107 protein-coding genes, 2 tRNA genes and 1 pseudogene (1 of these 110 only partly in view) are annotated in these 113,139 nt (G+C 58.8%); 43 read left to right on the forward strand and 67 right to left on the reverse strand.

Translation table 11 applies throughout. The features are described from left to right. Positions 1-27: 27 nt before the first annotated feature. Both ACB035_RS13265 and ACB035_RS13270 read left to right on the forward strand, forming a co-directional pair. Positions 28-103, forward strand: a tRNA-Lys gene (locus ACB035_RS13265). A 17-nt stretch (positions 104-120) separates the two neighbouring features. Then, positions 121-196 (forward strand) — tRNA-Val (locus ACB035_RS13270). Between the two features lie 305 nt (positions 197-501). Here ACB035_RS13270 and ACB035_RS13275 read toward each other — a convergent pair. Further along, positions 502-1,815, reverse strand: coding sequence for a sodium-dependent transporter (locus ACB035_RS13275; RefSeq protein ID WP_258720739.1), 1,314 nt, complete (start codon positions 1,813-1,815; stop codon positions 502-504). Positions 1,816-2,246: 431 nt separating this feature from the next. Between ACB035_RS13275 and ACB035_RS13280 the strand changes: the two genes are divergently transcribed. After that, a complete protein-coding gene (locus ACB035_RS13280) occupies positions 2,247-2,966 on the forward strand; it encodes an ABC transporter substrate-binding protein (protein ID WP_058059681.1) in 720 nt (239 codons plus the stop codon). Between the two features lie 3 nt (positions 2,967-2,969). Here ACB035_RS13280 and ACB035_RS13285 read toward each other — a convergent pair whose 3' ends face one another. Both ACB035_RS13285 and ACB035_RS13290 read right to left on the reverse strand, forming a co-directional pair. Beyond that, positions 2,970-4,283 (reverse strand): sodium-dependent transporter, encoded by a 1,314-nt coding sequence (locus ACB035_RS13285; RefSeq protein WP_069554891.1) that lies wholly within the window; start codon positions 4,281-4,283, stop codon positions 2,970-2,972. Positions 4,284-4,494: 211 nt separating this feature from the next. Further along, positions 4,495-5,334, reverse strand: a complete 840-nt coding sequence (locus ACB035_RS13290; RefSeq protein ID WP_371167435.1) for an isopenicillin N synthase family dioxygenase — start codon at positions 5,332-5,334, stop codon at positions 4,495-4,497. Positions 5,335-5,540: 206 nt separating this feature from the next. On the opposite strand from ACB035_RS13290, the gene ACB035_RS13295 reads away from it, so the two are divergent. Continuing rightward, a complete protein-coding gene (locus ACB035_RS13295; RefSeq protein ID WP_005362971.1) occupies positions 5,541-6,104 on the forward strand; it encodes a DUF2799 domain-containing protein in 564 nt (187 codons plus the stop codon). 51 nt (positions 6,105-6,155) lie between these two features. Here ACB035_RS13295 and ACB035_RS13300 read toward each other — a convergent pair whose 3' ends face one another. Together ACB035_RS13300 and ACB035_RS13305 are read right to left on the reverse strand one after the other, a co-directional pair. Further along, complete coding sequence (locus ACB035_RS13300; protein ID WP_371167436.1) at positions 6,156-6,974, reverse strand: Cof-type HAD-IIB family hydrolase; 819 nt, start codon at positions 6,972-6,974, stop codon at positions 6,156-6,158. 110 nt (positions 6,975-7,084) lie between these two features. Next, complete coding sequence (locus tag ACB035_RS13305) at positions 7,085-8,314, reverse strand: MFS transporter (RefSeq protein ID WP_371167437.1); 1,230 nt, start codon at positions 8,312-8,314, stop codon at positions 7,085-7,087. 106 nt (positions 8,315-8,420) lie between these two features. Between ACB035_RS13305 and ACB035_RS13310 the strand changes: the two genes are divergently transcribed. Together ACB035_RS13310 and ACB035_RS13315 are read left to right on the forward strand one after the other, a co-directional pair. Further along, positions 8,421-9,044, forward strand: a complete 624-nt coding sequence (locus ACB035_RS13310; RefSeq protein ID WP_368209590.1) for a helix-turn-helix transcriptional regulator — start codon at positions 8,421-8,423, stop codon at positions 9,042-9,044. Positions 9,045-9,355: 311 nt separating this feature from the next. Beyond that, entirely contained in the window at positions 9,356-9,832 is a 477-nt protein-coding gene (locus tag ACB035_RS13315) for an Lrp/AsnC family transcriptional regulator (protein WP_005304871.1), read from the forward strand. Positions 9,833-9,963: 131 nt separating this feature from the next. Here ACB035_RS13315 and ACB035_RS13320 read toward each other — a convergent pair whose 3' ends face one another. Both ACB035_RS13320 and ACB035_RS13325 read right to left on the reverse strand, forming a co-directional pair. Further along, a complete protein-coding gene (locus ACB035_RS13320; RefSeq protein ID WP_371167438.1) occupies positions 9,964-10,281 on the reverse strand; it encodes a hypothetical protein in 318 nt (105 codons plus the stop codon). A 145-nt stretch (positions 10,282-10,426) separates the two neighbouring features. Next, positions 10,427-10,654, reverse strand: a complete 228-nt coding sequence (locus tag ACB035_RS13325) for a hypothetical protein (RefSeq protein WP_005335715.1) — start codon at positions 10,652-10,654, stop codon at positions 10,427-10,429. A gap of 195 nt (positions 10,655-10,849) precedes the next feature. Here ACB035_RS13325 and ACB035_RS13330 point away from each other — a divergent pair, with 195 nt between their 5' ends. Continuing rightward, entirely contained in the window at positions 10,850-11,305 is a 456-nt protein-coding gene (locus ACB035_RS13330) for an NUDIX hydrolase (protein WP_005362961.1), read from the forward strand. Positions 11,306-11,378: 73 nt separating this feature from the next. Further along, the gene (chrA, locus tag ACB035_RS13335) at positions 11,379-12,530 is read left to right on the forward strand and encodes a chromate efflux transporter (protein ID WP_371167489.1); all 1,152 of its coding nucleotides are present in this window, start codon (positions 11,379-11,381) and stop codon (positions 12,528-12,530) included. A gap of 74 nt (positions 12,531-12,604) precedes the next feature. Here chrA and msrB read toward each other — a convergent pair whose 3' ends face one another. From msrB to malQ, 4 genes are all read right to left on the reverse strand, one after another. Then, a complete protein-coding gene (gene msrB / locus ACB035_RS13340) occupies positions 12,605-12,991 on the reverse strand; it encodes a peptide-methionine (R)-S-oxide reductase MsrB (RefSeq protein WP_040068248.1) in 387 nt (128 codons plus the stop codon). A gap of 68 nt (positions 12,992-13,059) precedes the next feature. Further along, positions 13,060-15,216, reverse strand: a complete 2,157-nt coding sequence (gene glgX / locus ACB035_RS13345) for a glycogen debranching protein GlgX (protein WP_371167439.1) — start codon at positions 15,214-15,216, stop codon at positions 13,060-13,062. Then, positions 15,216-17,393, reverse strand: coding sequence for a 1,4-alpha-glucan branching protein GlgB (gene glgB, locus ACB035_RS13350; protein WP_371167440.1), 2,178 nt, complete (start codon positions 17,391-17,393; stop codon positions 15,216-15,218). The genes glgX and glgB overlap by 1 nt, the downstream gene beginning before the upstream one ends. An 82-nt stretch (positions 17,394-17,475) precedes the next feature. Further along, on the reverse strand, positions 17,476-19,665 hold the full coding sequence (malQ, locus tag ACB035_RS13355) for a 4-alpha-glucanotransferase (RefSeq protein ID WP_338772522.1): 2,190 nt from the start codon (positions 19,663-19,665) through the stop codon (positions 17,476-17,478). A 347-nt stretch (positions 19,666-20,012) separates the two neighbouring features. On the opposite strand from malQ, the gene gap reads away from it, so the two are divergent. Together gap and ACB035_RS13365 are read left to right on the forward strand one after the other, a co-directional pair. Next, positions 20,013-21,008 (forward strand): type I glyceraldehyde-3-phosphate dehydrogenase, encoded by a 996-nt coding sequence (gene gap / locus ACB035_RS13360; protein WP_005335708.1) that lies wholly within the window; start codon positions 20,013-20,015, stop codon positions 21,006-21,008. Positions 21,009-21,094: 86 nt separating this feature from the next. Next, the gene (locus ACB035_RS13365; RefSeq protein WP_371167441.1) at positions 21,095-21,961 is read left to right on the forward strand and encodes a D-hexose-6-phosphate mutarotase; all 867 of its coding nucleotides are present in this window, start codon (positions 21,095-21,097) and stop codon (positions 21,959-21,961) included. A 70-nt stretch (positions 21,962-22,031) separates the two neighbouring features. Here ACB035_RS13365 and nadA read toward each other — a convergent pair whose 3' ends face one another. Beyond that, positions 22,032-23,105: a quinolinate synthase NadA gene (nadA, locus tag ACB035_RS13370; RefSeq protein ID WP_005335706.1), complete on the reverse strand. Its 1,074-nt coding sequence runs from the start codon at positions 23,103-23,105 to the stop codon at positions 22,032-22,034. Positions 23,106-23,245: 140 nt separating this feature from the next. On the opposite strand from nadA, the gene ACB035_RS13375 reads away from it, so the two are divergent. Then, the gene (locus ACB035_RS13375) at positions 23,246-25,351 is read left to right on the forward strand and encodes a methyl-accepting chemotaxis protein (protein WP_371167442.1); all 2,106 of its coding nucleotides are present in this window, start codon (positions 23,246-23,248) and stop codon (positions 25,349-25,351) included. A 69-nt stretch (positions 25,352-25,420) separates the two neighbouring features. On the opposite strand, the gene ACB035_RS13380 is transcribed toward ACB035_RS13375, so the two are convergent. Beyond that, positions 25,421-25,876, reverse strand: coding sequence for an NfeD family protein (locus tag ACB035_RS13380; protein WP_005354718.1), 456 nt, complete (start codon positions 25,874-25,876; stop codon positions 25,421-25,423). Beyond that, positions 25,873-26,796: an SPFH domain-containing protein gene (locus ACB035_RS13385; protein ID WP_005335703.1), complete on the reverse strand. Its 924-nt coding sequence runs from the start codon at positions 26,794-26,796 to the stop codon at positions 25,873-25,875. The genes ACB035_RS13380 and ACB035_RS13385 overlap by 4 nt, the downstream gene beginning before the upstream one ends. Positions 26,797-26,993: 197 nt before the next feature. Here ACB035_RS13385 and cysG point away from each other — a divergent pair, with 197 nt between their 5' ends. The 5 genes from cysG (at position 26,994) to cysC (ending at position 33,393) form a co-directional block, all read left to right on the forward strand. Continuing rightward, entirely contained in the window at positions 26,994-28,430 is a 1,437-nt protein-coding gene (gene cysG, locus ACB035_RS13390) for a siroheme synthase CysG (RefSeq protein ID WP_371167443.1), read from the forward strand. 96 nt (positions 28,431-28,526) lie between these two features. After that, positions 28,527-29,495, forward strand: coding sequence for a sulfate adenylyltransferase subunit CysD (cysD, locus tag ACB035_RS13395; RefSeq protein ID WP_265784168.1), 969 nt, complete (start codon positions 28,527-28,529; stop codon positions 29,493-29,495). Between the two features lie 12 nt (positions 29,496-29,507). Beyond that, complete coding sequence (gene cysN / locus ACB035_RS13400; protein ID WP_371167444.1) at positions 29,508-30,935, forward strand: sulfate adenylyltransferase subunit CysN; 1,428 nt, start codon at positions 29,508-29,510, stop codon at positions 30,933-30,935. Between the two features lie 4 nt (positions 30,936-30,939). Further along, a complete protein-coding gene (locus ACB035_RS13405; RefSeq protein ID WP_139432311.1) occupies positions 30,940-32,664 on the forward strand; it encodes an SLC13 family permease in 1,725 nt (574 codons plus the stop codon). A 138-nt stretch (positions 32,665-32,802) separates the two neighbouring features. Beyond that, positions 32,803-33,393: an adenylyl-sulfate kinase gene (gene cysC, locus ACB035_RS13410; RefSeq protein ID WP_371167445.1), complete on the forward strand. Its 591-nt coding sequence runs from the start codon at positions 32,803-32,805 to the stop codon at positions 33,391-33,393. 277 nt (positions 33,394-33,670) lie between these two features. On the opposite strand, the gene ACB035_RS13415 is transcribed toward cysC, so the two are convergent. From ACB035_RS13415 to ACB035_RS13460, 10 genes are all read right to left on the reverse strand, one after another. Further along, a complete protein-coding gene (locus tag ACB035_RS13415; protein ID WP_371167446.1) occupies positions 33,671-35,599 on the reverse strand; it encodes a DUF262 domain-containing protein in 1,929 nt (642 codons plus the stop codon). 657 nt (positions 35,600-36,256) lie between these two features. Continuing rightward, positions 36,257-37,894 carry a PAS domain-containing methyl-accepting chemotaxis protein gene (locus ACB035_RS13420; RefSeq protein WP_371167447.1) on the reverse strand — a complete coding sequence of 546 codons (1,638 nt, stop codon included), beginning with the start codon at positions 37,892-37,894 and terminating at the stop codon, positions 36,257-36,259. Between the two features lie 276 nt (positions 37,895-38,170). Then, on the reverse strand, positions 38,171-39,031 hold the full coding sequence (locus ACB035_RS13425) for a TIGR03899 family protein (protein ID WP_371167448.1): 861 nt from the start codon (positions 39,029-39,031) through the stop codon (positions 38,171-38,173). Between the two features lie 104 nt (positions 39,032-39,135). Continuing rightward, positions 39,136-39,609 (reverse strand): DUF3299 domain-containing protein, encoded by a 474-nt coding sequence (locus ACB035_RS13430; protein ID WP_026034852.1) that lies wholly within the window; start codon positions 39,607-39,609, stop codon positions 39,136-39,138. Positions 39,610-39,640: 31 nt separating this feature from the next. Beyond that, the gene (locus tag ACB035_RS13435; protein WP_371167449.1) at positions 39,641-40,888 is read right to left on the reverse strand and encodes an ABC transporter permease; all 1,248 of its coding nucleotides are present in this window, start codon (positions 40,886-40,888) and stop codon (positions 39,641-39,643) included. Next, positions 40,882-41,571, reverse strand: coding sequence for an ABC transporter ATP-binding protein (locus ACB035_RS13440; RefSeq protein WP_005335686.1), 690 nt, complete (start codon positions 41,569-41,571; stop codon positions 40,882-40,884). The genes ACB035_RS13435 and ACB035_RS13440 overlap by 7 nt, the downstream gene beginning before the upstream one ends. Before the next feature lie 4 nt (positions 41,572-41,575). Then, positions 41,576-42,172 carry a DUF2796 domain-containing protein gene (locus tag ACB035_RS13445; RefSeq protein ID WP_371167450.1) on the reverse strand — a complete coding sequence of 199 codons (597 nt, stop codon included), beginning with the start codon at positions 42,170-42,172 and terminating at the stop codon, positions 41,576-41,578. A gap of 32 nt (positions 42,173-42,204) precedes the next feature. Continuing rightward, a complete protein-coding gene (locus ACB035_RS13450) occupies positions 42,205-42,504 on the reverse strand; it encodes a hypothetical protein (protein ID WP_144714075.1) in 300 nt (99 codons plus the stop codon). A gap of 44 nt (positions 42,505-42,548) precedes the next feature. Continuing rightward, complete coding sequence (locus ACB035_RS13455) at positions 42,549-43,091, reverse strand: YtfJ family protein (RefSeq protein WP_005343253.1); 543 nt, start codon at positions 43,089-43,091, stop codon at positions 42,549-42,551. 220 nt (positions 43,092-43,311) lie between these two features. Further along, positions 43,312-44,202 carry a hypothetical protein gene (locus ACB035_RS13460; RefSeq protein WP_005335678.1) on the reverse strand — a complete coding sequence of 297 codons (891 nt, stop codon included), beginning with the start codon at positions 44,200-44,202 and terminating at the stop codon, positions 43,312-43,314. A gap of 139 nt (positions 44,203-44,341) precedes the next feature. Here ACB035_RS13460 and ACB035_RS13465 point away from each other — a divergent pair, with 139 nt between their 5' ends. Continuing rightward, positions 44,342-44,689, forward strand: a complete 348-nt coding sequence (locus ACB035_RS13465) for a hypothetical protein (RefSeq protein WP_005335669.1) — start codon at positions 44,342-44,344, stop codon at positions 44,687-44,689. Between the two features lie 28 nt (positions 44,690-44,717). On the opposite strand, the gene ppa is transcribed toward ACB035_RS13465, so the two are convergent. The 3 genes from ppa to ACB035_RS13480 form a co-directional block, all read right to left on the reverse strand. After that, a complete protein-coding gene (gene ppa, locus ACB035_RS13470; RefSeq protein WP_005335667.1) occupies positions 44,718-45,248 on the reverse strand; it encodes an inorganic diphosphatase in 531 nt (176 codons plus the stop codon). Positions 45,249-45,466: 218 nt separating this feature from the next. Further along, on the reverse strand, positions 45,467-47,047 hold the full coding sequence (locus tag ACB035_RS13475; RefSeq protein WP_129503308.1) for a DUF3369 domain-containing protein: 1,581 nt from the start codon (positions 47,045-47,047) through the stop codon (positions 45,467-45,469). A 109-nt stretch (positions 47,048-47,156) separates the two neighbouring features. Next, on the reverse strand, positions 47,157-48,038 hold the full coding sequence (locus ACB035_RS13480) for a LysR family transcriptional regulator (protein ID WP_236297433.1): 882 nt from the start codon (positions 48,036-48,038) through the stop codon (positions 47,157-47,159). A gap of 157 nt (positions 48,039-48,195) precedes the next feature. Between ACB035_RS13480 and ACB035_RS13485 the strand changes: the two genes are divergently transcribed. Together ACB035_RS13485 and ACB035_RS13490 are read left to right on the forward strand one after the other, a co-directional pair. After that, positions 48,196-48,582 (forward strand): multidrug efflux SMR transporter, encoded by a 387-nt coding sequence (locus ACB035_RS13485; RefSeq protein WP_021229559.1) that lies wholly within the window; start codon positions 48,196-48,198, stop codon positions 48,580-48,582. After that, positions 48,579-48,899, forward strand: a complete 321-nt coding sequence (locus tag ACB035_RS13490) for an SMR family transporter (protein ID WP_005335659.1) — start codon at positions 48,579-48,581, stop codon at positions 48,897-48,899. Before ACB035_RS13485 ends, ACB035_RS13490 begins: the two co-directional genes overlap by 4 nt. 77 nt (positions 48,900-48,976) lie before the next feature. On the opposite strand, the gene ACB035_RS13495 is transcribed toward ACB035_RS13490, so the two are convergent. The 3 genes from ACB035_RS13495 to hrpB form a co-directional block, all read right to left on the reverse strand. Beyond that, a complete protein-coding gene (locus ACB035_RS13495; RefSeq protein ID WP_371167451.1) occupies positions 48,977-49,378 on the reverse strand; it encodes a VOC family protein in 402 nt (133 codons plus the stop codon). Positions 49,379-49,436: 58 nt separating this feature from the next. Then, positions 49,437-51,755 (reverse strand): penicillin-binding protein 1B, encoded by a 2,319-nt coding sequence (gene mrcB / locus ACB035_RS13500; protein WP_042052390.1) that lies wholly within the window; start codon positions 51,753-51,755, stop codon positions 49,437-49,439. A gap of 73 nt (positions 51,756-51,828) precedes the next feature. Then, positions 51,829-54,276, reverse strand: a complete 2,448-nt coding sequence (gene hrpB, locus ACB035_RS13505; RefSeq protein ID WP_371167452.1) for an ATP-dependent helicase HrpB — start codon at positions 54,274-54,276, stop codon at positions 51,829-51,831. Between the two features lie 178 nt (positions 54,277-54,454). Between hrpB and thpR the strand changes: the two genes are divergently transcribed. From thpR to ACB035_RS13555, 10 genes are all read left to right on the forward strand, one after another. Further along, a complete protein-coding gene (gene thpR / locus ACB035_RS13510) occupies positions 54,455-54,997 on the forward strand; it encodes an RNA 2',3'-cyclic phosphodiesterase (RefSeq protein WP_236373814.1) in 543 nt (180 codons plus the stop codon). Further along, positions 54,994-55,737 carry a DNA/RNA nuclease SfsA gene (sfsA, locus tag ACB035_RS13515; protein ID WP_019444756.1) on the forward strand — a complete coding sequence of 248 codons (744 nt, stop codon included), beginning with the start codon at positions 54,994-54,996 and terminating at the stop codon, positions 55,735-55,737. The genes thpR and sfsA overlap by 4 nt, the downstream gene beginning before the upstream one ends. A 119-nt stretch (positions 55,738-55,856) precedes the next feature. Then, on the forward strand, positions 55,857-56,306 hold the full coding sequence (dksA, locus tag ACB035_RS13520) for an RNA polymerase-binding protein DksA (protein ID WP_005335644.1): 450 nt from the start codon (positions 55,857-55,859) through the stop codon (positions 56,304-56,306). 111 nt (positions 56,307-56,417) lie between these two features. After that, entirely contained in the window at positions 56,418-57,326 is a 909-nt protein-coding gene (gluQRS, locus tag ACB035_RS13525) for a tRNA glutamyl-Q(34) synthetase GluQRS (RefSeq protein ID WP_371167453.1), read from the forward strand. Between the two features lie 166 nt (positions 57,327-57,492). Continuing rightward, positions 57,493-58,959 (forward strand): polynucleotide adenylyltransferase PcnB, encoded by a 1,467-nt coding sequence (pcnB, locus tag ACB035_RS13530; RefSeq protein ID WP_005335642.1) that lies wholly within the window; start codon positions 57,493-57,495, stop codon positions 58,957-58,959. A gap of 11 nt (positions 58,960-58,970) precedes the next feature. Then, positions 58,971-59,480, forward strand: coding sequence for a 2-amino-4-hydroxy-6-hydroxymethyldihydropteridine diphosphokinase (gene folK, locus ACB035_RS13535; RefSeq protein WP_005354659.1), 510 nt, complete (start codon positions 58,971-58,973; stop codon positions 59,478-59,480). Then, positions 59,477-60,271, forward strand: coding sequence for a 3-methyl-2-oxobutanoate hydroxymethyltransferase (gene panB / locus ACB035_RS13540; RefSeq protein ID WP_201990115.1), 795 nt, complete (start codon positions 59,477-59,479; stop codon positions 60,269-60,271). Before folK ends, panB begins: the two co-directional genes overlap by 4 nt. 201 nt (positions 60,272-60,472) lie before the next feature. Next, the gene (gene panC / locus ACB035_RS13545; protein ID WP_005335639.1) at positions 60,473-61,330 is read left to right on the forward strand and encodes a pantoate--beta-alanine ligase; all 858 of its coding nucleotides are present in this window, start codon (positions 60,473-60,475) and stop codon (positions 61,328-61,330) included. A gap of 24 nt (positions 61,331-61,354) precedes the next feature. Then, positions 61,355-61,705, forward strand: a complete 351-nt coding sequence (locus ACB035_RS13550) for a putative quinol monooxygenase (protein WP_047437807.1) — start codon at positions 61,355-61,357, stop codon at positions 61,703-61,705. Between the two features lie 149 nt (positions 61,706-61,854). Further along, a complete protein-coding gene (locus ACB035_RS13555; protein WP_371167454.1) occupies positions 61,855-63,222 on the forward strand; it encodes a cation:dicarboxylate symporter family transporter in 1,368 nt (455 codons plus the stop codon). Positions 63,223-63,305: 83 nt separating this feature from the next. Here ACB035_RS13555 and ACB035_RS13560 read toward each other — a convergent pair whose 3' ends face one another. The 8 genes and pseudogenes from ACB035_RS13560 to hpt form a co-directional block, all read right to left on the reverse strand. Continuing rightward, complete coding sequence (locus tag ACB035_RS13560) at positions 63,306-63,833, reverse strand: rhodanese-like domain-containing protein (RefSeq protein ID WP_058056622.1); 528 nt, start codon at positions 63,831-63,833, stop codon at positions 63,306-63,308. 4 nt (positions 63,834-63,837) lie between these two features. Continuing rightward, positions 63,838-64,287: a MauE/DoxX family redox-associated membrane protein gene (locus ACB035_RS13565; RefSeq protein WP_371167455.1), complete on the reverse strand. Its 450-nt coding sequence runs from the start codon at positions 64,285-64,287 to the stop codon at positions 63,838-63,840. 14 nt (positions 64,288-64,301) lie between these two features. Next, on the reverse strand, positions 64,302-64,610 hold the full coding sequence (locus tag ACB035_RS13570; protein ID WP_371167456.1) for a DUF3343 domain-containing protein: 309 nt from the start codon (positions 64,608-64,610) through the stop codon (positions 64,302-64,304). Then, positions 64,607-65,387: pseudogene (locus ACB035_RS13575) on the reverse strand (acyl-CoA dehydratase activase). Before ACB035_RS13575 ends, ACB035_RS13570 begins: the two are co-directional and overlap by 4 nt. A gap of 9 nt (positions 65,388-65,396) precedes the next feature. Continuing rightward, on the reverse strand, positions 65,397-66,548 hold the full coding sequence (locus ACB035_RS13580) for a double-cubane-cluster-containing anaerobic reductase (protein WP_371167457.1): 1,152 nt from the start codon (positions 66,546-66,548) through the stop codon (positions 65,397-65,399). Positions 66,549-66,774: 226 nt separating this feature from the next. After that, positions 66,775-67,548 carry an ABC transporter permease gene (locus tag ACB035_RS13585; RefSeq protein ID WP_005362866.1) on the reverse strand — a complete coding sequence of 258 codons (774 nt, stop codon included), beginning with the start codon at positions 67,546-67,548 and terminating at the stop codon, positions 66,775-66,777. Then, the gene (locus ACB035_RS13590; RefSeq protein ID WP_005335620.1) at positions 67,545-68,462 is read right to left on the reverse strand and encodes an ABC transporter ATP-binding protein; all 918 of its coding nucleotides are present in this window, start codon (positions 68,460-68,462) and stop codon (positions 67,545-67,547) included. The genes ACB035_RS13585 and ACB035_RS13590 overlap by 4 nt, the downstream gene beginning before the upstream one ends. Before the next feature lie 111 nt (positions 68,463-68,573). Then, positions 68,574-69,104, reverse strand: a complete 531-nt coding sequence (gene hpt / locus ACB035_RS13595; RefSeq protein ID WP_005335618.1) for a hypoxanthine phosphoribosyltransferase — start codon at positions 69,102-69,104, stop codon at positions 68,574-68,576. 201 nt (positions 69,105-69,305) lie between these two features. Here hpt and ACB035_RS13600 point away from each other — a divergent pair, with 201 nt between their 5' ends. Then, positions 69,306-69,920, forward strand: a complete 615-nt coding sequence (locus tag ACB035_RS13600; protein ID WP_042079938.1) for a TetR/AcrR family transcriptional regulator — start codon at positions 69,306-69,308, stop codon at positions 69,918-69,920. A 72-nt stretch (positions 69,921-69,992) separates the two neighbouring features. Here ACB035_RS13600 and ACB035_RS13605 read toward each other — a convergent pair whose 3' ends face one another. Together ACB035_RS13605 and mpl are read right to left on the reverse strand one after the other, a co-directional pair. Continuing rightward, entirely contained in the window at positions 69,993-70,604 is a 612-nt protein-coding gene (locus tag ACB035_RS13605; protein ID WP_069529846.1) for a flavin prenyltransferase UbiX, read from the reverse strand. Next, positions 70,601-71,971 (reverse strand): UDP-N-acetylmuramate:L-alanyl-gamma-D-glutamyl-meso-diaminopimelate ligase, encoded by a 1,371-nt coding sequence (gene mpl, locus ACB035_RS13610; RefSeq protein WP_103252327.1) that lies wholly within the window; start codon positions 71,969-71,971, stop codon positions 70,601-70,603. The genes ACB035_RS13605 and mpl overlap by 4 nt, the downstream gene beginning before the upstream one ends. Before the next feature lie 258 nt (positions 71,972-72,229). Here mpl and ACB035_RS13615 point away from each other — a divergent pair, with 258 nt between their 5' ends. Beyond that, the gene (locus ACB035_RS13615; protein WP_371167458.1) at positions 72,230-72,931 is read left to right on the forward strand and encodes a phosphatase PAP2 family protein; all 702 of its coding nucleotides are present in this window, start codon (positions 72,230-72,232) and stop codon (positions 72,929-72,931) included. 69 nt (positions 72,932-73,000) lie between these two features. Here ACB035_RS13615 and galE read toward each other — a convergent pair whose 3' ends face one another. The 7 genes from galE to barA form a co-directional block, all read right to left on the reverse strand. Next, complete coding sequence (gene galE / locus ACB035_RS13620; RefSeq protein WP_267513373.1) at positions 73,001-74,014, reverse strand: UDP-glucose 4-epimerase GalE; 1,014 nt, start codon at positions 74,012-74,014, stop codon at positions 73,001-73,003. A 94-nt stretch (positions 74,015-74,108) separates the two neighbouring features. Then, positions 74,109-75,098 (reverse strand): FAD-binding oxidoreductase, encoded by a 990-nt coding sequence (locus ACB035_RS13625; RefSeq protein ID WP_371167459.1) that lies wholly within the window; start codon positions 75,096-75,098, stop codon positions 74,109-74,111. 111 nt (positions 75,099-75,209) lie between these two features. Further along, positions 75,210-76,859 carry a hydroxylamine reductase gene (hcp, locus tag ACB035_RS13630; RefSeq protein ID WP_371167490.1) on the reverse strand — a complete coding sequence of 550 codons (1,650 nt, stop codon included), beginning with the start codon at positions 76,857-76,859 and terminating at the stop codon, positions 75,210-75,212. Between the two features lie 289 nt (positions 76,860-77,148). Next, positions 77,149-77,616, reverse strand: a complete 468-nt coding sequence (locus ACB035_RS13635; protein ID WP_005362843.1) for a Dps family protein — start codon at positions 77,614-77,616, stop codon at positions 77,149-77,151. A gap of 155 nt (positions 77,617-77,771) precedes the next feature. After that, entirely contained in the window at positions 77,772-78,659 is an 888-nt protein-coding gene (locus ACB035_RS13640) for an N-acetylmuramoyl-L-alanine amidase (protein WP_371167460.1), read from the reverse strand. Between the two features lie 34 nt (positions 78,660-78,693). Next, a complete protein-coding gene (locus ACB035_RS13645) occupies positions 78,694-79,173 on the reverse strand; it encodes a DUF1456 family protein (RefSeq protein WP_005335594.1) in 480 nt (159 codons plus the stop codon). A gap of 89 nt (positions 79,174-79,262) precedes the next feature. Beyond that, the gene (gene barA / locus ACB035_RS13650; protein ID WP_042052370.1) at positions 79,263-81,980 is read right to left on the reverse strand and encodes a two-component sensor histidine kinase BarA; all 2,718 of its coding nucleotides are present in this window, start codon (positions 81,978-81,980) and stop codon (positions 79,263-79,265) included. Between the two features lie 153 nt (positions 81,981-82,133). Here barA and rlmD point away from each other — a divergent pair, with 153 nt between their 5' ends. The 5 genes from rlmD (at position 82,134) to eno (ending at position 90,101) form a co-directional block, all read left to right on the forward strand. Next, positions 82,134-83,456 carry a 23S rRNA (uracil(1939)-C(5))-methyltransferase RlmD gene (rlmD, locus tag ACB035_RS13655; protein ID WP_252655725.1) on the forward strand — a complete coding sequence of 441 codons (1,323 nt, stop codon included), beginning with the start codon at positions 82,134-82,136 and terminating at the stop codon, positions 83,454-83,456. Positions 83,457-83,846: 390 nt separating this feature from the next. After that, complete coding sequence (gene relA / locus ACB035_RS13660; RefSeq protein WP_005335588.1) at positions 83,847-86,060, forward strand: GTP diphosphokinase; 2,214 nt, start codon at positions 83,847-83,849, stop codon at positions 86,058-86,060. A 73-nt stretch (positions 86,061-86,133) separates the two neighbouring features. Further along, positions 86,134-86,931, forward strand: a complete 798-nt coding sequence (gene mazG, locus ACB035_RS13665; protein ID WP_202005806.1) for a nucleoside triphosphate pyrophosphohydrolase — start codon at positions 86,134-86,136, stop codon at positions 86,929-86,931. Positions 86,932-87,072: 141 nt separating this feature from the next. Continuing rightward, the gene (pyrG, locus tag ACB035_RS13670; RefSeq protein ID WP_371167461.1) at positions 87,073-88,710 is read left to right on the forward strand and encodes a glutamine hydrolyzing CTP synthase; all 1,638 of its coding nucleotides are present in this window, start codon (positions 87,073-87,075) and stop codon (positions 88,708-88,710) included. An 89-nt stretch (positions 88,711-88,799) separates the two neighbouring features. Continuing rightward, positions 88,800-90,101, forward strand: coding sequence for a phosphopyruvate hydratase (gene eno, locus ACB035_RS13675; protein WP_371167462.1), 1,302 nt, complete (start codon positions 88,800-88,802; stop codon positions 90,099-90,101). A gap of 62 nt (positions 90,102-90,163) precedes the next feature. Here the strand turns inward: eno and ACB035_RS13680 are convergent, their stop codons facing one another. The 8 genes from ACB035_RS13680 to ACB035_RS13715 all read right to left on the reverse strand — a co-directional run bounded on the left by ACB035_RS13680 (position 90,164) and on the right by ACB035_RS13715 (position 95,311). Further along, complete coding sequence (locus ACB035_RS13680; protein ID WP_371167463.1) at positions 90,164-90,985, reverse strand: alpha/beta fold hydrolase; 822 nt, start codon at positions 90,983-90,985, stop codon at positions 90,164-90,166. 192 nt (positions 90,986-91,177) lie between these two features. Further along, positions 91,178-91,663, reverse strand: coding sequence for a GNAT family N-acetyltransferase (locus ACB035_RS13685; RefSeq protein WP_371167464.1), 486 nt, complete (start codon positions 91,661-91,663; stop codon positions 91,178-91,180). Between the two features lie 122 nt (positions 91,664-91,785). Then, a complete protein-coding gene (locus tag ACB035_RS13690) occupies positions 91,786-92,076 on the reverse strand; it encodes a putative quinol monooxygenase (protein WP_371167465.1) in 291 nt (96 codons plus the stop codon). Between the two features lie 43 nt (positions 92,077-92,119). After that, a complete protein-coding gene (locus ACB035_RS13695) occupies positions 92,120-92,482 on the reverse strand; it encodes a MerR family transcriptional regulator (RefSeq protein WP_164536119.1) in 363 nt (120 codons plus the stop codon). Positions 92,483-92,590: 108 nt separating this feature from the next. Continuing rightward, positions 92,591-93,025, reverse strand: coding sequence for a hypothetical protein (locus ACB035_RS13700; protein ID WP_371167466.1), 435 nt, complete (start codon positions 93,023-93,025; stop codon positions 92,591-92,593). 150 nt (positions 93,026-93,175) lie between these two features. Further along, on the reverse strand, positions 93,176-94,393 hold the full coding sequence (locus tag ACB035_RS13705; protein WP_371167467.1) for a hypothetical protein: 1,218 nt from the start codon (positions 94,391-94,393) through the stop codon (positions 93,176-93,178). A gap of 162 nt (positions 94,394-94,555) precedes the next feature. Next, positions 94,556-94,768 (reverse strand): hypothetical protein, encoded by a 213-nt coding sequence (locus tag ACB035_RS13710; RefSeq protein ID WP_371167468.1) that lies wholly within the window; start codon positions 94,766-94,768, stop codon positions 94,556-94,558. A gap of 114 nt (positions 94,769-94,882) precedes the next feature. Then, positions 94,883-95,311 (reverse strand): VOC family protein, encoded by a 429-nt coding sequence (locus ACB035_RS13715; protein ID WP_371167469.1) that lies wholly within the window; start codon positions 95,309-95,311, stop codon positions 94,883-94,885. Positions 95,312-95,793: 482 nt separating this feature from the next. Here ACB035_RS13715 and ACB035_RS13720 point away from each other — a divergent pair, with 482 nt between their 5' ends. After that, complete coding sequence (locus ACB035_RS13720) at positions 95,794-96,969, forward strand: aspartyl protease family protein (protein ID WP_371167470.1); 1,176 nt, start codon at positions 95,794-95,796, stop codon at positions 96,967-96,969. A gap of 38 nt (positions 96,970-97,007) precedes the next feature. On the opposite strand, the gene ACB035_RS13725 is transcribed toward ACB035_RS13720, so the two are convergent. Then, positions 97,008-97,604, reverse strand: coding sequence for an MliC family protein (locus tag ACB035_RS13725; RefSeq protein WP_371167471.1), 597 nt, complete (start codon positions 97,602-97,604; stop codon positions 97,008-97,010). Positions 97,605-97,896: 292 nt separating this feature from the next. Between ACB035_RS13725 and ACB035_RS13730 the strand changes: the two genes are divergently transcribed. Then, a complete protein-coding gene (locus tag ACB035_RS13730; RefSeq protein WP_371167472.1) occupies positions 97,897-98,277 on the forward strand; it encodes a hypothetical protein in 381 nt (126 codons plus the stop codon). 132 nt (positions 98,278-98,409) lie between these two features. On the opposite strand, the gene ACB035_RS13735 is transcribed toward ACB035_RS13730, so the two are convergent. From ACB035_RS13735 to ACB035_RS13770, 8 genes are all read right to left on the reverse strand, one after another. Next, the gene (locus tag ACB035_RS13735; RefSeq protein ID WP_103252316.1) at positions 98,410-98,775 is read right to left on the reverse strand and encodes a DUF2061 domain-containing protein; all 366 of its coding nucleotides are present in this window, start codon (positions 98,773-98,775) and stop codon (positions 98,410-98,412) included. A gap of 271 nt (positions 98,776-99,046) precedes the next feature. Further along, positions 99,047-99,574 carry a hypothetical protein gene (locus ACB035_RS13740; protein ID WP_236351254.1) on the reverse strand — a complete coding sequence of 176 codons (528 nt, stop codon included), beginning with the start codon at positions 99,572-99,574 and terminating at the stop codon, positions 99,047-99,049. 46 nt (positions 99,575-99,620) lie between these two features. Then, on the reverse strand, positions 99,621-100,052 hold the full coding sequence (locus ACB035_RS13745) for a hypothetical protein (protein WP_371167473.1): 432 nt from the start codon (positions 100,050-100,052) through the stop codon (positions 99,621-99,623). Positions 100,053-100,149: 97 nt separating this feature from the next. Continuing rightward, a complete protein-coding gene (locus ACB035_RS13750; RefSeq protein WP_342401220.1) occupies positions 100,150-101,124 on the reverse strand; it encodes a hypothetical protein in 975 nt (324 codons plus the stop codon). Positions 101,125-101,216: 92 nt separating this feature from the next. After that, complete coding sequence (locus tag ACB035_RS13755; RefSeq protein WP_342401221.1) at positions 101,217-101,816, reverse strand: HEPN domain-containing protein; 600 nt, start codon at positions 101,814-101,816, stop codon at positions 101,217-101,219. 724 nt (positions 101,817-102,540) lie between these two features. Continuing rightward, positions 102,541-103,395, reverse strand: a complete 855-nt coding sequence (locus ACB035_RS13760) for a 23S rRNA (adenine(2030)-N(6))-methyltransferase RlmJ (protein WP_236297897.1) — start codon at positions 103,393-103,395, stop codon at positions 102,541-102,543. Next, positions 103,389-103,850, reverse strand: a complete 462-nt coding sequence (locus ACB035_RS13765; RefSeq protein WP_005343337.1) for a DUF2390 domain-containing protein — start codon at positions 103,848-103,850, stop codon at positions 103,389-103,391. The genes ACB035_RS13760 and ACB035_RS13765 overlap by 7 nt, the downstream gene beginning before the upstream one ends. Next, positions 103,843-105,753, reverse strand: coding sequence for an ABC transporter ATP-binding protein (locus ACB035_RS13770; RefSeq protein ID WP_203118534.1), 1,911 nt, complete (start codon positions 105,751-105,753; stop codon positions 103,843-103,845). Before ACB035_RS13770 ends, ACB035_RS13765 begins: the two co-directional genes overlap by 8 nt. A 154-nt stretch (positions 105,754-105,907) precedes the next feature. Here ACB035_RS13770 and ACB035_RS13775 point away from each other — a divergent pair, with 154 nt between their 5' ends. Next, positions 105,908-106,321: a CBS domain-containing protein gene (locus tag ACB035_RS13775; RefSeq protein WP_040068349.1), complete on the forward strand. Its 414-nt coding sequence runs from the start codon at positions 105,908-105,910 to the stop codon at positions 106,319-106,321. Positions 106,322-106,436: 115 nt separating this feature from the next. Here ACB035_RS13775 and ACB035_RS13780 read toward each other — a convergent pair whose 3' ends face one another. The 3 genes from ACB035_RS13780 to ACB035_RS13790 all read right to left on the reverse strand — a co-directional run bounded on the left by ACB035_RS13780 (position 106,437) and on the right by ACB035_RS13790 (position 110,165). Further along, on the reverse strand, positions 106,437-108,098 hold the full coding sequence (locus ACB035_RS13780; RefSeq protein ID WP_371167474.1) for a hypothetical protein: 1,662 nt from the start codon (positions 108,096-108,098) through the stop codon (positions 106,437-106,439). Positions 108,099-108,266: 168 nt separating this feature from the next. Beyond that, a complete protein-coding gene (locus ACB035_RS13785; protein ID WP_371167475.1) occupies positions 108,267-108,734 on the reverse strand; it encodes a hypothetical protein in 468 nt (155 codons plus the stop codon). 54 nt (positions 108,735-108,788) lie between these two features. Beyond that, on the reverse strand, positions 108,789-110,165 hold the full coding sequence (locus tag ACB035_RS13790) for a PLP-dependent aminotransferase family protein (RefSeq protein ID WP_371167476.1): 1,377 nt from the start codon (positions 110,163-110,165) through the stop codon (positions 108,789-108,791). 116 nt (positions 110,166-110,281) lie between these two features. Between ACB035_RS13790 and ACB035_RS13795 the strand changes: the two genes are divergently transcribed. From ACB035_RS13795 to ACB035_RS13810, 4 genes are all read left to right on the forward strand, one after another. After that, on the forward strand, positions 110,282-110,878 hold the full coding sequence (locus ACB035_RS13795) for a LysE family translocator (protein ID WP_236353987.1): 597 nt from the start codon (positions 110,282-110,284) through the stop codon (positions 110,876-110,878). A gap of 125 nt (positions 110,879-111,003) precedes the next feature. Then, on the forward strand, positions 111,004-111,594 hold the full coding sequence (locus tag ACB035_RS13800) for a LysE family translocator (protein WP_005335534.1): 591 nt from the start codon (positions 111,004-111,006) through the stop codon (positions 111,592-111,594). A 126-nt stretch (positions 111,595-111,720) separates the two neighbouring features. Then, positions 111,721-112,419 (forward strand): aspartate/glutamate racemase family protein, encoded by a 699-nt coding sequence (locus tag ACB035_RS13805; RefSeq protein WP_274160873.1) that lies wholly within the window; start codon positions 111,721-111,723, stop codon positions 112,417-112,419. Between the two features lie 130 nt (positions 112,420-112,549). Beyond that, on the forward strand, positions 112,550-113,139 hold the 5' portion of the coding sequence (locus ACB035_RS13810; protein WP_005362790.1) for a 1-acyl-sn-glycerol-3-phosphate acyltransferase. Its footprint extends 517 nt past the window's final position; the window shows 590 of its 1,107 coding nt (coding positions 1-590); it begins with the start codon at positions 112,550-112,552; the stop codon falls past the right edge of the window.

The raw sequence follows: 113,139 nt of genomic DNA on the forward strand, positions 1-113,139 counted from the left end.
CCAGTTTGTAAAAAAAATGATTTAGATGGGTCGTTAGCTCAGTCGGTAGAGCAGTTGACTTTTAATCAATTGGTCGCTGGTTCGAATCCAGCACGACCCACCATCATTTCAAGAATCCCAGGTCGTTTAGCTCAGCTGGGAGAGCACCTCCCTTACAAGGAGGGGGTCACTGGTTCGATCCCAGTAACGACCACCATATTCGCAAGCGAGGCTGAGATATCAGCTGCGATTGCAGAGAAAGTCCCCATTCAGATGGGGATTTTTTTTGCCCGCAATTCAGTACTCCAGCTTCTTCTGTTGCCGTTGTGGCGAGCCGAACGCCACCTCTTATTGTGCCACTCTGCCACTCTGCCACTCCGATCCTTCTTCATCCTGCTCTTCCGAGATTGCCCGACTGCACTCCTGTCCATCGTGATGCTGCTCATATGAACGCCTGTAATAAAGTAAATGCCAGCAATAAAAAGGGCAGGCCAAGGCCTGCCCGCAAAGATGCGCAAGGTGCTACATGATCCCGCGGATCAAGATCCCGCTGATCAGCAGCGGCGCCACCACGCGCCAGCACCAGAGCAGCGCCAGACGCAGGGCGGGTGACAGGCCTACAGGGAGAATGGCATCACCCAATCGCCAGCCCAGCAGCAGGGTCAGTACCAGACCAAACAGCGGCATCATCAGGTTGGAGGTCAGATAGTCGAGCAGCTCGAAGATGGTCTTGCCAAACAGGGTCAGATCACTCCATGGGCCGAACGACAGGCTCACCGGAATGCCGGAGGCCATGATGAGCAGAGTCAGTACCCTGCAGGCGCCACGACGCGACCAACCCCACTCCTCGGTAGTGAAGCGCACCAGATGCTCAAGCATGGAGATGGAAGAGGAGAGGGCGGCGACCAGCAGCAACAGGAAGAAGACCACACCTAATCCCTGACCGAACGGCAGATGACTGAACACGGCAGGCATGGTCATAAAGGTGAGCCCTGGGCCCGCGGTGGGATCGATGCCGGTGGAGGCCAGCGCCGGGAAGATCATCAAGCCCGCCAGCACCGAGATAAGGCTAGCCAGTGTGACCACCCAGACCCCGGAGCGCAGCACCCCTTCGCTATTGGGCAGGTAGGCGCCATAGGTCGTGTGTACCCCGAGCCCGATGGAGAGGGAGAAGAAGGCCAGTCCCAGCGCGTCCAGCACGCTCTGGCCGGTCAGCATGGAGAAGTCCGGCAGCAGCAGCTGGCGCACACCCGCCATGGAGCCCGGCATGGAGAGGCCAACCCCCACCAGCAACAACATCATGATGAAGAGCGCGGGCATCATCCAGCGCAGTGCCCGCTCCACCCCTTTCTGAATACCCCCCTGCACGAACCACCAGGTAAGTCCCGCGAAGATCAGATGGGTCAGCACCGGCCACCAGGGGTTGCTGACATAGCCGTTGAACAGGGCGGTGAGGGCGCTCCCCTCGCTCAGGTTGAGCTTGCCAGCCATCGCCAGCGCGGCGTAACCCACGGTCCAGCCACCGACCACGCTGTAGAAGCTGTAGATAAAGAAGCCGCAGGCGATCCCCATATACCCCATCCAGCGCCAGTTCAGCCCCACCAGTTTGCGAAAGGCGCCGAGCACCCCGCGCTGGCTATGGCTGCCGAGCAGAGTTTCGCCGACCTGTACCGCTACCCCCAGGGTGAAGCTGAACAGCAGAAACACCAGCAGAAAAGCGCCACCGCCATTGGTGGCGGTCACATAGGGAAACTTCCAGATGGCACCAAGGCCAATCGCTGTGCCTGCTGCGGCCAGTACATGACCGAGACGGGAAGACCACTGAACCTGGCTCATACAACCTCCGGGTAACACGACATCGAAGCAATACTCCTGAGTAGCAATAAACGACAGACCATAAAAAAGGCCGCCTGAGGCGACCTTTGCAATGAACATTCAGAAAAACTGTGCGTGCAAGGTCACCTCTCTTGCGAGCTAAAAAATCGACCAAACAGCACGAGGATGGCAGACATGAGGTGACAACCTGACTAATGAATGAGGAAACAGCCTAAACCATGGAAAGAATAATTGACACATAAAATCAAAAATTTTTTTGTGTGCCGCTGTCACCACTCTGGCTATACGTACAACTCAATGGGGGAAAACCTCGCCGGGCCGTATCTTTTCTACCTTGTGGCTATTTACTGGGCGATAATCGACGTAGCTTCTTCTGGAACTAGTGACCGCTACATGGCGCTGACGGGAACAACGATGAGACAGGATGTCGTATGAGATGGATGGTGCTGCCCTGGTTATTGATCAGCCTGAGTGTGTCGGCGCAGCCCGGATTAACCCTGCTGAGTCACGACTTACCCCCCTTTACCGAATACCGCGACGGCAAGCTCGATGGCTTCGCCATTCGTTTGATTGATGAGGTGCAGGAGGAGCTTGGCACCCGCTATCCGGTGCGGATTTACCCGCTCAAGCGGGCGCTGGCGCTGGCACGGGTCGAGCCCGGCTATGGATTGTTCGTGGTACAGCGGCTCCCGGAGCGGGAGTCCCATTTCAAATGGGTTGGCCCGCTCTTTATCAATCGGGTCTTTATCTATCAGGCGCCGGATAGTCGCCACCCGCTGACCTCGCTGGCGCAGCTGCGGGATCTGCCCAGAGTGGGGGTAGTGCTGGGCAATGCCGATGATGTGCGGCTGACCCATGAGGGCTACACCAATCTGGTGCGCTACAAGACGGTCGGGGAGGCGATAGAGCGGCTGATGCTGGGCAAGATCGATGCCTTGCCGATGGCGGAGCTGGTGATGGAGGCCACCCTCGACAAGATGGGGTTATCCCGGCGCAGCATCGTCAGCAGTGGTGTACTGCTCCATCAGGCCGGTCTTTATATCGTCTTCTCCAAGGGAACGGATGATGCCGAGATCACCCGCTGGCAGCATGCCCTGGAGGCCGTCAGAGCCGCACAGGGGCGGGCCGATGAGCCCACCCGCGAAGAGTAACCGTCACACCAGACCGCGAATCAAGATCCCGCCGATCAGCAAGGGGGCAATCCAGCGCCAGCAGTTCATCAGCAAGTGATGCCAGTGGCTGGCAATCCCCTGCGGCAGCGCCTTGCGTCCCAGCTTCCAGCCCAGCAGCAGCGTCAGCATCAGGCCGAACAGCGGCATCATCAGGTTGGAGGTGACAAAGTCCAGCAACTCGAAAATGGTTTTGCCAAACAGGGTGGCGTGTTGCAACGGGCCAAACGACAGGCTGACCGGAACACCGCTAACCATGACGAATCCAGTGATGGCGCTGCAGGCCGTGCGGCGTGACCAACCCCAGGTCTCGCACAGGAAGCACTGCAAATGTTCCAGCAGGGAGATGGCCGAGGAGAGCGCCGCAAAGACCAGCAGGGCGAAGAAGATCACCTCAAGCACCTGACCGAAGGGCAGCAGCTGAAACACCGCCGGCATGGTCATAAAGGTGAGACCGGGACCGGATGCCGGGTCGATACCGGTCGAGGCCAGCACCGGGAAAATCATCAGCCCCGCCAGTACCGCCACCATGCTGGCCAGCAGTACCACCCAGAGGCTGGAGCGACCAACCCCTTCGCTGGTCGGCAGATAGGCGCCGTAGGTGGTGTGGATGCCAAGACCGATGGAGAGGGAGAAGAAGGCCAGCCCCATGGCATCGAGCACGCCGGACATCCCCAGCTTGCTGAAGTCGGGCATCAGGAAGTGACGTACTCCCGCCATCGCATTGGGCAGGGTGAGGCCAAAGGCGACCAGCATCAGGATCATCAGGAACAGGGCCGGCATCATCCATCGCAGGGTGCGCTCCACCCCTTTCTGAATGCCGCCTTGCACCACCATCCAGGTGAGGGCGGCAAACAGCAGATGGGTGAGAATGGGCCAGACGTCGCCGCTGACATAGTCATTGAAGCGGGCGGTGAGGGCTGCTGCATCACCATGGTTGAGATCGCCGGAGATGGCCATGCCGGTATAACCCAAGGTCCAGCCGCCCACCACGCTGTAGAAGCAGTAGATGAGCAGGGTAGAGATCACCCCCATTACCCCAACCCAGCGCCACTGTTTGCCGAGCAGATCGGAGAAGGCTCCCACTACCCCGCGGCGACTCATGCTGCCGAGCAGGGTTTCCCCCATCAGTACCGCAACCCCCAGGGTGAAGCTGAACAGCAGAAAGACCAGCAGGAAGGCGCCGCCGCCGTTGACGGCTGTGACGTAGGGGAATTTCCAGATTGCGCCGATACCGACCGCGGAACCCGCTGCGGCGAGGATGTAGCCGAGTCGGGATGACCATTGGGACTGCTTCATAAGAACTCCAATCGAGCGCCCCTTGGCAGGGGCAGAATGGCGCTCATGTTACGGAGGTCACGGCGCAATCACTACGACGGTTATCAGGTGTAAATGCGATTTATTGGCATGATTGGCTAATTTAATTCTGTTTTTTGCCCAATCCTGCCACCAAATAAAAACCGGAGCGAGATTGCTCCGGTTTGGTCTCTGAAAACTGCTCGTCGGTGGATTAGAGCACCCCGAGCTCCCGCAGCCGCTCCATCAGATAACTGTGAGCGGTATGGCGCTCTGAGAGCACCACCTCGGGCCGCGGATGGAGGAACAGCGGCAGGGAGATGCGTGACTTGCTGGCGCTACCGCCGGTCGGGTTGATGACGCGGTGGGTGGTGGAGGGGTAGTAGCCGCGGGAGGCCTCCTGCAGCATGTCGCCGATGTTGATGATGAGGGTGCCAAAGTCGCACGGCACGTCCATCCACTCGCCGTCGGAACCCTTCACCTGCAGCCCTGGCTCGTTGGCGGCGGGCAGAATGGTGAGCAAGTTGATATCCTCGTGGGCGGCGGCGCGGATGGCACCCGGCTCCTCGGTGCCATCGAACGGCGGATAGTGCAGCACCCGCAGCAGGGTCTTCTGGCTCTCTTCGATCATCGAGGAGAGGGGGCAGCTGTAGTGAGCGGCGATATCGGCCGGGGTGTACTGCTCCACCCAGCCCAGCAGCTCGGCGGCCAGACCGTTGGCCAGACGATAGTACTCCATCGCCTGCTCCTTCAGCTCTTCCGGCATCTGGCCCCAGGGGTAGATGTGGAAGTACTCCTTGATGTCTTTCTGGCTATGGCCCTTGGCCACCTCGGAGACCGACGGCGGGAAGTAGCCATCTTGAGTCTCGCGGTTGAACAGGAAATCCTGCTTCTGCTCGCTCATGAAGAAGCGATACCAGTTGTCGTAGATGGACTGCACCAGCTCTTTCGGAATGGGGTGGTTGGTCAACACGCCAAAGCCGGTGGTTCGCAGGGATTCGGTGAAGCGTTGGGCCGCATCGGGTGAGCGGTAATCGACGGTCAGGACTTTCATTGTTTTTGTTGCGCGCCAGTTAAAAGATGGCGCAGTTTACCTTGCACCTGATAACAAGGAAAGCGGGTTGGCCGCCCGTCTGGCACGGCGTTGAATAGTGACAAAAACATCAAATAAACCGCGCCAGACCGCACGGGAGCGCATCCCTTGTTATGGCCTTTTATCCTCTCTAGAATGCCGCTCACAATCTTTTCCGGAGTCTGTTCATGTCCCCCAAAATCCTGTTGCTGACCCTGCCGGTATTGCTGGCGGGATGCAGTGCCCTGTCAGAAGATGAGTGCCGCACCATGAGTTGGTACAACCTGGGTTATCAGGATGGATCGGAAGGCAAAACCCGTCAGGCGACCCGCGATTACGTTTCGTCTTGCAGCGAATATGGCCTCAAAGTGGATGAAGCCGAGTGGAAACGGGGCTACGACAAGGGGCTGGAGCTCTACTGCATTCCCGAGCTGGCTTACAGCAAGGGCAAGGAAGGGCAGGCTTATCTGGGGGTATGCCCCAATGACGCCAGCTTCCTCAAGCAGTATCAGCGTGGCTACGAAGAGTACAAACTGGCTGCTCGCCTGCGGGAGATCAGCGACGAGCTGGAGCGTACCGAGCGGGATATCGATACGCTGGAGCGCAGCATCCGCAACGAAACCAACACGGAACAGCGTGACTATTACCGCGCCAAGCGCGATCGGGCCATTCGCCACTACGAATCCCTGCGCCGGGAGTACAACCGTCTGCGCTATCCGGATCGGGTGATCCAGTTCTCCTTCGGCGGTTAATCCCTCTCTTCATGGCCAGCCCGCGTGCTGGCCATGTTGCATCTTGTCAGATCAGGGCAGTACCCAGCGCTGCAGCGCCAGTGCGATACCATCTTCGTTGTGGTCGGCCGTGACCCGATGGGCATGGCTCTGGATCTGCGGGGCCGCATTGCCCATGGCCACTGCCAGCCCCACCTGCTCGAACATGCTGATGTCGTTGTTGTTGTCCCCAAACGCCACCACCTGCTCCATCGCAATCCCTTCGCTGGCTGCCCACTGGGCCAGCCGGTTGCCCTTGCTGCAACCGGGCTGTACCAGCTCCACCGCATAGGGGGCCGCCCAGTCGCGGGTAAAGGGCATCTGCTCGACCACCTCGCCCATAAAGGTGTGCAGGCGTGCCGGATCCTGATTGAACAGCTCCAGCTTCCAGACCGGGTTGTCGAGCCAGCCTGCCAGCTCCTCGACCGGGTGGAGGGCGATCTTGAGGTGGTCCGGCTGATTGGCCGACCAGTGGCGGATGCGGGTGACATGCTCTTCACAGCCGATGTAGCCAATGCCCTCGCTCAGGTGGAACAGGGCGCCCATCTGCTGCGCCTCGACCGCGGTCAGCAGCTCGGTAAGCGGGGCGACCGCCAGCGGGTCGCCACGTAGGATCCGGTTCTGCACCGGATCATAGAGATAGGCGCCGTTGCTGCAGATGAGGGGGGTGTCGAGGGCCAGCTCGTGGTGGAAGGGACGCGCCGTCATGTAGTGGCGCCCCGTGACCAGCAGCACCTTGATGCCGTGGGCGCGGGCCTGCGCCAGGGCTGCCCGGGTGGCCGACGAGATCTTGTGATCCCGGGTCAGCAGGGTGCCATCCATATCGAGCGCGATGGCCTTGTACTCACTCATAGCTCCTCCAGCATCGAACAAATCCGCAAAGAGCTTTACCGTCCCAGACCCGGCGCCCCGATGCAAGTCTTGCCCGCAGCCGAAGCGCCGAACTGTGATCCCTTCGTGGCTCAGGTGCAGCTGGCCAGCTGTTGACGACGGTCGGCACGGCGACGCAGCAGATAGAAACCGGCGGCACTGGCAAGGGAGCAGAGGGTGGCGAGATAGAAGGGCCACTCGGTACCGGCCAGCAGCACCAGACTGCCGAGCAGCACCGCCAGGATCTCGCTGCCCACGGCGAGGGCTCGGTAGAGCCCCATCGCCTGCCCCTGCTGCTCCGGGTGACTGCGGTTGGAGATCGCCACCGTGGTAGCCAGCTCCCCCAGACTCATGCCGATGCCAGCGGGAACGAAGGTAAGCGCCAGTCCCCACCAGTGCACGGGCAGGATAAAGAGCAGCATGCCGCTCGCCATCACCAGATGGCCGACAATCCCGAGGGAGCTGCCGCGCCAGTGACGGGCGATGCGGGAGCCGAGCCAGGAGCCCGCCATCATGGGCAGGCTCACCAGCACCGCCGCCTGCGCCAGCTGGGCCGGATCCCAGGACAGCCGCTCCACCAGCCAGATATTGAAGTAGGTGAAATAGAGCTGCACGGCGCCATAGCTGATCAGGGTCAGTGCGAAGTAGGGGAGCAGGGCCGGTTGCAGCAGCAACTGGCGGCTGGAGATGGTCGCTGCCTGACGGGTGGCCGCCACCGGCGGACGATAGGGGATCAGCCAGAGCACCAGCAGCAGGTTGAGCAGGGTCATTCCTACCGCCAGCCAGGCGGCCAGACTGTAATCCCCCGAGATCACCGCGGCGTAGCCCCCGATCATCGGCCCCACGACCCAGCCCAGATTCATGCCGATGTTGATCCAGGCGAAGCTGCGTGCCTTGTGCTCCTTGCCGGCGAGATCCGCCGCCATCGCCTGCACGATGGCGATGTTGCCGTTGCACAGCCCCTCCACAATCCGGCTGAGCAGCAACAGGGGGAGGGAGCGCCAGGCGATACCGAGTGCCATCAGGGCATAGCCTGCCAGTACCCCCGCCAGCGAGAGTAACAGCAGTGGCTTGCGGCCATAGCGGTCGGAGAGGCGACCGAGCCAGGGGCTGCCCACCAGCTGGAACAGGGGATAGAGCCCCATGATGACCCCCAGCCACACCTTGCGGCTCCAGTCGGAGGCTTCCGGCGTCAGCATCCCCTGCGCTGGATCCAGCAGCAAAGGTGCCAACACCGGGGAAGGGAGACTGAAGCCTGCAACTGCCAGCGTGACCGTCATGACCAGCACCCAGAGGGGATTTTTGTGCCCGTGTTTCTCCATGTTGCACCCATTAAGTAAAGTTATTTGTTTATTTATGCTGATTCATAGACGGGATTAAGTAAAGTGAATTGTTGATTTAATAAAGGGCGATCCCCATAATGAGACCATGAACGCAAGCACCGACAAGATCCTGTTTCTGCTCAAGAGCCATGGCCCGCAGAGCGCCGCCGCGCTGGGGGAGCAGTTGCAGATGACCTCCATGGGCGCCCGCCAGCACCTGCTCACGCTCGAGCAGGAGGGGTGGGTTACATTCAGCGACGAGGCGCGCGGGCGCGGTCGTCCCGTGCGGCTGTGGCAGCTCACCGAGCAGGCCTGGCAGCGCTTCCCCGATAGCCATAGCGACCTGACCGTGCAGTTGATCGACAACGTGCGCGAGCTGTTTGGCGAGGAGGGGATGGAACGGCTGATCCAGCAGCGGGAGCAGCAGATGCTTGCTCGCTATCAGGAGGCGCTGGGGTCCCATGGCCTCTCTGGCCAGCTGGCGGCGCTCAAGGAGCTGCGTACTCGCGAGGGCTACATGGCGGAGATCCGCCGCGAAGAGGATGGCAGCTGGCTGCTGTGGGAGAGCCACTGTCCCATCTGTGCGGCAGCGCGTACCTGCCGCGGTTTCTGTCGCAGCGAACTGGCGCTGTTTCGCCAGCTGCTGGCGCCGGCGACGGTGGAGCGGGAGCAATATCTGCTGGAGGGGGCGCATCGCTGCCTCTATCGCATCACGCCGCCCGCGCTCTGATTTCGTCAAACGCCCAAAAACAACAAAGCAGGCGCCGGGATGCCTGCTTTGTTGCCTTCGGGGAGGGGGTTCTCTCGTTCCAGCCCGTCGTTTCCCGATAAGGTAAGACGGCTGATGGGGCTCTTGACCCGGTAAGGTCCTTCACCGCAGAGACCCGGTCAGGTATCTGCTTTGCCACCGGAAGATGTAACCATAGTATCCCTCCCGTGCCGGTGAGTGGTTGCAAAGTAACCACTTATTTCGGTTGTTTTTGCAATAGTTCACCCTTAATCTAGGAAAAGTGGATTAGTCATTGCAACGAGGAAGGGTAAATGCTGAAACTTGATCGCATAGACAGACATATTCTCGAGCTGATGCAGGAGAATGGCCGCATCAGCAATCTGGAACTGGCCGAGCTGGTCGGGCTCTCCCCGTCCCCCTGCTCCCGCCGGGTCAAGGCGCTGGAGGATGCCGGCCTCATCGACACCCACGTTACTCTGCTCAACGCCCGCCAGCTTGGCCTCACCCTCACCGCCTACATTCACATTTCCATGGACAGACATACGCCCGAGCGGTTCGAAAACTTCGATCGCGCCATCAGCGAACTGCCCGAAGTGCTGGAGTGTGATCTCATCACCGGCAATGATGCCGACTACCAGCTCAAGGTGGTGGTGCGCGACATGGAGCACTACCAGCACTTCCTGCTGGACAAGCTGACCCATATTCCGGGGGTGACCGGAGTGCGCTCCAGCTTCGTGTTGCGCCGCATCAAGCACAAGACGGCGCTGCCGCTCAACCATCTGGGGTGAACCCGCGCAAACCGCTCATATAAACAGAAAGAGGAGGCCTGTGGCCTCCTCTTTTGCTATTCGCTCTTGGTTATTCGGTCGTGGTTATCGGGTCTGGATTAGCTGTCGCGGTGACGGGGCGACTGCCGCTGTCAGACGCTGACCTGGCTGATGTCTTCCACCTGCAGCAGCCAGCCGCTCTGCTCCTGCTGCGGTTCGCCGCTGACCCGCAGCCGCTCGCCGGTCGGCACCCACTGCCCCTTGGGCAGGGATACCAGCAGGCTCTCGCTGCCGTTGTCGAACAGCCAGCGATCTTCGCCAAGCGATTCAATCAGATAACCTTCCATCTCCACTCTGGACTCAGCTTGCCAGGATGGCGCAACGGAATCACGGCTCTCGATGAAATCCCCCTGAACACCAAAACTGGCTAGCCCCCACAGAATGGAGAGCCCGACGATGGATGTTTGCATCTTGTCTCTCCTCTTTTGGAACTGTAGGGCCAGTATGGGAACAGAAAACTGAGCGCACCATGAACAAGGTGGCAAAGTGCTGGCGAGATCGCGAAAAAATCCGGCCAATTGGCCGGTAGTGTCATTTTATGGTGTCTGGATCACACTATTTGGCGGCTTCTTCTGCCATCCGTTCAGCTCTTGGCTTATTCGTCCACATGGCTACCCCGCGATGATCCCCACAGATCCCCTCTGCCACTACGGCGCGAACCCGGGTGCCATCTTTGCAAATGGCCTGCCAGGCGTCGGCATCATCGATGGCGAGCGAGTTGGGGGGCGGCGTGGTTTGGCAAGCCGTGAGCAGCAGAGCGCACAGGGGGAGCAATTTTTTCATGGCGGACTCCTCGGGGTGATGGGGGACTGAGAGGATTGGGATGACCTCTCCACTCCCCAGCATCAGTGATAACCGGTTAAGGGGCAAGGGGAGGGACCACTGACGGCCGCAGGTGCCGTGTAGTTGGGGCTTGCCCTGTGCCCTCCTTGGGCCTAAGGTGGGGCCGTTTTACTGCCTTATTGAAGGAGCGTTTTCATGTCCACTCTCTATCCCCGCGTCGGGGTCGGCGTCATCCTGACCAACGCCCAAGGCCAGGTGCTGCTTGGCAAACGCAAAGGGAGCCATGCCCCCTACTGGTCGATCCCGGGTGGTCATCTGGAGTTGGGGGAGAGCTTCGAGTCGGCGGCGATCCGCGAGGTGGCCGAGGAGACGGGACTTGAGATCCACGGGCCCGAGGTGGTGGCGGTGACCAACAATCTGGAGACCTGGCGCGAGAGCGGGCTGCACTATATCTCGGTGACGCTGCACGCTAAGGCCGATGGTGAGCCGCAGCTGCTGGAGCCGGAGAAGTGCGAAGGCTGGGTCTGGTGCGATCCGCGCGCGTTGCCCGAGCCCCATTTCGACGCCAGCCGTCAGTCCATCGCCTGCTGGCTGGCGGGACGCTGCTATCTGCCGGGTGATGTGCCAATGGTGTCGGCCGAATCAGCCTGATTGTCATAAAACGATCATCGCGCTGTCATAATATCCCCTCTCCATCGGGAGAAGAGAGATGAGGGAGAAGAGCGTGGGACAGGTATTTATTCAGTTTTTATGGCTGGGATGCATCAGTTTTGGCGGTCCGGCCGCTCATATCGGCTATTTCCAGCGCACCTTCGTCCAGCGGCTCGGCTGGCTGACACAGGCCGAATTTGCCCGCTTGCTGGCGCTGTGCCAGCTGCTGCCGGGGCCCGCCTCCAGCCAGCTTGGTTTCGCCATCGGTCGTCATCGCGCCGGTCTGGGCGGGGCGCTCTCTGCTTTTGTTGGCTTCACGCTGCCCTCATTTCTGCTGCTACTGGCGGCCGCGATCGGTATCGGTCAGCTGGGCAGCAATTTGTGGCTCGATGCGGCGCTGCATGGCCTCAAGCTGCTGGCGCTCATCGTGGTGGCCGATGCGGTGCTCACCATGAGTCGTCAGTTCTGTGCCACGGGAATGACCCAAGGGATCATGGTGGTGACCGCTGCTGCACTCTGGTGGCAGCCCGGTCTGCTGACTCAACTATTGATGCTGGTGGGGGCTGCGCTGATCTGCGCCCGCAGCCAGCGCGGGGCGGGTAGTCGCCCTGCCACCGCCGAGCTGCCTTCTGCCGCCAGCAGTCAGCCTCATTGGCCGACCCTGCTGCTGTTTGGCATCCTTTTTATCGGCCTGCCGCTGCTCGCTAGCCCGATTGGCCAGCTGGCTGCCGACTTCTATCGCGCCGGTAGTCTGGTGTTTGGCGGTGGCCATGTGGTGTTGCCGCTACTGCAAGAGAGCGTGGGACACACTCTCAACGAGCAGCAGTTTCTGACCGGTTACAGCCTGGCCCAGTTAGTGCCGGGCCCCATGTTTACCCTCGCCACCTATCTTGGTGCCCAGTTGCAGCCCGAGATGCCGATGATCGGGGCCCTGTTGGCGACCCTGGCGCTTTTTGCACCCGGCTTTCTGCTGCTCTGGGCGGTGGGCCCCTGCTGGCAACAGTGGCTGGCCCGCCCCCGTCTGGCGGGGGCCGTCACCGGCATCAACGCCGCTGTGGTGGGCTTGTTGCTGGCGGCGCTCTATCAGCCGGTGTGGCAGAGTGCGGTGTTGGCGCCGACCGATCTGGCGCTGGCGGCCATCGGCTTTTATCTGCTGCGGGTGTTGAAGTTGCCGGTGCCGGCCATCGCGGCCCTGCTGGTGATGGCTGCTATCCTGCTGGCGTGAACGCGGTGAAATCCCGATAAAAAACGGCGCCTCCGTGATGGAGGCGCCGTTTTTTATTGCAATGGGTCAGCCGCTTAAGCGTCGGGATCGAAATCCAGACTCAGGCTGTTGACGCAGTAGCGCTGCCCTGTCTCGGTCGGTCCGTCGGGGAAGACGTGACCGAGGTGAGAGCCGCACTGGCGGCAGGTGATCTCCACCCGCTTCATGCCGTGGCTGTTGTCTTCGGTGTACTCCACCGTCCCCTCGATGGCCTTGTCGAACGAGGGCCAGCCGCAGCCGGAATCAAACTTGGCTCCTGAGTGAAACAACACGCTCTTGCAGCAGACACAGAGGTAGTCGCCGCTCTTGCGATTGTGGAGCAGGGCGCCGCTGTAGGGGCGCTCGGTGCCCTTCTCCCAGCAGACGTGAAACTGCTCGGCGGTCAGTTTGCTGCGCCACTGTTCCGGATTGTTACTGCTCATACCGACTCCTTGCCATCCATACCGGAGCCCAGCATAGCGGCTCCGTAAAGCTGACTCCAGCATGCCTCTTATGCTTTGCCTGTATCTGTGATCGAGGTGGCAACCATCTCCTCACCGGATGCAGGGAGAATTTCCTGCTGCGCTGGCTGGGCATCCTCCGCCGTGCTGGCCAGCGCCACCCGCTCCAGCAGTTTGAGGGAGTGGGCCCGGCCGACTGCCACCTGCCGTTTGATGTCATCGGGCAGAAAGGGCAGCCCATCGTTGGTGGCGGTGTCGATGGTCTGGATCCACTCCAGCCCTTCCCCCGGCGGGGGCAGGCGGAACTGGATGTCATAATCGCTGGCGTTGAACAGCACGTACCAGCGCTCGCCAACACAGTTGATCATGCCGATATCCATGGCGAACGCCTGCCCCATGGGGGCGTGCCAATCCTGATCGGTGAGCTGGTGGCCGTCCGGGTGATACCAGTTGACCTGATGGCAGCTGGACGGGGTGCCATTCCAGCTGTCGTCGCTCAGTTGCAGGTTGGAGAAGACGCAGGACTCCGCCCGCAGCGCCATCATCTGCTGGGTGAAGGCGAACAGCCGCTCATCCTCCGGCCGCCACTGCCAGTTGACCCAGCTGATCTGGTTGTCCTGACAGTAGGCGTTGTTGTTGCCAAGCTGGCTGCGGCCCATCTCGTCGCCGGCAAGGAAGTGGGGAGTGCCTTGGGAGAGCAGCAGGGTGGCAATCAGATTGCGCTTCTGCTGCTGGCGCAGGCTGTTGACCCGCGGATCCAGGGTCGGCCCCTCTACCCCATGGTTATAGGAGAGGTTGTTGCCGTGGCCGTCCCGATTGTCTTCACCGTTGGCCTGATTGTGGCGCTGGTTGTAGGAGACCAGATCCTCCAGGGTGAAACCGTCGTGATAGCAGAGGTAGTTGACGCTGCTGTGAGGCGAGCGCCAGTTCTTCGGGAAGATATCCCGCGAACCCACCAGACGGGTGGCAAAGTCCCCCATCTTGCCCGCATCACCGCGCCAGAAGGCGCGCACAGTATCGCGGTAGCGGTCATTGATCTCCTGCCACTGGCTCGGGAACTGACCCAGCCGGTAGCCGAAGGGGCCGATATCCCAGGGTTCGGCGATGAGCTTGACTTGTGACAGCACTGGGTCGGCCATCACTGCCTTGAAGAAGGCACCCATGGGCTCGAACTCCCCCGCTTCCCGCGCCAGTGTCACCGCCAGATCGAAACGGAAGCCATCCACCTGCATCTCGGTGACCCAGTAACGCAAGGCATCGAGCACCAGCCGCAGGGTGTTGGGGTGATCCAGATTGACGCTGTTGCCACAGCCGGTCACGTTGGCGTGACGGGTGTAGTCCGGGCCGTGGGGGCCCGCTTCGAAGGCGTAGTAACCTGCGTTGTCAAAGCCCTTGAACGAGAGGGTAGGGCCGTCGAAGCCAGAGGCGGCAGTGTGGTTGTAGACCACATCCAGGATCACCTCGAGCCCGGCCCGGTGCAGCTCGCGTACCATGGTCTTGAACTCGGTCACCGCCTCGTCGGCTCGGGTGCTGTAGCGCGGCTCCGGGGCGAAGAAGGCGATGGGGTTGTAGCCCCAGTAGTTGGTCAGTCCCAACTGCTCCAGTCGCGGTTCCGACATGAAGGCGGCCACCGGCATCAGCTGCACCGAGGTGATGCCGAGACTCTTCATATGCTCGATAACCAGCGGGTGACAGATGCCAAGGTAGGTGCCCTGCAGCGCTTTGGGGATCCCCGGGTGCTGCTTGGTAAAGCCCTTGACGTGGGTCTCGTAGATAATGGTGCGGGCCGGGCTGATCCCGGGTTTGCCAACCCCTTGCCAGTCAAAGCTGTCATCCACTACCACCGACTTGGCAATCATCCCGGCACTGTCCCCCTGATAGAGGGCTTCATCCCAGTAGGTGGGATGACTGAGCGCCTTGGCGTAGGGGTCAATCAGCAGTTTTTGCGGATCGAACAGCATCCCCTCCTGCGGGGTGCCATAGACCCGATAGCCGTAGCGCTGACCGGCCTTTACACCGCGCACGTAGCCAAAGCGATACTGGCCACGGCGGCCGGGCAACTCCAGCCGCATCAGCTCCTGCTCCTGCTCGTCGTACAGGCAGATCTCCACCTTGTCCGACTGGGGGGCCCAGACGCAGAAGTGGCAACCGTTCTCGTCAAGGCGGGCCCCCAGCGGGTGGCCCACCCCTTTTTCCATTACAAGCATCAAGACTCCTGTTTGATAAACAAGGTCGCCAGCGGCGGCAGATCCAGCACTATGCTGTGTGCCATCCCCTGCCAGGGGGTCGGCTCGGCAGCGAACACCAGACCTACATCATAGTTACTACCCCAGTAATACTCGCTGTCGGTGTTGAGCACCACCCGATAGTGGCCCGCAGCTGGGACGCCGATCCGATATTCGAGACGGGGCACCGGGGTGAAATTGCAAGCGACCACAATAGCCTGCTTGCCCTCTTTGTCCGCCCGCAGCCAGGCAAAGATACTGTTGTCGGCATCGTTGTGATCCAGCCAGCGGAAGCCGGTCTGCTCATAATCGGCCTGATACAAGGCAGGCTCATGACGGTAGAGGTGGTTGAGATCGTGGATCAGCCGCTGCTGACCGGCATGTTTGGGATATTGCAGCAGATGCCATGGCAGCTGGGCATCGTGGTTCCACTCGTTGCTCTGGGCGATTTCGGTGCCCATGAAGTTGAGCTTCTTGCCCGGGTGGGCGTACATGAAGCCCATATAGGCCCGCAGGTTGGCAGCCTGCTGCCACTCGTCACCGGGCATCTTGTAGAGCATGGAGTGCTTGCCGTGTACCACCTCGTCGTGGGAGAGCGACAGGATGAAGTTCTCGTCATAGTGGTAAACCATGGAGAAGGTCATGTCGTTGTGGTGGTAGCGACGGTGGATCGGCTCTTTCTGCATATAGGTGAGGGTGTCGTGCATCCAGCCCATATTCCACTTGAAGCCAAAGCCGAGGCCGCCGAGGAAGGTGGGGCGGGAGACGCCGGCAAAGGCGGTGGACTCTTCGGCGATGGTCATGGCGTGGGGATACTTGCCGTAGACCTCCTCGTTGGTCCACTTGAGCAGGCTGATCGCCTCGTAGTTGTGGTTGCCGCCATCGACGTTCGGTACCCACTCACCGGCGTTGCGGGAGTAGTCCAGATAGAGCATGGAGGCGACCGCATCCACCCGCAGTCCGTCGATGTGGAACTTGTCGAGCCAGAACAGGGCGCTCGCCACCAGGAACTGGCGCACGGTGTCGCGGCCAAAGTCGTAGATGTAGGAGTTCCAGTCCGGGTGCCAGCCACGGCGCGGATCCTCGTACTCGTAGAGCGGGGTGCCATCGAAGCGGGCCAGGCCGTGGGCATCGGACGGGAAGTGGGCGGGCACCCAGTCCAGAATGATGCCGATCCCGGCCTGGTGGCACTGGTCGACGAAGTATTTGAAATCATCGGCGGTGCCGTAGCGGCTGGTGGGGGAGAACATGCCCACCGGCTGGTAGCCCCAGGAGCCGCTGAAGGGGTGCTCGGAGACCGGCAGCAGCTCGATGTGGGTGTACTCCATCTCCTTGACGTAGGCGACCAGCTCCACCGCCAGTTCGCGCCAGCTCAGGCTGTCGCCATTGGGGTGGCGTTTCCAGGAGCCGACATGCAGCTCATAGATGGAGAGCGGCTGCTCGCGCTTGTCGTTGTGCTGGCTGGCAATCCACTCGGCATCCTGCCACTGGTACTGGGCGTGGTCATAGACCACGGAGGCGAACGACGGATACTGCTCGCAGTAGAAACCGACCGGATCGCTCTTGTGGGGCAGCCGGTTGCCCATGGGGTCCTTGAGCTCGAACTTGTAGCGATCCCCGGCTTTGAGGCCCGGCACAAACAGTACCCAGTGACCGCACAGGCTGCGCTGCATCGGATGGCGGCGGCCATCCCAGAAGTTGAAATCGCCGATGAGGCTCACTGCGGTGGCGCTCGGCGCATAGACCGCAAAACGCACCCCTTCCACCTGTTGGCCATGATGTTCCACGGTGCGCAGCTGGGCGCCAAGGGTGTGGTAGAGGTTTTCCGGCTGGGTGGTCAGTTCGGCCAGGCCTGCCCAGGCGGTATCCTGAAACTGATAGGGGTCGATGACCTCGGTGGTGGCATCTTGGTAGCTGGCGATCAGCTGATAGGGGAAGGAGTTTTTGCGGCGGGTGAAAACAGTTTCAAAAAGACCCGATTCATCGGTGGGCGCCAGGGTGGCAACGACTTTGCCCGACTTGAGATCCTTGACGCGGACTTCGAGGGCATCAGGCAACCAGGCGGTCAGTTTGAGGCCGGGCCCATCCGGATTGGCCTGCAGGCCTAAGTGAGAGAAGGGATCGGAACAGCGGGCAGCAACCAAACGTTCAACGAGCATCGAGATTTCCTTTCATGACAGAGCATCCACTCCGGCCGAAGCCGGAGTGGATTTAGGTGAGAACGCTGTGAGAGACAGCGTCTCAACGACTGGCCTCATCACGGGCTTGGCTCATCTTGCCAGCCAGTGCCTTGAGTGCCTCATTGGCAAAAATATCTTCCAGATCAGCGGAGAGCTTGCGGCGCCAGTTGGGGTATTCGTAACTGGTGCCCGGTACGTTGACCGGCTTGTCCATCTCCAGCCAATCTTCCAGCTGGGTACTGAACAGGGCGCAGCTGCCGCGGGACATGTGGATCTGCAGACCGTGGTTGAGTTCGGTGTTCATGCCGACCCAGTTCACGTCATGACTGATGTTGTCAGAGATGACCTTGTGGGCATGCAAGCTGTCGAGGATCCGCTGTTTGGCCTGGTGACGATCAGCATACAGAGTCTTCAAAACATCTTCATCCGGATACAGACCCAGTTGACGGCCGAGCGCCAGATCATCGCAGTGCCAGAAGCCCTTGAGGGTCGGCATGTCGTGAGTGGTCAGGGCCGACATCGCCTGCTCGGTGTAGTGCGCCGGGGAGATAAAGCCGCCATCTTCCTTGGAGCGCTCGAAGAAGAACACCTTGTAGGAGTGAACGCCGTTCTCTTTCAGGGTCACGTCGATCCCCTCCGGCACGGTGCCCAGATCCTCGCCGATCAGCAGGCACTGATTGCGGTGGGATTCGAGGGCCAGAATGCCCAGCAGATCGTTGACCGGATAGTAGATGTAGGCGCCCTTGGCGGCGGACGCTCCGGGCGGTACCCACCACAGGCGCAGCAAGGCCATCACGTGGTCGATACGCAGTGCGCCACAGGAGCGCATGTTGGCACGGAACAAGTCCACCATCGGCTGATAGGCCGCTTCAAACAGCTTGTTCGGGTTCATCGGGGGCAGGCCCCAGTTCTGACCGAGCGGGCCGAGAATATCGGGCGGCGCACCGACCGAGGCTTTCGGACAGTAGAGATCCTGGTTGGCCCAGATCTCGGTGGAGCCTTCGGAGACGCCCACTGCCAGATCCCGGTAGATCCCCATCACCATGCCGGCAGCCTTGGCGCGTGCATCGGCTTGCGCCAGCTGCTCGTCGGCCAGGAACTGCAGATAGAGGTAGAAGTTGACATCTTGCGGGTGCGCGGCCATCCAGGCGGCAACGGCAGGATTGTGGTAATCGCGCAGCTCCTGCGGCCATACCGGCCAGCCCCAGGCATTTTCGCCTTTGGCATAGAAGTGGGCCTGCAGGGCATCAAATGCTGCCTGCTGTTGCAGGCTGTCGCCACCGGCGGCCACGAAGGCATCAAAGGCGGCCTGACGGTCGGCGCTCAGGGTGGCTTCGTCGAACACCTGACGCAGCATGCCGAGTTTGGTCTGGATCACGCCGGTGTAATCGACGTTCTCTTTGGCGCGCAGATCAGCCAGATGTTGCTGGAAGGCAGGACTTGCCACTTCCGCTTTCAGGCGATCGCTCTGCTGGAATTCGGGCACCGCTTCCACATTGATATAGGCCACGTTGAGCCAGCGACGGGAAGAGGGGCTGTAGGGACTGGCGCTCTCCGGATTGGCCGGATAGAGGGCGTGGATGGGGTTGAGGCCGACGAAGTGGGCACCCCAGGCGGCGGCTTTCTCGACCAGCTGGCCCAGATCGCTGAAATCACCGATACCCCAGTTGTGGCGGCTGCGCAGGCAGTAGAGCTGCACGCTCGGACCCCATACCTTGCGGCCATCGGCAATCGGCGCCTGCTTGTAGCAGGCCTTGGGGGCGACAATGAGGCGCATGGTGGCCAGCGGCTCGTCATTGCCCTCTTCCAGCAGCACCAACTGGTGGTAACCCAGCTCCGGGGCCATCTCCAGGGTGACGCGATAGGCCTGGCACTCCATCTCTTCAAATTCGGCCACGCCGACCAGCTCACCCTCGATGGGGGTGAATTGACCGGACAGCACTGCACCCTGCTCCTGCTGGAGCTGCCAGGTGAGGGCGTCGTTGACGAATTCGATGGGGAGGCGAACCTCAAGGGTAACGGTGTCGCCGGTGCGAACCACCATCACAGGATCCAGCGCCCGCAGCCAGTGCTGACGATGCTCCTCTTCCAGCTGCTGCACCAGTGCGGCCTCGTCATCGACGCGGTAGCCCATGGCGCCCAGCATGGCGGCCTTGCTCTCTTCGGATACCTGGGCCGGGTGGCCCCAGGCATCGACATACTCGCTGGCGATACCTTTTGCGGCAGCCAGCTGTTCAATCAGGGTGGTCATAGTTTGAGAATTCCCGCTGTGGATTCTATCTATACTATTTTGTTTGATTTTTATGGGGTGGTACTTGAACAGTGGCTCTTTGGCCATGCTAAACCGCGCACATTTTTACATATCTCTGTGAATGGTTGTGTGACCGAGTAGGCACTATTGTTGATATCTGCGCGATGCCACGATCTGGCACTTTTTTCGTCAAAACGTGGTAATCAGTTACATAAACAGAAAATTAATTTCACAGTTTTTCATGATATAGCGCAATTTCAGACAGAATGTTGGTTGACTCACCGGAGAGTTCTAGTAAATTTACAAGCGGAATTTTCTTTGACTACTGAACAGTTAGGTAACTAAATATGACTATCAAAGTAGGTATTAACGGTTTTGGCCGTATCGGTCGTTTCGTATTCCGTCTGGCTTGCGAGCGTGCAGACATCGAAGTTGTTGGTATCAACGACCTGATCGATGTTGACTACATGGCTTACATGCTGAAGTACGATTCAACTCACGGTCGTTTCAACGGTACCGTTGAAGTTAAAGACGGCAACCTGGTTGTAAACGGCAAAACCGTACGTGTTACCGCTGAGCGTGACCCGGCCAACCTGAAGTGGGGCGAAATCGGTGTTGACGTTGTTGCTGAAGCTACCGGTCTGTTCCTGACCGACGAGACTGCTCGTAAGCACATCGCTGCTGGTGCCAAGAAAGTTGTTCTGACTGGCCCGTCCAAAGACGCTACCCCGATGTTCGTAATGGGTGTTAACGACTCTACCTACGCTGGCCAGGACATCGTTTCCAACGCTTCCTGCACCACCAACTGCCTGGCACCGATCGCCAAGGTTCTGAACGATACCTTCGGTATCGAGTCTGGTCTGATGACCACCGTTCACGCTACCACTGCTACCCAGAAGACCGTTGATGGTCCGTCTGCCAAAGACTGGCGCGGTGGCCGCGGTGCGGCTCAGAACATCATCCCGTCCTCTACCGGTGCTGCCAAAGCTGTTGGCGTAGTTATCCCGGAACTGAAAGGCCTGCTGACCGGTATGGCTTTCCGTGTTCCGACTCCGGACGTGTCTGTTGTTGACCTGACCGTTAACCTGAAGAAAGCTGCCACCTACGCAGAAATCTGCGAAGCGATGAAAGCTGCTTCCGAAGGCGCTATGAAAGGCGTTCTGGGCTACACCGAAGACGAAGTTGTATCTACCGACTTCCTGGGTGAGCGTCAGACCTCCGTATTCGACGCCAAGGCTGGTATCCAGCTGAACGACAAATTCGTTAAAGTTGTATCCTGGTACGACAACGAAATGGGCTACTCCAGCAAAGTTCTGGACCTGATCGCTCACATCTCCAAGTAATTTGGGATGCGCAATCGCGTAGCTTGAAAAAGGCGGCCATTGGCCGCCTTTTTGTTTTTCGGTTTCCCCTGATGACAGGAGTCCACATGCAATCCATTCGTCCCCTGACAGCCAATTGCAAGCTTGCCAACAATGCGGCCGGTCTGCCGGTTCTCACCATCAACAACGACTATGCCAAGGCAGAAATCAGCCTGTTTGGCGCCCATGTGCTGAGCTATCAGCGTCATGGCGAGCCCGCCTCCATCTGGCTGAGTGACAAGGCGGTGCTGGATGGCAGCAAGCCTGTTCGCGGTGGTATCCCGATCTGCTGGCCATGGTTTGGCCCGGCGCCCGCCCGCGTCGGTAGCGGCAAGCCCTCCCACGGTTTTGCCCGTACCACCCTCTGGATGCTGGATGGGGTCTCCGATCACGCCGATGGCACGCTTGTTCATCTTTCCCTGCGCGACAGCGATGCGACCCGTGCCCTGTGGGATCACTCCTTCGAGCTGGAGCTGGATGTGCTGGTTGGCAAAGAGCTCTCGCTGGTGCTGACCACTCGCAACACAGGTGCTCAGCCGCTGACTTATAGCGGTGCGCTGCACACCTATTTGCAGATCAGCGCACCGGAGGCGGTGAGCGTGAGCGGTCTGGGCGAGCCCTATGCCGACAAGCTGACCGGACAGGATGCCAAGCAGCAGGGTACATTGACCCTGAGCGGGCCGCTGGATCGGGTCTACTGGCAGCCAGAGGCGTTGGTGAGCGTGCAGGATGGTGAGCGCGAGACCCGGGTAGTGAGCGGCAACCACGACAGCGTGGTGGTCTGGACCCCCTGGCTGGAAGGGGCCACCGCCATGGCCGACATGAGCGACGATGGCTATCGCACCATGCTCTGCGTCGAAGCGGCCATCGCTGGCGAGGCGGGGGTGACCGTTGCGCCGGATGAAGAGCACAGTCTCTCTACCGTGATCATCTGATCAGGATGAGGTTCAGATAAATAAAGAGGGCTCCCGCGGGAGCCCTCTTTGCATCTCGTGACGGCGGCAATCAGGCGTTGCCCTGAGTCTTGAGCTTGAGTTCGGCGGCGAAATTGAGCATCCGGTCGAGGGGGATCAAGGCTTTGACCCGCAGATCTTCGTCGACATGGATCTCGTGGCGCTCGGCACCGTCGGTGAGGGCCTCCTTGATCGCCACCAGACCGTTCATTGCCATCCAGGGGCAGTGGGCGCAGCTGCGGCAGGTAGCGCCATCGCCACCGGTCGGTGCTTCCACCATCTCTTTCTCCGGACAAGCCTGCTGCATCTTGTAGAAGATGCCCCGATCGGTCGCCACGATCAGCTTCTGCTGGGGCAGCTCTTTGGCTGCCTTGATCAGCTGGCTGGTGGAGCCCACCGCATCGGCCAGCTCGATCACCGAGGCGGGGGATTCCGGATGAACCAGCACGGCGGCGTCCGGATTCTGCTCTTTCAGCTCGCGCAGGGCACGGGCCTTGAACTCGTCGTGGACGATGCAGTGGCCCTGCCAGCGCAGCATCTGCGCCCCGGTTTTCTTCTCGATATAGGCACCCAGATGGCGATCCGGGCCCCAGATGATCTTGTGACCCAGACTGTCGAGGTGTTCGACGATTTCCAGTGCAATGCTGGAGGTCACCACCCAGTCAGCCCGTGCTTTGACGGCGGCCGAGGTATTGGCATAGACCACCACGGTATGGTCGGGATTGGCATCGCAGAAGGCGGAGAACTGTTCGATGGGACAGCCCAGATCGAGGGAGCATTCGGCCTCCAGCGTCGGCATCAGCACCCGCTTGTGGGGGCTCAGGATCTTGGAGGTTTCCCCCATGAAGCGCACCCCGGCGACGATCAGGGTCTGCGCCTCGTGATCGCGACCAAAGCGGGCCATCTCCAGCGAGTCACCGACGAAACCGCCGGTGGCTTCGGCCAGCGCCTGGATCTCGGGATCCGTGTAGTAGTGGGCAACCAGTACCGCCTTGCGCTCCTTGAGCAGCGCCTTGATTTCTGTGGTCAAGGTCGTTCTCTGCTCGGCACTCAGGGGAAGAGGTTTGGCCGGAAAGGGGTAGTCCATTGCGACTACCGGCGGGACACTGCTCAGTGCATTGCTCATTGCGACTGTTCCATCAACGCTCGGGAAGGCAAAAATTATAACCAGAAGCCAGCCACAAACCCATCAACAAATCGGGTGAAGCGCAAGTGGGCGAATATACTCAAGTAATTCGTTGTTATTCTGCCATAAGGAGTTGTCGCATGAAGCAACGTTCCCTCAAGTTCAAGCTGTTGTGCCTTACCATGGGGCTGTTTCTGCTGACCGGGCTGGCCATGACCCTGCTGCAATCGGCCTCTTTCAGTTCCCTTCGCAACATGGTGATGACCCAGACCAGCGATGCACTGGAAGAGGAGGTCTCCCGCAGCTTGCAGTATCAGGCAGAGCGCTATGCCATCCAGATTGCCTCACTGATGCAGAACTCCTATCAGATCCCCCTGACCGTGACCGCCCAGATTGAAGCCGGGATGGCCAAACCGGAACTGCGGTTGTCGCGGCCCCAAGTGGAGTATCTGCTCGGCAGCAGCCTGCAGCAGGCGAGCGGGATCAGCTCCATCTACGCCCAGTTTGAACCGGATGGCTATGATGGCGAGGATGGCAACTGGCTGGGCGGGGCCAGCCACTCGGTGGCAGGAAAGGGGAGTCTGGAGGTCTATTTCACCAAGGATCAGGGAGGGGCCGTCGCTCAGCAAGCGGTAGACGCCGCCGCCAGTGAGGCCAAGTTTGATACCTCCCTCAACGAGTTCGGTATTCGCAACAGCGAGTGGTATCTCTGTGGTCGCGATACCCGCCAGCCCTGCCTGATGGAGCCCTACCTCTACGAAATCAGCCCGGGCAACAAGATGCTGATGACCAGTCTGACTGTGCCCGTGCTGCGTGACGGCAAGTTTGTCGGGCTGGCCGGAGTGGATATGAACCTGCCCATCTTCCAGCAACTGGCTGAAAACCTTGGCAAGAGCCTCTATGACAACAAGGCGGATGTGACCCTGGTCAGCAAGATGGGGCTGATTGTGGGCAGCAACCGCTATGCCGACAAGCTGGGCCGTCCACTCAAGGAGGTGGGCCTGACCCTGCCTGACGGTCAGCCGGTCAGCAGCGACAGTGACTTCATTCTTCATCAGCCCATCCGGGTTGAAGCAGCCAATACCCAGTGGTGGTTGATGATCAAGGTGCCCAAGGCGCTGGCGCTCGGCAAGGCGCACGCCATCAGCAATGAACTGGGCGCCCTGCTGGTGGATGCCCAGCGGCAGCAGATCATCGCCATGGGCGGGATTACCCTGTTGGTGCTGGGGCTGCTGGTCTGGTTTATCCAGACCATCACTGCGCCGCTTTCCCTTATCAGCCGCCATGTGGGCCACCTCTCCAGCAACGAGGGGGACCTGACCCAGCAGATGGAGATCGACACCCATCAGGAGCTGATCGATCTGGGGTCCCAGCTCAATGCCTTCCTCGGCAAGCTGCGGGGCATGGTGCAAATGAGCAAGGGGATCGGTCAGCAGGTCTACCAGCAGGCGCGGGAGATGAAACATACCGCCGACACCATGCGCAACAGTCTGGACGAGCAGAATCTGGAGCTGGAGAGCGTGGTGAGCGCCATGCACCAGATGAGTACCACTGCAGTCAGCGTGGCAGGTTATGCCGAGCAGGCGGCGCAGGAGTCGGAAGCGGCGACCCACCACATCAATACCGCCCAGCAGACCCTCAGCAATGCCCGCAACGAGATCCATACTCTGGTCGGCGATATGCATGAGGCGGACAAGGCGGTAGCGCTGGTGGCCCAGCGCAGCACCAATATCAGCCGGATCCTCGATGTGATCCGCGCCATTGCCGAGCAGACCAATCTGCTGGCCCTCAACGCCGCCATCGAGGCGGCGCGGGCGGGTGACATGGGCCGCGGCTTTGCGGTGGTGGCGGACGAGGTGCGGGCGCTGGCGACCAAGACCCGTGAATCGACCGACGAGATCGGCCAGCTTATTGGTAGCCTGCAGACCGAGGTGAGCAGCAGTCAGCGTCTGATGAATACCGGCATCGAGCGCTCCACTACCACGGTGCAGGGTACCGAGCAGGCGTTCGAGGCGCTCAATCGGGTAGTGGCCCAGATCCAGCAGATCCACGACCACATCAGTCAGGTGGCCACCGCCGCCGAGCAGCAGAGTGCGGTGAGCGACACCATCAACCAGAACCTGATGAGGATTGGTGATACCGCCAACGTGATCGGGCAGGAGGCCACCTCCAGCCATCAACTGAGCGAAGCGCTGGAGCAAGCGGCCACGGCGCTCGCCAGTCAGCTCGATCGGCTGCGTACCTGAGTGGCAGCCAGAGAGACAAAAGCCCGCGAGCGATCGCGGGCTTTTTTATGACTCGATGGCAGAGTTGCGTCAGTTGCGGGGTTCAACCAGCAGGATGTGGGAGTCAGCCCCCACCACCCTGACCTTGCTGCCCGCAGGCAGCGACTCGTCGCAGCGCACCGTCCAGACCGTATCGTCCAGATGCACCCGGCTGGTGCCTTGGGCGACATCATCCAGCAGGGTCAGCTCGCGGCCCATATAGCTCTGCATCCGCTCGTTGATGGTGCTGGCGGCATCCTGACCCGAGTTGTCACGCTGGTGCTGCCAACGCCACCAGGCCCAGGTGGTGAGCAGGGATTGCACCGCAAACAGCAGCAACTGCGCCTGCCAGCCAAAGGGCCAGATCAGCAGCAGTAGCCCCACTTCCAGCGCGGCGATGCCGGTCCAGAGCAAAAAGCCCACCGAGCCGAGCACCTCGATGGCCAGCAGAATGAAGCCGAGCCCCAGCCAGTGCCAGTGCGTCAGCCCCTCTAACAGGGCTGTCATGACTTGCTGCCCTTGCCATCTTTGTTGAACAGCTCGGCCATGCCAGCCACAGAGCCAATCAGGCTGCCCGCTTCCAGCGGCATCATGATGATCTTGCTGTTGGGGCCTTCACCGATGCGGGCCAGAGCCTCGGTATATTTCTGAGCCACGAAGTAGTTGATGGCCTGCAGGTCTCCTTCCGCAATCGCCTGGGAAACCATATGGGTCGCCTTGGCTTCCGCCTCGGCAGCCCGCTCCCGCGCTTCGGCGGCGAGGAAGGCGGCCTGACGCTCACCTTCGGCTTTCAGAATCTGGGACTGCTTTTCGCCTTCCGCTTTCAGGATCTTGGACTGGCGCACCCCTTCGGCCTCCAGTACCTCGGCCCGTTTCTGACGCTCGGCCTTCATCTGGGCGTTCATCGCTTCGACCAGCGCCAGCGGCGGGCGCACATCTTTAATCTCGATGCGGGTCACCTTGATGCCCCAGGGGGCGGTGGCGGCATCCATGGTGCGCAGCAGTTTCTCGTTGATGGTGTCGCGCTGGGAGAGCATCTCGTCCAGCTCCATGGCGCCGAGCACGGTCCGCATATTGGTCATGGTGAGATTGCGGATGGCGCTGGTGAGATCGTTGACCTCGTAACCTGCTTTGCGGGCATCCACCACCTGCACAAAGCTGATGGCATCGATGGTGACGTTGGCGTTGTCGCGGGAGATCACCTCTTGTGCCGGGATATCCAGCACCTGCTCCATCATGATGATCTTGTGGCCGACCCGATCCACGTAGGGGATCAGCAGGTTGAGACCCGGGGTCAGGGTGCGGGTGTAGCGGCCGAAGCGCTCCACCGTCCAGTTGTAGCCCTGAGGCACGATCTTGATGCCCGCGCTCAGGGTGGCGAGCACCAGGAACACGAAAATCCCTAGCACAATCAATGATTCATTCATCATTTAGCTCCTTATGAAACACAGTCCCTAGCCTATGGTCTGGCGTCAGGTACCACAAGTGACTTTGTACGCCTTTGTCATGAATTGGCTTTGTTAATTACTAAAACGCATTAAAAAGCATTTTTTATTATTTTGAGGGATAAGCTGCCCTGCCTATAGTCGCCCCATATTAGTCGTGTTCCGAGGGATGGGCCGAAATGGATTATTTACCTATGTTTGCCAAGTTGGAAGGCCGCCCGGTACTGCTGGTGGGCGGGGGCGAGGTTGCCCTGCGCAAGGCGCGCCTGCTGCTGGCAGCCGGTGCCCGGCTGACCCTGGTCTCCCCGGAGCTTGAACCGGAATTTTTGGAATTTGCCGGTCGTTTTACCCATCTGGCGGAGCGTTTCACCCCGGCCCATCTGGCAGGCCAGATCCTGGTCGTTGCCGCTACAGACAATCTCGAAGTCAATGCGCTGGTTTATCAGAGCGCCAACCAGCTGGGTCTGTTCGTCAACGTGGTGGATGACCCGAAGCGCTCCAGCTTTATCTTCCCCTCGATCATCGATCGTTCGCCGCTGATGGTGGCGGTCTCCAGCGGTGGTAAGGCGCCGGTGCTGGTGCGCCTGCTGCGCGAGCGGCTGGAGAGCCTGCTGCCGCGCCATCTTGGCGGGCTGACCGAGCTCTCAGGTCGGGTCCGTGACAAGGCCAAGCGGGTGCTCTCATCGATTTCCGATCGCCGCCGCTTCTGGGAGCGCGCTTTTGCCTCCAACACTCTCGCCAGCCTGATTGAGAAAGAGGACTGGCAAGGTGCCGAGCAGTGGCTGAGCGATGGCCTCGATCAGGCGAAAAGCGAAGTGGGCGAGGTGGTATTGGTCGGTGCGGGCCCCGGTGCTCCGGGCCTGTTGACCCTCAAGGCGCTGCAACAGATTCAACAGGCTGAAGTGGTGCTCTACGACCAGCTGGTCTCCGCCGAGATCCTCGATCTGGTGCGCCGCGATGCCACTCTGGTGTCGGTCGGCAAGAAGGCGGGTGCCCACAGCGTGCCGCAGGAGGAGACCAATCGCCTGCTGGTGGAATACGCCAAGGCGGGCAACCGGGTAGTGCGGCTGAAAGGGGGCGATCCCTTTATGTTTGGCCGGGGTGGCGAGGAGCTGGAAGTGCTGGCCGATGAAGGTATCCCCTTCTCGGTGGTGCCCGGCATCACGGCCGCTGCCGGTGCCACCGCCTATGCAGGTATTCCGCTGACTCACCGTGATTACGCCCAGAGCGCCGTCTTCATTACCGGCCACTGTCAGAAAGAGGGCAAGGAGCCCGACTGGCAGCAGCTCGCCGCTACCAGCCAGACCCTGGTCATCTACATGGGGCTGATGCGCTCCGAGCATATCCAGCAGCAGTTGATGGATCACGGCCGCAGCCAAGCCACCCCCATCGCCATCATCGAGCGCGGCACCACATCCCGTCAGCGGGTGCTGACCGGCACGCTGGCCGACTTGGCGGAGCTGGCCAAACAGGCGGTGAGCCCTTCGCTTATCGTCATCGGCGAAGTGGTTGCCCTGCGCGATCGGCTCGCCTGGTTTGGAGAAAAGGGCTGCGAGCAGCAGCGCGCTAACCCGGATCTCGATGGCTGTGACCTCAAGCTGGTGCAGCTGGCCTGACCGAGAAAGAGATATTTGATGCGGCTGCTGGTGCGGCCGCGCACTGAACCACCCAGCGCCCCGAGCAGGCGCATAAGCAATGACCCGAGGACCAACATGGACCGTGAAAGATTGACCCACTTGCAGCAGCCGAACGCGGAGAGCAGTCATGCAGGTGTCTCTCGTGAAAGATTGACACATCTGCAGCAGTTGGAAGCCGAGAGCATCCATATCATCCGCGAGGTGGCTGCCGAATTTGAAAACCCGGTGATGATGTACTCCATCGGCAAGGACTCCTCCGTCATGCTGCACCTTGCCCGCAAGGCCTTCTATCCGGGCAAGATCCCGTTCCCCTTGCTGCACGTCGACACCGACTGGAAGTTCAAGGAGATGATCAAGTTCCGCGACGAGACCGCCAAAAAGTACGGGCTGGATCTGATCGTCCACAAGAACCCGGAAGGGCTCGCCATGGGCATCAACCCCTTCGTCCACGGCAGCGGCAAGCACACCGACATCATGAAGACCGAGGCGCTCAAGCAGGCGCTCAACAAATATGGCTTCGATGCCGCCTTCGGCGGTGCCCGCCGCGACGAAGAGAAGTCCCGTGCCAAGGAGCGGGTCTACTCCTTCCGTGACAAGTCTCACCGCTGGGATCCGAAGAACCAGCGCCCCGAGCTGTGGCGCGTCTACAACAGCCAGGTCAACAAGGGGGAGAGCATCCGGGTGTTCCCGCTCTCCAACTGGACCGAGCTGGATATCTGGCAATACATCTATCTCGAGAACATCGACATAGTGCCGCTCTACTTCGCCGCTTACCGTCCGGTGGTGGAGCGCAACGGCATCAAGATCATGGTGGATGACGATCGTATGCCCATCGGCCCGGAAGACGAAGTGAAGCAGGAGCTGGTTCGTTTCCGCACCCTCGGTTGCTACCCGCTGACCGGGGCCATCGAATCCGATGCCACCACCTTGCCGGAAATTATTGAAGAGATGCTGCTCACCACCTCGAGCGAGCGGCAAGGGCGGCTGATTGACCACGATCAGGCCGGCTCCATGGAGCAGAAGAAGCGTCAGGGATATTTCTAAGGAGTCGTCAGCATGAACAGCCATATTCAGACCGCCATCACCGAACAGGGCATCGAAGCCTATCTGCACGCCCAGCAGCACAAGAGTCTGCTGCGTTTTCTCACCTGCGGCAGCGTGGATGACGGCAAGAGCACCCTTATCGGTCGCCTGCTGCACGACTCCCAGCAGATTTATGAAGATCAGCTCAAAGCACTGGAGTCCGACAGCCAGAAGCTCGGCACCACCGGCGAGAAGCTCGACTTGGCGCTGCTGGTGGATGGCCTGCAGGCGGAGCGTGAGCAGGGCATCACCATCGACGTGGCCTACCGCTACTTCTCCACTGCCAAGCGCAAATTTATCATCTCGGATACCCCTGGCCACGAGCAGTACACCCGCAACATGGCCACCGGCGCTTCCACCTGCGATCTGGCCATCATCCTCATCGACGCCCGCAAAGGGGTGCTGGATCAGACCCGCCGCCATAGCTTTATCGCGAGCCTGCTCGGCATAAAGCAGTTCGTGGTGGCGGTCAACAAGATGGATCTGGTGGAGTTCAGCCAAGAGGTGTTCGAGCGCATCAGCGCCGATTACCGCGAGTTCGCCAAAAAGCTCAGCGTCGACACCATCCATATCGTGCCGGTTTCGGCGCTGGACGGTGACAACGTGGTCAACCAGAGCGACAAGCTGGCTTGGTATCAGGGCGAAACCCTGCTTGCTCTGCTGGAGTCTGCCGAGGTTGAGCGCGAGCTGGAGCGTCATCCGGTGCGCCTGCCGGTGCAGTATGTGAATCGCCCCAACCTCGATTTTCGTGGCTTCGCGGGGACGCTTGCCTCCGGCATCCTGCGGGTCGGCGACCGGCTTGCGGTGTTGCCGTCGGGCAAAGAGAGCACGGTGACCCGCATCGTCACCTTTGACGGGGATCTGGAGTACGCCCTGCCGGGTCAGGCCATCACGGTCACCTTTGCCGACGAGATCGACATCAGTCGCGGCGACCTGCTGGTGGATGCCGCCAAGCAGCCGCAAGTGACCCAGAACCTGCTGGCCCATATTGTCTGGATGGGGGAGGAGTCCCTGCAACCGGGTCGGGTCTACGACGTCAAGCTGGCCACCAAGAAGAGTCGCGGTCAGGTGGAGGCCATCCGCCACCGCATCGAGATCAACAAGCTGGACGAGTTGCCTGCGAGCGAGCTCAAGCTCAACGAGATCGGCCTGTGCGAGCTGAGCCTCACCGACCCGGTGGCGTTCGACCCGTATCAGGAGATCCGCGATACCGGCAGCTTTATCCTGATCGACCGGCTGACCAACGTCACCGTCGGCGCCGGCATGATAGTGGAAGGCTTGGCTGCCAAAGCGGTAAAAGGGCACTACAGCGAGTTCGAAATCGAGCTCAATGCGCTGGTGCGCAAGCACTTCCCGCACTGGCAAGCCCTTGCCATCGGTAACGACACAAGCAAGGAGTAAGCCCATGACCTGGCAACAATTCCTGGTGCTGGGTCTGCTGGCTGCTCTCGTGGCCCTGCTGATCCAGGGCAAACTCCGCCCGGCGCTGCTCTTCTCGGGCGCCGTGCTCATCACCTACCTGAGCGGGCTGGCGGATATCAATGCCGTGGTGGCGGGTTACACCAACAGTGCCCTGCTGACGCTGGTGCTGTTGCTGCTGGTGTCGCTGGCGGTGGAGAAGACCCGCATCATGAGCTGGTTCGCCAATCTGGTGGGCACGGGTTCATTCAACAAGGTGCTGGTGAAGGTGTGGTTCTCCACCGCCTTCCTGTCGGCTTTCGTCAACAACACCGCCGTGGTGGCTTCGATGCTGGGGGCGGTCAAACGCAACCCCAACCATGCACCGTCGCGGCTGCTGCTGCCCATGTGCTTCGCGGCCACCTTTGGCGGCGTGCTGACCCTGATCGGCACCTCCACCAACCTGATCGTCAACAGCTTCCTCATCAAGATGGGGGCGCCGCCGCTCGGCATGTTCGACTTCTTTATGGTGGGAGCGGGTACTCTGCTGACCGGTCTGGTGGCCGTGCTGCTGTTTGCCCGTCACCTGCCGGAGCAGGATACCGAGATGAGCCGCGAATCCGGCTACTTTCTCGAAGCCAAGGTGGGCACCGGTTCGCCGCTGGCGGGGCGCAGCGTCAAGGAGAACGGCCTGCGCAGCCTGAAAAGCCTCTATCTGGCGGAAATCATTCGCGGCGATCAGGTGATCTGCCCGGTGCAGCCGGAACACGAACTGCACGAAGGGGACGTGCTGCTCTTTTGCGGCGATGTGGAGAGTGTCGGCGTGTTGCAGGAGATGAAGGGGCTGGATCTCTACGGCCAGCACCGCCTCAACGGCCAGCATCTGGTGGAGGTGATCGTCAGCCACAGCTCGCGGCTGGTGGGTCAGACCATCAAGGATGCCGAATTCCGTACCCACTTCGATGCGGTGGTACTGGCGGTGCGCCGTGGCGAAACCCAGCTTACCGGTGGCCTCGGCCAGATTGAGCTGCACGCCGGTGATACCCTGCTGCTGGCCCCCGGCCCCCAGTTTGCCCGCAACAAGTCGCTGGGGCGGGAGTTTGTGGTGGTGAGCGGGCTGGAAGCCTCCACCCGTCTCGATGGCAAGCGCAGCGCCGCCGTGGTGCTGGGCTTTCTCGGGGTGCTGGCGCTCTCGGTATTCGATCTGGTGCCGCTGTTCAAGGGCTTGCTGCTGATGCTGGTGGCGCTGCTGCTCACCCGCATTCTGACTCTGGACGAGATCCGCCGCCGCTTTCCGCTGGATATCTGGCTGGTGGTGGGCGGGGCGCTCGCCATCGCCGATCAGCTGGAAAAGAGCGGGCTGGCCAAGCTTATCGCCGACTGGCTGATGGGGGAGTTCAACGGTGCCAGCCCCATCATCGCCTTTATCGGTATTTATGTGTTTACGCTGGTGCTGACCGAGCTGATGAGCAACAACGCAGCCGCCGCGCTGGCCTTCCCCATGGGTTACCAGCTGGCGCTCAGCATGGATGTCTCGACCATGCCGTTTATTCTGGCTGTGCTGTTCGGGGCGAGCTCCAGCTTTATCCTGCCCTACGGCTACCAGACCAACCTGATGGTCTATGCCGCGGGCAACTACAAGATGCCGGACTACCTCAAGCTGGCTCTGCCGGTCTCGCTGGCCTATAGCCTCGGGGTGATTGTGATGGTGCCCCTGCTGTTTCCGTTTTAAGGCGTGAGCGTCAATCAAGGCGTGTTGGATGAGCAATACCATGGCATCAGCACGTTGTCGGCGGATAGTCCGAGGCGGCTCCCCGTGGTGCCGGACAGTTTAAGTTTTGAGGCGTGAGCGCCAATCAAGGAGTGTTGGATGAGCAATATCGTGTGGCACAAACATGCCGTCGACAAACAGAGCCGGGCCGAGCTTAAAGGGCAAAAACCGCTGGTGATCTGGTTTACCGGGCTATCGGGGGCGGGCAAATCGACCCTGGCGGGGGCGCTGGAGCAGGCGCTGGCCGCCGAGGGCAAGCACACCTATCTGCTGGATGGGGACAATGTGCGCCACGGCCTCTGCGGCGATCTCGGTTTCGATGATGCCGCGCGTCAGGAGAATATCCGCCGGGTCGGCGAGGTGGCAAAACTGATGGTGGATGCGGGCCTTATCGTGCTCACCGCCTTTATCTCGCCGTTCCGGGCCGAGCGGGCGCTGGTGCGTAGCCTCTTGGGTGAAGGGGAGTTTGTCGAGGTCTTTGTCGATGCGCCGCTCGCCGTCTGTGAAGAGCGCGACCCCAAGGGGCTCTATAAAAAGGCGCGAGCGGGGGAAATTCGCAACTTTACCGGTATCGACTCCGCCTACGAGGCACCGGAGCAGCCGGAAATCCATCTGCTGAATGCCGGCAAGCCGGTCGCTGTGCTGGTGGATGAGCTGCTGACCGCCCTGCGGCAGGGGAACTACCTGTAGCTGGAGCGGAAGAACCTATAACAAGCGCCCGGCGGCCGGCCAGTTGGTTACCACGGGCGCTGATGGGCTGGCGGTCGCCACTATAAGCAAAAGCTGGGTCATTATCGGAAACCCCATAAATCCAGCTTATAGTGGCACTGGCAAGCCTTGAGCCACCCCAAGGCGGTCGATAGCTACCCCGCAAGAGGATCTTCCGATCCTTGCTTATATCGCGGCGGGGTTATTCATGATTGTCAGAATACGCTGCGCTGTTCGAACCTATGTGATGATGTATTTTTTATTGAGTTAAATTTTGGTTTTTATCAAAGATAAAATCTAGGTGTAGTAATTTTGCTTTAAAACGTTCATCACCTAATGAAATTCTCCAACGTGTCTCCATAAACTGGAGTAATTCCAAGCCACGTAAAAGAATGCTTTCAGGTAACCATTCATCTAACTGAGCAATTTCATTTTCAGATGCTGAACCATTGTAATAGCCAACACCAGAGCCGTTATTCTTCTTATCTTTGAAGTCATCGTTTTGTAGGCTAGAGTTTTTCGCTAGACTAAGCGGTACAAGATTGCCCAAAGAGTTTGTAATCCAAGTGATTTGTTCTTTGTTGAAGCTGCCAAATCGCTCTTGCCAATATTGGTTTGACGGTGTCTGTGGGAATATATGCTCAATGGTAACCTTATCGTTACTATTGATCTTCAGCTGATTCCAACTAAGTTTTATAGAGTATTGTTTACTCCGTTTTATCAACCATGCATCATACTCGAATAAAAAGTAACGTAGGCTATCCCACTTGAAAAAACCTTGTTGCCCAAGTTCATACTTCTCAGAAATGTAGTTGTAAAAACGATCTGGATCGTAGTAGTAATCGACCCATTCATTGATTGATTTAATAACTGAGTTAATCGTTTGTTGACCTTTTAGAAGTTCCCTTGCCATACCGAAGAACTCAGAATCACCAGTGTTTGAACGACGATGGCACAGAGAGAATAAAGTAAAGTTGTAGCGTTCTGCTGCTATAAGAAGATCATTAATATCTTTAACTGGCTGTTTAGAGACGAAGGCTGCAAGCAATAGTGGTCTGAATGCTCGGAAGCTTAAACGCTGAAGCCTGTCAAGTAATAGTTTGTTATCATCATTGTTGTAGTTAGGAAGATAGAAATAAGGGTTGTGAATATAGAACCAATGACGAATCGACTCTTGCAAACTTTCAACGTAGTTGCTTATTTCTTCTACCGAAATACGCTCTTGTTCATCTTTAGGATGAGTTACATTTCGTGCTGTATATTTTTCATTTAGTAGGTACTTAATGTAGTCATCACCCTTATTTCTGCTGTATTTAAAGTACATTGTCCAATGATTTCTTAAGAAGGTATCTTCATCTAAAGGACTGTCTGGATTCATACCAAGGTATTCATACATTGTTTTCCATGCGCTATTGATTTTACTGCGTAGAACTTCATGCCCCTCATGATTGTGATAAAGCGTAGATAGGTAAATTAAGCGATTTTTTAGTAACTCAAGACTGGTTAGTGGCTTGCCTCTATTGTTCATTGTTTCGAAGGTCACGAATACATCAATTTCGTCATCAATCTCGTATAGATTAAACTTTAACTTTTGAGTTAGTTTCTTAAAAACTAGTGCGATTTCATCATTGGAAAGGATGGATAATTTATTTTTGAAGTATATTTTTGCTGTCTTTAAATTCTGTGTATACAGAGTTTCTTTATATTGATTACTGTGTGACCTTTCACCAAAAATCATAGTTTTAAGGTATTCATCACTCGGGTTGTCCTTTTCGTAACCGAAGATAAAACTTTTTCTTTGGCCATCATCAGCACTATACAATACATAACGTTTACGTATAGTTTCTAATGATTGATAGTTGAGCTGAACATCACCTTTGATAGATTCAAGAATTGCTTGAATTAATATCATTGATGTTGTTAATCGTTGTTGGCCATCAACGATGTAAAATGGCTTGAAGCCAACCCCATCAATAATCCATTCGTCTTGCTCCCACTTTTGCCATAAGTGTGGTTTGACGGGTTCTAGTGTAACTACACCTGTGTAGTGGACTCGGCTTGGGTCAAGTTGAATTATATCCTCCCAAAAATCATCGAGTTGTTGTGAAGACCAAGCATAGCCTCGTTGGTAGTCTGGAATTCTTAGAATACGACGTTCAAAAATATCATTTAGACTTTGTATTTTCATTGTTAATTTTCTCAGAAGCAGAGCTTCAATAGAGTTAATGTTTATTCTTATGTGATTCTATTTTTTTACTTAATCTCGATCTGGATGGCATTCATATAGGTAGATAGGTTGTTTTATTAATTTAACGATGTGTTTTAACTTAAAATAAAGTCTCGTATTTTGGGCTAAGAGTTGTAGGTTTGAGCTGAGCGCGGTGAAACCCAACGTTTACCGTGAAACATATCTGCAAATTTGCGAGCGGCACAATCCATGTATATCCCGCTCAGCTTGGCGTGATCATGCTTGCCTGTTGGGCTTCGATCTGCACCAACCTGCAAAAACCACGCTACCGCCCCTGAATTCCAGCCTCCAGTCTGCTGCTTTTTACCTGCGATTTGGAACTGGCTTGGCTCATGGCTGACTCCGACAAGGGGTTGCCAAGCGGCTATGTTACCGAACGGGGCTGGGGTGAGAAGTACAAGCGGGCGGTTTTCTGAGCAAGATCAACAAATTAATCAGTAACGGGCGGTGAGATGACCGCGCAACAGCAGCGGTCATCAGTGCAGGGGAAAATCGGACAGTGAAGCGAGGATGTCGTCCTCTTGTTGGCGGACACTAAAAAACCCTATGGGCCCAAAGGCCCATAGGGTTTTTCTGCGGTGATTGTTTGTGTTGTGGTTATCTCGCTTGGCGAACCGGCACGGCGCGGGTGGTGGCCACTTCGTAGCGGCTTTGGCTTGCCGGAGCGCCCTTCTGGAACTGGCGTACCAGCCGGTCAAGATCGCTCAACTGGTTTACCAGCTGGGTGATGCCGTGTACGGCGTGCTGGCTGCCGACGCTGGAGTCATCGGCCAGGGTCTTGATGCTGAGCACGTTGCGGTTGATCTCGGCGGTGACGTGGAACTGCTCCTGCACCGCCTGGGCAATCTGGCCGCTGCCGGAGGCCACCTGCTGCAGCATATCGTTGATCTGCTGGAGTATGGTGCCGGTTGCCGAGGCTTTTTGCTGGCAGCTTTCGGAGAGTTGGCAGCCCTTCTCCATCGCCTGCTCAGCCTCACCAGAGCTGTTTTGCAGCTCGGTGATCATCTTCTGGATCTCGCTGGTCGAGGATTGGGTCTTGATGGCGAGCGTGCGGATCTCGTCGGCCACTACCGAGAAGCCGCGACCCGCTTCGCCAGCCCGGGCCGCTTCGATGGCGGCATTGAGGGCCAGCAGGTTGGTCTGGTTGGCGATGTTGTTGATCACATCGAGGATGCCGTCGATATCGCGGCAGTGGCCGACCAGCGCACTGATCACGCTCTTGGAGGTGATAAGTTCGCTGTTCATACCCGCCACGGCAGCCACGGTTTCGGCCACGCTACTGTTGCCGCTCTTGAACAGCAAGGCCGTTTCATCCAGCAGGCTGGAGGAGTCTGTCGAACTTTGCGACACCTCGCGAATGGATTCCGACATTTCGGTCACGGCAGTGGCTACCTGATTGGTTTCGGCCTGCTGCTGTTGCAGGTTGTCGGTGATGGATTCGGCGTTGCGCAGATCCCCCTCGGCGGCCTGCAGGATCTTGCTGCAGGTCTGTTGGGTGCGGGCCAGCACGGCGTTGAACTCGGCCTGATTCATCACCATCGAGAGTTCGATGGCGGCGATGTTGTCCACCTTGTTGGTGTAGAGCAGCTGCATCAGCGGGTTGTCAAAGCGGCTGCGGGCCATCTTGTTGAGCTTGCCGAGGCGGCGGGAGAGGGCATTCAGGGTGATGGCCGCTATCGCCAGCGGCAGGGCGGCCAGCGCCAGTTGCCAGTTCATGTCGTGGCTGTAGCCCAGCGCAAACATGGCGAGCAGGCTCAGCAGCAGGCAGAGGTTGATGGTCAGGGTATGGGAGAAGGTGGGCAACTTGAGCGCCAGCGGCAGCTTGTTGTTGCGAAGGTCGGCATAGGCCTTCTCGGCCCGCTGTTTGATCTCCTCGCTCGGGGCGGTGCGCACCGACTGATACTCCACGACCCGGCCGCTGGCATCCTTGATGGGGGTGACAAAGGCGCTGACCCAGTAGTGATCGCCACTCTTGCAGCGATTTTTCACCGGCCCCATCCAGCTCTTGCCTTCGCGGATATGGTTCCACAGATCGGCAAAGGCCTGTTTCGGCATGTCAGGATGGCGCACCAGATTGTGGTGTTCCCCCTTCAGCTCGTCGAGCGAGAAGCCTGCTATCTCGCAGAACTCATCGTTGGCGTAGGTGATGCGGCTCTCCAGATCCGTGGTGGAGATCAGGCTCTGGTGGTCTGGATAGAGACGTTCTCTTTGGGTAACCGGTTGATTGATTCTCATGGCCTTGCTCCCGAGCCGTGATGGTTAAATTTTGATCTGCATCAAGACATGTGCAAAGGGCGGGCCAGCTGGCAAAAGCTAATGATTGATGTGTTATTAGTGCCGTTTTGGCAGGAAAAGATCGTTGCTGTTTGCAATATGCAACGGAGTTGACGGGGTGTGCCTCTGCGGCATCTGCAATTTGCAACCTATTCTGGACAAGCCCATGAGCTTGGAGCCAGCAGCTTGATGCGAAGGAACCACGAACCGACGGGGCATCAGCTGCCCCGCCAGAGCTCAGGGGAGAGGGTCAGGAGCGGGTGAGGAGGGGGCGCTTACGAGCTGCATCACTTCAATCTGGATACCCTGCACCAGCACGGTTTTCAGATCCTGCAGGTACTCCTCCAGCGGCGACTCTTGCAGCAGCTGGGAGAGCTCGTTGCCCACCGGGGTGAGGCGGTAGTAGAGCAGGGTGATGTTGTTCTGCTTGCACTGCAGCCGCCAGCGCTGGTTGCCGAACTCCAGCTCGACCCCATCGGCGGGCAGCGGGCCGGACTCCAGCTCCGCGCGATGCAGCAGCCCCAGCTCAAACAGTTGCAGCAGGGCGTTGTAGGGCAGTCGGTATTTGCCAAGGCCAAGGCGCGTTGCCTTGGCGCGACTCAGCAAACTGGCCCCCTTGTGCAGCCCCAGCAGCAGTCGCTGCTCGTCGCTGCCGGTGTAGTGGCAAGTCAGTGAACAGATGCGCTGGAACAGCTGGGCCTCGCGCTGGGTCATCTCTTTGAGGGTGGCGAGCGCCCGGATGGAGAAGCGGCCCGGCGTGGCGACTTCCAGCGCGAAGATCCGCCCCCACAGCTGCTGCATCGGTACCATGCTGATATCTTCCGCCAGTTGCAGGAAGCGGGTCAGCCAGTCGCTGTCCATCTCGCCGCCGGCGGCTGTCTCTTCGCAGTGGCGGGAGGCCATCACCATGATGGCTTCCAGATTGCGCTGGCGAGCGGCCTGATCCGCCAGATGGCGAAAGGTGGCGCGCTGTTCGAAGGTGCTGTCGGTGTTGCGGGTGAGCATGCCGTCGATACCGCGGCTGCGGGCCAGACGCAGGGTCTGCTCCTGGCTGCTCAGGATCGAACTCTCTTTTTTCGGGGGGGGGAGGTCTGCCATGCTGACTCCATTCGCACAGGTTCTGGAGCTGAATGTTACTCCAACCGGGATGCCAAGATAACAAAGCGGCCTCCGTGGAGGCCGCTTTTTTTACAACGGTAGGATTACTCCTCGTAGACACTCACCTCGACCGCTTCCATCGAATAGGAGGCGGTGGCCATCTCGTGACTGGAGCTGACCGTGCGCATCTTGCCCTTCACCCAGATGGCATCCCACAGATCATCCACCGGCGCCCCCTTGGGGTAGCTCACATAGATCACCTGATTGGTGGGGGGCGGCGGCACATGGATGCAGGCGCCGAAGTAGGGCACCAGCAGGAAGGCGGTGATCTTCTTGGCATCTCCTTCCAGCGGCACCACGAAGCCCGGAATGCGCACATCCTGGTTGTCCAGCTTCTTGTTTACCCCGCCCACCGGTTGCGGCACCGACATGGGATCTTCGTGATTGACCTGGGGTGGTGGCAGCAGTTTTTCCCCTTCCGGGATGAGCACATCCCAGTCGATGGTCTTGTAATCGGCGGCCAGGGCGGGCAGCACCAGCAGGCTGGCGAGCAGCGCCACAATTTTCCACTTCATCATCTGTCCTTCTGTTTCGATTTTGGGCGTCTCGCTAGACGCGAATGCTCATGCCATCGCTCAGGCTGTAGCGGTAAGCGCGGGCGGCAGGGAGCAGGCCAATCACCATGCCCGCCAGCCACACTACCCCCAGCAACTGCCACTCATAGGTGCTCGGCAGCCCCAGACTCAGTTGCAGGCCATAGTGGCTGAGCAGCCAGGGCGAGGCAAGCCCCTGCCCCAGATAGAGCACGGCGGCCCCGAGAGCGATGCCGACCGTGGTCAGCGCCATGGCCTCCAGCGCCAGCAGCAGGAACAGGTGGGCAGGGCCCGCGCCGAGGGATCGCAAAATGGCGAGCTCCCGACGCCGCTCGTTAAGCCCCGCCAGCAGGGTGGTCAGCATGCCGATAAGGCCCGCCACCACCACGAAACCGGCGATGACCGAGAGGGCGGTTTCCGCCACGCTCATCAGGCTCCACAGCTCCTGCAGGGCGGCCCCCGGCAGGATCGCCATCAATGGCTCCTTGGGATAGGTGTTGACGCTGCGTTGCAGCTGGAACGCCAGGATCCGGTTACTCAAGCCCACCATAAAGGCGGTGATGGTTTTCGGGGTGAGATCCTGCGCCAGCGCCTGCTCCGGTGTCACGTTCTTGCTGTGGCGGCCGGTATCCCAGCCCAGATGGATCGCCTCTATCCCCGCCAGCGGTACATGGATGGTGCGATCGATGGGCGTGCCGGTCGGCGCCAGAATACCCACCACCTTGAACGGCAGGTTGTCGTGCTGGCTGAACGAGGTGTTGCCAGCGCCGTGGGCGATGACGATGGATTGGTCGAGGTGATAGCCGAGCTTCTCGGCCACCTGAGCGCCGAGTACCGCTTCAAACGGCGTGTCGAAAGGCCGTCCTTCGCGCAGTTGCAGCGACTGCTGCTGACCGTACTTCAGGTGGGTGAAGTAGTCGCCATTGGTGCCGAGCACCCGAAATCCCTTGTGGGAGTCACCAAGGGAAAGCGGGATGGTCCAGGCGACGCCCGCTTTCTGCTTGATGGCCTGATAGGAGTCCCATCCCACATTGTTGGTGGGGTTGCCGATGCGAAACACCGAGTAGAGCAGCAGGTTCACCTGGCCGGAGCGGGCGCCGACGATGAGATCGGTCCCCGAGACGGTGTTGGAGAAGCTTTCACGGGCCTGGGTGCGCACCCGCTCCACCCCGAGCAGCAGGGTGACGCTAATGGCGACGGCCAGCAGGGTGAGCCCGGCGGTGAGGCGGCGGGCCCAGAGACTTTGCAGGGCGAGCTTTAGCATGATGCCCTCCGGTTGAGCTGTTGCAGGTTTTCTACCCGCGGGAACAGGGGTTCGAGATAAGGGTCGTGACTGACGAAGATCAGGGTCGAGCCCTGCTTGTCGCACTCCTCGAACAACAGCTTGATAAAGGCGGCCCGGTTGTCGGTGTCGAGGGCCGAGGTGGGTTCGTCGGCGATCACCAATGGCGGCGAACCGATCAGCGCCCGCGCGGCGGCAACCCGCTGTTGCTGGCCAATGCTGAGGGCATGCACGGGGCGATGCAGTGCGTCGTCCGGCAGTTGCAGCTCCGCCAGCAGACGGCGCGCCTCCTGCTCCGGACTCCCTTGCAGGCGGGCCCGTTTGGCGGGCGAGAAGGTGAGGGCCGCGGTCACGTTGTCCTGCACCGAGAGAAAGGGCAGCAGATTGAACTGCTGGAAGATATAACCCAGATTGGCCGCCCGGAAGTGGTCACGGGCACGGCCAGAGAGCCGGGCCAATGGTTGGCCCAGCACCTCCAGGGTGCCGTGGTTGGCGGTCTGGATCCCGGCCAGCAACCCGAGCAGGGTCGACTTGCCGGAGCCCGATGGGCCCTTGATAAAGACCCGCTCACCCTCGCGGATGGTGAGGGCGGGCAGATCGAGTACAGCGTCGCCACCTGGCCAGGCAAAGGCCAGATCGCGGATCTCAACCACGGCTTTTTTCATGGCGTTACCAGCTCAGCTTGTTGGCGGACGGGGTCAGCTCGCCAGCGGTCTGGCCGGTGGGCAGGATCCCCTGCACGCTCAGCTTCTCAAGGCTCGGATAGACGCTGAACAGGGTCGCCTCGAGGCCGGTCAGTTTGGTCGGCGTGGCGCAGGTGTAGGTGTACATGGCGCCCATATCGGCGTGACCCGCTTCGTCATGATCATGGTGATCTTCATGTTTGTCGCTGGCAGCCTTGTCATGGTCATGGTCATGGTCATGGTCATGGTCGTGATCATGCTCTTCTTTGGCTGCTTGCAGCTCCTGCTGGGTCAGTTTGCAGCCGGCGGCCGGGTCGAAGCGAAACAGGGCGTCAGGTTGCTGGAGGCGGGCGACCGCTTTGGCGTATTGCGCCTTCTCTTCATCGCTCTTGGCGGCGTGTTCGAAGCCCACCAGATCGGCTGCGGGGGCCTGCAGCTCGATCATCAACTGGTCGCCATCGACCACCAGATTGAGGTGGCCGTGGCCATGCTCGTGGGCGCCGTGGCTGTGGCTCTCGTGTTCGTCGTGATTTGCGTGTGCGCCAAAGGCCGCTGCGGCCAGCAACAGAGTAACTGCTTTCATCTTTAATCCTTTTTTCAAAACAAATAGTGAACTTAAACAAAGGGATAGATAAAAACAGAGGCGGGCGGCGCACGGATGGCATAGCTGTGAAGCGTGGCGGTATCTGCCGAGCGCTGCATGGTTGCAACTGCGGGCAGAACAGAGGGCGAACCGGGGAAACAATAGGGGGTGGCGGTGATGACCTGTTTGCCATCCAGATGGAGGGCGCAAACCAAGCAGTGATGGTCGTCGTGGCCGGGCAGGGCAGATTCAAACTGGTGCCGGGCAAGGGCAGGCTGCAGCCATAACCAGCCCAGCAGCAAGATCCAGATTTTCAGCTTGATACGACCCATAGACCCTTATGGAAAGGGCGCCATCAGCGCCCTTTCTCTCTGACTTAGAGATGGGACTTGATGAGCCCCATCACGGTAGCAATGTTGTTGGCATCGAGCTGGCCATCTTTGGCAAACAGCACCTTGCCCTCTTTATCCAGCAGGATGATCGCCGAGCTTTCCGGCGTCAGATCCCAGGCGTTGCGCGCCATGCCCTTGGCATCCAGCACCATGGCGGACCATGGGAACTCTTTCTTGCTGTCCTCGGCACTGCTCTTCACGAAGCCGGAGGTACCCCAGATGGCGTCATTGCTGTTGATGACGGTAACGGTCTGGTACTTGTCTTGCGGCAGCTTGGCGGCCTTGATCGCCTCGATCATCGGGGCGTTCAGCTCCTTGGCACTGGAGCGACCGGCAATATGCTGGATCAGAAACACCTTGCCGGTGAGCGAGGTGCTCTGCCACGGCTGGTAGCCGATATCCTTGCCGTTCAGTACCAGCTCACCCTTGTCGCTGACATTGACCAGCGGCACCGGGTTGCCATCCTTGAAGTTGTGAGCAAAGACCAGAGATGGCAGCAGCGCCAAAGTAAGTACGAGATGTTTCATCCTGATGACACTCCATTTGTTATGTTATAACGAGTTTCGGATTGAGGGAATGGGCGAGCTTCATCCTAAACTGATCGGATCTGTTTAAAAAGTGTTAAATAAGATCGCAATTCAGAAGCGTCGGCGCCCCGCCAGTCAGGGGGTTGGCTGGCAAGGGCGGCTAGGATGGCATGACATCGATAAAAATCAATGAATTGGCTGCTGGTCTGAGCTGTCTGCGTCAGTAGAGCGATTCGCTGATGAGAGGGATCTTGGCCATGGTCATCTGCTGGGCCAGCAGGGACGAGCCAGTAAGCAGCACATGGCGCTGATTGTTGATCACCACCACATCACCGGGTACGCCACTGTCTGCCGTAATGGCCAGCCAGGCAGGGGAGACGCTGCCGATGCTGATATCCGGATAGATGATGCTGAGCACATATTGCGGCGCCAGCTCCGCCAGCAGACTGGCCATCAGCAGCGCCTTCTCGTCGCTGTCGGCCTTGTTATCTTGCAGCGCCTGCAGCGGCGGCGCGAAGTGATCCAGCTGCTCCGGCTGGGTGGGGATGGCGTTCAGCCACTCCTGCAGCAGGCTGACGCTGGTGGCGAGATCCTTGGCGGCAAACTGCTGCGCCAGCGGCTTGAGGTGCCCTTTGAAGTGGTAGAAGAGCTGGGAGTAATCGGGTCGCACGCAAGGCAGTTTGCGATTGGCAGGATGGACGCAGGGGATCACCCTCATCTGGTAGAAGGCATCCTCCTGATACTGCTGGTAGGCTTGCCAGAACAGTAGCGACTCCATGCTGTCGTCCCGCAGGGTGAAGGCCTGCTCCAGATTGCGAAATTTGGTAGCGGTCTCCGGGCTGCTCTGATTGATCAGGTTGATGCTGTTGTAGAGCCGTGGGCTGATATAGGCGTAAAGGGTCTCCAGCGGATTGGTGAGAGAGGCCTTCAGCAGGCTCATCTCGTGGCGACTGGCGGCCATCACCTGATCGTCGGTGGTCAGCTGGAAGTGCTTGCGCTGGCCATCGGTGGATTGCCACTGCCAGCTCATGTTGATTTCGCTGGCGTTGCTTGTAGCACCAAGAGTGGTGCAGAGAGTGAGGCTGAGCAACAGCGCGGGGGTCAGCTTCATGGTGGTGCTTCCTGCCGTGGACGATAATTAACAACTAGGTGAGCCGGCACCACTTTGGTGATGTTTCGTTTTGTGATCTGGATAACAGATTGATGTGACTTTTAATTTAATTGTGAAATTAAGTCACTCTGGAGGGGTTATGAAGCCTTGGATCATAGTGCTGTTTGGGCTGCTCAGCCTGCCAGCCATGGCGGGTCAGGTGATCGTCAACAAGGGGATGTCCATTGCGGATACCTTTGCCCTGCGTGATCAGTTGGCACGCGAGCACGAATGGCAGGAGTGGCTGCGCTACCAGCAGGCCATCAAGTGGCTGGAGGTGTTGCCGGTCAACTGCGAGCTGATGAGCCAGCCGGGCGGCGGCTATCGCTGTGGCGGTGATTACTATCGTCCCTACCAGAAAGATGGCCGTGAAATATACATTCAGGGCAATCCTGCCGAAGATGCGGCCGGTCAGCTGCCGCAAACACCGACAAAAAAGGCGCCATAAGGCGCCTTTTTTACAAACCGAGTGATGCTTACTTGGCAGCGTAACGCTCGGCAGAGGTTTTGATCTCGGCTTCGGCAGCGGCCTTGTCGCCCCAACCTTCCACCTTGACCCATTTACCCGCTTCCAGCTCTTTGTAGCGCTCGAAGAAGTGTTGGATCTGGGCTTTCAGCAGTTCCGGCAGATCGTTCACATCCTGGATGTGGTCGTACTGCTTGGTCAGCTTGGAGTGCGGTACAGCAACGATCTTGGCATCTTCGCCAGATTCGTCGGTCATCTTCAGCACGCCAACCGGGCGGCAGCGAATGACGGAACCGGCCAGCAGCGGGTAGGGGGTCGGAACCAGTACGTCGACGGGGTCACCATCCAGAGAGAGAGTCGCGTTCACGTAGCCGTAGTTGCACGGATAGAACATCGGGGTAGACATGAAGCGATCGACGAAAATAGCACCGCTGTCCTTGTCGACTTCGTATTTGATCGGGTCGGCATTCTGCGGGATTTCGATGATGACATAGATATCGTCGGGCAGGCTCTTGCCGGCCGGTACCAGGTTCAGGCTCATGATAATTCCTTCGTTGTTAGTATCAGGTTTGCAGGCCGATATTATAGCGATGTGATGTTAAATGACCATATTTCAGCGGCTATCGCTAACAAAGAAGGGGGATGTTTCCTGTTTGCGGCGCTTTGATGTGTGCGGAATGCAACAAAACGGCTGTTTTGATGCCCTGCCGGTGAGCAAGGTCACCGGCAGGGCATGTGGAGTTGCGAACAAAGGGGGGGTCAGAGCGAGTAGGGGAGTCTCGACTCATTGACCAGTCGCGACAGGGCTGTCACTACATGAGGGTCAAACTGGGTGCCGGAGCGGGACTGGATATACTCCATGGTCTGCGTCAGCGTCCAGGGCTCTTTGTAGGGGCGCTTGCTGAGCAGGGCATCGAATACATCGACTACCGCCACAATCCTCGCCGACAGGGGTATCTGCTGACCAGACAGCTGCTGCGGGTAGCCCTTGCCATCGAAGTGCTCGTGGTGGCCCCGGGCGATCTCTGCCCCCAGCGAGAGATAGCTGGTTCCCTCCACCATTTCGCCCGCCTTGTGCAGGATATTGGCGCCGATACCGGCGTGCTGCTCCATGATGGCCCGCTCTTCCGGGTCGAAACGTCCGGGTTTGTGCAGGATATGGTCCGGGGTGCCCACCTTGCCCACATCGTGCAGGATGGAGGCCATGCCGATCATCTCGACAAACTCCGGGGTTAGCTGCTCGGGATAGGCCGCCATCTGCTTCAATTCGGCCACGATGGCATCCGAGAGCTTCTGCACCCGCAAGACATGCTCGCCGGTATCGGAGTCGCGAAACTCTGCCAGCGCCGCCAGCGCCACCACGGTGGCCTCCTGGGCGCGCAGCAACTGGTTGTAGAGATAGAGGTTGTCGTAGGCCGCCGAGATGCGCTGGCAGAAGACATCCAGCAGATCGCACTCGAGGGGATCGAGGGGCTGGGTCGGGGTAAAACTCAGCACGAACTCGCGACCATTCTGGGCGGCGATATAGAGGGAGTCCTGCGGGTGTTCAAAACGGTTGCTACGCGCCGCCAGTGCCTTCAGGACCGAGTCATTGAGGGTGGGAAAGTCGGTGATCTTGCCATCATCCAGCAGAGTCTCGTAGTCGCCGGTAGCGGCGAGGATCTCCAGCCCCTGTTCGCCGGGACGGCGCTCGGCGCAGATAGCCCCTTCGGTGCCCACATCGAGAATGGCGCTGATCTGTTTCAGCACGCCGGAGGCAAACTCCTTGAGTGAATGAAGATGGTAGAGATCGCCTGCCCCTTCCAGAATTTTGCCGAGCCCCTGACGGCTCTTGTCGATGGCACTGAGGGTTTCGTATGAACGCAGGGATGCGATGACAGTGGTGTAGAGCTTTTGTACCGTCAGCTCGGTCTTGGTCTTGTAGTCATTGATGTCGTAATCGAGGATCACCCGTTGCTCCGGCGCCTGGCCGGGTTGGCCGGTACGCAGCACGATCCGCACCAGCGAGTTATGCATTTCGTTGCGGATCCGGTGCACCAGCCGCAGACCTGCGTCTTCGGTCTCCATCACCACATCGAGCAGGATCAGTGCAATCCTGGGATTGGCCTCCAGCATGCGGCCAGCTTCGGCGCCGCTGTAGGCATTGAGCAGCTCCAGCGGACGGGATTTGTAGTGAATGTTGGAGAGGGCCAGGCGGGTGGCATGATGGATATCCGGCTCATCATCCACGATCAGCACTTGCCATGGGTTGAGTGCCTTGGGGACCACGACCTCCTCATCATCGAGTTCGATGATGTCGTCGTCCAGCAAGATATCGTCCTTGTCTTGGGCACTGCTCATATCGGTTACGCCTCCGGCGCTCAATGAGTATGTGAACAGTATGCACGATCACATCCTCTCGGATCATCAGGATAAGTAGATATCGTGAGCTGGCTCCGCCTCTTTATCGCTACTCGAAAGGTTCCAGATACCCCTGGATCGACTTCTTCAACCAGGCCAACACCTTGCCGTGATAGGCGTTTTCCGCCAGATAGACCCCGTAATCCCGCCACTGCAGGCTGAACTTGTGTTTCAGGGTCAGCAGGGAGCCTTGTCGCAACTGACTCTGGATCAGTGGCGAGGGGAGCACTGCCCAGCCCAGTCCGTCCAGCACCGCATTGCGCATCAACTCGAAGCTGGAGAGACCGATATGCTGGCCTCCCACAGGTAGCAGGCTTTTTACAGAAAATTCATCTACGTACGAGAGGGTGACCTGGGTGTGATCGGTCAGATCCTGCTGTTTGACCCGCTTCAGTCCGGCCAGCGGATGGTTGGGTGCCACCACCATCAGGGTGCGGATCGGGTTGAGCACGTCGATATTGAGGCCGCTGCGCTCCTGATCTTCGGTAATGAGGCCAAAAGCGGCATCGACGAATCCCTCTTCCACCAGCGCCGGTAGTTCGGGTGGGGAGGCGAGCACCAGCGAGATACTGGTGCCGGGAAACTGATTGTGCAGGCTGGCCAGCATCTCGCGCCATACTGGCTCGGGAATCGCGTCATCGCGGGCGACCCGCAGCGCCACTTCGGCCCCCGAGGCGTAATGTTTGCACTTCTGCTGCAGGCTGTTGGCTGCCTGCAGCAGGCGAGTGCAATCATCAAGCACCAGCTCGCCGATCTCGGTCAGGCGACTCTGATTGGCACCTCGTTCAAAAAGTTCGACGCCAAGCTCAACTTCCAGCGCCGCGATGGCGGTGCTGACGGCGCTGCGGCTTTTGCCGAGGCGACGGGCGGTGTTGGCAATAGAGCCGCTATTGGCTGACTCTACAAAGAGTTCTATCTGATATAGCTTCATCTTTTACAGGCCATGACGGATTTTTTCACCATCACCTTAGCGTGCGAACCAAGGCAAGGCAAACCTGTGGCGTCGGAATAATCGACGCTGAGCGATTGTCGCGAGTTGCTTCTCCCCGTTTACCATCTATCCCGTCGAAGCAACAAAGGCATCTTATATGTTATTAAGTCGTATGTTTCTGGCCCGGCTGTTTTTGACCGGCGCCATCGTGACCGAGGTCGCCGGTACCTCCAGCATGGCCATGATCCCCGAGCAGGGAGCTGGCTGGATGAATTACATCCCGATGTGGCTGTTGATCGGTTTCTCGTACTGGTTGCTGGCGAAAGCCGCCAAAACAATCTCCATTGGTATTGCGTTTGCGCTTTGGGAGGGGCTCGGGATCACCCTGATCACCATAGTGTCGGTCATGTTCCTCGGTTACGATGTGACCGTTCAGGAGCTGATTGGCCTGGCTCTCGCGATAGTGGGGATTGTTATGGTGACCATGGGGGAGACCCATGATGAGCCTGCAGACAAGTCAGTAGACGCGGAGGCCACAGCATGAGTCCGTTTGTGATTGTACTGGGTGCCGCACTGATCGATATCGGCGCCAACATGGCTATCAACCGCTCCAAGGGTTTTCGTTACAAGGGGTGGGGCTTCCTGGGGATCATGCTGGTACTCGGCGCCTTTACCCTGCTCTCGGAAGCGGTAAGTGGCGGCCAGATTGACCTGGCTGTTGCCTACGCCACCTGGGGGGCTATCGGCATCGTCGGTACGGCGCTGGGCGGTTTGCTCTTCTTCGGTGAGCGCCTCAAGCCCATCGGCTGGGCTGGCATGATGGTGATGGCGCTGGCTGTCGTTATGCTGACTACCGCCTGATAACCTGAAGCAATAAGAAAAGCCGCCCGGTTTCGCCGGGCGGCTTTTGTTTGGCTGATTGCTTGGTCGATGCCGGCTCAGCGCGGCGCTTCGTAGAGCTCCAGCGGCAGGCCGTCGGGGTCGGCGAAGAAGGTAAAGCGCTTGCCGGTCAGCTCGTCCACCCGTACCGGCTCTACCTCGACCCGATGGGCCAACAGATGGGCGATGACTCGGTCAAGATCGCTGACCCGAAAGGCGAGATGGCGCAGGCCGCACGCCTCGCGGCGGGAGGGGCGCTCGGGAGGCGAGGGGAAGCTGAACAGCTCCAGCTGGCTGCCGTCCGGCAGGGCCAGATCCAGTTTCCATGACTGGCGCGCTTCGCGCAGGGTCTCGGCGATGATTGGCAGCCCCAGCACCTCGTGGTAGAAGTGGCGCGAGCGTGGGTAATCGCTGGCGATGATGGCCACATGGTGGATGGCGTCAAACAGCGGAAAGGTCATGGTGTTTCCTTGTCAGCAGCATAGTGAACGGGCAGCCTGCGCTGCCCGTGTCGTTGATCTAGTTGAAGAAACCGCCGAACCAGTCATCCAGCGCACTGCGCGGCGTCGCGCTGCTGGCGCAACCGGCCGGGGAGCCCATAGTGGATGCCTTGGCCGGCACCTGCAGGCTGCCCGGGCAGTCGCTGGTGACGCGGGTGCCGCTGGCGCGGGAGAAGTTGGCCCAGGTGACCCCTTCCGGCATCTTCAATCCCAGACTGTTGACGCCGCGCTGGCTCATGTAGCCGCTAAAGAGCTGCAGGGCACCACTGGCACCGGTCAAGCCCGCCGGGGTGTTGTCGTCGCGACCGACCCAGATACTGACCAGTTCGTTGTTGTCCATCCCGGCAAACCAGGAGTCGCGCAGCTCGTTGGTGGTGCCGGTCTTGGCCGCCATGGTGGCGCCGGGGAACTTGGCACTGAGGGCGCGGGCTGTGCCCTGACTCACCGTCTTGGTCATGGCGAACAGGGTCAGCCAGCTTGCTTGCTGGTCGGTGACCCGCTTGGCGGTCTGATCATGCTGATAGAGCAGGCTGCCATCCCCGTTCACCACGGCGCGAATGGCCGACAGCGGCTGGGTCAGTCCCTGATTGGCGATGGGCAGATACATCTGGTTCACTTCCAGCGGGGAGAGGGCAACCGCCCCCAGCACCAGCGATGGGTAGGGCTGGATCTCCTGCTGAACTCCCAGCTTGTGCAGGGTGTCGACAACCTTCTCCAGCCCCACTTGCAGCCCCAGATTGACGGTCGGCACGTTGAGGGAGCTGGCCAATGCATCCATCAGCGGCACGCTCTGGCGGAACTTGCGATCGTAGTTTTGCGGCGTCCAGACCTGACCATCCTGACCGCGAATGCGGATCGGCTGATCTTTGAGCGGGGTCGCGAGCGTCAGGCCGTTTGAGAGACCGGTGAGGTAGACCGCCGGTTTCACCAGCGAGCCGATCTGGCGGCGGGCATCCAGCGCCCGGTTGAACCCGGCGTAGCGGGGATCGCGGCCACCCACCAGCGCCACTACTTCGCCCTTGTGCCAGTCGGAGACCACCATGGCCGCCTCCAGCTTCTTCTTGCCGCGCAGTTTCTCGATATCGGCGAGGCCTGATTCGACCGCCCGCTCGGCCGCGTGCTGGGCGATGGGGTCGAGGCTGGTGAAGATCTTGAGGCCAGACTGCTTGAGCAGATCGGCGCCGAAGCGGCTCTGGATCTCTCGCTTGAGCAGTCCCATAAAGGCCGGAGTGCGGCCATAACTCATCTGGCCGCGAGCGATAATGCCGAGGGGCTGACGGCTGGCCAGTTCATACTCGGCCTGGGTCAGGCTGCCGTGATCCATCAGCAGCTTCAACACCAGATCACGGCGGGTCTTGGCCCGCTCCGGGAAGCGCCATGGGTCGTAATAGGAGGGGCCTTTCACCAGACCGACCAGCAGGGCCACCTGATCGATATCCAGCTCGTTGACCGGAATGCCGAAGTAGAAGTAGGAGGCAAGCCCGAAGCCGTAGACCCCTTGCGAGAAGTTCTGCCCCAGATAGACCTCGTTGAGGTAGGACTCCAGGATCTCGTCCTTGCTGTAGCGATAGTCGATCAGCACAGCCATATAGGCTTCCTGCAGTTTTCGCCACAGGCTGCGCTCACGGGTCAGGAAGAAGTTTTTGGCCAGCTGCTGGGTCAGGGTACTGCCCCCCTGCACGGTACGACCAGCGATCAGGTTGGCGAACATGGCGCGCATGATGGCCACCGGCGAGACGCCGCCATGCTGGTAGAAGTCGCGATCTTCGGTGGTGAGCAGGGTCACCAGCAGGCTGTCGGGCACTTCGGCGATACGCACCAGCAGGCGATCTTCCCGATCTTCGGTATTGAGGCGATCGAGCAGCACCGGGTCCATCTGGGCGTAACCGAGCTGGCGCTGGTTCTCCAGCGACTGGATCCCCTCGAGGCGCGGGCCGTTGAAGGTGAGGCGCAGGCCGCGGGCTCCATCGGCGCCATCATAGAATTCGAACGGACGGCGAATCAGCTCGATGCGGTTGCCGTTGATGGTGTATTCACCCGGCGTGTGAGGTTGGCGCACCTGCTTGTAGCTCAGCATGTTGAGCTCGCGCAGCATCTGGTCCCGCGACAGGCGCTGGCTGGGGTAGAGCTCCAGCGGACGGCTGTAGACCATCACCGGCAGCTGCCACTTCTCGCCATCGAAGCGCTCGCGCACCTTGGTATCGAGGTAGATGCCAAACACCACCATAAAGGCCGCCACCACCAGGGAGAGCTTGAAGCCAAGCCAGAACAGCTTGCGCCAGATGGTGCGTTTGGGCGCTGCCTTCTTGGGGGCCCGCTTGCGTCGTTGGGTTGCCATAAATCCTCTTTGCTTTCCTTTCTACTTGTTATGTCGCATTCGCGAACGTCCGAGCGGGATTAACCCATCGAACCTAGATGCCCATCTTCTTTTTGGTGACTTTGGTCGGCATCGCCTCCAGCGGATTATCCGGCCAGTAGTGGCGGGGATAGCGTCCCTTCATCTCTTTCTTCACCTGTTCGTAGGATCCAGCCCAGAAAGCGGCCAGATCAGCAGTGATCTGCAGCGGTCGCTGGGCGGGGGAGAGCAGCTCCACCACCAGCGGTACCCGGCCATCGGCCACGCAGGGGGTCGAACCTTGCCCGAACATCTCCTGAATGCGCACCGGGATCACCGGTGCCTGCCCCGGCTGATAGCGGATCCGCACCCGGCTGCCGGTCGGTGCCGCAAAGTGGCTCGGCAGTGCCTCGTCCAGCCGTTTGGGCAATGGCCAGGGCAGGGATTGGCGCAGGATGTCGCTCATATTGAGCCTCTTCAGCTGCTCCAGCCGGGTCATACCGCTCACCGCTGGCAGCAGCCACTGTTCCAGCGTTGCCAGCAAATTTTCCTCATCCATCGCGGGCCACCCCTCATCGGGCAGCCAGTCTCGGGCGCAGCGCAGACGGGCCAGCAGCCCTTCGCTGCTCTCGTCCCACGGCAGCACATGCAGCCCCTTGCGGCGAATGCCTTGCAGCAGGCAGCGCCCTTTCTGCTCGTCAGAGAGTTCGGTCAGCGGTCGCTGGTTCAGCACCAGCTCGCCGATCACCTGCTGGCGTTCGGCGCGCACCCGCTCTTCCCGTTCATCCCAGTCGAACCACTGCCGTTCGCTTACCAGTTCCGGCAGCAGGCGTACCAGCTCGTCAAGATCGACCGGTTCGGCGATAAAGATGCGGCTGCCGCGATCGTTCTGCCCCATCTCGATAGCGATAAGGGCGGCTTGTCCCTGACAGGGATGACCTTCTACCAGATCGCAGCTCACCCCACCACTGAGTTGATAGCGACTGCCGCTGCGCAGTTTGCCGATGCGATCCGGCCAGGCGAGGGCACAGAGTAGCCCCAGCCACTGACCCTGTGCATTGGCAGGGCGGGCGCCAAGCCGTTCAAACCAGCGGGCAGCGTTTTGGCGCAGGGCGTTTTGACGGCGGTGGAACAGCACCGAGAGGCGCTCCGATCCTCGCAGATCTTCTTCCTGCAACGCCACCAGATAAGCGGCATCGGCGACAATCCCTGTCAGACCCTCTGACTCCAGCTCGCGGGCGCGCAGCAGCATGCGAGCGAGGCGAGGGTGAGTACCGAAGGCGGCCATGGCGCGGCCAGCGGGAGTGAGTTGTTGCTCACCCTCCGGCTTCATGGCGCCAAGGGCCACCAGCAACCTCTGGGCGCTGGCCACCGCGGCGGCGGGAGGCATATCGAGAAGCGGCAGATCTTCTACCTTGGCGCCCCACTGGGCGGCATCTATCAGCAGGCCGGTCAGCTCCTGAGTGAGAATATCTGGCGGGCTCTGCTCGGCGAGCCGCTCCTGCACCTCGCTGCTCCAGAGCCGGTAGCAGACGCCGGGGCCGAGACGGCCAGCACGGCCTGCCCGCTGGGTGGCGGAGGATTTGGCTATCTGGCGGGTCTCCAGTCGGGTGACACCGCTTTTCAGATCATAGGAGGCCCGTCGTTCCAGCCCGCTGTCGATAACGACAGAGACCCCTTCGATGGTGAGGGAGGTCTCCGCCACATTGGTGGTGAGCACCAGCTTACGGCGGCCGGCAGGCGCCGGTTCGATGGCTGCCTGCTGGGCCGCCATGTCGAGACGGCCGTAGAGGGGGGCGAGGATCACCTCGTCCGGCAGTCTGTCTGCCAACCATTGTGCCAGCCGCTCGATCTCCCCCTGTCCCGGCAGAAAGACCAGCAGGCTGCCATCTTGATCGGCCAGCGCTTCGAGTACCACGGCGCCGACCTGCGGCTCCAGCCACTGCTGGCGGTTGGCGGGGCGGTAGTGGTAGTCGATGGGAAAGCCGCGCCCTTCGGAGCGAACCACAGGGGCATCCGGCAGCAAGGTCTCGAGTGCCATGCCATCCAGGGTCGCGGACATCACCAGGAGCTTGAGATCATCGCGCAATCCCTGCTGGCTCTCGATAGCGAAGGCCAGCGCGGTATCGGCGTGCAGGCTGCGTTCGTGGAACTCATCGAAGATGACCAGCGAGACGCCATTCAGCTCAGGGTCTTGCTGCAACATCCGGGTCAGCACGCCTTCGGTGACGATCTCTAGCCGGGTCGCTGAGCTGGTGCGGCTCTCGCCACGCACTCGCAGGCCGATGCGCTCGCCCACCTTCTCCCCCAGCTGACGGGCCAGAAAAGTGGCGATATTGCGCGCAGCCAGGCGCCTTGGTTCCAGCATGATGATGCGGCCGGGCAGCCGGTTCTGACGCACCAGCTCCAGCGGCAGCAGAGTCGATTTGCCCGCGCCGGGTGGCGCCTGCAGGATCACGCTGGTGTGGCTGTCGAGGGCGGCAAAGAGTTCGGGTAATACCGAAACGATGGGGAGCTGGGACAAAGCGATGAGCACCTTCTGTGGCAACCGGTAAAACGGCGCCTATTCTGCCACAGCCACCCGCGCCACCGTGAGTGGATGTGCGCAGATGGCCACTCGGGCGGGAGGGTGGCGAGACATGGCCGGATGGCTGCCATAGAATGGGCCCATCCAATGAGCGTGAAAAAGGCATTATCACCACATGGCCAAACTCTTCTTTGCCCTGCCCGTCAAGGAGCTCGCCCCCGAGCTCATCGCCTGGCGCGATCAGCAGCCCTGGCCCGGTCAGCCGGTGCCGCAAGCCAACCTCCACCTGACCCTCGCCTTTCTGGGTGAGGCAGACGAGTTGACCACCCGCCGCCTGATCGCCGCCGTAGAGCGCCAGCACTGTCCGCCGCTCTCCATCAGGCTGGATGAGACCGGCTGGTTCAGCCGAGCCAAGGCTGCCTGGATTGGCCCGAAGGAGTGGCCCAACGAGCTGACCGTGCTGGCAAAGGCGCTGCGCCGCCACGGTGAGAAGCTGCGCCTTGGCAATGGCGAGCAGGGTTATCGCCCCCATGTCACCCTGTCGCGCAAGGCGGTCGAGGCCCCTGCCATCCTGCCTGCCCCAAATTTTCTGCTGCAGGCCGATGAGTTCTGCCTCTATCAATCCATCTCGACTCCGGACGGGGTGCGCTACGAGCCGCTTGCCTGCTGGCCGCTGCGCGCCCGGGTAAAAGAAGATGCGCGGAGGGCTAACCCGTGATCTTTGATCCCCCCCTGCAATCGGGCCAGCTGGTGGCCCGCTACAAGCGCTTTCTGACCGATGTGCAACTCGATAACGGCGAGGTCATTACCATCCACTGCGCCAACACCGGTGCCATGACCGGTTGTGCCGATCCAGGCACCCGGGTCTGGTACTCCACCTCCGATAACCCCAAGCGCAAGCTGCCCAACAGCTGGGAGATCGCCGAGAGCCCGGCGGGCCACTTTATCTGCGTCAACACGGCGCGCGCCAACCAGATCGCCCGGGAGTTGATCGAGCAGGAGGCTATCGCTCCGCTGGCGGGTTACAGCCGGTTGCGCACCGAGGTGAAGTATGGCGAAGAGAACAGTCGCATCGATCTGTTGCTGGAAGATGACGAGAAGGGCAATTGTTACATCGAGGTAAAATCGGTCACCCTGCTCGATGAGCGAGAGGAGGCTGGCATGGGCTACTTCCCTGATGCGGTCACTGCCCGTGGCGCCAAGCATTTGCGTGAATTGATGGCCATGAAAGCGGCAGGTCACAGGGCCGTGCTGCTCTTTATGGTGCTGCACTCCGGAATAAGCCGGATGCGCCCTGCAACCCATATAGATCCGCACTATAGTCTGCTAATTGAGCAGGCAATCGCGGCGGGGGTTGAAATTTTATGCTATCGGCCCCATGTTGGGGTGCAAGGCATGGTGGCTCAAGGGTTTATCCCGTTTGAATCTGGTCACCTGTTACCCGAGGGGAGTGCATAAATATTGGAGTGGGTAACATTATTGGTACGGCTCGTTTGCTTACCTGTTACCCTTCTGCTATAGATGTCGCCCTCAATTTATGGATGGCACGGGTAGCGTGCTGAATTAGGAGACAGGGCATGCCAACAGGCGAAAACAGGAAATCTCTGGGCCCCCTGGCCATTGCGGGTGTCGCGCCTTACCAGGAAAAGCCGGGTGAGGAGTACATGAATGACCAACAAAAGGCGCATTTTCGCAAGATCCTGGGTGCCTGGCGCAACCAACTGATGCAGGAAGTTGATCGTACCGTCGACCATATGAAAGACGAGGCTGCCAACTTCCCGGATCCCGTGGATCGTGCCGCGCAAGAAGAAGAGTTCGCTCTTGAACTGCGTACCCGCGACCGTGAACGCAAGCTGATCAAGAAGATCGAGAAGACCTTGCAGCTGCTTGAAGACGATGATTTCGGTTACTGCGAACATTGCGGTATCGAGATCGGTATCCGTCGTCTGGAAGCCCGTCCGACTGCCGACCTCTGTGTCGATTGCAAGACGCTGGCCGAGATCAAGGAAAAACAGATGGCCGGTTGATCCCGACCCTCTGGTATATGAAAAAGGGAGCTCGCGGGCTCCCTTTTTTATTGAGCTTTTGGCAGTCGCGCCCCAGAATGCAGCCTCAATGAATCGCTTACCCGAACAGTCATGCCAGTGAATCCCCCGTCCTCACCCCTTGCACGTCCCTATGTCGGCCGCTTTGCTCCCTCACCCTCAGGCCCGCTTCATTTCGGTTCGCTGATCGCCGCCCTCGGCAGCTTTTTGCAGGCCAGAGCGCAGCAGGGACGTTGGCTGGTACGCATCGAAGATATCGATCCGCCGCGGGAGATGGCGGGGGCAGCGCACCTGATCCTCAAAACCCTTGAGGCATATGGCCTCGAGTGGGATGGGGAGGTGATGTTCCAGAGCGCGCGCCATAGTCGTTATGACGAGATCATCGACCAGCTCTATCGGGCGGGAGACCTCTACTGGTGCCGTTGCACCCGGCGCGAAATCATGGCCGCGGGCGGTCTCTACAGCGGCCACTGCCGCACCCTCGGGCTTGCGGCCGAAGGTTGCGCCGCCCGGCTGCGCCAGCACCATCCGGTCTACCACTTCGACGATCGTTTGCAGGGCCATATCGCGGTACCGGTGGCGCTCGCCGAGGAGGATTTCATTATCCGTCGCCGCGACGGGCTCTACGCCTACAACCTGGCGGTGGTGGTGGATGATATGGACAGCGGTATCACCGAGATAGTGCGCGGCGCCGATCTGCTGGAGCCCACGGTGCGCCAGATTGCCCTTTATCAGACCCTGGGGGCGCCGGTGCCCGACTGGGTGCACCTGCCGCTGGCGGTGCTGGCAGATGGCAACAAGCTCTCCAAGCAGAACCATGCGCCTGCGCTGGCGCTTGATGAGGTGCGCCCGGCACTGTGGCAGGCGCTGCACTTCCTCGGCCAGTGCCCGCCGCCCGAGCTGATGACGAGCCGGATCGACGAGATCATCGAGTGGGGCATCGCCAACTGGCGGCTAGAACGGGTGCCCGCCAGCGAGAAAATCCCGCTGGACCTTGAGTAAAGAGGGCCGGTTTTCGTGTAATAAGGCGTGAGCTGGGCGCTGATAGACAGCTATTTTCGCTGGCAGACGGTTTCATGCGGGATCAATTGTCAGCACGGTTTTTCATTTGGTTAGGCGTGAGCTATGATAGGCCGCTATTTTTTGGCCTCCCGTCAATTTAGAAGTCATGAAGAGGTGTACCATTTTTTCCCAGATCGCAAACTTTTGCCGCAAGGTGCTCGGCAAGGAAGACGGCGAGCAGTCGGTGGAATCCCCCATTCCAGCCCGTGTCGCCGGTCAACGTCGTACCTTAAGCCGTGATCAGCACCCTATTTCGCGCAAAGAGATCAGCGAGAATGCACTCAAGGTGCTCTATCGCCTGAACAAAGGGGGCTATGAGGCCTACCTGGTCGGCGGCGGAGTCCGGGATCTGCTGCTCGGGAAGACGCCCAAGGATTTCGACATCGCAACCGATGCGACGCCGGAGCAGATCAAGGCGCTGTTCAGCAACTGCCGCCTGATTGGCCGTCGTTTCCGCCTGGCCCACATTGTCTTTGGTCGTGACGTGATCGAAGTGGCCACCTTCCGGGGTCACCACCATCAGGTCAATACCAGCAAACATGTGTCGGCCCAGTCTGATGAAGGCATGCTGCTGCGCGACAACGTCTACGGCACCATCGAAGAGGATGCCGAGCGCCGCGACTTTACCGTCAACGCCCTCTACTACAGCGCCAAAGATTTCACCCTGCACGATTTCGAAGGGGGTCTGGAAGATCTGGCCGAGCGCAAGCTTGAGCTGATCGGCGATCCCGAGACCCGTTATCGTGAAGATCCGGTGCGTATGCTGCGCGCCGTGCGCTTTGCCGCCAAACTGGATATGACCATCAGTCCGCGTACCGCTGCCCCCATCAAGGAGCTGGCGCCACTGCTGCAAGACATCCCGGCTGCCCGCCTGTTTGAGGAGACCCTCAAGCTGTTCCTGGCTGGCGATGGTCTGGCGACCTACAAGCTGCTGCGCGAGTATGGTCTGTTCCAGCAGCTCTTCCCGCAAGTGGCTGCGCTGTTTACCCCGCACGGCAACTCGCCCTACGAGCAGTTTATCGAGCAGGCGCTGATCGATACCGACACCCGCGTTCGTGAAGATAAGCGCGTCACCCCCGCCTTCCTCTACGCCACCCTGCTGTGGGGCTGCGTCGAGGCCCGTGGTCGGGTACTGGAGAACGAGAGCGGCCTGCCCTGGTATGACGCCTTCATGCTGGCGATCAACGAGGTGCTGGACAATCAGGTGCGGATCATCGCCGTTCCCCGCCGTTTCACCACAGATGTCCGCGACATCTGGGCACTGCAACAGCGTCTGACCCGTCGTCAGGGCAAGCACCCCGAGCGCGCCATGGAGCATCCCAAGTTCCGTGCGGCGTTCGACTTCCTGTTGCTGCGCAACCGGGTCGAGCGCGGTCTCGGCGAGTTGGCCAGCTGGTGGGAGCGCTATGTCGCCTCCAATCCGGATGTGCGCCCGCAACTGCAGCGTGAAGCGACCCGTCGCCCGGCCAGCGGTGAGCGCGGTGAGGCCCGTAGCCACGATGGCGAGAAGCGCAGCAGCAACAGCCGCAACCGTCGTCGCCCCCGTCGCCGCAAACCGAAAGTGGCCGAGTGACAACAGACGTGATGACCGAGGTCTTCATCGCCATTGGTTCCAACCTGTCTGACCCGCTGGGTCAGGCTCGTCGCGCCGTTGCCGCCTTGGCAAGGTTGCCGGAATCTGTGCTGGTGGAGGCCTCGTCGTTTTACAGCAGCCGCCCCATGGGGCCTGCTGACCAGCCGGACTACGTCAATGCCGTGGCCCGGCTCAATACCCGGCTCGCGCCCCTTGCGCTGCTGGATCAATTACAAAAAATCGAGCTGGAACAGGGACGTGTGCGCAAAGATGAGCGGTGGGGGCCGAGAACTCTGGATCTCGATCTGCTGCTCTATGGGGATCAGGTGATCAACCATGAGCGTCTGATCGTACCCCACTACGGCATGAAGGAGCGGGAGTTCGTGCTGCTGCCCCTTGCCGAAATTGCGCCTGCTCTGGTGCTGCCCTGCGGCACCCCGCTCGCCCGACTGGTTGCCCGCTGCCCGCACAATGATTTGGCCATCATTGCCCCGCGTGCAGACGTACAGGAGCCTCTATGAGCAAGATCACCACCGCCAGCCTGCTGAAGATGAAGCAGGAAGGTCAAAAGTTCACCGCCATCACCGCCTATGATGCCACCTTTGCCAAGCTGTTCGACGACGAGGGGGCCCACGTGCTGCTTATCGGCGATTCACTGGGCATGGTGCTGCAAGGGGGTCAGGATACCCTGGCGGTCAACATGGATGAGATGGTCTATCACACCCGCTGTGTGGCACGTGGTGCCAGCAAGGCACTGGTGGTCGCCGACATGCCGTTCATGAGCTACGCCACTCCCGAGCAGACTTACCAGAACGCAGCCCGCCTGATGGCGGCCGGTGCCCGCATGGTGAAGATGGAAGGGGGCGACTGGCTCTGTGACTCCATCCGCCACCTTACCCGCAACGGGGTGCCGGTGTGCGGTCACCTCGGCCTTACTCCGCAATCCGTTCATGTCTTTGGTGGCTTCAAGGTGCAGGGGCGCGATGAGTTTCAGGCCCAGGAAATTTACCGTCAGGCCCTCGAACTGCAAGCGGCCGGTATCCAGCTGCTGGTGCTCGAGTGTGTGCCCACTGCGCTGGCCGAGCGCATCACCAAGGCGCTTCGCATCCCGGTGATCGGCATTGGTGCCGGCCCCGCGACCGATGGTCAGATTTTGGTGATGCACGATGCTTTTGGCGTCACCTCCGGTTATGTGCCCAAGTTCAGCAAGAACTTCCTGGCCGAGACCGGCGATGTACGTGCCGCCATCCGCCTCTATGTCCAGCAGGTGAGCGAGGGGAGCTTCCCCGGCCCGGAGCACTGCTTCAACTGATCCTGGCGGTTGCATGATGGGGGCTGCGGCCCCCGTCTCTGCTTGTCAGCCTCGCACAGTTAATCCGTATAGCTAATCCGTATCTTATTGATTCATCTAAAGGTGAACTGCTGATAGCCATGTTCGTGCCCCATCCCGCCCGAGCGCTATCTGTGGATGCAACCCGTCTCTCTTTTTGATTTATCGGAAGGTGAACTGCTGATGTTGGTCGTAAATAATCCCGTCGTTCTGCGTGAGCAGATCAGCCAATGGCGCCGTGAAGGGCGTGCCATCGCATTCGTGCCCACCATGGGCAATCTGCATCAGGGCCACCTGACACTGGTGAAAGAGGCACACAGCCACGCCGAGAAGGTGGTGGTAAGCATCTTCGTCAACCCGATGCAGTTCGACAAGGCCGAGGATCTTGCCAACTATCCGCGCACTCTGGAGCAGGATTGCGCCGCGCTGGAAGCGGCCGGGGTCGATATGGTGTTCACCCCGACCCCGGAGATCATGTATCCGCAGGGGCTAGCCAGCCAGACCTTCGTCGAGGTGCCGGGTCTCTCCAATCTGCTGGAGGGGGCGCTGCGCCCGGGTCACTTCCGTGGTGTCAGTACCGTCGTCACCAAGCTGTTCAATCTGGTACAGCCGGATGTGGCCTGCTTTGGCCAGAAGGATTACCAGCAGTTGGCGCTTATTCGAAAGATGGTGGCCGACATGGCGATGCCCATCGAGATCGTCGGCGTGCCCACCGTGCGGGCCGAAGACGGGCTGGCACTCTCTTCCCGCAACGGCTACCTGACTGCCGCCGAGCGGGCCATTGCCCCCGAGCTGGCGCGCACCATGAACTGGATCGCCGAGCAGATTGAAGCGGGTGACCACCACCTGCCCTCCTTGGTGGCGCAGGCCAGCCAACGCCTCGACAACGCCGGTTTTCGTACCGATGCCATCGACATCGTCGATGCCGCCACCCTCGAATCCGCCACTGACGAGAGCGCGCAGCTGGTGATCCTGATGGCCGCTTATCTTGGCAAGGCCCGCCTTATCGACAATCAAGTGGTCACGCTGCAGCAAGCCTGAGCCCGCCACAACCAGGAGGACCCCATGTCCAAGAAGGTTTACTGCATTGCCCAATTCCTGCCCAAACCCGGTCAGGAGCAGGCCCTGTTTCAGGTGCTGCAGGCGCTCGAGCCCAACACCCTGCGTGAGGATGGCTGCCTGCAATATCGGGTGACCCGCCACATCGCGAGCCCGTTTGCCGAGGGGGAGAGCTTCCCCATCGTGTTCAACGAGATTTGGCAAGATATGGCGGCTTTCGAGGCGCACTGCCAGCGCGCCGAGATCACCGCGTTCTTCGAGCGTTACTGCCTGGCGGAAGATGGTTTGGCCGCCAAGTGGAATGTCTGCGTCTATAGCGACGAACCCGAACAGTACGACGCCCCCGTAAAGAAGTAATTCCCCCGATTGCCAGCGGACGCCCCCTCGGGCGTCCGCTGCTTTTTCACGCCTGCACTCTCCTGCATCCTGGCGTTTTGTTCTGCGGCCCAGCCCGCATCTCCCTTCGTTTCTATCCACTTTTGGCCTGATGGCCGCTACAGGTACTCATGATGTTTGTCCTGATTGCATCGCTTGTTTTCTGTCTGCTCTGTTTTGCTCTCACCCGGTTGCCTACCGGTTTGCCGCTCTCGCGCAAGGTGCTTGCGGGTCTGCTGCTTGGCGCCCTGTTCGGGCTGGCGCTGCAACTGGGCTGGGGCGCCGATGATGCCGGCGTCCAGCAGACCCTGGAGTGGATCAATATCGTCGGCGGCGGCTATGTCAGCCTGCTCAAGGTGGTGATGATGCCGCTGGTGTTCACCTCCATCCTCTCCGCCATCAACAAGCTGGAGCAGGCCCAGTCCCTCGGCAGGATCAGCGCCGTGCTGATCGGCTCCATGCTGACCCTGGTGATGATCGCCGGTGTGGTGGGGATGACGGTGACCCATCTGAGTGGCCTCACTGCCGAAGGGCTGCTGAGCCACGGCAGCGACACGGCTGCGCTGCAACAGAGCATGAGCACCATCGACAGTTCCCAGAGCCTGCCGGCTCTGCTGCTCTCGCTGGTGCCCACCAACTTTGCCGCCGATATGGCGGGTAGCCGCGGTCTCTCGGTGATCGGGGTGGTGATCTTCACCGTGCTGGCCGGGGTTGCCCTGCTGCAGTTGAAGGCGGAGCATCCAGAGGCGGGTGCTCGTGCCGCCGTGGCCATCGACACTTTGCAACTGTGGGTGATGAAGATGGTGCGGGTGGTGATTGCGCTCACCCCCTATGGCGTGATGGCGCTGATCGCCCGGGTGGTGGCTCACTATCCCCTGAGCGAGATCCTCAGCCTGATCGGCTTTATTCTGGTCTGCTACGTCGCCATTCTGGCGATGTTTGCGGTACACATGGTGATCCTGCTGCTGATCGGTCAGAACCCGCTGCACTATCTGCGGGAAGTGTGGGGCGTGCTCACCTTCGCCTTTATTTCCCGCAGCAGCGCGGCTTCCATCCCGCTCAGTATCGAGACCCAGCAACGTCTTGGCGTGCCTTCCAGCATCGCCAACTTTGCCGCCTCGTTCGGTGCCAACCTTGGCCAGAACGGCTGCGCCGGCATCTATCCGGCCATGATGGTGGCGATGATCGCCCCCATGCTCGGCATCAACCCCTTTGATCCCCTGTTTCTGCTGACTCTGCTGCCGGTCATTGCGCTGGGCTCCATCGGGGTGGCTGGCGTCGGCGGTGGCGGCACCTTCGCCGCGCTGATCGTGCTCTCCACCCTCAACTTCCCCATCGCACTGGTGGGGGTGATGATCGCCATCGAGCCGCTGGTGGATATGGGCCGCACAGCTCTCAACGTCAACGGCTCCATCATGGCGGCGATGATCACCAAGCGGTTGCTGGGCAAGCAGCAGCTGGCCCAAGCGGAGCAGCCGCAGGAGCAGGCCGCCAGCTAACCCTGAGTGCCACGTAATATGAAAGAAGCCCGCAGTTGCGGGCTTCTTTCATATCGGCTGTGTTGCCTTGTGGGCAGGCGCGGTTACTCGGCAGAGACGGGGTAACCGGCGCCTTTCCAGGCAAAGATGCCGCCCGGCACCCGATAGACCTGCTGATAGCCCTGAGTCACCGCCCAGGCGGCTGCGTTGTGGCTGCGGCCGCACTTGACGAAGCCGCAGTAGATCACCACCGGGCGGGACTTGTCTTCACCCAGCAGCGCCTGGAACTGCTCCGCCGTGCCGCTCCCCTCGACGATTTCGCTCCAGTTATCACCGGCCTTGGCCTCTTTCACGAAGACGAAGTTCTTGGCGCCCGGGATGTGCTCCTTCTTGTAGGAGTCCTCATAGGGCATGGTGTCGATGATCACCAACTCCTCGCCCTTGTCCATCCGGGTCTTCAGCTCGGCCACGGTCAGCAGCTGATAGCCCCCCTGCTGCGCCTCCTGTGCCAGCTGTACAGCCGATTGCTCAAGCTTCACCTCCTGCTCGAACTGGTTGTCGCCACAGCCCGCGAGGGCAAAGCTGGCGGCGATCAGCGAGGCCAGCAGGGTGCGGGATCGCAATGTCATCATGTCACTACTCCTTCAGTACGGGAAAAACGGGAACGGGAAAAACGGGAACGGGAAAAACGGGACGGGAAGTTCGCAGCAGGGCGCCCGCAAGCGTCAGTAGCAGCAGATCCCGCACAATGGCCTCCGGCAACGAGCTGAGATCAGCCCTGCCCAGACAGCCGCAAGAGATGTCGAGCCCGATGGCAACGCCATAGCCCAACACCGGAATAAACAGGGCGAGCAGCCCGATCACCAGCCAGAGTCCCCAGCGCCGGTTGGCGATGACCGCAAGCCCTGCGCAGAGCTCAAGGGCAATCAGCCCCCAGGCCACTGGCGGGATCAGTGACGGCCAGATCAGCCCGAAGGCCGCGATCTGCTCGATGAACAGGGCGGGGGAGACCAGCTTGAACCCGGCGGAGGCGAGGAAGAATCCTCCCAGAGCCAGATTGGCCAGCATGCGCAGATAAACAGCCATGGGATAGCTCTTTATCATCCATGACTCCGACTGCCAACCACAGGCGTTTGCTTCGCGATGTCCGGGCTATCGGCCGGATAGCGGGCCAGCTCGTGATAGTCGCCGTCCGCTTCGCAGCGAAAGACGGCGGCGGTTTCACCGCTTTGGCACCACTGTGACCACTCGTCTGGCGGGCAGTGGAGGCGAATGGCGAGGCCACAGCCGGCGCTGAGCTGGCGCGGCACATCGCAGACCCGAAACGACTGACCGTGCTGCTCCAGCCGCTTGCGCAGTCTGACCGTGCCGAGGGTAGAGTGGAACAGGTAGAGAAACTCCTGATTCATGATTTGCCTCCCGTGCTGGCGCGCGCCGAACAGGGCAGCCCCCAGCGCACCGGCAAACTGGGCATCCGGGTGGGTGGCCACTTCGCAGCCCAACCCTTCGGCCAGATAGTGGCGGAAGGTGGCGCAGTGGCTGACGCCGCCGGTAAAGAGCACGCTCGGTCGGGCGCCGAGGCGGCCGATAAAGTTGGCACTGCGCCGGGCCATGGAGCGGATGATGCCGGCCAGGATTGACTCGGCCGGAATGCCCGCCGAGCGCAGGCTGATCGCCTCCGATTCGGCAAACACAGTACACATGCTGCTGATGTCGTGGGGCTCGGCCCCTTGCAGCAGTTCGTCAAGCTGCTCGACCCGAGCTCCCAGAGTGCGGGTGATCACCTCGAGAAAGCGACCGGTGCCAGCGGCGCACTTGTCGTTCATCAGAAAATCGGTGAGGTTGCCGTCGCTATCGAGCTGGATCACCTTGCTGTCCTGCCCGCCGATGTCGATGACGGTGTGTACCGACGGGCAGAGCAGGCGAGCCCCCAGCCCGTGGCAGGAGATCTCGGTAACCCGGCGATCGGCGAACGACGCCAGATCCCGGCCATAGCCGGTCAGGGTCAGGTGGGGGCGCTCTGGCAAATCGGCCGAGAGCTCCTCCCAGCCTTGCTCGATGGCAGCCAGCGGACGAAAGGGGGTCGGCACCAGAAAACGGCGGACGATACGCCCGCCATCCCGGCTGTCGAACAGGATCCCCTTGGTCGCGGTGGAGCCCGAGTCAATCCCGATGGAGAGTGACACGGCGCCTCCTTACAGCATCTCGATAAAGGCGGCTAACCGGGTGGCCAGTTGTCCCTTGTCGGCGCTGGAGTAGTCGGTCTCGACTGCCATGTAGGGGATACCGTGGCGTTCGCGCACATGGCGCTTGATGGCGAGCGACTCCACCGCATAGGTGTGGCAAGCCTGCAGGATCACATCGATCACTCCGTCCGCCTGATACTCCTCCACCATCTGGCTCAGCAGATTCATGCGCTGGTGGTTGGGGGAGATGCAGGAGCAGCCGATGGCCAGATACTTGTCGGTCAGCGCATCGAACGGGTCGCCCTCTTCGCTGACGCACTGCTCGGTTGCCTTGGCGCCGGTGCAGTTCTCGTAACCCACCACCCAGCCGCCGTGCTCCTCGATAAGGCGCACCACCTTGTCGGCCGCGCCGCCGATGGGGCAGCCGGTGATGAGGATGCGCGGGCGGGCATCGAGCCGCTTGCCCTCGGCATACTCGACCTTGATGCGGCGGGTCATCTCCTGCAGCTCGCTGATGAGCTGCTCCTTGTCGAAGCGGAAGGTGGCACCATAGACCACCTTGAGCAGGTCGGTACCGCTGAGTGCCGGCGGATTGAGCTGGCCCAGCCGGTAGAAATCGGCCAGCGCGCGGCGCTCGCGGTTTTTCAGCACGATGGCGTCTCGCAATGCCTGCTCGCTGATGGGCTTGCCGAACTGCTGCTCCAGCAACTCCTTGAAGCGGACGATTTCGCTGCGCCACAGGTTGCGGGAGGCTTCGTCATCGGCGCGGTTGGGCAACTGCATCACATGCACCGGTTTGAACTCGGCCATGTACTCGTACATCTTCTTCTTGCCGTCGCAGGTGGTTTCCCCCACCACCAGATCGGAGAAGTAGAAGTAGGGGCACTTGTCGGTCTTGCCAAAACCGTAGCTGCTCTTGATGAGCGGGCAGAGGTTGCGGGGCAGATCTTTCTCGGCCTCCTCGATGGTCTCGTCGCTGGTGGAGCAGAGCGATACCACCACGGCGCCGGCGGCTATCGTCACCTCCTGCGGCATAAAGGTACAGTAGGTACCGACCAGGGGGATCTGTCGCTCCTTGAGTGCCATTACAGCCAGAAAGCCCTGACGACGGGCATCTGAAAAGCTATCGAATATGGCTGGCAACTCGGTGATAAGTGACATAGGCGATCCTGCCCTTATGAGAGAAATGAAGAGACGGACGAGCCATCCGTGACGGCACATCCAACCGCGAGAATTATACCTTTGGGGGTAATTCGAAAATTGCGGTGGATCACAAGGTGTCAGGTAAATCCTTAATTACAGGCAGGTTATTGAGAAGGGGGCTGGCAGGTTGAAGGGGCTAGAGGGGGAATAAAAAACGGGCACCGCGAGGTGCCCGTTTTGGCAATCAGTGGCGCAGACCGGTGCCGCGGGAGATAAGCCACCAGGCGATACCGTAGAGGGCCACGATAAAGCCGATGATGATGAGGTAGGCGGTGCCGAGCGGCACGTCGGAGATGCCGAGGAAGCCGTAACGGAACGCGTTCACCATGTAGATGATGGGGTTCACCTGGGAGACACCCTGCCAGAAGGGGGGCAGCAGGCTGATGGAGTAGAACACCCCGCCCAGATAGGTGAGCGGTGTCAGCACGAAGGTGGGGATGATGCTGATGTCGTCGAAGGTCTTGGCAAACACCGCGTTGATAAGGCCACCCAGCGAGAAGAGGATCGCGGTGAGCAGCACGGTCACGCAGACGCTGAACAGATGGTGGATCTGCAGCGGCACGAAGAACAGCGACACCAGGGTGACGATGAGGCCGACACAGAGGCCGCGTGCCACGCCTCCGCCCACGTAACCGGCGATGATGACGTAGTTGGGCACCGGCGCCACCAGCATCTCCTCGATATTGCGCTGGAACTTGGCGCTGAAGAAGGAGGAAGCGACGTTGGAGTAGGAGTTGGTGATCACCGACATCATGATGAGGCCGGGCACGATGAACTCCATGTAGGTGAAGCCACCCATGTCACCGATGCGCGAACCGATCAGGTTGCCGAAGATGACGAAGTAGAGGCTCATGGTGATGGCCGGTGGCACCAGGGTCTGGATCCAGATCCGGGTGAAGCGGCTCACCTCCTTGGCCAGAATGCTCTTGAAGGCGATGTAGTAGATGGCCAGATTCATGCTTTTCTCCCCTCTTCGACCAGATTGACGAACAGCTCTTCCAGCCGGTTGGCCTTGTTGCGCATGCTCACGACCTGCACCTGCTGGCTCGACAGCTGCTCGAACAGGCTGTTGAGTGACTGGCTCTTGTCGAGATCCACTTCCAGGGTGCGTTCATCCGGCATGCGGCCGTTGAACTCTGGCACCTCGGGTACGGCAGAACCTGGCGCAAGGTCGAGCAGGAAGGTCTCGCGACCCAGCTTGCCCAGCAGATTCTTCATGCTGGTGTTCTCGATCAGACGACCCTTGTCGATGATGCCGATGTTGCGGCAGAGCATCTCCGCCTCTTCCAGATAGTGGGTGGTGAGTATGATGGTGACGCCCTGCTCGTTGAGATCCTTGAGGAAGGTCCACATGGAGCGGCGGATCTCGATATCGACCCCGGCGGTCGGTTCATCGAGGATCAGCAGTTTGGGTTCGTGCATCAGGGCGCGGGCTATCATCAGACGGCGCTTCATGCCGCCTGAGAGGGTGCGGGCAGGCATGTCGCGCTTCTCCCACAGATCGAGCTGGCGCAGGTACTTCTCGGCACGGATTTTGGCTTCTGCCTTGGGCACGCCGTAGAAACCGGCCTGATGGGTGACAATCTGGATCACCTTCTCGAACTGGCTGAAGTTGAACTCCTGCGGCACCAGCCCGAGCTGGGCCTTGGCCTGTTCGAGATCGCTGTCGATGTCGTAGCCAAACACCTTCACCTTGCCGGCGCTCTTGTTCACCAGCGAGCTGATGACGCCGATGGTGGTGGATTTGCCCGCGCCGTTCGGGCCTAGCAGGGCGAAGAAATCCCCCTGCCTGACGGTAAGATCGATGCCTTTAAGGGCTTCGACGCCCCCCTGATAGGTCTTTTTCAGGCCGCTGATTTCCAGTGCGTTCATTGCAACCTCTGTGATGGTTGAATCCGGCTCGATACAGAAAAGGCGGCCAAGGCCGCCTGCACAGAGTAAAGGGCACAAGGCCGCTTCACCCGTGATATTCCTGAACCTGGCTTACTCCTGGGGTACCACTTTGCCGATAAACGGCAGGTTGCGGTACTTCTGGGCGTAGTCGATGCCACAGCCGACCACGAATTCGTCCGGAATGGCGAAGCCAATCCAGTCGACCGGCACCTGCACTTCTCGGCGGGAGGGTTTGTCCAGCAGGGTGCAGATGGCCAGGGATTTCGGCTCGCGCAGGGAGAGGATCTCGCGCACCTTGTTGAGGGTGTAACCGGTGTCGATGATGTCTTCCACGATCACCACATCCTTGCCCTTGATGTCGTCGTCCAGGTCTTTGAGGATGCGGACGTCACGGGTGCTGTGCATGCCGGAGCCGTAGCTGGAGGCGGTCATGAAGTCCAGGGTGATGGGCAGCTGGCACTGGCGGCAGAGGTCGGCCAGGAAGATGCAGGAACCGCGCAGCAGCGCAATCATCACGACTTCGTCAGAACCCTGATAGCGGGCGGTGATCTCTTCACCCAATTTGGCGATCCGGGCGGCTACTTCAGCCTCGGAGATCATCACCTCGACGGTGTGTTTCATCACTTACTCCCATAAGGCCAAAGGGGATTTGGCCGTTCATGAATATCAAAACCGATGATTCTACCACTCATGTTGAAGGGTGCTAGAGATACGTGGTGCTTTTATCGGCTTATTTTAATTGATAGAGTTAGCAGGCACTCAGGCATGATTAGTTAAAATACTATAAACACCATAATCAATAACTATTAGATGATAAAAACTATGGAACCACGCGCAGAAATAAGACGTCGTACCCGGCTGTCGCCGGAAGCTCGTCGCTCCCAATTGATGGAATGTGCCATCGAGGTGTTCTCCCGTCGCGGCATTGGCCGTGCAGGTCACGCCGAGATAGCCGAACAGGCCAAGGTCTCTGTGGCTACCGTCTTCAACTATTTCAACACCCGCGAGGAGTTGGTAGATGAGGTGCTGGCCGAGATCGAACGCTTTGTGAACCAAATGCTGTCGCAGGCATACGGTGACCAGGGCTCCATTTTCGACAAGATCCAGCGTCATGTACGCCTCTCTGTCGATGCCGCCTACGATCAACCGGATTATGCCGGTATCTGGCTGGAGTGGAGCTCATCGGTTCGGGAAGAGGTATGGCCCCGCTATACCCGGCTGCTGGATCACTGCCTTGAGCTGATCGCCAGCGAGCTGCAAACCGCCATGGATGCAGGGGAGATCACCAGCGTGCTGTCAGCACAGGATCTGGCCCGCTCTTTGACCGGTTTTGGCTATGTGATGATGCAGATGATCAATCAACCTCAGCGCCCGGCGCGCCAAGAGGTGACTGATTTCCTGTTCAAGTACGTGACGGCGCCAATTCAGGCTCGCTAACACGGCTTAACGAAAAAACGGCGTCACTCATTGAGTGGCGCCGTTTTTTTATGGCCGGATATAGCGGTCAGCTCAGTGGTGGCCATAGCCCCAGCGGTGGGTCAACTCATGCTCGACACCGAGATGATCGAGGATGCGGGCGACCATAAAGTCCACCAGATCGGCGATGCTTTTCGGCTCATGATAGAAACCGGGCGCAGCGGGCATGATGGTCACCCCGAGCCGTGCCAGTTTCAGCATGTTCTCCAGATGGATCGCCGAGAAGGGGGTTTCGCGGGGCACCAGGATCAGCTGGCCGCGCTCCTTGATCACCACATCCGCTGCCCGCTCCAGCAGGTTGTCGGAGGTGCCGTTGGCAATGGCCGAGACGGTGCCCATTGAGCAGGGGCAGACCACCATCTGTTTGGGCGCGGCCGAACCGGAGGCGACTGGCGAGAACCACTCCTCCTTGCCGCAGGCGACAATCTGCCCCTCCTTGGCGCCATATTGGCGACAAAGATAGGCTGAGAGCTCTTTCGGGGAGCCGGGCCAATCCTGCTGCTGCTCTGTCTTGAGTACCACACGAGCCGCCGATGAGGCGAGCAGGTAGACCCGATAGTCCGCCTGCACCAGACACTGGAGCAGGCGCAGGGCGTAGGGTGCGCCGGAGGCGCCGGTCAGCGCCAGGGTGATCGCTTTGTTCATAGTTCGCCGTGGTAATCCTTGAGGCGGGCGATCAGCTTGTCATGAATGCCACCGAAGCCGCCGTTGCTCATGATCAGAATATGGTCGCCATCGCGGCTCTCGGCCACCAGCCGGTTGATCAGGGTCTCCAGATCGTTGAATACCTTGGCCGGACGGGTCATATGGGCCGTCACCTCGCCGAGATCCCAGCCGATGTTGGGCGGCTGGAAGAAGAACACCTCGTCGGCGCCATCGAAGCAGCCAGCCAGCTCCTCCTTGTGAACCCCCAGCTTCATGGTGTTGGAGCGAGGCTCCAGCACCGCCAGAATACGTGAGCAGCCTACCTTGGCACGCAGGCCGCCGAGGGTGGTCTCGATGGCGGTGGGGTGGTGGGCAAAGTCGTCATAGACACTGATGCCAGCTACCTCGCCCTTGAGCTCCATCCGCCGTTTGGGGGATTTGAACTGGCAGAGGGCGGCGATGCCATGCTCTACCATGACACCGGCGTGGCGGGCGGCAGCGATGGCCATCAGACCGTTGTTGACGTTGTGCTCGCCGATGCACTCCCAGTGCACCTCACCCTGCTTTTCGCCATCCAGCCACACCTCGAAGGCGGAGCCGTCATCGGCCAGCTTGACCGCTTTCCACTTGGCGTCGTCCTGACCGACCAGCTCCACTTCGCTCCAGCAGCCCATCTTGCGTACGGCGGTGAGGTTGTCATCGGCTTGCGGGAACAGCACCCGGCCGTTGCTCGGCACGGTGCGCATCAGGTGGTGGAACTGGCGCTGGATCGCGGCGAGATCCGGGAAGATGTCCGCGTGGTCGAACTCCAGATTGTTCATCACCAGGGTGCGCGGGTGGTAGTGGACGAACTTGGAGCGCTTGTCGAAGAAGGCGCAGTCATACTCGTCCGCTTCGATGACAAAGAAGGGGGCAGAGCCGAGACGGGCGGAAACCGGGAAGTTGCCCGGCACGCCGCCGATCAGGAATCCGGGCTCCAGCTTGGCGTACTCCAGCACCCAGGCCAGCATGCTGGCGGTGGTGGTCTTGCCATGGGTGCCGGCGACGGCCAGTACCCAGCGATCCTGCAGCACGTGTTCCAGCAGCCACTGTGGGCCGGAGATGTAGGGTAGATTGCGGTCCAGCACATATTCAACACAGGGGTTGCCGCGGCTCATGGCGTTGCCAATCACCACCAGATCCGGCGCCGGATCGAGTTGGGAGGGGTCATAGCCTTCGGTCAGTTCGATGCCCTGTTGCTCGAGCTGGGTACTCATGGGGGGATAGACATTGGCATCCGAACCGGTCACCCGGTAACCAAGCTGTTTTGCCAACACCGCCAGACCACCCATAAAGGTGCCGCAGATCCCGAGAATGTGAATATGCATACCGCTTCCTTTCGCAGTAAAGGGAAGTGCGCATTCTAGGGGGTGTTGCGGTGGTGGCACAAGCCGCACTCATGGTGAGAGGCCCACAGATGCAGCACCGGAGGCAGAAATCTTGGCGCTGTTGGGATATGCGAGATTGGAATGGGATGGTGGGTTTTATTTGAGGCTTGATATTGTGTCGCACTTTCTTACAATTCTTCGGTTTTGTGACGCACGCTACAGTTTTACGATATTGCCCTTTTCCAAAGGAGACTCCCCATGGGCAAGTTCCTGCTTTGCTATCTGGTCGGTGGTCTGGTGGCCATCAGTTGGGCTGCGTTGCCCGCTCATGGTCCCTGGGATCAGTGGGACCTCACGATTTTTCATACCGTCAACGGCTGGCTCGGGCAGTCGCCGTTGTGGGCCGATCTGGTGGCCATCACCAATAACCGGCTGTTCGATCTGGCGGTGCTGGCCTGCATGGGGCTGATCCTGGCCAGCTGTTTCTTTGCACGGGATCTGGCGGGTCGTCGCCAACTGGTGGCGATGGGTATAGTGATGCTGCTGAGTGCACTGGTGATCAACCAGCTTGGTCACAGATTGCCGGTAGAGCGACCCAGCCCGACCCTGATGGTGGCCGATGCGCTGCGGGTCACCCAGATCAGCGGCATTCCGACCAAGGACTCTTCTGGCGATAGTTTCCCCGGCGATCACGCCCTGTTTCTGATGATCTTCGCCGGCTACGCCTTGCGTTATCTGCCGCGCTGGGCGGGAGTCACCGCATTGCTGATGGTGCCGATCTTTTCCGCACCGCGCATTCTGGCTGGCGCCCACTGGTTTACCGATGTCTACGTCGGCGCACTGGGGCTGGCGACCCTCTGTCTGCCCTGGCTGCTGTTGACCCCGCTGGCGGATCGGCTGATAGAGCGCATTTCCCCCCGATTGGCCCGTGTGCCGCTGCTGCGCAGTCAGACCCACTGATTGAACGTCGCAAAATAAAACGCCCCGACATGAAAATGTCGGGGCGTTCTGTTATCCACCCGCGAGAGATCAGCCTTGATAGCCGTTCGGGTTGTTGCTTTGCCAGCGCCAGGTATCGACCATCATCTGCTCCAGACCGCGCTCTGCCTGCCAGCCCAGCTCGGCACGGGCCAGCGTTGGCTCTGCCCAGCACTCGGCGATGTCGCCTGGGCGACGGGGTTTGATCTGGTAGGGAATGGATCGGCCGCTGGCCGCTTCAAACGCCTTGACCATCTCCAGTACCGAGTAGCCCTGACCTGTGCCCAGGTTGTAGGTGAAGACGCCGGTGTCGCTCTTGATGCGTGCCAGTGCTTTCAGGTGACCGATGGCCAGATCCACCACATGGATGTAGTCGCGCACGCCGGTGCCATCCGGGGTCGGGTAGTCGTTGCCAAATACCCCCAGCTCCTTGAGCTTGCCGACACCCACCTGGCTGATATAGGGCAGCAGGTTGTTGGGGATGCCGTTGGGATCTTCACCAATCAGGCCGCTCTCGTGGGCGCCGACCGGGTTGAAGTAACGCAGCAGTACGATAGCCCAGCGGGGATCGGATTTGGCGAGATCGCGCAGGATCTCCTCTACCATCAGCTTGGAGCGGCCGTAGGGGTTGGTGGCGCTGGTGGGGAAATCTTCCCGCAGCGGCACCGAGGCGGGATCGCCATAGACGGTGGCCGAGGAGCTGAATACCAGCCGGAAAACCCCGGCCCTGGCCATCTCTTCGCACAGCACCAGAGTGCCGCTGATGTTGTTCTGGTAGTAGGTGAGCGGGATCTGGCTCGACTCCCCGACCGCTTTGAGACCGGCGAAGTGGATGACCGATTCGATCTGGTGGTTGGCAAACAGCTGCTGCAGGCAGGCTCTGTCCAGCACATCCCCTTCGACGAAGGTGACCGGCTTGCCGGTGATCTGCTCGACCCGCTTGAGTGACTCCGGTGAGGAGTTGGAGAGGTTGTCGAGTACCACGACCTGCTGCCCAGCGCCGAGCAGCTCAACCAGGGTATGGGAGCCGATATAGCCGGCGCCCCCTGTGACCAGTATTGTCATTTTTTATCCCGTGTTCTGGTGAAACTGGGGCAGAGTCTACCCGTCCTGCCCGCTCGGGAAAAGGTTGAGATGCCAATGAAGCCCTTTGTATACCTCAATAATCGAGGCTGATATCCCCTTTTGCGGTGCAGGAGCAGGCCAGAGCAACGCCGCTCTCCAGATCCTGCGCGCTCAGGGTCATCACGCTCTGGCGCTCGATGTCACCTGTGGTGGTGCAACGACAGCTGCCACATACTCCGGCGCGACAAGCAGCCATCATGGTTTCACCCGCCGCTTCCAGCGCCGCCAGCAGGGTCTGGCCCGGCAGGATTTTCACCTTTTTGCCGCTCTTTTTCAGGGTTAACCAGAAGTGGTCGCTGGCGGTAGCTGCGGGCTCTACGGGGGGCAGGCCAAAGGATTCCTGATGCAGCTGCTCTGGTGGCAGCCCGAGTTCTGCCAGCATGGTGCTGATAGCCGCCATATAGGGGGCCGGGCCACAGAGATAGACATGGCGAGCGAGCAGATCAGGGGCCAGTTCGGCCAGCATGGCAGGGGTGAGTCGGCCCACCCAGGGATGAGCCTTCGGCGCCTCTTCCAGTATCAGGGCATGACGCACACCGGCATGGGCCGCGGCCAGGGTCGCCAGCTCGTCTGCGAAGATCACATCCTTCGGCGAACGGGCGCTATGGATAAAGCGGATATTGGCATCCGGCCGTTTGGCTAGCTCGTCCCGCAACATGGCCCACATGGGAGTGATGCCGGAACCGGCACTGAGCAGCAGCGGTCGTTGGCAAGGCAGGGTGGTCAGGTTGAAATCGCCAAACGGGCCATCGGCCCGGATGTGATCTCCCACCTGCAAGGTCTGGTGCAGATGGTGGGAGACCCGTCCCACATCCTTGATGGTTACCTGCCAGCACCCGTCCTGCGGGCTGGAGGAGAGGGTATAGGCGCGGCACTCCGGCTGGCCATCAATCTCGGTATGCAGGGTGATGCACTGGCCCGCCAGCACGGGAGGGAGGCTGCCGGAAAGCGGCGCCAGCTGCCAGCTCACTACGTCGTGGGTGTTCTGTTGGCGGCCAATGCAGGTGAGCGTGAGAGAGGTCATCACAAGGCTCCTTAGGTTTGAAACGGTTCGAAAAACGTCTGGTGAAAAAGCCGGGTCCAGAAAAAAGGCGAGCCGGGCGGCTCGCCAAATGCTTACAACATGAGGTGCCGATCAGGCCGTCAGGATCTTGGCCAAGTCAGCCTCGGCCGTGGTGGTCCCTTTCAGGCCAAACTGCTCCTCCAGCACCTTGAGCAGAGCCGGGGTGAGGAAGGCGGGGGCGGTCGGGCCGGTACGAATGTCTTTCACCCCGAGGGAGAGCAGGGTGAGCAGAATGACGATGGCTTTTTGCTCGAACCAGGAGAGCACCAGGGTCAGCGGCAGATCATTGATGCCGCACTCGAACGCTTCGGAGAGCGCCAGTGCCAGCTGAATGGCGGAGTAGGCATCGTTGCACTGGCCCACGTCCAGCAGACGAGGAATGCCGCCGATGTCGCCAAAGTCGAGCTTGTTGAACTTGTACTTGCCGCAGCCCAGGGTGAGCAGCAGGCTGTCTTTTGGTGCAGCCTTGGCAAATTCGGTGAAGTAGGCGCGCTCGGCCTTGTCGCCGTCACAGCCACCTACCAGGAAGAAGTGGCTGATCTCTCCGGCTTTGACCTTCTCAATCACTGCGGGCGCAGCCTGCATCAGGGCGTTGCGGGCAAAGCCGATGGTGATGAAGTGCTCGAGCTCGGTGTGCTTGAAGCCTTCCAGCGCTTGCGCCTTGGCGATCACGGCGGAGAAATCATCCCCCTCCAGATGGGTTACGCCCGGCCAGCCGACGATGGAGCGGGTGAAGATGCGATCCGAGTAGTTGCCCACATTCGGGTCGATGATGCAGTTGGAGGTCATCACCACGGCGCCCGGGAAGTTGGCAAACTCCTTCTGCTGGTTTTGCCAGGCGGAGCCGTAGTTGCCCACCAGATGGGGGTACTGCTTGAAGAAGGGGTAGGCCAGCGCGGGCAGCATCTCGCCGTGGGTGTAGACATGAATGCCGGTTCCCCTGGTCTGCTCCAGAATGAGTTTGAGATCCATCATGTCGTGGCCGGAGACCAGAATGCACTTGCCGGGAATTGGCGTGACGCGTACCTGGGTCGGTTCCGGGTGGCCGAAAGCACTGGTTTCACCGAGATCCAGCATCTCCATGATTTTGAAGTTGAGCTGACCGATCTCCATGGCACAGCTGAACAGCCGACCCATTTCGCTCGGATCTGTGCTGAGCCAGCTCATGATGCGGTGGAATTCGGCGGCCACCTCGTCACTCTGCTGATCCAGCACCCGGGCGTGCTCCATATAGGCGGCCGCGCCCTTGAGGCCGTAGAGACAGAGCAGACGCAGCCCCATGATGTCCTCGTTCACCTCGCTCTTGCCCCGATTGGGGGCGGCTGGCGCGGCATGGGCAAGTTGTTCCAGCAGTTCGGCACCGGGTTCGAAGTAAGCGGACTGTGGCAAGTCGTTGACCTGCACCGCCATGGCGGTCAGACGATTGGCTAACTGCTGGCGATAGGCGAGGGCCTGATTGACGTAGGCCACGATGCGATTCGAGTCGAAGTTGACGTTGGTGAGGGTGGCGAAGAAGGCTTTGGGCACGAAAGCATCGACCTCGCGATCCATGATGCCCTGCTCGCGGGCGGCCAGCGCCCAGGCGCTGAGCCCCTGCAGGGTGTAGATCAGCACATCCTGCAGATCCGAGGTTTCCGCCGTCTTGCCGCACATACCTTGTGCGTAGGCACAGCCGTTGCCTGCCGGGGTACGAATTGTCTGTTCACATTGCACACAAAACATCATGTCTCTCCTAATTGGACATTTCAGTTGTCTGTTTTGTGGCGATTCTATTCCTCTCGCGAAAAACTTAATAGGTATTCAATTTGCCAATTAAGATTCCCTTGATGCAGATCAAAAACAAAAAAAGCCGCCCAAACAGGGCGGCAAGCGGGTGGATAAAAGGAGAGACAACTCAGGTTTGCAACAGAACATAACAATCAGACGGATTGGGCCGTGGTCTGGTCAGGTGCTTCCGGCCCGGTACTTACTCAAGCAATCATACGTACGCTGTAGTCGGCTTGGTTCACTATCAGGCCAGATAAGCGCGCAGCATCCAGACCAGTTTTTCCTGTTGCTGCACATAGTCGGAGAGGATGGAGGCAGTGCCCTCATCACCGGCTTCGGCGGCCTGACCCAGAATACGGCGCTGGGCGACCAGCAGTTCGCGGAAGCTATCCAGCAGGGATTCGACACAGGCGCGGCCATCGTGCAGCCCTTTTTGCTCCGGGATGGCAGAGACTTTCAGGTAGTCACTGAAGCTGTGCATCGGCACCCCGTCCAGGGTCAGGATCCGCTCGGCCAGTGCATCGACTTTCAGCAGCAGGTCGTTGTAAATCTCTTCAAATTTCAGGTGCAGTTCGAAGAACTGGTTGCCACGGATATTCCAGTGGAAGCCGCGCACGTTCATGTAGAGGATCTGGTAGCTGGCCAGCAATTTGTTCAACTCGGCTGCCAGGGCTTGTGATTGAGCAGTATCAAGACCAATCGGGCTTTTCATCATTCACCTCCAGATTTGGAAATCGGTTTTAAATTCTCTTTCGGAACGCAGTCAGAGTAACACCTTGCAAAATGCAGGGACAATTGCTTGTGCCTAACTGTTTGATAGCTAACGGCTATCAAACAGTACGCAGCAACGGGGGCAATGGATGAGGATTAGGGGAAGTATTTTTCGATCAGCGCCATCAGGATGGCCTGACACTCGCGGTCCGGTTTGCTATCGACCTTGCTGGCGCGAAAGTGGAGCTGAAAGGCGCCCAAGACGGCGCGGCTCTGCTCATCCCACTGGCTGCTCCGGGACAGGCCATAGCCATAGCGGGCCAGCTGCTGCTGCCACATGGCCGCATCCCAGTCGGGCAAAGGGCTGGCCAATATCTCGGCCACCCGATCTTCATCGGGCCAGGCGCCGACTCCGTACGTCAGATAGAGCTGGCGCCAGGGGAAGTGGGGACCGGGATCCTGCTTGCGCTCGGGGGCGACATCACTGTGGCCCAGCACCTGGGTCGGTGGAATCTGGTAGCGGGCGGCCAGCTCCCGGCTGAGGGCGCCGACGGCAGCTATCTGCTGCGGGGTATAGGGTTGCCAGCGGCGGGCATCGGGGGCCAGCGGCTCATCTTCTGCTGGATAGCCGAGGTTGACGATCTCGATGCCAAGGGAGCTGGCATTGAGCCCGGCATATTGGTGCCAGCGGCTGCGTCCCGCGTGCCAGGCGCGCGCGTTGTCCGGCACCAGCTGATAGACGGTGAGCGGTGTTTCGTGGCTATCGCGGGGGATCAGGTAGTGGGCGCTCACCTTGTGCTCCGGCTCGGTCAGCAGGCGCAGGGAGTTGGCATCGTCTTCGTCGGTGTAGTGGAGGATCAAAAAGGCGATCCGCTCATTCTGGTTGGCGCTCTGATAGCGGGTAGAGAGCTGGTATTCGGACGGAGTACAACCACCCAGCAGCAGAACCAGTGGCAGAAAGAAGAGGGGAAGAAGACAGCGCCAGCGCCATCCCCCTGCCACAGTCAGTCTGCTGAGCGTGGGAGGAGTGAGTCGCTGGCACATGTCGAAGGCCCGGTCTGGTCAGTCGCGCGGCTGGTTAGCCGCGGTATTTGGCCGTGAGACCGATCAGGAAGTTGCGCAGGATCTGATCCCCGCAATCCTGATAGTGCTTGTGATCCTTGGAGCGGAACAGGGCACTGAGCTCGGACTTGGAGAGGTTGAAGTCGGCGAGCTTGAGGGTGCCGAGCATGTCCTCTTCCTTGAAGTTGAGACCGATGCGCAGCTTGCGCAGGATCATGTTGTTGTTGATCCGGTTCGGGATCACCTGGGCCGGTGCATCTTCGCGCACGCCGCGGCGGGCGATGATGAAACCGTCGAGGAACTGGCTCAGGGCCGAGTCGGGACAGGCAACATAGCCTGCCTCTTGCTCTTCACCTTCCGCCGCCTCTTTCATCAACCAGCTGTGCAGCTGGGCGTGAGTGACCGTCAGGTTGCCCTTGGCAAACATCTCGACCATCTGGTCGTTGCTGATGGTGAGGGCGTAGCGCAGACGGCGCAGAATATCGTTGTTGGTCATGCTGACTCCTGTGTAAACGGCGCAACTTTACCATCTGGCAGCCCTCGCGTCAGAAAAAGCGGGGGCCGCTACAGTTCAGGTCAAGCTCATCAAGCCTTGCCGAGATAGCGGGGCGCCTCCTGGCGCACCAGTTCCAGCGCATCTTGCAGCTCCAGCAGCTCTGGTTCCAGCTCGCTCACCGGCACGCCGTCACGCAGCTGTTGCTCCAGCTGGGAGAGCAGCCGTTGCAGCCCCGGCACCCCGGAATAGGCACAGCCGCCGTTGAGGCGATGGAGCTGTGCCAACACCTCGCTATCTTCAATTTCGCCAGCCAGCGCGCTATCCAGCACTGGCTCGACCTCGTCGAAACTGGCCAGCAGCATGGTCAGCATCTCTCTGGCGAGATGCTCTTTCCCCGCCGCTTGCCGCACCGCCAGTGCCCAGTCGATCTGTTGGGCACCATTATTCTGGTGGCGGCGATGGGCAAAGTCGGTGATGAGCTGGGCCAGCATGCTCTCGTCGATGGGCTTGGCCAGATAGTCGTCCATCCCCTGCCGGATCAGCCGCTCCCGTTCGCCGGGAATGGCGTGGGCGGTCACCGCCACGATCGGGGTGGTGGTGTTGAGGGACTGGTTGCGGATCGCCTGGGTGGCGCTGATGCCATCCATGATCGGCATCTGGATATCCATGAAGATGATGTCGAACGGTTGGCTCTGTGCCTGTTTGACTGCCTCCTTGCCGTTTTTGCACACCACCACCTGACTCACCATCTCTTTGAGCATGGCGGCGATCAGCTTGAGGTTGGCGGCGTTGTCATCCACCGCCAGCACCTTGATTGGCTGCAACTGGCGCGGCGCAGGCTGGGCGGGCAGCTTCTGGCGGCTCGATTCCGGCGAAAGCAGAGCGTGCAGCAGCTTGCGGTGGTTGACCGGTTTGGAGAGACAGTGCTGGGCGCCATGGGCCAGCATAGCTTCATAGAGCGCCGGCTCGTGGCTGCTGAGCAGCACTATGGTGTTCTGCTGCTGGCCGTTCAGTCTGTCGAGACGGCCGAGCACCTGCTGCGGTGTATGCAGGGTGCTGCTGCCGATGATCACCATCTCCTGCTCGCTCATCTCGGGCCAGGGATCATCGCTGGTCAGTGGGTGCACATCGAGGTGCCACTCCGCCAGCAGGGCGAGCAGGGAGGCTTGCGCGAAGGGATCCGGCTCCAGCAGCCAGAGCCGTTTGCCACGGATCCGATCCAGCGGCAGTTGATCGGTCTGGGGCAGGGGGGAGACCTCCACATCCAGACTGAACGAGAAGATTGAGCCTTTGCCGAGCTCCGATTCGAAGCGGATCTGGCCGCCCATCTGCTGCACCAGCTTCTGGGTGATGACGAGGCCCAGACCCGTGCCGCCATAACGGCGGGAGATGGAGGAGTCGGCCTGATTGAAGGCCTGGAACAGCTGATGTTGCTGCTCTTGGGAGATACCGATGCCGGTATCGCGGATCTGGACGTTGAGCCTCACCTTGTGGTTGCCACTGCCGGTCTGCTCGATATGGACATCCACGTTGCCCTGTTCGGTGAACTTGATGGCGTTACCGGTGAGGTTGGTCAGCACCTGTTGCAGACGCATGGGGTCGCCGGTGAGGTAATCCGGCACATCGGCATCCACCCGCAGGGAGAGCTCCAGCTGCTTGTCGTGGGCGCTGGGGCCGAGCAGGTGCATGGTCTCGTTGAGGGTGTCGCGCAGGCTGAACGGGATATGCTCCAGCTGCAGCTTGCCCGCTTCCAGCTTAGAGAAGTCGAGGATGTCGTTGATGATGCCAAGCAGGTTGCGCGCCGACTTCTCGATGGTCTGCATGTAGTCGGTCTGGCTCGGGGTCAGGCTGGTTTTCAGCAACTGGCGGGTAAAACCGATGACCCCGTTGAGCGGCGTGCGCAGTTCGTGGGACATGTTGGCCAAAAACTCCGACTTGACCCGCGCCGCCTCCTGCGCCCGTTTCTTGGCCATGTCGAGCTCGACGTTCTGGATCTCGATCTGCTCCAGGGTTTCGCGCAGGTCAGAGGTAGCCTGATCGATATTCTGCTGCATCTCTTCGTGATATTCGGAGAGCGCCTTGGCCATGGCGTTGATACCATTTTTCAGCATATCCAGCTCGCCGGTGAGCTGGCCGCTGACCCGGGTATCGAGCCGCCCCTCCCTGATCTTGTGCACCGCCTGCACCATGTTGGTGATGGGCTGGGTCACGCTCTTGACCAGACGGAAGCCAAACAGGGTACTGAAGGCGACCCCGATGAGCACCATGATCACCGCAAAGAAGGTGTCGCGGTACTGCAGCAACATGGCCCGATCGGTCGCCATCTGCATCGAGATGTAGCCGATCATCGGCGGCTCTACATCGCTGGGCAGCGGGAAGCCATCCAGACTGGTTTCAGCCTGGATTGGGGTGCGCAAAATGATGTCGTCCCCCTGAAACGTCACGCTGGTCAGATCCGGAATGGGCTCGCCATCGGGCAGCCTGAGCCGGGTGAAATCCCGGTGGTAGTTCGAGGTGACGAACAGCTGGTTGTCCTGGGTGAAAACCGCGATGGACTTGATGAAGGGGGAGTTCTTGCGGTGGGTCAGGCCAATCAGCCGCTTGAGGGATTCGCGACTGTGCTGGGTCATCCCGTATTCACTGGCGATCGCCAGCGGTTCGATGATGTTGATCCCCTGATCAATGAGGTTGTTTTCCAGCTGCTGGTAGCGGTGGAAGGTGAAGTAACCGGCCATCAGGCCACCGATGATCAGGGTGGGCAGGATGGTGAAGGCGAGAACGCGTGCTCTCAGGCCATATTTGGTCATACGAACAGGCCACCAGTGAACAGGGTTGGCGATAGGGTTGATGGCAATACACGGGCTCTGTGGCCGTATTTGGTCATACTATTATTCTTGTGGGACAATACCCGGCAGCAGATTCCACAATCATGACATAGCCACCTATAGGCACCAAGTTTTATGGCCCAGTTTTTCAAGCCCCAAAAGAAGTCCATCCAGCTCCAACGCATTGAATTTACGATAGACACCCTCGATCACCACTGCGTCGGTATCGGTCGCCATCAGGGCAAGGCGATCTTCGTCGAAGGGGCGCTGCCCGGCGAGACCGTCAAGGCACGCATCACCGAAGAGAAAAAGCAGTACGGTCACGCCGCCTTGCAACAGGTGGTGACCCCGGCAGCCAACCGTATCGCCCCCTTCTGCAGCCACTATCGCGAGTGCGGCGGTTGCAGTGCCCAGCACATGTCGGTTACCGATCAGCAAGCCGCCAAGGCGGCGGGACTGGTCAGCCTGTTCGAGCGGTTGGGCAACATCAAAGCGCCGGCGCTGGAGCCGGTACTGACCGGTGAAGATCGCGCCTACCGTCGGGTCTGTCGTCTGGCCATCAAATTTGACAAGAACGGTCGCTGCACCCGGGTCGGTTTCCGCCGTCGCAACAGCAACGATCTGGTGGAAATCGAAGGGTGCCCGGTACTGGCCGAGCCGCTCTCTGCGCTGATTGCCCCGCTGCGTGAATGCCTCAATCGCCTCAAGAGCCAGCGCGAGCTGGGCCATGCGGAGTTTATTCAGGCCGAGCAGGGGATCATGATGCTGCTGCGCCACACCGGCCGCCCCAATGAGGCGGATCGCGCCCTGCTGGTGGAGTTTGCCAAAGCGCAGGGAATAGACCTCTATCTGCAGGCGGCCGATGATCGCATCGAAGCGCTTCAGCAACATTTTTCCCCATCCTACTCGCTGGATGGCCTGTCTCTTGCATTTGCTCCCGGTGATTTCATTCAGGTCAACGGCCCCATCAACCAGAACATGGTGGAGCAGGCGCTGACATGGCTCGGTGCGAGCAAGGATGACAAGGTGCTCGATCTCTTCTGCGGTATCGGCAACTTCACCCTGCCGCTGGCCCGTCAGGCTCGCGAAGTGGTGGGGGTCGAAGGTGAACTGGCCATGGTGCAGCGGGCCGAAGAGAACGCCCGTCGCAACGGCATCACCAATGCCCGTTTCTACAAAGCCGACCTGAGCGATGACATTGTCGGCATGTCCTGGGCGCGGGAAGGGTTTGATCTGGTGCTGCTGGATCCGGCTCGCCCCGGCGCGCTGGAAGTGATGGGACACGTCGTGAAACTTTCACCCAAGCGGGTGGTCTACGTCTCCTGTAACCCGGTCACCCTGGCGCGGGACAGTCAGGTACTGGTGAAAGGGGGTTACCGTCTGGTGCGCCTCGGCATGCTCGACATGTTCCCTCACACCGGTCATCTGGAGTCCATGGCGCTGTTTGAACGGGAGTAAATGACTCATCAGTTCGGCGATGCCGGATAGGTCATCCGGCATGTTTGTTACTGTTTGAGCAGGTGTGTATATGAAGTAATCCTGCTCATCAGTACGGCGATGCGGATGTGTAATCTGGCATGTCTGCGGCTGTTTGAGCAGGTGTGTATTTGAAGTAATCCTGCTCATCGGTACGGCGATGCGGATATGTAATCTGGCGTGTCTGCGGCTGTTTGAGCTGATGTGATTGGGGTAATCTAGACCCTCGTCGTTCGGCAGGGCCTGTTGGCGCGCTCTATTGTCTTTCTGGACAATATGCCTTGAAAAGTGCGCTGGATATCCCCATTTGAGGCAATCTCATGAGGGGAGAAAGTGACAGCTTTCGGCCCGATAATTTAAAGGATTGATACCATGGTTGCGGTTCGCGATATTCATTTGAAAGACAACTTCACCCTGGAAGAGTGGGTCAGCTCGCTCTCCTTGAGTGACAGTGAAAAGGATCAGCTGCGAACCGTCTACCAGTATTGTCTGACGCTCGGTGACGAGGCGCTGACCAGCAAGCTGCTGGTACGCGGCATCGAAATGGTGGGCATCCTGCAGATGCTCAGCATGGATATCGGCACCCTCAAAGCGGCCATCATCTACCCCTTCGTCGAAGCCGGTCTCATCAGCCAGGAGCGGATGGACGAGGATTTCGGCTCCAAGATCGCCAAGCTGGTGGAAGGGGTGCTGGAGATGGAGGCCATCCGCTCCCTGCAGACACTCCATCGCAGCGAAACCTCGCCGGAGCAGGTCGACAATGTGCGTCGCATGTTGCTCGCCATGGTCGAGGATGTGCGCGCCGTGGTGATCAAGCTGGCGGAGCGGATCGCCTGCCTGCGGGAAGCGAAGACGGCAGATGAAGAGACCCGGGTGCTGATGGCCCAGGAGATCACCAACATCTATGCGCCGCTCGCCAACCGTCTGGGCATCGGTCAGCTCAAGTGGGAGCTGGAAGATCTCGCCTTCCGTTACCTGCACCCGGATACCTACAAGCAGATCGCCAAGCAGCTCGACGAGAAGCGGCTCGACCGTGAGCGCTATATCCGCGAGTTTGTGCAATCCCTGCGTAATGGGTTGAAAGAGGCGGGAGTTGACGCCGAGGTGTACGGTCGGCCGAAACACATCTACAGCATCTGGCGCAAGATGCAGAAGAAGCACCTCGAGTTCAACGAGTTGTTCGACGTGCGCGCGGTGCGGGTAGTGACCAAGCGGCTGCAGGATTGCTATGCGGCGCTCGGCATAGTCCACACCCAGTTCCACCACATTCCCCGCGAGTTTGACGACTATGTCGCCAACCCCAAACCCAACGGCTATCAGTCGATCCACACCGTAGTGGTGGGGCCGGAGGGCAAGACAGTAGAGATCCAGATCCGTACTGACCAGATGCATCAGGATGCCGAACTCGGCGTCGCGGCGCACTGGCGCTACAAGGAAGGGGCACAGGCAGGCGGCAAGGCCAACACCTTCGAAGACAAGATCGAGTGGCTGCGCAAGCTGCTCGCCTGGCAGGAAGATCTCTCCGAGAGCGGCTCCCTGCTGGAAGATCTGCGCAGTCAGGTGTTCGAGGACAGAGTCTACGTCTTCACCCCGAAAGGGGATGTGATCGACCTGCCCGCTGGCGCTACCCCGCTTGATTTTGCCTATCACGTCCACAGCATGATCGGTCACCGCTGCATCGGCGCCAAGATTGACGGCCGCATCGTGCCGTTCACCTACGCGCTGCAGACCGGCGATCAGGTGGAGGTGATCACCCAGAAAGAGCCCAACCCGAGCCGCGACTGGATGAACCCCAACGCCGGCTTCCTGCGCTCCAGCCGGGCGCGGGCCAAGGTGGCGACCTGGTTCAGAAAACTGGATCGGGACAAGAATATCGTGGCCGGTCGCGAGCTGTTCGAGAAGGAGCTGGATCGCCACAACCTCAGCATGTCCAAGATCGACAAGGGCAACATGCTGCGCCGCTTCAATCTGGAGAGCACCGACGATCTGCTGGCCGGTATCGGCAGCGGTGATATCCGCATCAACCAGGTGCTCAACTATCTCGACACCTGCTACAACAAGCCGACGGCGGAAGAGGAAGATCGCCGCCTGCTGGAGAAGCTGGAGCAGAAGGCCAATGCGCCGATGCGCCACAAGCCCAAGGATCACATAGTGGTGGAAGGGGTCGGCAACCTGATGACCCATATCGCCCGCTGCTGTCAGCCCATTCCGGGGGACTCCATTCAGGGCTTTATTACCATGGGGCGCGGCGTTTCGATCCACCGGGAAGATTGCGAGCAGCTTAAGGAGCTGTCACGTCGCAACCCGGAGCGACTGATCGATGCGGTGTGGGGGGAGAACTACTCCGGCGGTTACGGCCTCACCATCCGGATCATCTCTAACGATCGCTCCGGCCTGCTGCGCGATATCACTACCGTGCTGGCCAACGAGAAGATTAATGTGATGGGGGTGCGTTCGCGCTCAAACGTGCGCGAGCAAACCGCCGAGATCGACATGGAGCTGGAGATTTACAACATCAACGCCTTCAACCGGGCGTTGGCCAAGCTCAGTCAGCTTAACGATGTGATCAGCGCCAAGCGGCTTTGATATCGAACCGACCGGCCCCAGTGGCCGGTCTGCATTTACGACCCTTTTTGAACAAATCGAAAGCGAATATCCCATGTCCCAACGTTACGACCTCTCCCAACTGCTCGACATCATGGCTCGTCTGCGCGATCCGCAAAACGGCTGCCCCTGGGATCTGAAACAGGACTTCCAGACCATAGTGCCGCACACCCTGGAAGAGGCCTACGAGGTGGCCGATGCCATCGAGACCGAAGATTGGCAGGGGCTGAAAGGGGAGTTGGGCGACCTGCTGTTTCAGGTGGTGTTCTACGCCCAGCTGGGTAAAGAGCGGGGCTTGTTCGACTTCGCCGATATCGTGGATACGGTGAGTGAAAAGCTCATTCGCCGTCACCCCCACGTTTTTTCCGATGCAGATCTCTCCAACGAGCAGGCGGTAAAAGCGAACTGGGAGGCGGAAAAGGCCAAAGAGCGGGCGGCCCTCGACAAAGAGAGCGTGCTGGACGATATCCCGCAGGCGCTGCCTGCCCTGACTCGCGCCGCCAAGATTCAGAAACGCTGCGCCACCGTCGGTTTCGACTGGAAGACGCTGGGGCCTGTGGTGGACAAGATCCACGAAGAGATCGACGAGGTAATGGAAGAGGCATTGATGGCCGATGTGGACGAGGCGCGGGTGAGCGACGAGCTCGGCGACCTGTTGTTTGCCACCGTCAATCTGGTGCGTCATCTGGGCAAGGATCCGGAGCAGGTACTGCGCGGCGCCAACGCCAAGTTCGAACGTCGTTTTCGTCAGGTTGAGCAGATAATCGCCGCAGAAGGCTTGAAAATGACCGATTGCACCCTCGAAAAGCTCGATGCCGCCTGGGATAAGGCGAAGGAAACCGAGCAAAGTTGATTTGGCGCAAGATGGGGGGGCGGTGAGCCTGATAGATTTTTGCTCATTGTTTGGGAGAGGGGTTTTTGGTATACTGTTTCCCCGTCCTGCTTCATCCCCGAAGCACCCCTTAAAATTCCCTAAACTTCTTTCAGGTTCAGCATGACGACCAAATATATTTTTGTTACTGGTGGCGTTGTTTCATCCCTCGGCAAAGGCATTGCCGCAGCTTCTCTGGCAGCCATTCTGGAAGCCCGTGGTCTGGATGTGACCATCATGAAACTGGACCCGTACATCAACGTGGATCCGGGCACCATGAGCCCGACCCAGCATGGTGAAGTGTTCGTAACCGAGGACGGGGCCGAAACCGATCTGGATTTGGGCCACTACGAGCGTTTCATCCGCACCAAGATGACCCGTCGCAACAACTTTACCACCGGCCGTATCTACGCCGACGTACTGCGTAAAGAGCGTCGTGGTGACTATCTGGGCGCCACCATTCAGGTTATCCCGCACATCACCAACGCCATCAAGGAGCGGGTGATTGCCGGTGCCGAAGGCCATCAGGTTGCCATCGTCGAAGTAGGCGGTACCGTGGGTGACATCGAGTCCCTGCCGTTCCTCGAAGCCATTCGTCAGTTGGCTGCCGAAGTGGGCCGCAACAACGCCATGTTCATGCACCTGACGCTGGTTCCTTACCTGGCCGCAGCCGGTGAAGTGAAGACCAAGCCGACCCAGCACTCCGTTAAAGAGCTACTCTCCATCGGTATCCAGCCGGATGTGCTGATCTGCCGCTCCGACCGTGCCATTCCGGCCAATGAGCGCGCCAAGATCGCCCTGTTCTGCAACGTGCCCGAGCGCGCCGTCATCTCCATGAAAGACGTCGACTCCATCTACAAGATCCCGGCACTGCTGAAATCCCAGAATCTGGACTCCTACTTCACCGAGCGTTTCGGTCTGGAGTGCAAAGAGGCTGACTTGTCCGAGTGGGAACAGGTTATCTACGAAGAGGCCAACCCGACTGGTGAAGTGACCATCGGTATGGTCGGCAAGTACGTCTCCCTGCCGGACGCTTACAAGTCCGTCAACGAGGCGCTCAAGCACGGTGGTCTCAAGACTCGCCTTTCCGTCAACATCAAGTACATCGACTCTCAGGATATCGAGACCCGTGGCGCCGAGCTGCTGGAAGGTCTGGACGCGATCCTGGTGCCGGGTGGCTTCGGTGAGCGTGGTGTGGAAGGCAAAATTCTGGCTGCCCAGTATGCCCGCGAGAACAAGATCCCCTACCTGGGTATCTGCCTCGGCATGCAGGTTGCCATGATCGAATTCGCTCGCAACGTGGCGGGCATGGAAGGGGCTCACTCCTCCGAATTCAAGAAAGATTGCGCCTATCCGGTCGTCGGCCTCATCACCGAGTGGGTGGATGAAGAGGGCAATATCGAGACCCGTACCGAGAAGTCCGATCTGGGCGGTACCATGCGTCTGGGTTCCCAGCTCTGCCACCTGGTCGAAGATTCCAAAGTGCGTCAGATGTACGGTAGCCCGACCATTTACGAGCGTCACCGCCACCGTTACGAAGTAAACAACAAGCTGCTGCCGCAGATTGAAGCGGCAGGTCTGAAAGTGACCGGTCTCTCCGCCGACAAGAAGTTGGTGGAAATCATCGAGATCCCGGATCACCCCTGGTTCGTGGCTGCGCAGTTCCACCCGGAGTTCACCTCTACTCCTCGTGATGGCCACGCTCTGTTCGCCGGTTTTGTGAAGGCGGCAGGCGAGTATCAGAAGCGTAATTTGAAGTAATTGAAAATAAATGCGGTTGGGGCACTGTGCCACAGCCGCTTTTTTTGGCATATTTTTGTTGTTTTTTTACGAAACCTGAGGAAATACACATGTCCAAGATCGTTAAAGTGATCGGTCGTGAAATCATCGACTCCCGTGGTAACCCGACCGTTGAGGCCGAAGTTCACCTGGAAGGTGGTTTTGTTGGTATGGCAGCCGCTCCGTCTGGCGCGTCCACCGGTTCCCGCGAAGCGCTGGAACTGCGTGACGGCGACAAGAGCCGTTTCCTGGGTAAAGGCGTGCTGAAAGCCATCGAAGCCGTAAACGGCCCGATCGCTCAAGCTCTGCTGGGTAAAGATGCCAAGGACCAGGCCACCGTTGACCAGATCATGATCGACCTCGACGGTACCGAGAACAAATCCAAGTTCGGCGCCAACGCCATCCTGGCTGTTTCCCTGGCTAACGCCAAAGCTGCCGCTGCTGCCAAAGGCATGCCGCTGTACGCCCACATCGCCGAGCTGAACGGCACCCCGGGTGTTTACTCCATGCCGCTGCCGATGATGAACATCATCAACGGTGGTGAGCACGCCGACAACAACGTCGACATCCAGGAGTTCATGATCCAGCCGGTTGGCGCCAAGACCCTGAAAGAAGCCGTTCGCATGGGCGCAGAAGTGTTCCACAACCTGGCCAAAGTGCTGAAGTCCAAGGGCTACAACACTGCAGTTGGTGACGAAGGTGGTTTCGCTCCGAACCTGAAATCCAACGCCGAAGCGCTGGAAGTTATCGCTGAAGCCGTTGCCGCTGCCGGTTACAAACTGGGCACCGACATCACCCTGGCTATGGACTGCGCTGCTTCCGAGTTCTACGACGCAGAGAAGAAAGAGTACAACCTGAAAGGCGAAGGTCGTATCTTCACCTCCAACGGTTTCTCCGACTTCCTGGCTGAGCTGACCGAGAAGTTCCCGATCGTCTCCATCGAAGATGGCCTAGACGAATCTGACTGGGAAGGTTTCGCCTACCAGACTGCTGAACTGGGCAAGAAAATCCAGATCGTGGGTGACGATCTGTTCGTAACCAACACCAAGATCCTGAAGCGCGGTATCGACAACGGCATCGCCAACTCCATCCTGATCAAGTTCAACCAGATCGGTTCCCTGACCGAAACTCTGGCTGCCATCAAGATGGCCAAAGACGCTGGCTACACTGCCGTCATCTCCCACCGTTCCGGTGAGACCGAAGACGCTACCATCGCCGACCTGGCTGTTGGTACCGCTGCTGGCCAGATCAAGACCGGTTCCATGAGCCGTTCTGACCGTGTTGCCAAGTACAACCAGCTGATCCGTATCGAAGAAGCTCTGGGTGCCAAAGCTCCTTTCCGCGGTCTGAAAGAAGTTAAAAACCAGGCTTAATTTGCTGGTTTGCCAGCCTCGGCTGGAATGAAAAAAACCGGAACCCTTGGGTTCCGGTTTTTTTATGCCTGCTGTTCAAGCCAGCGTTGCAGATGCTGCACAAACAGCGCGGGCTGCTCGATGGGGTAGAGGTGCCCGACGTGTGGCACCTGCAAGCGCTCGCAGGCGGGAATGGCGTTGCCAATAGCCTCGCAGACCAGCGCAAACAGCGCTCTGGTATCTGCGCCCTGCACGATGCAGGTGGGCATGTTGAGCATGGCAAGGTGCCCGGGTGACCAATCTGGTCGCTCGCTCTGGCTCAACTGCTTGGGCAGGCTATCGGCTTCTGCCAACTGCGCCTGCTGCCACTTGAGCGGTTGTGCAGCAAAATAGCCTGCATGACCACCCGAACCATCGATCAGGGTCGCCACGGCCTCTTGCAGCAAGCCTTCCCCAACCTGGCCAAACACGGGGCCAAACATGGCACCGGCATCGGCCATAAAGGCAGCGATCCCCTGTTCATCGAGGGCTCCAGGGCAACCCGGTTCCACCAGATAGAGGCTTATGAATTGCTCCGGAGCCATCAGGGCCGCGGTCAGGGCAACATCCGCCCCGTATGACCAGCCCGCCAGATGCACTGGCCCGCACGGCAATTGTTTCAGCAGGGCAAGCAGATCACTGGCGTGGGTCTCCAGACCAAATGGCCCATTTTTGCCCGCCTCGCCAAAGTGGCGCAGGGTGGGAGCATAGATGGTGTAGTGATGTGAGAGCTGCTCGATATGTTCGAGCCAGAGGGTATGGTTGGCCAGCGCGCCATGGATCAGCAACAGCGGCTCGCCCGAACCGGCCTGCAGGCAAGGCTGCGGGCTGTCATTGACGATAAAGGTGTGAGTCTGTGATTGCATATCAACGCCTCCCCGGCGTGTCATAAGAGCACAAGAGTATATGACAAGCGCCCTGCGGCCGGTAAGAGGGTTGCAACTGGCGTGAATGTAATGGTGATAGCTGGAAAGGTGGGAGTCCTATTTTGTCTGTTTTTTACAGCTGTGCTTCGCCACAATGGCCTGAGAGGTGAGGGGGCTGTGGCTCTGGTCTCGTCAGACAAAGGGGAGCGTGCGCTGATAGCGCCCTGCATGCGCCTTGAAGCCCAGTTTTTCAAACAGGGCGATAGAGCGGACGTTATCTGCATCGATATCTGCGGTGAGGCGGGTGACTCCCAACGTGCTGGCGTGGGCGAACAGCAATCCCAGCGCTTCCGACATAAACCCTCTGCGCCAATAGGCCGCATTGAGCAGGCAACCTACCTCGCAGCAGCGACCCGCCTCGCTGAAACTGTGCAGGCCGCAGGTACCGATCACCTTGTTGCCCTCCCGCTCGACAATCGCCCACTCCAGCGACTCCCCCGTTTGCTCCAGCCGCACCACGCTCGCCATCATCTGCGCCACCATGGCGGGAGAGGTAAAGCAGGGATCAGAGGCAAACTCCATGGTCAGTGGATTGCCATAAATCTCGAACAGATCGGCAGTATCGTGCGGGCCAATGGTGCGCAGTACAATCCGTGTACCGGTTAAGTCTGGCTTCATAAATCTCCTTGAGTGCATTCGCCAAACCGTGATTGGCAGTGATTGCAAATGGAGTCAGACACCGACTGGTGGCCGTCGGTGTCTGGTGATAATTAGACCTGAGCAAACAGGATATGAACGAGTTAAAGCACATCCGTCACAAAGTACTGCACCACCTCTGTCAAGTCATGCCTCAGATACTCTTGCGTGTGAGGTTGCTCAAAGTGATATGTGAAATCATCTTCGCTGTTAAACCTTTCCCACAGCAAGAAACGGCTCTTATCATCTACACATTGATGAAGTGTGAAAATAGAGCAACCAGGCTCTTTTAGAGTCTCTTCGCAAAGTTCTTTCAAATGTTGGCGAGCTTTATCGATATTTTCAGGAACTTTGACCTTTAGCTCGGCAGTAATGTAATAACCGGGATTAAACATAAATGACTCCTTTCAGTGGAATCTGTACGCTAATCCCTTGAGTTCACTCTAGGTCAAGCATTTTTTGTTCGTATGCATCTATTTTGTAAAGCACAATATTCAGTTCACCATTGAGTCTTGCTATCTCTTGTTCAAGGTTGGTTTTATGAGCGACAAGCAAAGACTTCCTTGCTGACAAGGTTGTAGAGCCGGCTTGGCGTAGCTTGGCAAATGACTTTATTTCCGCTAGCGGCATCCCGGTAGACTTTAATCGTTTAATCCAGGTTAGCCATTCAATATCCGTCTTATCGAAAATACGTTGACCGGATTCATTTCTACGGATATTCAGTAATAGCCCTTCTTTCTCATAATATCGCAGTGTATGAATGGAAATATTTGTCATCTCTGCGACTTCAGAAATCTTCATGATATCTCCATGAAATTTTATGCGAGGTTAATCTATGGAGTAATGAAAGTCTTGGTATAAACTAAAAAATATAAAAATGTTGGTTACGCATGGTTTTTAAGTGCTCTGTTATTTTTTTAGTCTAGCATCTATTTTATTCGAAAAATCTGAAAATCCATCCAAGTCAAAAGGGGCATAGATTTTCTTGCGACTGTTGGTGCGAATAACCAGGCAATTTACTATTAGTAACATTTCTATGCTCACACCGATCATCTCTGTATAGGGTATGGATACTTTCCGGAAAAAGCGGTTTCTACCTACCACGTCCTCATTTCTTAGTTCGACAGAAAACAATCTGGAGGCTTGAGCCATTGCGAATAATACAACGAAGGATGCTAGCAGGATTTTTAAATATTGGTAAAAGAGCCAATAGCCCAACTCCATGTCGAGTTGGGTTTTGTATGTACTGAGGACAACAAACCCGGCAAAAATCAATGTGATAAATATAAAGAACCGCTTATTCATGGAGAGTAATGGTTGTTTCCAATTTAATGAGTATTTCATTATTTATTCCAGTTAGATAAAATATAACGTTAGCTTAATCAGTGAATGACAGAGGAACCTCACCTTATCAAGAAATTTTGCTATCGAGATAGTATTTGCTCTAGGTTTTTGTGTCTTGGTTATTTGCCATTGTCCGAATATGCGGTGCTATTATAACCTATGAGCTTCATTTACCATTTTGTCTAAGAGCATTTTTTCGTTTTCAAAGAACCATTCTAACGTGATGAGTTCTAATCCAAGCCTGCCTGAGAAATGCTCGGAGACGATTACCTTAAAAGGTTCGCTATTAGCATTAATTGGTTTGCTAAAGATAAAGAGTCCTTCCTCCGATATTTCTAGGGCATAGCCAATATTAGAGGCCATCTCTTGGAGCACTTTTGTACTAATAGCGACAAATAAATAAACATCACCAGCTATAAACCTATATAAATTTGCTGGGTCTGTAATCGATAAAACAAACGGGTAGTAATTATCCCAGCATTGCTCAGTTTTAGCTTGATTTATCAAGTAAATAAAGGAGTGATCAAGTCCATAAAATACTTCATCAAAATTCGTTTCTTGATCTGTATTTAGCGCAATGTAATAGAGCCCCTTCTCTGGATTTACTTTTACGTAACGCTCACTTTTAGATAGTTCAATTGCTCTATTGAAAGCATCAGTGTGGTTACGTTCTTTGCTAAATAGCGAAAAACGCTGCACGCCCTCTACACCACCAATGTTTCCGAAATCTTCATCGAGGTACTTGTGTATCTTTTTGATGGATTCAAGTTGACGTTCAACCCGTGTATTTCTATTTTTACTACTTTTCACTTCAATTACAAATGGGTCAGAGGCGCCAAGAAGACATACATCACCATGGCGTATTACATTTGTAATATCACACAATATAGCTGGTATATTATTTTCTATTGCATCAGTTAGAAGGGCTAGTTCTTTGTCAAAGCCATCCTTTCCATCTATGTTACCTGATCGTTGTTTTATTTTCTCTGAGTCAGCTTCATAGAGAAATCGTTTAAGATTCCACTTACTTATAAACTTAAAGGCCAAGCCATCACCAAAACATCGCCAAAGATAAAGAAGGTATTTATTTCCAGCAATATGCTCATTTTTTCGTTTAATTAAATCTTTGGCTACCTTCGCTTCTTCTTTTCCTAAAGATCTATTTCTCAAGCGACGTTTTAGAACTGCTAGTTCATCTTTTCTGCGTTTCAGCCTTTTTTCATCTTTGATAATTTGTCTGATTAAATAATGTTGATAATCTAGAATAGGTTGAAGGTTCAATGAGTCTGGGTTTATATTGTCGAGCTTTCTTTTTAAGACAAGAATGCGCCTTTTATAGTATTTAATAAGACTTAAGTTTGAATCCAACTAAATTTCCTGCCTATGATATGTCGTGGTTATTACTTGGCTGTTTTTGATAAAGCTATCTTAATAGATTTGTGGCTGAATTCAATTTTATCAAAAAACCTTCATTATAAATGCCGGCTGAAGTTGATTATTTGATTTTTTCATGGTTATGTTGGTGTGATGTTATTTTGAAGTGGCACCTTTTAACACTAGGAATATAACTATTGCAACTCCAAAAACTGGGATTCCAATGCCCGTCCCCAATAATGCCAAACCAACAGCACCAATAAATAAAGCGCAAACGATAGCAATCAATCCAGTAATTAAATTTTTTCCTGAATTACCAAAAATACATAACATGATAATTATTGCAACAATAGCAAGAACAATAGGCATGAATAACTCCTATCAAAATTCATATGTTTTCATAGATTGGGTACTCTTTTTTTAAGTGCGGTATAGTCACCTACCGTCCATGGAAATATCCCAATTATGTTTTTTCATTTTTTGCTAAAACCGAATCTCCACCGACCTAGCACTACGCGTTGCCTCGCCGTGATAAACCGCTTCGATATTATTACCGTCCGGATCAAGGACAAAGGCGGCGTAGTAGCCGGGGTGATAATTGCGCTCGCCGGGGGCGCCGTTATCTTTGCCGCCGTTAGCCAATACGGCCTGATAAAAACGATCCACCATAGCGCGATCTTTTGCCTGAAAGGCGAGGTGGTGGCGACCGGTCAGTGCCCCCAGCGCGGCGGGGCTGTCGACAGAGGTGACAAACAGTTCGTCTGCCCAGAAGTAGCCCTCACCTGTGCCGCCCAGCGGAATATCGAGGGTGGTGAGAATGGCCGTATAAAAGCGCTGGCTGGCGGCCAAATCTTTGACCACCAGCTGGATATGGTCGATCAGCCGACCACGATGCAGGGTTTGTGTTTCCATATACCACCTTGATTTGCATGTTGTGGATGAGTCCGCGGTTTGCCGGTCAGTTTGTTTGGATCAAAAAGGGACCGGGCGAGCTATGGCATGGCTACCGCCCCTGAATTTCAGCCTCCAGTCTGCTGCGTTTCACCAACGGGATGGGGTTGGCATGGCTCATGGGAGACTCCGACGAGGCAAGTGTTGCCAAATGGCAATATTAACCATGGCGCTGTGTAGAGAAAGCTCAATATTGAGATTTTCTGTGCAAGATCAATAAATTAATCAAATGTCACCCACGATTGATGACGCGCCGAGATAGCGTGAACAACCATTCTTGAACTATCACCATAGAATATTCATGGTCATATCCGGCTTGAACCAGCATAAAACTCTTTGTTATTGTCCGCATTCCCCGCTGAAATAGCTTATTTATCTATAAATCAACAAGATAGCATTATGCGGTGGCGTCGCGGGGGCATCTGCTATCGGGAAGGAGAGTTATGAAGTCGCAGTTCAAAGTGGCGCTGGCCATGTTGGCCCTGTTCGTCGTCCAAGGCTGCACAGCCCCGGATTCATCCACCAAGCGCAATGCACCCGGCCCGGTGCTGACCGTGCATTACGAAAGCGCCCCCCTGATCCCCGTCACCATCGCTGGTGAGCAGTACCAGTTTTTGCTCGATACCGGGGCCAGTATCACCTTTATCGATCGTCGTCTGGCCAGCCGCTTCAAGGCGCTGACCTTAAGCGAATTGCCCAGGGCCTATCAGGCTGATTTTGCCAGTGTGAACAGCGTTTCGAGCCAATTGGGCAGCGAGCAGCTTGGCTTTGTTGAGCCGCAGCCCTTCTCGCTGGGGTCGGTCACCATTGATGACAGCGATCTGTGGGCAACCGTTGATTTCGATCTCATCTCCCAGTCTCTCGGCAGCCGTATCGATGGCATCCTCGGGATCGACACCATCCGCCGTTTCAACTGGGTGTTTGATCGCGACAAGCATCAGCTAACTGCTTTGCTGACGGCACCATCGGCAGCCACGTTCGAGCGTTGCATCGGCTATGAAGACAGCTACAACCGTTCCCCGGCAATGTATCTGACCCACGGTGAGAGCAGCGTGCGCATGTATCTGGATACCGGGGCCGATCAGAGCTATGCCGATCATGCTTTTATCGACTTTATGGCGAGCCAGAAGGCGATCTCTGGCGAAGATGCGATGCCACGCAAAGGGGTGGATGCCAGCGGTATGGTGGAGGGGCGTGAACATATCCTCACCGGTCTGCACTTTGATGAGCGCCAGCTCGGTGAGCTGCGCGTGTCGGAAAACAGCAATGAGCAGTATGGTCTGGGGCTGGATTTTGTTAACCGCTTCAATCGCTTTGCGATCATGCCCGGGCGGATGATGCTCTGCTACGACGCCGACAGCCTGGCGCGAAAAGTGCCGCCAGTCCTGCGCAATATCGGGGTGCGTTTTGATGGCGAGCATTTGCAGGTCTACTACAGCGATGAACGGGATCTTGCCCCCTATGGTCTGGCCAACGGCGACATTCTGGAGCAGATCAACGGGGTGGCTTATCGTCCCCTCGATATCGACAAGGTGCGTGAACTGCTCAGCACCGGCAAGCCGGGGTCGCTCAAGTTGCGGATTGTGCGGGAAGGAAAACCGCTGGATATCGCCATCTAGTCAAGGTGGGGCGGCAAGGCGAGCCGCCCCTATGAGCCTCAGCCCTTGGTCGGATTTTCCATGCAGGTGAGGGTTGGCTGGCCGTAACGCTCCAGCGTGGCTTCGTCCCCCTTGGTGAAGAAGGTGAGGTTTTGCCCTTCATAACGGGCGCCGCTGGCGCTGGGTGCTTCATAGGCGAGCACTTGTTGCTGCTTGTCGCCCTCGCTCAGGTTGATCACCGCGGCGGGCAGCTTGGCATCGTTATAGAAGTAGGTAGAGAGAGTGACGTTCTTGCCGCACTGGTAGTTGACCGGTGCCGGCACCATCAGCTGGCCGCCGCTGATCTGCAGTTCGGTGATCCGCAGCAGGTAGTTATCTTCCACACACTGGCGCAGATCCTGCCCCTTCCAGCAGTCGTTGCGACCCTTGATCCAGCCGCGCTGCATGGCACGCTCGGTCTTGAGCTGTTCGGGAGAGAGCGCAGCAATCGCCTTGGGGTAGAGAGCCGCCAGTTCGTTATCAAGGGCGGCCAGTTGGGCATCCTTGCAAATCAGGGTTTCGACCGACCCGGAGGCTTTGGTGCAGTCAAAGGAGGGGGTTGCGGCACTGGCCAGCAGAGGGGCAAACAGCAGGGTGGCAAACAAGGTCTTGTTCATCGATAGATTCCAGCAATGAGAGGGCATATCTGCCTACTACAGCACACTCTACAGGGCAATGCAGCAGGGGAGCCGAGCGCATTTTGCTCTGCAGCATGTGCTGGCGACCGGTTTTGCCGCGCTCCTCCAATGGGGAAGATAACTGTTGCTGGATGAGGCCGGCTTGTTTGAAAGCTGGTCAGGAGTGGTCGCTATTTTGAGCATTCAGACAGGCTTTGAGCATTGCACTTTCACTCCTGTTCTAGAGGCGTGCTAGATTTGCGGCCTTTTCTTAATAACAAGAAGGTTAGCTATGTTCAGGTTGATGACGGGGGCCTTGCTGGCCATCATACTGTCCGGTTGTGCGGCCATGTTTAACGGCACAAGTCAGCAGGTTTCCATTCGCAGTCAGGATCCCGATGCGGAGATCTACGTCAACGATATGCTGCTGGGCCACGGCAATGTGATCACCTCGTTCAAGAAGAAAGAGAATTACACCATCACGGTCAAGCGTGCTGATTGCTACTCGGTGACAGTACCGGTCTCAAAGTCGTTCGATGCCACTACTCTGCTCGGGATCTTTGTCGATTTCGGCGTGGTCTCCATTCTGGTGGTCGATGGGGTCGGCACCGGCGCCTGGCAGAAGTTTGATCAGAATGCCTTTATCGTTGACCCCATCTGCAAGAAAGCCTGATCGTTATTGATGGGGCATCGGGTGATGCATCCAGATACAGATCTTTGCTGATGTGAAAAACCCGACACTCCTGGCCGGAATGTCGGGTTTTTTGTTGCCGCGATAAAGGGGGGAGGCGGGTTGCCCGGTTGATCAGGCCAGCGCCAGTTGCTGACTGCGGGCGCGCCACAGCCGCTCGTGGAAGAAGAACACCACGGTATTGATGGCCGGTTCGATCATCGCCATCACGCCGCCGGTGAGTAGCTCGCCGCTCAGCAGGAAGGCCACCCCGAAGGCCACCGAGAAGTGGACCACCGCGAAGCTGCTGGTCTTGGCCTGCAGGCTGTGATTTGGCTTGAGTTTTTGCCAGCCAAGGTCATGAAAGTAGAAAGCGACCGTGTTGACGGCGGGCTCGATCAGGGCGATCAGGCTGGCGGTCAGCAGCTCACCGGTCAGCAGGTAGGCCACGGTAAAGGCGACACCGAAGTGCAGGATGGCAAAGCTGATGGTCTTTTTCATGATGGCGGCTCCCTCTGTTGATGATGAGAGTATCCGCCGAAATGAGATTAAATGAAAACTATTCTCATCTATTGCCAAAATAGAGAAAACCTATCAACGGGCGAGTGGCCGGTGCGGTTCAGCGGTTGCCAAGCGCAGCCAAGGCGATAAAGTACAGGTTCTTCACACTTGCCCATGAACAAGAAGACCTTGGACACCCATCCTTTGGGTTCTGGCTATGCTGCGCCTTGCTCAGAAAGGTGGGTGTCCCAGATTTGTGCCCGTTACTTTGTTACGGCCAATCGGGAACGTTTTTGTAAAGAGAGCTGGTGCCAAGCAGTCGCTTGGTACTGCTCACATCAGCCTCAACATAATTGGCAAAATTATTCATTGCATAGTCAGCAAGCTCTTGTGCACTTATCTGTAAACTCATGTCACTCGGTTCAACGACTTGCAGCCACGCTGTCCTGCCAGCCTCTACAGCGATAACGGCATAAAGATTGACCTGATCAGATCGGCAGACTAGCGCGACGCCATCGATAATCTGCGGTTTATTGCCGGTATTCAGGCAGTGGTCGAAGAAGTCAGCATAGATGCCCACAACACCAGGCAATTTGACCGTTAATTTTTCCTGGATAGCATAGGAGGAGCGGAAAAACTTACCTCTCGGAAAATCAAATGTGTCATCAACCGAAACCATGAGAACGCTGAATTTGTCATGTGCGAACTCAATTCCCGATGCAGGTGTGTTCTGGGAAGGGTTGGATTGGCAACCAGCTATCAAAAATGCACTGGCAACTACAGGTATCAGGTTCTTCATTTTTTCCTCGATTTCAGTACTTCATGCACATTTCAACGCATTTCGGTCATGAGGCTATTTGCTCTACTTTAACCGTACCTTTCATTCTTGATGCCACTTCGGTTGCTTGCTCATGGTCGAATCCTCGGGCCTCATGAATTTCTGATGATGCGCGAGGTTTGCCATCTTTACTCAGACTCGTAATGTAAAGTGGCCCCGTGGGAAGTCCGTGGTCTTCGATTTTAACGATCCAGCTCCCTGGAGGGGCCTTCATGGGAGGTGGAATTTGCTCATGCTCAAAATTGCCATTTTCATTACGATTGATTGCAACAGCAATAGCATATCCTGCGCCTCTACGTTTGGCTGATGCCCACGCTTTTGCAGCAGTTTCATAGATTATCGCAGCTGCTGGATCCCATAGATAGTTACTCGGAGATGCGGTTACCAAGTAACCAGCCTCTATCTCGCTGTAAACTGCATAGCCTATTCGTTCTGACATCCTGTTTTTCCTTTTCTGTTGATGCCTAACGCCCGCATTTGCGGCTGCTTTGAAGCGCAGCGTAAAAGCAGTCCGGCAACATGCGATTGTTATACATTTACGCTGCACTTTTTAATTTACTGGCTAATTCGTTGATAGTAAGTACTGATATTTTTTCGTTATCAAAAACTCCAACTGGAATGCCATCTCTTTTCTTTGTAACTAAAATTGCTTCATCAACGCCGTCCATAGAAACAAGCTTCTGAAGATATTCAATTGTCTTTCTTAGAATGTGAAGCGGAACGGGGCCATGCCATGATTTGGCTTCAATTGCCACTTGTCTACCATTTACATTGACAAGGAAGTCTGGGCGTAGACCATTTACGCTAGGCTCAATTGAAAACTTGAAACCTCCTTTAATTAGAACCCTTGCAATATCCGCCTCAAATTCTGACGATATTAAGCTAGCCGATGATCTGGAGGGGAGGACATCGATCTCTTTACTTCGCCTATACGTAGTTAAGACTGTTAAAACAGCTATGCTTCCGATTAATACACCAAAAGCAGAGAGAAGGAAGTCTGGCTCGAAAGTTTTAGTTTCGTAGAATGAGTATAGGGTTGAGGTAAGTGCACCAAGCATGGAAGTTGAAAGCACCATAGCAGTTACACTTTCTTTCTTGCTCGCCTTCTCTTGTTTAATCTGTTGAAACTCTGAAAGAGTTGGTTTTACTGGCTCTTTTTCTATTTTATCAAATACTGAATTTAGTCTTTTCTCGATTTCGACTCTTTGTGAAGGTGATATTAAGTCGCTGTCGAAAACCTCGGTATATAAGCTATTTAAAATCTGGTCTTCGGATAGCAGGTCATTTGAAGAAACCTGAAACTCTCGTGCTTTACCTTCAATAATTCTAGAAATATCTTTGTAGACGGGAGCATAGTCTTCCAAAACCATACGCCTCATCATGGTTCTAATAATAGAGTTATTAGCGTTCTTTGCTCGCTCTTTTTTAGCTCCGATAGTTTGTCTGTAACCAATCAAAAATAGGACAAGTGAAACAAGTATCCCTAGCCCTGTTTGAATGTATCCGTCCATATCGGCTCCCGAAGTGATTTATGTATAACGTTTGGTTAACGGGCGGGCTTTAGCCCGTCCCAGTGAGCTAAGCGAACGGTTTGAACCAATTGTTAGACTTGTGCAAGTACGTCAGTTGTGAATTGCTCTACTGCGTCAATCCATGTGGTGACCTGAGTTGTCCCAATCGAGCGGACATTGTGATTTCCTCTTCCAGGGGTTTCATCTCTGTCTGCACGATGAACAACTTGGTGTCGTCTTGCCATGGCTTGGTCAAGAGCTTGAAAGCTTCTATTGACTGCGGGTACGTTGATCCCAATTGCTTGAAGAAGAGAGGCTACTTCTTGGGTGTTGTTATAGTTGGATCTCTCTAGGTGCTCATTCACTGACTCTGCAATAAGCTGCTCCACAAGTTTTCCTCGATGGGCATCTAACTCACCTAAGAAGAATTTTTTGGGGTTAGGACCCAGCCCAACCAAGGCAATGTCGTCCAGTATTACTTTTCCAGCGGCAGGCAATTTCCAATACGCCAATGAGCGCAGGAAATCCTCAAGGGTGGCATGAAGCAATACAACTGTTGAGCGAAGTACGTCAGTTTGGTGTGCGCCACGTCTCCCTCTCCCCGCTCCGGCGAGATGAGTTCTATATATGGCTACAAGATTCCTGACGCGAGCTAAGTTTTCTGTGACTCTTTGTTGGATGACTTGTTTCATGGTTTCTCTGTCTAGCAGTGATTAGATGGAAGGCGGCATTAATCCGTTAGCAGAGCATTCCATGTAACTCCGTAACATTTTCACTGCCGCCAAGTAAAAATAATAATTAAATCATAATGTTACCAGTTTTCTTCTTATGCTGAGCGTATTCGCTTGACTTCCTCTTTTTGCGCCACCGTTACTACTGTGTGAAAAATCAGTGCTCAGCGCACTCTTGGCAAGCGCCGACAAATCACGCCTGCATGAGCAGGTCAGAAATAAATCAGAAATAAAAATGGGCCGTCACCATGTAGAGTGGGTCGTAGGCAACTCTCGCTTATCCATTCCATCCGGCATGGCTACCGCCCCTGAATTACAGCCTCCAGTCTGCTGCGTTTAACCAACGGGATGGGGTTGGCATGGCTCATGGGGTGACTCCTACGAGGCTTTGTTGCCAATTGGCTATAGTACTGGCCTATTGGCCAAGGGAAAGAGGTATGCGGGGAATTCCTGAGCGAGATCAATTAATTAATCAATAACTGCTGGTCTGGTGTGCAGAGGGGATGCGTGGCCGCCGTGGCCGCCATTGGTGAGGAAAACAGTTAGTGGGTAAAAGCGCTGGCGGGTAAAAAACAAGAAGCCCCTGAACGGGGCTTCTCTTTGCTGGCCATGCCGCCACTGTGAACGGCTTGGGTGAGCGACTTGCTGGCGCCTTGGCCGGGCGCCAGAGCGGGCTGGTGCGGGCCTACTCTTCGACCTTGTTCAGCCACTCGACCTTGTATTGAGCGCCGGCGCCCTGCGCCAGCTTGGCGCACAGCGGTTTTAGGAACGCTTCAATCTGCTCGTCCAGCATCCAGGGCGGGCTGATGATCAGCATGCCTGAGCCGTTCATGCCCCAATCGGTGGTCTGACCGGCCACTTCCAGCTCGGCGACCAGCACGTTGCCGAAGTTCTCGCGCTTGATGGCGCGCAGCATGTCGCGGGATTTGTCCGCCTCCTGCCCGAGGATGGGATACCAGAGGGCGTAGATGCCGGTCGCCCAGCGTTTCTGCGCCTTTTTCAGGGTGTCGACCACGGCGAAGTAATCTTCTTTGAGCTCATAGGGCGGATCGATCAGCACCAGCCCGCGGCGCGGGGTCGGTGGCAGCAGGGCGATCAGCCCCTCGAAGCCGTCGCGGTGGTGCACGGCCACGCGAGGGTCGTAACCCATATTGGCGCGCAGGTCTTCGACCTCGTTGTTGTGCAGCTCCATCAGTGCCAGCTTGTCCTGCTCGCGGGTGAGGCGGCGGGAGAGCTCCGGCGAGCCGGGGTAGTAGTGCAGCTGGCCATCGCTGTTCATCTCTTCGATGACGCCGAGATAGGGGGCCATGGCAGACCACTGGGCCCGCTCGTCCCACAGGCGGCCGATGCCGTCGGCATACTCGGCCTTCTTCTGGGACCAGTCGCCGCGCAGGTCGTAGAGACCGCCGCCGGCATGGGTGTCCAGCACGATGAAGGGTTTCTCCTTCTTCTTGAGGGACTCGATGATCAGGGCCTGAACGGCGTGTTTCAGCACGTCGGCATGGTTGCCGGCGTGAAAGGCGTGGCGGTAGCTCAGCATATTAGATCTCTGAGGGGGCCCTGCTGGGCACCCAGTAACGATAGATAGTTCAACAAATTGCGGCTGTTGCCGCGAAACAGGGAGAGGCTGCGCAGGGTCTGCAACAGGACGCCCTGTTGCAGCCGCTCCAGCTCCAGCTCGTGGGCCAGCATCGACTGATACTGCTGCTCGTCGAGTCGCGTCTTGGCGCTCTGGCGCAGGGCACGCCACGGGGTCAGCACCGCTTCGGTCTGCACCAGCGCCGGTTGCAGGTCGGTCAGATCGACCACGATGCCGAGCTGATCGAGCCGGTGCAGCAGCAGCGCGAGATTGACGTTGCCCCCCTGCTCCTGCACGGTGAGCCAATCCTGGCTGCGTTCACCATAGACTTTGCCGCTCCAGTGCCAGAAGCCGATCGGCGTCGGCAATTCGTGGACCGCGACCCGTTCGCTGGCCATCAGCTGTTCGTCACGCAAAGAAGGCTTGCTCCATAGTTTCCAGCTCTTCGGAGAGGCTCATCCACTCCAGCTCCACCTCTTCCAGCTGCTCCTTGAGGGGGCCCTGGGATTTGAGCAGTTCGGAGAGCTTGGTTTTAGCGCTCTCTTCGTAGATGGCCGGATCGGCCAGCTGGCTCTCGATGTCGGCCAGCTTGCCCTGCAGCTTCTCCATGCTCGCTTCGAGCTTTTCCAGCTTCTGGCGCAGGGGACGGGTTTGCTGGCGGAATTCCGCCTCGCGCCGCTTCTGATCCTTGCGCGCCACCGCCGAGTTGGCAGAGACGGGGCCATCGGCCGGTTTGGCGTTGGCCTCTTTCTCCTGCTCGCCGAGCCACTTGTGGTAGTCGTCCAGATCGCCGTCGAACGGCTCGACCCGGCCACCGTGCACCAGATAGAAGTCATCTGTGGTGGTGCGCAGCAGGTGACGGTCGTGGGAGACCACTACCATGGCCCCTTCGAAGCCTTGCAGCGCCATGGTGAGGGCGTGGCGCATCTCCAGATCCAGGTGGTTGGTCGGTTCATCCAGTAGCAAGAGGTTCGGCTTTTGCCAGGTGATCAGCGCCAGCACCAGCCGCGCCTTTTCGCCGCCGGAGAAGGGCGCCACCTTGTCGAGCGCCTTGTCACCGTGAAAACCGAAGCTGCCCAGATAGTTGCGCAGCTCCTGCTCAGTCTTGTCCGGCGCGAGGCGGGCCAGATGATCGAGCGGGGAGTCGTCGAGACGCAGGGTCTCCAGCTGATGCTGGGCGAAGTAACCGATGCTCACCCCGGCGCTCACTTCGAGCTTGCCGGAGAGCGGCGGGTTGGAGCCCGACAGCATCTTGATAAAGGTGGACTTACCGGCGCCGTTGCGACCGAGCAGACCGATGCGCGAACCCGGTACCAGATTGAGTTTGATCTTCTCCAGGATCACCTTGTCACCGTAACCGGCAGAGAGGTTCTCCATGGCGATGAGCGGGGTCGGCAGGGCCGACGGCTCGCGAAACTCGAAGCTGAATTCCGAGTCGGCGTGGGCGGGCAGGATCTTCTCCATCCGCTCCATGGCTTTCAGGCGGCTCTGGGCCTGACGGGCCTTGGAGGCCTTGTAGCGGAAGCGATCCACATACGCCTGCATATGGGACATCTCCCGCTGCTGTTTCTCGTACATCGACTGCTGCTGGGCCAGCTGTTCGGCGCGCTGCAGTTCGAAGTCGGAGTAGCCGCCGGTGTATTCGTTGAGCTTGCCGTTCTCGATATGGATGATGCGGCTGATGACCGAATCGAGGAAATCGCGGTCGTGAGAGATGAGCACCAACGTGCCCTGATAGCCCTTGAGCCACTTCTCCAGCCAGATCACCGCATCGAGATCCAGGTGGTTGGTCGGTTCATCCAGCAGCAGCAGATCGGAGCGGCAGAGCAGCGCTTGGGCGAGGTTCAGACGCATGCGCCAGCCACCGGAGAAACTGCGCACCGGCGAGCTCAGCTGCTCGTCGCTGAAACCGAGGCCGTGCAGCAGCTCGGCGGCGCGGGCGCGAATGCTGTAGGCGCCGATGGTATCGAGGCGACCGTGCAGCTCGGCCACCAGCAGACCATTGTCATCCTGCTCGGCCTGTACCAGCTGTGCTTCCAGCGAGCGGAACTCCTTGTCGCCGTCGATCACATACTCGAGCGCGGAGCAGTCGAGCGCCGGTGTCTCCTGCGCGACGCCTGCAATCTGCCAGCCGGTGGGCAGGCTGAAGGTGCCGCTGTCGATGGCCAGCTCGCCCCGTACCAGTGCAAAAAAGGTGGACTTGCCACAGCCGTTTTTGCCCACCAGACCCACTTTGTGGCCCGGGTGAATGGTGGCGGAGGCGTTGTCCAGCAGCTTGCGGCCGCCGCGGATCAGTTCGATTTGACTGGCAACTATCATGGGTGGGATCTGCTTGCTCAAAATGGAGGAGAAAAACTGGCGCGGATCTTACGTGAAATGACGCTGATTTGCACTGTAGCGAAGGGTTGGCCACTGGCTGGCACTGCAAAAACATGCCATAACAGAGAAACCAGTTTGGTTACGGGAGGTTAGCATGCATATCAGGGATATTATGACGACCCGGGTCGCCACCGTTTCAATGGATGATCGACTCCGAGTCATCAGGGATATCTTCGAGCAGGCCCACTTTCGCCACCTGCTGGTGCTGGAAGAGGAGGAGCTGGTGGGGGTCATCTCGGATCGGGATCTGTTCCGCGCCATCAGCCCCTATCTCGACTCCGAAGCCGAGATGAGCCGCGATACCGAAACCCTCAACAAGCGGGCCCACCAGATCATGAGTCGTCAGCTCGTCACCATCGCTCCCCATCTCACCGTGCGCGACGGCGTCAAGCTGATGCTGGAGAAGGGGGTCTCCTGCCTACCGGTGCTGGAGAATGGCGCCCTGGTCGGCATCATCAGCTGGAAGGATTTTCTCAAGGCGGCGCTGGAGAGTGACGCGCTGGTTTGAGTCTGGCACTAAGCACCATCAGCTGACAGAGAACAAATAGAGAGAGGGGAGCCAAGGCTCCCCTCTCTCTATATTGGCTTTGCCGACAATGCCGGTTTGCACGCCGCTTGCCTCATCATGGCTCGGGCTGCCCTGCGACAAGACAGGAGGGGCCGCTGCCGGAGAGGTGCGGCTGCAGGTGGGTACGGATCTCCTGCAGGGTGCGCTGGTACTGCCGGGCATGCTGATCGAGAAACGCGGGGCTGTGCTTGAGGCGCCGCTCCAGGGTATCGACCAGCAGCGCCACCCTGGGGGCGGCCATACCCGCTGGCCAGCAGTGTTGCAGCAGTTCCAGCAGTTGCCAGGCATCGCCCGGCAGGGCGGGGAACTCCTCCAGCAGCTGCAAGCCCGCTTGCAGGGCGGTCTGATACTGGCTGGCCTGCATCGCCTTGTGGCGTAGCTGGCGCAGTTCGCTCAGCCGTTGTTCTCTCGCCGTCAGGCGCTGGCCCAGCTCGGCCACCAGATGGTGGAACAGCTGGCGGGTGAGCGGGTGGGGCGCCACCCTGACGCGATATTGGGTCAGTTGGGTCAGGTAGCGCTGGGCGTGGTGGGGCAAACCGCAGAACTGGCTGACCGCAAAGCCGAGCAGCAGGGTGAGGTGGTTGTCGCTCCCCTCATCCGGCTGGTGGTGGGCAATCAGGATCAGCGCCTCGTCGAAGCGGTAATCCAGCCCCAGCATCAACGCCTGCAGCAGCTCATATTCGTGGGGTTGCAGGTGGACGGTGCGCTTGAGGTGCTCCCACTCCTGTTGCAGGGAGCGGATCCGGTTGCTGGAGGGGGCGTGCCACAGCACCGCCAGACTGGCATTGAGCATGAAGCTGTCGATGGCGAGCCGGACGCGCTGCTCGCTGAAGTGGCGCAGGGTCAGGCTGTTGGCCTGCTCCAGCACCTTCTCCTCATCTTGCAGCACCAGCCCGAGCAACATCGCCAGCTGATGCCAGCGCGGCTGATGGGGGCGGATCTGCAGCAGCTCTCCCATGGTCTCCCACGCCGCCAGCCAGTGATGCTGGTGCAGCTGGCTGGCGAGTTGCAGCTCCAGCCGGGTGGCCATCGAGACGCTGGCCTGATGGCGCTGCAAGTCGGTCCGGGCGCTTTGTAATTTGCCGAGCCCCAGCATGGCGTAGAAGAGCCCGGCCCTTGGCCAGCTCGCCTGATATTCGTTGGCACAGAGGGCATAGTGCTGGGCGGCAGTGATCTGCTCGGCTGATTGCAGCAGCAGATAGCCCTTGAGCCGATCCAGCCAGGGGGTCAGCGAGCGATTCTCCCGTTGAAACAGCAGGTCTTCACAGAGGGCAGTAGCCAGTTGCCACTCCCGCAGCAGAATGGGGGCGGCCAGCGTGCGGGTCAGGTTGCTTAACTTCACCAGCTGGCCGAGCACCGCGGTGAGCTGCTGGGTCATGAAGGGGAGGGGCAGATAGAGGGAGAAGTAGAGATCCGAGGGGAGAAACTCCTGCTCGCTTTGATCGGCATCGAGCAGCAGCAATACGCAACCGGGTTGCAGCAGGCCGAGATAGTGCGCTTCATGCAGCAGCCGGGCTCCGTCAAGATCCTGCTGTTTGTCCTGCTGACAGATGATGGCGTCGAAGGCGTGCTGTTGCAGCAGGGCCAGCAGGCCACTGCGCTCGTGGTTTGGATGGCTGTGGTAGTGGATGCGGTCGGCGGGCACCCCCTGTTCGGTCAGTTCCCGGGTGATGGCGCTACGGAGCAGGGGATCCTCTTCGAGCAGCAGTATCGTCATGCAGGTACTTCCTGTGAGCAAACCATTAGGTTGATTATGGTAGACCCAAGAGGAACATAGGCACAGCACTCGCTGAGTGAAAAGCTGACAGTAGCCAGCAGGGTGCTGGAGGGCGCACTATGGGCTGTTATTTCAATCGGTTATGCCACCTCTCAGGGCGGCAACCTGTTATTGCCGAGGGCGGATCTGCGTCCCTAAGGGGCAGTCGCTCTGGCGGATCAGCCGTGACCCCTTGCCCTGTTCCCCCAGCCAGCTTAATTCCAGTTTGCCGAGGCGGCCCAGATGGCGCAGCTCGAACTCGTAGCGCTGGCAGAGGTTGTCCTGGGGCAGGCTCGCCATCCCCGCTGGCAGTCGGTATTGATAGCGCAGGAGTGGCCCATCCTCCAGCGTGCTGGTCACTGGCACCAGCCCCTCTGGGGTGGGCTGCGGCGCCCCGAGTGCACGGCGCAAACTGAGCGGCGCATCGATCGCCTTTTGATAGTGCAGGCCATTCATCGCCGCCAGCTCCTCTTCCAGTCGTTGCAACTCCCCTTCCAATCCATTGAGCGCGGCCCCCAGCTGCTGGTGGGTCGTTGACGAGGCGCAGCCACCCAGCAACAGGGTGGCAAACAGCAGGGCGGCTCTGATGGGGGGCACGGCATCTCCTTGGCTATGACGATGAAGCGTGAAGGTCAGGTCGGCTGGCCCTGACTATAGTAGGGGATTGCTGGGGGGCGTCCCCTGCAGCAGTTGGGCCAGACGGGCCAGCCCCTCGCCGACCCGGGCGTCGGTGGCGGGTTGGCTCAGGCTCAGGCGCACCCCTTGCGGAGCAGCAAACTGACCGGCGGCGAAGTGTTCCCCGCTCGCCACGCCAACGTCAAGGGCATCGGCGGCGGCGGCAAACTGCTGGCTGCGCCAGGGCTCCGGCAGCGGCAGCCAGGCGTGCATGCTGCCCGGCTGCCAGCGGGCGGCGGGCAGCAGGTGGCGCAGGAGTTCGCCACGGCGCTTGAGGATCTCTCGCTGCTGCTCGACCAGCGGCATGATCTGGCGCTGACTGACCATTTTGCAGGCGAGCTCGATCAGCAGCGGGCTCACCATCCAGCTCGACAGCCGCATGGTCTGGGCGAAGGCGCTGCGCAAGGCGTGGGGAGTGAGCACGAAGCCGACCCGCAGACCGCCGCAGGCGATCTTGGCCAGACTACCCAGATAGATGACCCGCTCCGGCGCCAGATTGACCAGAGGGATCACAGGTTGCTGGGGCAGCAGGCCGTTGACGTCATCCTCGATGATCAGCAGATCGTGGCGACGGGCGATGGTGACGATGGCCTCCCGCCGCGCCAGACTCATGATGGCGGTGGTGGGGTTTTGCAGGGTTGGCGTGAGGTAGAGCAGCTTGGCCCGGCGGGTACGGCAGGCGGCGTCCAGCGCCTCGGGCAGTAGCCCCTCCTCGTCCATCGCCAGTCCCACCACCTGATTCTTCAGTTGGCGAGCGTTACCCAGCATACCGGGGTAGCTCAGCCCTTCGCACAGGATGGTCTCCCCCACGCAATTGGTAGCCAGCAGCGCCAGCATGATGCCGTGCTGGGCGCCGTGGCTGAACAGCAGGCGATCCTCACTGCAGGCCACCCCTTGCTCCGCCAGCCAGTTGACGAACTGCTGGCGCTGATCCGGTCGTCCCGCCTCCTTGTCATAGCCGAGCAGGGCGTTGAGATCCCCGTCTGCCACTTCCCCCAGCATGGGGCGAATGATGGCCGCCCGATCCAGCTGTACCGGCAGGTTCTGCCACAGCTCGATGCGGTGCCCCTCCTCCTGGCGGATAACCCACTCATTGGCGGGATCCGTGTTCGCTCCCTTGACCCAGGTGCCGTGGCCCACCCGGGCGGCCAGCAGGCCGCGCCGCTCCGCCTCGCTGTAGGCGCGGGTGACGGTGCCGACGGTGACACCCAGACGATCCGCCAGAGATCTGTGGGTAGGCAACCGGGTCTGCGGTGGCAGCTCGCCATTCACGATCCCCTGTTCGATCGCTTTGACCAGCTTGAGGTAGAGGGGGCCATCGAAGGCCGCAAGGTCGGGCGTCCAGATTGTCATGGTGACAATAAATCCATTGATCAAAATTTTTCGTCAATATAGCGTGAATTTCAACCTGATAACAACCAAATAGCACACATTGTATCGATACAATGTGGCAGGCAAGGAGTCACAATATGACGATGGAGTGGTATGTCACCCTGTTCGGTTTTGCCGTACTCACCTGCGGTACCCCGGGGCCCAACAACCTGATGCTGACGGCCTCCGGCGCCAACTTCGGGGTGCGCCGCACCCTGCCACATCTGCTTGGGGTCGGATTGGGGCAGCCGGTGTTGCAACTGGTGCTGGCGCTAGGGCTCTATCCGCTGTTCGAGCGCTGGCCCCTGCTGCGCCTCGGTTTGCAGGTCTTCGGCAGCCTCTATCTGCTGTGGCTGGCGTGGCGTATCGCGGTGGCTGGTGCGCCGGGGGATCCGGCCCGGAGGGCCCGCCCGCTAACCATGCTGGAGGGGCTGGGCTTTCAGTTCCTCAATCCCAAGGCGTGGATGATGGGGATCTCCGCCATCAGTCTCTTCAGCCTGCCCGGCGCCAGTTACTGGTCGAGTCAGCTGGCGGTGATGGTCATGTTTGTGCTGGTGGCCCTGCCGGTCTGCTTTGTCTGGGTACTGTTCGGCCATCAGCTGAGCAACTGGATCAGCTCGGATCGGGGCTGGCGGCGACTCAACGGTTCTCTCGGTCTGCTGACGGCGCTCTGCGTGGTGATGCTCTGGTATTGAGCCGTGTTGTGCTGATGGGGGAGGTGGCCTAGAAAGAGGCATTTCTGACTTGTCGCCACGGGGTTGGCTCTGCATATTAGAAGGCTTTCCCCATAACGGGGGCGTTGCATCGACAAGAGGTTGAGATGGATCTGAACTGGTTACTGCCCCTGGCGGGGTTTGCCCTGGTTACCTGCGGCACGCCAGGGCCCAACAATATGTTGCTCACCAGCGCCGGGGCGGCGCAGGGTTTTCGCCGCACGATTCCCCTGCTGGTGGGGGTGGTGGGGGGGATCAATCTGATGATCCTCGCTACCGCGCTGGGGCTTGGCGTGGTGTTCGAGAAGGTGCCGCTGCTGCACGATGGCCTCAAGCTTATCGGCTCGGCCTATCTGCTCTGGCTGGCGTGGAAGGTGGCGACCGCCAGCGGCCCGGCCGAGGGGAACCGGCCGCTCATTCCCGCCCATCAGGGGGCCATGCTGCAACTGCTCAATCCCAAGGCATGGATGATGGCGCTCTCCGCCATCAGCGGTTTCACCCTGGCGGGGGAGGCTTACTGGCCCTCCGCGCTCTGGGTGCTGGTGATCTTCTTTATTACCGGCCTCTACACCGGGGCGTTCTGGGTGTTGTTTGGTGCCCAGGTGCGGCAAATCATCCGCACTGCCCGGGGTTGGCGGCGTTTCAATCTTGGCATGGGGCTGGCGACGGCCGCCTGTGTCGGGATGATCTGGATTTAGCCCGGGGTTGACCCGGGCCTTTACCGGCTGTCTTGTTGGCCCTGCGGGGCCTTTTTTATCTCGTCCGCGTGGCCTTGCCTGCAAGGTGGCGTGGTTCTGCCCTCCCTTGGGATGACAGGAGTTCATATGAAATGTATCGGTCTGCTGGGTGGCATGAGCTGGGAGTCCACCGTCAGTTACTATCAGGCGCTCAACCGCGGGGTGCGGGCACAGCTCGGCGGTTTGCGCTCGGCGCGGGTGCTGCTCAACAGCGTCGACTTTGCCGGTATCGAGCGGTTGCAGCATGCCGGTGACTGGCCCGCTACCGCCCGCCTGCTGGCGGCGGAGGCGCGCAAGTTGCAGGATGGCGGCGCCGATTTCTTGCTGATCGGCACCAATACCATGCACAAGGTCGCCCCCGAGATTGAGGCGGCCATCGATATCCCGCTGCTCCATATCGCCGATGCCACCGCAGCCAAATTGCGGGCGGACGGGATAACCCGGGTCGGCCTGCTCGGCACCCGCTTCACCATGGAGCAGGATTTTTACAAGGGGCGCTTGCAGGAGCGCTTCGGGTTGGCGGTGCTGGTACCCGATGAGGCCGGGCGGGAGCGGGTACACAGGATCATCTATGACGAGCTCTGTCTGGGGGAGATCCGCGAATCGTCGCGGGCCGAGTATCTGGCGATTATCGAGGGGCTGGCAGCCGCTGGCGCCGAGGCGGTGATCCTCGGTTGCACCGAGATTGCCCTGCTGGTGGGGGATGCCAGAGCGGCGGTGCCGCTCTACGACACCACCGCCATCCATGCCGAAGCGGCGGTCGCGCTGGCACTGGCATCCGATTAATAAACTGGTCAGATCTCACTATTCATGCTTGTCTCATACCCCTTGCCATAAAAGCGTGTAAAATTGCGCCCTGAATTTTCCCCGGCCAACGCGGGTTGGCTGCGGTTTCCTAGCATGCAAGGCTGACATTGTGACTGAAGTAGATAGATTCGCGGATATTCGCCCCTACCGCGATGAAGAAGTGCCGGCAGCCATCGAACGGCTGATCCAGGATGATGAATTTATCGGCGCCATCGCCAAGTATCGTTTCGGTTCCCTGATGAGCTGGCTGGGTTGGGCCATCCGCCCGATGATCCGCCTGTTCCTGCGCCGCAAATGGTCAAAAGTGACCACTGTGCATCAGGTCCAGATGGGGGTCACCCGGTACATGTCCCGCATGATCGCCACCTCCACCAAGGGGGTGACCTTCTCCGGGATCGAGCATCTTAAGAAAGAGCAGGGCTATCTGTTTGTCTCCAACCACAGAGACATTGCCATGGATCCGGCGTTCGTCAACTGGGGGCTGCACACCCACGGTTTCGATACCGTGCGCATCGCCATCGGTGACAACCTGCTGCGCAAACCCTGCGCCACCGAGCTGATGAAGCTCAACAAGAGCTTTATCGTCAAACGCTCCGCCAAGGGGCCGCGGGAGATGATGAAGGCGCTCGGCGAGCTGTCTGCCTATATTGGCAACTCGGTTCACGAAGGTCACTCCATCTGGATCGCTCAGAAAGAGGG

It is taken from the genome of Aeromonas sp. S12(2024) (genome assembly GCF_041402305.1).
Taxonomy (GTDB): Bacteria; Pseudomonadota; Gammaproteobacteria; order Enterobacterales; family Aeromonadaceae; genus Aeromonas; species Aeromonas veronii.

Excerpts from the sequence above, each read along its gene's own strand:
- ACB035_RS13640 (WP_371167460.1), bottom strand. The coding sequence starts at position 78,659 with ATGTGCCAGCGACTCACTCCTCCCACGCTCAGCAGACTGACTGTGGCA.
- ACB035_RS13295 (WP_005362971.1), top strand. The coding sequence starts at position 5,541 with ATGTCCCCCAAAATCCTGTTGCTGACCCTGCCGGTATTGCTGGCGGGA.
- pcnB (WP_005335642.1), top strand. The coding sequence starts at position 57,493 with ATGAAGAGGTGTACCATTTTTTCCCAGATCGCAAACTTTTGCCGCAAG.
- mpl (WP_103252327.1), bottom strand. The coding sequence starts at position 71,971 with ATGCATATTCACATTCTCGGGATCTGCGGCACCTTTATGGGTGGTCTG.
- folK (WP_005354659.1), top strand. The coding sequence starts at position 58,971 with ATGACCGAGGTCTTCATCGCCATTGGTTCCAACCTGTCTGACCCGCTG.
- ACB035_RS13690 (WP_371167465.1), bottom strand. The coding sequence starts at position 92,076 with ATGTTTAATCCCGGTTATTACATTACTGCCGAGCTAAAGGTCAAAGTT.
- ACB035_RS13550 (WP_047437807.1), top strand. The coding sequence starts at position 61,355 with ATGTCCAAGAAGGTTTACTGCATTGCCCAATTCCTGCCCAAACCCGGT.
- ACB035_RS13605 (WP_069529846.1), bottom strand. The coding sequence starts at position 70,604 with ATGAACAAAGCGATCACCCTGGCGCTGACCGGCGCCTCCGGCGCACCC.
- ACB035_RS13635 (WP_005362843.1), bottom strand. The coding sequence starts at position 77,616 with ATGAAAAGCCCGATTGGTCTTGATACTGCTCAATCACAAGCCCTGGCA.
- ACB035_RS13450 (WP_144714075.1), bottom strand. The coding sequence starts at position 42,504 with ATGGGTCGTATCAAGCTGAAAATCTGGATCTTGCTGCTGGGCTGGTTA.
- ACB035_RS13315 (WP_005304871.1), top strand. The coding sequence starts at position 9,356 with ATGCTGAAACTTGATCGCATAGACAGACATATTCTCGAGCTGATGCAG.
- ACB035_RS13625 (WP_371167459.1), bottom strand. The coding sequence starts at position 75,098 with ATGACCTCTCTCACGCTCACCTGCATTGGCCGCCAACAGAACACCCAC.
- mrcB (WP_042052390.1), bottom strand. The coding sequence starts at position 51,755 with ATGGCAACCCAACGACGCAAGCGGGCCCCCAAGAAGGCAGCGCCCAAA.
- ACB035_RS13760 (WP_236297897.1), bottom strand. The coding sequence starts at position 103,395 with ATGCTGAGCTACCGCCACGCCTTTCACGCCGGCAACCATGCCGACGTG.
- ACB035_RS13585 (WP_005362866.1), bottom strand. The coding sequence starts at position 67,548 with ATGAATCTGGCCATCTACTACATCGCCTTCAAGAGCATTCTGGCCAAG.
- ACB035_RS13770 (WP_203118534.1), bottom strand. The coding sequence starts at position 105,753 with ATGATAGTTGCCAGTCAAATCGAACTGATCCGCGGCGGCCGCAAGCTG.
- ACB035_RS13750 (WP_342401220.1), bottom strand. The coding sequence starts at position 101,124 with ATGGACGGATACATTCAAACAGGGCTAGGGATACTTGTTTCACTTGTC.
- ACB035_RS13695 (WP_164536119.1), bottom strand. The coding sequence starts at position 92,482 with ATGAAGATTTCTGAAGTCGCAGAGATGACAAATATTTCCATTCATACA.
- ACB035_RS13485 (WP_021229559.1), top strand. The coding sequence starts at position 48,196 with ATGTTATTAAGTCGTATGTTTCTGGCCCGGCTGTTTTTGACCGGCGCC.
- hcp (WP_371167490.1), bottom strand. The coding sequence starts at position 76,859 with ATGTTTTGTGTGCAATGTGAACAGACAATTCGTACCCCGGCAGGCAAC.
- ACB035_RS13755 (WP_342401221.1), bottom strand. The coding sequence starts at position 101,816 with ATGAAACAAGTCATCCAACAAAGAGTCACAGAAAACTTAGCTCGCGTC.
- relA (WP_005335588.1), top strand. The coding sequence starts at position 83,847 with ATGGTTGCGGTTCGCGATATTCATTTGAAAGACAACTTCACCCTGGAA.
- ACB035_RS13805 (WP_274160873.1), top strand. The coding sequence starts at position 111,721 with ATGAAATGTATCGGTCTGCTGGGTGGCATGAGCTGGGAGTCCACCGTC.
- ACB035_RS13715 (WP_371167469.1), bottom strand. The coding sequence starts at position 95,311 with ATGGAAACACAAACCCTGCATCGTGGTCGGCTGATCGACCATATCCAG.
- ACB035_RS13275 (WP_258720739.1), bottom strand. The coding sequence starts at position 1,815 with ATGAGCCAGGTTCAGTGGTCTTCCCGTCTCGGTCATGTACTGGCCGCA.
- ACB035_RS13720 (WP_371167470.1), top strand. The coding sequence starts at position 95,794 with ATGAAGTCGCAGTTCAAAGTGGCGCTGGCCATGTTGGCCCTGTTCGTC.
- ACB035_RS13490 (WP_005335659.1), top strand. The coding sequence starts at position 48,579 with ATGAGTCCGTTTGTGATTGTACTGGGTGCCGCACTGATCGATATCGGC.
- cysG (WP_371167443.1), top strand. The coding sequence starts at position 26,994 with ATGGATTATTTACCTATGTTTGCCAAGTTGGAAGGCCGCCCGGTACTG.
- ACB035_RS13330 (WP_005362961.1), top strand. The coding sequence starts at position 10,850 with ATGTCCACTCTCTATCCCCGCGTCGGGGTCGGCGTCATCCTGACCAAC.
- thpR (WP_236373814.1), top strand. The coding sequence starts at position 54,455 with ATGGCCAAACTCTTCTTTGCCCTGCCCGTCAAGGAGCTCGCCCCCGAG.
- ACB035_RS13580 (WP_371167457.1), bottom strand. The coding sequence starts at position 66,548 with ATGTCACTTATCACCGAGTTGCCAGCCATATTCGATAGCTTTTCAGAT.
- ACB035_RS13415 (WP_371167446.1), bottom strand. The coding sequence starts at position 35,599 with ATGAAAATACAAAGTCTAAATGATATTTTTGAACGTCGTATTCTAAGA.
- ACB035_RS13420 (WP_371167447.1), bottom strand. The coding sequence starts at position 37,894 with ATGAGAATCAATCAACCGGTTACCCAAAGAGAACGTCTCTATCCAGAC.
- ACB035_RS13775 (WP_040068349.1), top strand. The coding sequence starts at position 105,908 with ATGCATATCAGGGATATTATGACGACCCGGGTCGCCACCGTTTCAATG.
- ACB035_RS13495 (WP_371167451.1), bottom strand. The coding sequence starts at position 49,378 with ATGACCTTTCCGCTGTTTGACGCCATCCACCATGTGGCCATCATCGCC.
- malQ (WP_338772522.1), bottom strand. The coding sequence starts at position 19,665 with ATGACCACCCTGATTGAACAGCTGGCTGCCGCAAAAGGTATCGCCAGC.
- panB (WP_201990115.1), top strand. The coding sequence starts at position 59,477 with ATGAGCAAGATCACCACCGCCAGCCTGCTGAAGATGAAGCAGGAAGGT.
- ACB035_RS13480 (WP_236297433.1), bottom strand. The coding sequence starts at position 48,038 with ATGAAGCTATATCAGATAGAACTCTTTGTAGAGTCAGCCAATAGCGGC.
- ACB035_RS13310 (WP_368209590.1), top strand. The coding sequence starts at position 8,421 with ATGAACGCAAGCACCGACAAGATCCTGTTTCTGCTCAAGAGCCATGGC.
- ACB035_RS13475 (WP_129503308.1), bottom strand. The coding sequence starts at position 47,047 with ATGAGCAGTGCCCAAGACAAGGACGATATCTTGCTGGACGACGACATC.
- ACB035_RS13725 (WP_371167471.1), bottom strand. The coding sequence starts at position 97,604 with ATGAACAAGACCTTGTTTGCCACCCTGCTGTTTGCCCCTCTGCTGGCC.
- ACB035_RS13405 (WP_139432311.1), top strand. The coding sequence starts at position 30,940 with ATGACCTGGCAACAATTCCTGGTGCTGGGTCTGCTGGCTGCTCTCGTG.
- ACB035_RS13300 (WP_371167436.1), bottom strand. The coding sequence starts at position 6,974 with ATGAGTGAGTACAAGGCCATCGCGCTCGATATGGATGGCACCCTGCTG.
- barA (WP_042052370.1), bottom strand. The coding sequence starts at position 81,980 with ATGACCAAATATGGCCTGAGAGCACGCGTTCTCGCCTTCACCATCCTG.
- ACB035_RS13600 (WP_042079938.1), top strand. The coding sequence starts at position 69,306 with ATGGAACCACGCGCAGAAATAAGACGTCGTACCCGGCTGTCGCCGGAA.
- ACB035_RS13560 (WP_058056622.1), bottom strand. The coding sequence starts at position 63,833 with ATGATGACATTGCGATCCCGCACCCTGCTGGCCTCGCTGATCGCCGCC.
- ACB035_RS13800 (WP_005335534.1), top strand. The coding sequence starts at position 111,004 with ATGGATCTGAACTGGTTACTGCCCCTGGCGGGGTTTGCCCTGGTTACC.
- glgB (WP_371167440.1), bottom strand. The coding sequence starts at position 17,393 with ATGCTCGTTGAACGTTTGGTTGCTGCCCGCTGTTCCGATCCCTTCTCT.
- ACB035_RS13735 (WP_103252316.1), bottom strand. The coding sequence starts at position 98,775 with ATGAAAAAGACCATCAGCTTTGCCATCCTGCACTTCGGTGTCGCCTTT.
- ACB035_RS13280 (WP_058059681.1), top strand. The coding sequence starts at position 2,247 with ATGAGATGGATGGTGCTGCCCTGGTTATTGATCAGCCTGAGTGTGTCG.
- ACB035_RS13385 (WP_005335703.1), bottom strand. The coding sequence starts at position 26,796 with ATGAATGAATCATTGATTGTGCTAGGGATTTTCGTGTTCCTGGTGCTC.
- ACB035_RS13590 (WP_005335620.1), bottom strand. The coding sequence starts at position 68,462 with ATGAACGCACTGGAAATCAGCGGCCTGAAAAAGACCTATCAGGGGGGC.
- pyrG (WP_371167461.1), top strand. The coding sequence starts at position 87,073 with ATGACGACCAAATATATTTTTGTTACTGGTGGCGTTGTTTCATCCCTC.
- ACB035_RS13435 (WP_371167449.1), bottom strand. The coding sequence starts at position 40,888 with ATGCTAAAGCTCGCCCTGCAAAGTCTCTGGGCCCGCCGCCTCACCGCC.
- ACB035_RS13425 (WP_371167448.1), bottom strand. The coding sequence starts at position 39,031 with ATGGCAGACCTCCCCCCCCCGAAAAAAGAGAGTTCGATCCTGAGCAGC.
- ACB035_RS13375 (WP_371167442.1), top strand. The coding sequence starts at position 23,246 with ATGAAGCAACGTTCCCTCAAGTTCAAGCTGTTGTGCCTTACCATGGGG.
- ACB035_RS13710 (WP_371167468.1), bottom strand. The coding sequence starts at position 94,768 with ATGCCTATTGTTCTTGCTATTGTTGCAATAATTATCATGTTATGTATT.
- ACB035_RS13440 (WP_005335686.1), bottom strand. The coding sequence starts at position 41,571 with ATGAAAAAAGCCGTGGTTGAGATCCGCGATCTGGCCTTTGCCTGGCCA.
- gap (WP_005335708.1), top strand. The coding sequence starts at position 20,013 with ATGACTATCAAAGTAGGTATTAACGGTTTTGGCCGTATCGGTCGTTTC.
- ACB035_RS13305 (WP_371167437.1), bottom strand. The coding sequence starts at position 8,314 with ATGGAGAAACACGGGCACAAAAATCCCCTCTGGGTGCTGGTCATGACG.
- ACB035_RS13555 (WP_371167454.1), top strand. The coding sequence starts at position 61,855 with ATGATGTTTGTCCTGATTGCATCGCTTGTTTTCTGTCTGCTCTGTTTT.
- ACB035_RS13680 (WP_371167463.1), bottom strand. The coding sequence starts at position 90,985 with ATGCAATCACAGACTCACACCTTTATCGTCAATGACAGCCCGCAGCCT.
- hpt (WP_005335618.1), bottom strand. The coding sequence starts at position 69,104 with ATGAAACACACCGTCGAGGTGATGATCTCCGAGGCTGAAGTAGCCGCC.
- nadA (WP_005335706.1), bottom strand. The coding sequence starts at position 23,105 with ATGAGCAATGCACTGAGCAGTGTCCCGCCGGTAGTCGCAATGGACTAC.
- galE (WP_267513373.1), bottom strand. The coding sequence starts at position 74,014 with ATGACAATACTGGTCACAGGGGGCGCCGGCTATATCGGCTCCCATACC.
- ACB035_RS13465 (WP_005335669.1), top strand. The coding sequence starts at position 44,342 with ATGAAGCCTTGGATCATAGTGCTGTTTGGGCTGCTCAGCCTGCCAGCC.
- dksA (WP_005335644.1), top strand. The coding sequence starts at position 55,857 with ATGCCAACAGGCGAAAACAGGAAATCTCTGGGCCCCCTGGCCATTGCG.
- ppa (WP_005335667.1), bottom strand. The coding sequence starts at position 45,248 with ATGAGCCTGAACCTGGTACCGGCCGGCAAGAGCCTGCCCGACGATATC.
- cysC (WP_371167445.1), top strand. The coding sequence starts at position 32,803 with ATGAGCAATATCGTGTGGCACAAACATGCCGTCGACAAACAGAGCCGG.
- ACB035_RS13700 (WP_371167466.1), bottom strand. The coding sequence starts at position 93,025 with ATGAAATACTCATTAAATTGGAAACAACCATTACTCTCCATGAATAAG.
- ACB035_RS13780 (WP_371167474.1), bottom strand. The coding sequence starts at position 108,098 with ATGACGATACTGCTGCTCGAAGAGGATCCCCTGCTCCGTAGCGCCATC.
- cysN (WP_371167444.1), top strand. The coding sequence starts at position 29,508 with ATGAACAGCCATATTCAGACCGCCATCACCGAACAGGGCATCGAAGCC.
- mazG (WP_202005806.1), top strand. The coding sequence starts at position 86,134 with ATGTCCCAACGTTACGACCTCTCCCAACTGCTCGACATCATGGCTCGT.
- ACB035_RS13570 (WP_371167456.1), bottom strand. The coding sequence starts at position 64,610 with ATGAATCAGGAGTTTCTCTACCTGTTCCACTCTACCCTCGGCACGGTC.
- rlmD (WP_252655725.1), top strand. The coding sequence starts at position 82,134 with ATGGCCCAGTTTTTCAAGCCCCAAAAGAAGTCCATCCAGCTCCAACGC.
- cysD (WP_265784168.1), top strand. The coding sequence starts at position 28,527 with ATGGACCGTGAAAGATTGACCCACTTGCAGCAGCCGAACGCGGAGAGC.
- ACB035_RS13745 (WP_371167473.1), bottom strand. The coding sequence starts at position 100,052 with ATGTCAGAACGAATAGGCTATGCAGTTTACAGCGAGATAGAGGCTGGT.
- ACB035_RS13790 (WP_371167476.1), bottom strand. The coding sequence starts at position 110,165 with ATGACAATCTGGACGCCCGACCTTGCGGCCTTCGATGGCCCCCTCTAC.
- ACB035_RS13740 (WP_236351254.1), bottom strand. The coding sequence starts at position 99,574 with ATGAAGAACCTGATACCTGTAGTTGCCAGTGCATTTTTGATAGCTGGT.
- msrB (WP_040068248.1), bottom strand. The coding sequence starts at position 12,991 with ATGAGCAGTAACAATCCGGAACAGTGGCGCAGCAAACTGACCGCCGAG.
- ACB035_RS13615 (WP_371167458.1), top strand. The coding sequence starts at position 72,230 with ATGGGCAAGTTCCTGCTTTGCTATCTGGTCGGTGGTCTGGTGGCCATC.
- ACB035_RS13455 (WP_005343253.1), bottom strand. The coding sequence starts at position 43,091 with ATGAAACATCTCGTACTTACTTTGGCGCTGCTGCCATCTCTGGTCTTT.
- ACB035_RS13325 (WP_005335715.1), bottom strand. The coding sequence starts at position 10,654 with ATGAAAAAATTGCTCCCCCTGTGCGCTCTGCTGCTCACGGCTTGCCAA.
- ACB035_RS13285 (WP_069554891.1), bottom strand. The coding sequence starts at position 4,283 with ATGAAGCAGTCCCAATGGTCATCCCGACTCGGCTACATCCTCGCCGCA.
- ACB035_RS13795 (WP_236353987.1), top strand. The coding sequence starts at position 110,282 with ATGACGATGGAGTGGTATGTCACCCTGTTCGGTTTTGCCGTACTCACC.
- ACB035_RS13730 (WP_371167472.1), top strand. The coding sequence starts at position 97,897 with ATGTTCAGGTTGATGACGGGGGCCTTGCTGGCCATCATACTGTCCGGT.
- ACB035_RS13685 (WP_371167464.1), bottom strand. The coding sequence starts at position 91,663 with ATGAAGCCAGACTTAACCGGTACACGGATTGTACTGCGCACCATTGGC.
- ACB035_RS13320 (WP_371167438.1), bottom strand. The coding sequence starts at position 10,281 with ATGCAAACATCCATCGTCGGGCTCTCCATTCTGTGGGGGCTAGCCAGT.
- ACB035_RS13460 (WP_005335678.1), bottom strand. The coding sequence starts at position 44,202 with ATGAAGCTGACCCCCGCGCTGTTGCTCAGCCTCACTCTCTGCACCACT.
- ACB035_RS13565 (WP_371167455.1), bottom strand. The coding sequence starts at position 64,287 with ATGGCTGTTTATCTGCGCATGCTGGCCAATCTGGCTCTGGGAGGATTC.
- ACB035_RS13445 (WP_371167450.1), bottom strand. The coding sequence starts at position 42,172 with ATGAAAGCAGTTACTCTGTTGCTGGCCGCAGCGGCCTTTGGCGCACAC.
- eno (WP_371167462.1), top strand. The coding sequence starts at position 88,800 with ATGTCCAAGATCGTTAAAGTGATCGGTCGTGAAATCATCGACTCCCGT.
- ACB035_RS13430 (WP_026034852.1), bottom strand. The coding sequence starts at position 39,609 with ATGATGAAGTGGAAAATTGTGGCGCTGCTCGCCAGCCTGCTGGTGCTG.
- glgX (WP_371167439.1), bottom strand. The coding sequence starts at position 15,216 with ATGCTTGTAATGGAAAAAGGGGTGGGCCACCCGCTGGGGGCCCGCCTT.
- ACB035_RS13380 (WP_005354718.1), bottom strand. The coding sequence starts at position 25,876 with ATGACAGCCCTGTTAGAGGGGCTGACGCACTGGCACTGGCTGGGGCTC.
- ACB035_RS13365 (WP_371167441.1), top strand. The coding sequence starts at position 21,095 with ATGCAATCCATTCGTCCCCTGACAGCCAATTGCAAGCTTGCCAACAAT.
- ACB035_RS13645 (WP_005335594.1), bottom strand. The coding sequence starts at position 79,173 with ATGACCAACAACGATATTCTGCGCCGTCTGCGCTACGCCCTCACCATC.
- ACB035_RS13290 (WP_371167435.1), bottom strand. The coding sequence starts at position 5,334 with ATGAAAGTCCTGACCGTCGATTACCGCTCACCCGATGCGGCCCAACGC.
- gluQRS (WP_371167453.1), top strand. The coding sequence starts at position 56,418 with ATGCCAGTGAATCCCCCGTCCTCACCCCTTGCACGTCCCTATGTCGGC.
- panC (WP_005335639.1), top strand. The coding sequence starts at position 60,473 with ATGTTGGTCGTAAATAATCCCGTCGTTCTGCGTGAGCAGATCAGCCAA.